General features: G+C 70.6%; 96 protein-coding genes and 1 pseudogene (2 of these 97 cut by a window edge). 41 read left to right on the top strand and 56 right to left on the bottom strand.

All coding sequences use genetic code 11. The annotated features are described in order from the left end of the window. Nucleotides 1-60, top strand: a pseudogene (locus ACFZAM_RS20620) (IS701 family transposase) (its annotated part extends 504 nt beyond the left edge of the window); the annotation flags it as partial. Nucleotides 61-232: 172 nt separating this feature from the next. Here ACFZAM_RS20620 and ACFZAM_RS20625 read toward each other — a convergent pair. From ACFZAM_RS20625 to ACFZAM_RS20640, 4 genes are all read right to left on the bottom strand, one after another. After that, complete coding sequence (locus ACFZAM_RS20625; protein ID WP_391047928.1) at nucleotides 233-745, bottom strand: hypothetical protein; 513 nt, start codon at nucleotides 743-745, stop codon at nucleotides 233-235. A 334-nt stretch (nucleotides 746-1079) separates the two neighbouring features. After that, the gene (locus tag ACFZAM_RS20630) at nucleotides 1080-1307 is read right to left on the bottom strand and encodes a hypothetical protein (RefSeq protein ID WP_391047930.1); all 228 of its coding nucleotides are present in this window, start codon (nucleotides 1305-1307) and stop codon (nucleotides 1080-1082) included. Between the two features lie 21 nt (nucleotides 1308-1328). After that, nucleotides 1329-1769, bottom strand: coding sequence for a hypothetical protein (locus tag ACFZAM_RS20635; protein WP_391047932.1), 441 nt, complete (start codon nucleotides 1767-1769; stop codon nucleotides 1329-1331). A 703-nt stretch (nucleotides 1770-2472) separates the two neighbouring features. Further along, a complete protein-coding gene (locus ACFZAM_RS20640; RefSeq protein ID WP_266608394.1) occupies nucleotides 2473-2862 on the bottom strand; it encodes a MerR family transcriptional regulator in 390 nt (129 codons plus the stop codon). Nucleotides 2863-2942: 80 nt separating this feature from the next. Between ACFZAM_RS20640 and ACFZAM_RS20645 the strand changes: the two genes are divergently transcribed. Together ACFZAM_RS20645 and ACFZAM_RS20650 are read left to right on the top strand one after the other, a co-directional pair. Then, the gene (locus ACFZAM_RS20645; RefSeq protein ID WP_391047935.1) at nucleotides 2943-4133 is read left to right on the top strand and encodes an MFS transporter; all 1191 of its coding nucleotides are present in this window, start codon (nucleotides 2943-2945) and stop codon (nucleotides 4131-4133) included. A gap of 108 nt (nucleotides 4134-4241) precedes the next feature. Next, nucleotides 4242-4442, top strand: coding sequence for a hypothetical protein (locus ACFZAM_RS20650; protein WP_391047938.1), 201 nt, complete (start codon nucleotides 4242-4244; stop codon nucleotides 4440-4442). Nucleotides 4443-4530: 88 nt separating this feature from the next. On the opposite strand, the gene ACFZAM_RS20655 is transcribed toward ACFZAM_RS20650, so the two are convergent. The 4 genes from ACFZAM_RS20655 to ACFZAM_RS20670 all read right to left on the bottom strand — a co-directional run bounded on the left by ACFZAM_RS20655 (nucleotide 4531) and on the right by ACFZAM_RS20670 (nucleotide 7960). After that, complete coding sequence (locus ACFZAM_RS20655) at nucleotides 4531-4884, bottom strand: anti-sigma factor antagonist (RefSeq protein WP_391047940.1); 354 nt, start codon at nucleotides 4882-4884, stop codon at nucleotides 4531-4533. Next, nucleotides 4881-6185 carry a SpoIIE family protein phosphatase gene (locus ACFZAM_RS20660; RefSeq protein ID WP_391047943.1) on the bottom strand — a complete coding sequence of 435 codons (1305 nt, stop codon included), beginning with the start codon at nucleotides 6183-6185 and terminating at the stop codon, nucleotides 4881-4883. The genes ACFZAM_RS20655 and ACFZAM_RS20660 overlap by 4 nt, the downstream gene beginning before the upstream one ends. After that, entirely contained in the window at nucleotides 6185-6988 is an 804-nt protein-coding gene (locus ACFZAM_RS20665) for an alpha/beta fold hydrolase (protein ID WP_391047946.1), read from the bottom strand. The genes ACFZAM_RS20660 and ACFZAM_RS20665 overlap by 1 nt, the downstream gene beginning before the upstream one ends. Before the next feature lie 279 nt (nucleotides 6989-7267). Then, complete coding sequence (locus ACFZAM_RS20670; protein WP_391047949.1) at nucleotides 7268-7960, bottom strand: PRC-barrel domain-containing protein; 693 nt, start codon at nucleotides 7958-7960, stop codon at nucleotides 7268-7270. A gap of 594 nt (nucleotides 7961-8554) precedes the next feature. Here ACFZAM_RS20670 and ACFZAM_RS20675 point away from each other — a divergent pair. Further along, complete coding sequence (locus tag ACFZAM_RS20675) at nucleotides 8555-9040, top strand: hypothetical protein (RefSeq protein WP_391047950.1); 486 nt, start codon at nucleotides 8555-8557, stop codon at nucleotides 9038-9040. On the opposite strand, the gene ACFZAM_RS20680 is transcribed toward ACFZAM_RS20675, so the two are convergent. Further along, a complete protein-coding gene (locus ACFZAM_RS20680; RefSeq protein WP_391048223.1) occupies nucleotides 8931-9542 on the bottom strand; it encodes a helix-turn-helix domain-containing protein in 612 nt (203 codons plus the stop codon). The two genes, ACFZAM_RS20675 and ACFZAM_RS20680, sit on opposite strands and share 110 nt — an antisense overlap. Then, nucleotides 9439-9981 carry a universal stress protein gene (locus ACFZAM_RS20685; protein WP_391047953.1) on the bottom strand — a complete coding sequence of 181 codons (543 nt, stop codon included), beginning with the start codon at nucleotides 9979-9981 and terminating at the stop codon, nucleotides 9439-9441. The genes ACFZAM_RS20680 and ACFZAM_RS20685 overlap by 104 nt, the downstream gene beginning before the upstream one ends. Before the next feature lie 337 nt (nucleotides 9982-10318). Between ACFZAM_RS20685 and ACFZAM_RS20690 the strand changes: the two genes are divergently transcribed. The 8 genes from ACFZAM_RS20690 to uvrA all read left to right on the top strand — a co-directional run bounded on the left by ACFZAM_RS20690 (nucleotide 10319) and on the right by uvrA (nucleotide 21601). Further along, a complete protein-coding gene (locus tag ACFZAM_RS20690) occupies nucleotides 10319-11176 on the top strand; it encodes an SPFH domain-containing protein (RefSeq protein ID WP_391047955.1) in 858 nt (285 codons plus the stop codon). Nucleotides 11177-11270: 94 nt separating this feature from the next. After that, nucleotides 11271-12758, top strand: coding sequence for an amino acid permease (locus ACFZAM_RS20695; RefSeq protein ID WP_391047956.1), 1488 nt, complete (start codon nucleotides 11271-11273; stop codon nucleotides 12756-12758). After that, nucleotides 12755-14074 carry an arginine deiminase gene (locus ACFZAM_RS20700; protein WP_391047958.1) on the top strand — a complete coding sequence of 440 codons (1320 nt, stop codon included), beginning with the start codon at nucleotides 12755-12757 and terminating at the stop codon, nucleotides 14072-14074. Before ACFZAM_RS20695 ends, ACFZAM_RS20700 begins: the two co-directional genes overlap by 4 nt. 55 nt (nucleotides 14075-14129) lie before the next feature. After that, nucleotides 14130-15152: an ornithine carbamoyltransferase gene (argF, locus tag ACFZAM_RS20705; RefSeq protein ID WP_391047961.1), complete on the top strand. Its 1023-nt coding sequence runs from the start codon at nucleotides 14130-14132 to the stop codon at nucleotides 15150-15152. Nucleotide 15153: 1 nt separating this feature from the next. Continuing rightward, the gene (locus tag ACFZAM_RS20710) at nucleotides 15154-16122 is read left to right on the top strand and encodes a carbamate kinase (RefSeq protein ID WP_391047963.1); all 969 of its coding nucleotides are present in this window, start codon (nucleotides 15154-15156) and stop codon (nucleotides 16120-16122) included. A 125-nt stretch (nucleotides 16123-16247) separates the two neighbouring features. Beyond that, a complete protein-coding gene (locus ACFZAM_RS20715; RefSeq protein WP_391047965.1) occupies nucleotides 16248-16736 on the top strand; it encodes a universal stress protein in 489 nt (162 codons plus the stop codon). A 671-nt stretch (nucleotides 16737-17407) separates the two neighbouring features. Then, nucleotides 17408-18922, top strand: a complete 1515-nt coding sequence (locus tag ACFZAM_RS20720) for an endo-1,4-beta-xylanase (protein ID WP_391047968.1) — start codon at nucleotides 17408-17410, stop codon at nucleotides 18920-18922. A gap of 210 nt (nucleotides 18923-19132) precedes the next feature. Next, the gene (gene uvrA / locus ACFZAM_RS20725) at nucleotides 19133-21601 is read left to right on the top strand and encodes an excinuclease ABC subunit UvrA (protein ID WP_391047970.1); all 2469 of its coding nucleotides are present in this window, start codon (nucleotides 19133-19135) and stop codon (nucleotides 21599-21601) included. Between the two features lie 30 nt (nucleotides 21602-21631). Here uvrA and ACFZAM_RS20730 read toward each other — a convergent pair whose 3' ends face one another. Continuing rightward, nucleotides 21632-22930, bottom strand: coding sequence for an amidohydrolase (locus ACFZAM_RS20730; RefSeq protein WP_391047973.1), 1299 nt, complete (start codon nucleotides 22928-22930; stop codon nucleotides 21632-21634). 401 nt (nucleotides 22931-23331) lie between these two features. Here ACFZAM_RS20730 and ACFZAM_RS20735 point away from each other — a divergent pair, with 401 nt between their 5' ends. Beyond that, the gene (locus tag ACFZAM_RS20735) at nucleotides 23332-24285 is read left to right on the top strand and encodes a DUF5996 family protein (RefSeq protein ID WP_391047976.1); all 954 of its coding nucleotides are present in this window, start codon (nucleotides 23332-23334) and stop codon (nucleotides 24283-24285) included. Between the two features lie 71 nt (nucleotides 24286-24356). Here ACFZAM_RS20735 and ACFZAM_RS20740 read toward each other — a convergent pair whose 3' ends face one another. Continuing rightward, complete coding sequence (locus tag ACFZAM_RS20740; RefSeq protein ID WP_391047979.1) at nucleotides 24357-24989, bottom strand: NAD(P)-binding domain-containing protein; 633 nt, start codon at nucleotides 24987-24989, stop codon at nucleotides 24357-24359. Between the two features lie 348 nt (nucleotides 24990-25337). Then, complete coding sequence (locus tag ACFZAM_RS20745) at nucleotides 25338-25466, bottom strand: LPFR motif small protein (protein WP_355335140.1); 129 nt, start codon at nucleotides 25464-25466, stop codon at nucleotides 25338-25340. A gap of 227 nt (nucleotides 25467-25693) precedes the next feature. Between ACFZAM_RS20745 and ACFZAM_RS20750 the strand changes: the two genes are divergently transcribed. The 6 genes from ACFZAM_RS20750 to ACFZAM_RS20775 all read left to right on the top strand — a co-directional run bounded on the left by ACFZAM_RS20750 (nucleotide 25694) and on the right by ACFZAM_RS20775 (nucleotide 30653). Then, nucleotides 25694-26761 carry an acyl-CoA dehydrogenase gene (locus ACFZAM_RS20750; RefSeq protein WP_391047983.1) on the top strand — a complete coding sequence of 356 codons (1068 nt, stop codon included), beginning with the start codon at nucleotides 25694-25696 and terminating at the stop codon, nucleotides 26759-26761. Further along, the gene (locus ACFZAM_RS20755) at nucleotides 26758-27528 is read left to right on the top strand and encodes a PIG-L family deacetylase (protein ID WP_391047984.1); all 771 of its coding nucleotides are present in this window, start codon (nucleotides 26758-26760) and stop codon (nucleotides 27526-27528) included. The genes ACFZAM_RS20750 and ACFZAM_RS20755 overlap by 4 nt, the downstream gene beginning before the upstream one ends. 44 nt (nucleotides 27529-27572) lie before the next feature. Continuing rightward, nucleotides 27573-28160 carry a methyltransferase domain-containing protein gene (locus tag ACFZAM_RS20760; RefSeq protein WP_391048224.1) on the top strand — a complete coding sequence of 196 codons (588 nt, stop codon included), beginning with the start codon at nucleotides 27573-27575 and terminating at the stop codon, nucleotides 28158-28160. Then, entirely contained in the window at nucleotides 28157-28879 is a 723-nt protein-coding gene (locus ACFZAM_RS20765; RefSeq protein WP_391047987.1) for a glycosyltransferase, read from the top strand. Before ACFZAM_RS20760 ends, ACFZAM_RS20765 begins: the two co-directional genes overlap by 4 nt. 276 nt (nucleotides 28880-29155) lie before the next feature. After that, complete coding sequence (locus tag ACFZAM_RS20770) at nucleotides 29156-29680, top strand: hypothetical protein (protein WP_355335148.1); 525 nt, start codon at nucleotides 29156-29158, stop codon at nucleotides 29678-29680. 238 nt (nucleotides 29681-29918) lie between these two features. Then, complete coding sequence (locus ACFZAM_RS20775) at nucleotides 29919-30653, top strand: hypothetical protein (RefSeq protein ID WP_391047990.1); 735 nt, start codon at nucleotides 29919-29921, stop codon at nucleotides 30651-30653. A gap of 428 nt (nucleotides 30654-31081) precedes the next feature. Here the strand turns inward: ACFZAM_RS20775 and ACFZAM_RS20780 are convergent, their stop codons facing one another. Continuing rightward, nucleotides 31082-31453, bottom strand: coding sequence for a winged helix-turn-helix transcriptional regulator (locus ACFZAM_RS20780; RefSeq protein WP_391047993.1), 372 nt, complete (start codon nucleotides 31451-31453; stop codon nucleotides 31082-31084). Nucleotides 31454-31536: 83 nt separating this feature from the next. Between ACFZAM_RS20780 and ACFZAM_RS20785 the strand changes: the two genes are divergently transcribed. Beyond that, the gene (locus tag ACFZAM_RS20785; RefSeq protein ID WP_391047996.1) at nucleotides 31537-32445 is read left to right on the top strand and encodes an NAD(P)-binding domain-containing protein; all 909 of its coding nucleotides are present in this window, start codon (nucleotides 31537-31539) and stop codon (nucleotides 32443-32445) included. 40 nt (nucleotides 32446-32485) lie between these two features. Here ACFZAM_RS20785 and ACFZAM_RS20790 read toward each other — a convergent pair whose 3' ends face one another. The 8 genes from ACFZAM_RS20790 to ACFZAM_RS20825 all read right to left on the bottom strand — a co-directional run bounded on the left by ACFZAM_RS20790 (nucleotide 32486) and on the right by ACFZAM_RS20825 (nucleotide 42638). Next, nucleotides 32486-33055 carry a hypothetical protein gene (locus ACFZAM_RS20790; protein WP_391047998.1) on the bottom strand — a complete coding sequence of 190 codons (570 nt, stop codon included), beginning with the start codon at nucleotides 33053-33055 and terminating at the stop codon, nucleotides 32486-32488. Between the two features lie 245 nt (nucleotides 33056-33300). Then, a complete protein-coding gene (locus ACFZAM_RS20795; RefSeq protein ID WP_391048001.1) occupies nucleotides 33301-34200 on the bottom strand; it encodes a dihydrodipicolinate synthase family protein in 900 nt (299 codons plus the stop codon). 28 nt (nucleotides 34201-34228) lie between these two features. Continuing rightward, a complete protein-coding gene (locus ACFZAM_RS20800) occupies nucleotides 34229-35848 on the bottom strand; it encodes an amidohydrolase family protein (RefSeq protein WP_391048003.1) in 1620 nt (539 codons plus the stop codon). Further along, nucleotides 35841-37139 (bottom strand): FAD-dependent oxidoreductase, encoded by a 1299-nt coding sequence (locus tag ACFZAM_RS20805; RefSeq protein WP_391048005.1) that lies wholly within the window; start codon nucleotides 37137-37139, stop codon nucleotides 35841-35843. The genes ACFZAM_RS20800 and ACFZAM_RS20805 overlap by 8 nt, the downstream gene beginning before the upstream one ends. 170 nt (nucleotides 37140-37309) lie before the next feature. After that, nucleotides 37310-39085 (bottom strand): dipeptide ABC transporter ATP-binding protein, encoded by a 1776-nt coding sequence (locus ACFZAM_RS20810; RefSeq protein WP_391048008.1) that lies wholly within the window; start codon nucleotides 39083-39085, stop codon nucleotides 37310-37312. Nucleotides 39086-39195: 110 nt separating this feature from the next. Further along, nucleotides 39196-40062: an ABC transporter permease subunit gene (locus tag ACFZAM_RS20815; RefSeq protein WP_391048010.1), complete on the bottom strand. Its 867-nt coding sequence runs from the start codon at nucleotides 40060-40062 to the stop codon at nucleotides 39196-39198. Continuing rightward, nucleotides 40059-41072, bottom strand: coding sequence for an ABC transporter permease subunit (locus tag ACFZAM_RS20820; protein ID WP_391048013.1), 1014 nt, complete (start codon nucleotides 41070-41072; stop codon nucleotides 40059-40061). The genes ACFZAM_RS20815 and ACFZAM_RS20820 overlap by 4 nt, the downstream gene beginning before the upstream one ends. 18 nt (nucleotides 41073-41090) lie before the next feature. Next, nucleotides 41091-42638, bottom strand: coding sequence for an ABC transporter substrate-binding protein (locus tag ACFZAM_RS20825; RefSeq protein WP_391048016.1), 1548 nt, complete (start codon nucleotides 42636-42638; stop codon nucleotides 41091-41093). Nucleotides 42639-42958: 320 nt separating this feature from the next. Between ACFZAM_RS20825 and ACFZAM_RS20830 the strand changes: the two genes are divergently transcribed. Continuing rightward, nucleotides 42959-44599, top strand: coding sequence for a helix-turn-helix domain-containing protein (locus ACFZAM_RS20830; protein ID WP_355335176.1), 1641 nt, complete (start codon nucleotides 42959-42961; stop codon nucleotides 44597-44599). Nucleotides 44600-44608: 9 nt separating this feature from the next. Here the strand turns inward: ACFZAM_RS20830 and ACFZAM_RS20835 are convergent, their stop codons facing one another. The 6 genes from ACFZAM_RS20835 to ACFZAM_RS20860 form a co-directional block, all read right to left on the bottom strand. After that, the gene (locus tag ACFZAM_RS20835) at nucleotides 44609-45451 is read right to left on the bottom strand and encodes a M55 family metallopeptidase (RefSeq protein WP_391048018.1); all 843 of its coding nucleotides are present in this window, start codon (nucleotides 45449-45451) and stop codon (nucleotides 44609-44611) included. A 75-nt stretch (nucleotides 45452-45526) separates the two neighbouring features. After that, the gene (locus ACFZAM_RS20840) at nucleotides 45527-46630 is read right to left on the bottom strand and encodes a P1 family peptidase (RefSeq protein ID WP_391048021.1); all 1104 of its coding nucleotides are present in this window, start codon (nucleotides 46628-46630) and stop codon (nucleotides 45527-45529) included. Further along, a complete protein-coding gene (locus tag ACFZAM_RS20845; protein WP_391048024.1) occupies nucleotides 46614-48305 on the bottom strand; it encodes a CocE/NonD family hydrolase in 1692 nt (563 codons plus the stop codon). Before ACFZAM_RS20845 ends, ACFZAM_RS20840 begins: the two co-directional genes overlap by 17 nt. Next, nucleotides 48302-49978 (bottom strand): CocE/NonD family hydrolase, encoded by a 1677-nt coding sequence (locus ACFZAM_RS20850; protein ID WP_391048026.1) that lies wholly within the window; start codon nucleotides 49976-49978, stop codon nucleotides 48302-48304. The genes ACFZAM_RS20845 and ACFZAM_RS20850 overlap by 4 nt, the downstream gene beginning before the upstream one ends. Next, nucleotides 49978-50997 (bottom strand): 1-aminocyclopropane-1-carboxylate deaminase, encoded by a 1020-nt coding sequence (locus ACFZAM_RS20855; protein ID WP_355335188.1) that lies wholly within the window; start codon nucleotides 50995-50997, stop codon nucleotides 49978-49980. The genes ACFZAM_RS20850 and ACFZAM_RS20855 overlap by 1 nt, the downstream gene beginning before the upstream one ends. A 165-nt stretch (nucleotides 50998-51162) precedes the next feature. Beyond that, nucleotides 51163-52215, bottom strand: a complete 1053-nt coding sequence (locus ACFZAM_RS20860) for an alanine racemase (protein ID WP_391048029.1) — start codon at nucleotides 52213-52215, stop codon at nucleotides 51163-51165. 117 nt (nucleotides 52216-52332) lie between these two features. Here ACFZAM_RS20860 and ACFZAM_RS20865 point away from each other — a divergent pair, with 117 nt between their 5' ends. From ACFZAM_RS20865 to ACFZAM_RS20880, 4 genes are all read left to right on the top strand, one after another. Continuing rightward, a complete protein-coding gene (locus ACFZAM_RS20865) occupies nucleotides 52333-53724 on the top strand; it encodes a serine hydrolase (protein ID WP_391048031.1) in 1392 nt (463 codons plus the stop codon). 160 nt (nucleotides 53725-53884) lie between these two features. Beyond that, the gene (locus ACFZAM_RS20870; protein WP_391048033.1) at nucleotides 53885-56203 is read left to right on the top strand and encodes a pyruvate dehydrogenase; all 2319 of its coding nucleotides are present in this window, start codon (nucleotides 53885-53887) and stop codon (nucleotides 56201-56203) included. Nucleotides 56204-56358: 155 nt separating this feature from the next. Beyond that, nucleotides 56359-56892, top strand: coding sequence for a DUF2231 domain-containing protein (locus ACFZAM_RS20875; RefSeq protein ID WP_391048035.1), 534 nt, complete (start codon nucleotides 56359-56361; stop codon nucleotides 56890-56892). 225 nt (nucleotides 56893-57117) lie between these two features. Then, nucleotides 57118-57684, top strand: coding sequence for a hypothetical protein (locus ACFZAM_RS20880; RefSeq protein WP_391048038.1), 567 nt, complete (start codon nucleotides 57118-57120; stop codon nucleotides 57682-57684). 25 nt (nucleotides 57685-57709) lie between these two features. Here the strand turns inward: ACFZAM_RS20880 and ACFZAM_RS20885 are convergent, their stop codons facing one another. From ACFZAM_RS20885 to ACFZAM_RS20895, 3 genes are all read right to left on the bottom strand, one after another. Next, nucleotides 57710-58387, bottom strand: coding sequence for an HAD-IA family hydrolase (locus tag ACFZAM_RS20885; RefSeq protein WP_355335204.1), 678 nt, complete (start codon nucleotides 58385-58387; stop codon nucleotides 57710-57712). 10 nt (nucleotides 58388-58397) lie between these two features. Then, a complete protein-coding gene (locus tag ACFZAM_RS20890) occupies nucleotides 58398-59447 on the bottom strand; it encodes an NAD(P)-dependent oxidoreductase (protein WP_391048041.1) in 1050 nt (349 codons plus the stop codon). A 93-nt stretch (nucleotides 59448-59540) separates the two neighbouring features. Next, nucleotides 59541-60470 (bottom strand): helix-turn-helix domain-containing protein, encoded by a 930-nt coding sequence (locus ACFZAM_RS20895; RefSeq protein WP_391048043.1) that lies wholly within the window; start codon nucleotides 60468-60470, stop codon nucleotides 59541-59543. A 250-nt stretch (nucleotides 60471-60720) separates the two neighbouring features. Here ACFZAM_RS20895 and ACFZAM_RS20900 point away from each other — a divergent pair, with 250 nt between their 5' ends. The 5 genes from ACFZAM_RS20900 to ACFZAM_RS20920 all read left to right on the top strand — a co-directional run bounded on the left by ACFZAM_RS20900 (nucleotide 60721) and on the right by ACFZAM_RS20920 (nucleotide 64784). After that, nucleotides 60721-61050, top strand: a complete 330-nt coding sequence (locus ACFZAM_RS20900; protein WP_391048045.1) for a carboxymuconolactone decarboxylase family protein — start codon at nucleotides 60721-60723, stop codon at nucleotides 61048-61050. A gap of 186 nt (nucleotides 61051-61236) precedes the next feature. Next, entirely contained in the window at nucleotides 61237-61641 is a 405-nt protein-coding gene (locus ACFZAM_RS20905) for a cupin domain-containing protein (RefSeq protein WP_391048047.1), read from the top strand. A 206-nt stretch (nucleotides 61642-61847) separates the two neighbouring features. Then, nucleotides 61848-62615, top strand: a complete 768-nt coding sequence (locus ACFZAM_RS20910; RefSeq protein ID WP_391048049.1) for a glucose 1-dehydrogenase — start codon at nucleotides 61848-61850, stop codon at nucleotides 62613-62615. A gap of 67 nt (nucleotides 62616-62682) precedes the next feature. After that, nucleotides 62683-63774 (top strand): aldo/keto reductase, encoded by a 1092-nt coding sequence (locus ACFZAM_RS20915; RefSeq protein WP_391048051.1) that lies wholly within the window; start codon nucleotides 62683-62685, stop codon nucleotides 63772-63774. A gap of 38 nt (nucleotides 63775-63812) precedes the next feature. After that, the gene (locus ACFZAM_RS20920; RefSeq protein WP_391048053.1) at nucleotides 63813-64784 is read left to right on the top strand and encodes an aldo/keto reductase; all 972 of its coding nucleotides are present in this window, start codon (nucleotides 63813-63815) and stop codon (nucleotides 64782-64784) included. Between the two features lie 79 nt (nucleotides 64785-64863). Here the strand turns inward: ACFZAM_RS20920 and ACFZAM_RS20925 are convergent, their stop codons facing one another. Both ACFZAM_RS20925 and ACFZAM_RS20930 read right to left on the bottom strand, forming a co-directional pair. Beyond that, the gene (locus ACFZAM_RS20925; protein WP_391048055.1) at nucleotides 64864-65226 is read right to left on the bottom strand and encodes a hypothetical protein; all 363 of its coding nucleotides are present in this window, start codon (nucleotides 65224-65226) and stop codon (nucleotides 64864-64866) included. A 153-nt stretch (nucleotides 65227-65379) separates the two neighbouring features. Further along, nucleotides 65380-66036: a TetR/AcrR family transcriptional regulator C-terminal ligand-binding domain-containing protein gene (locus ACFZAM_RS20930; RefSeq protein ID WP_391048056.1), complete on the bottom strand. Its 657-nt coding sequence runs from the start codon at nucleotides 66034-66036 to the stop codon at nucleotides 65380-65382. A gap of 97 nt (nucleotides 66037-66133) precedes the next feature. Here ACFZAM_RS20930 and ACFZAM_RS20935 point away from each other — a divergent pair, with 97 nt between their 5' ends. Both ACFZAM_RS20935 and ACFZAM_RS20940 read left to right on the top strand, forming a co-directional pair. Continuing rightward, nucleotides 66134-66784, top strand: a complete 651-nt coding sequence (locus tag ACFZAM_RS20935) for a CatB-related O-acetyltransferase (RefSeq protein WP_391048058.1) — start codon at nucleotides 66134-66136, stop codon at nucleotides 66782-66784. Nucleotides 66785-67063: 279 nt separating this feature from the next. Continuing rightward, nucleotides 67064-68197, top strand: a complete 1134-nt coding sequence (locus ACFZAM_RS20940; protein ID WP_391048061.1) for a phosphatase PAP2 family protein — start codon at nucleotides 67064-67066, stop codon at nucleotides 68195-68197. 96 nt (nucleotides 68198-68293) lie between these two features. Here the strand turns inward: ACFZAM_RS20940 and ACFZAM_RS20945 are convergent, their stop codons facing one another. Continuing rightward, the gene (locus ACFZAM_RS20945; RefSeq protein WP_391048063.1) at nucleotides 68294-69538 is read right to left on the bottom strand and encodes an MFS transporter; all 1245 of its coding nucleotides are present in this window, start codon (nucleotides 69536-69538) and stop codon (nucleotides 68294-68296) included. Nucleotides 69539-69591: 53 nt separating this feature from the next. Here ACFZAM_RS20945 and ACFZAM_RS20950 point away from each other — a divergent pair, with 53 nt between their 5' ends. Next, the gene (locus tag ACFZAM_RS20950) at nucleotides 69592-70416 is read left to right on the top strand and encodes a helix-turn-helix domain-containing protein (RefSeq protein WP_391048064.1); all 825 of its coding nucleotides are present in this window, start codon (nucleotides 69592-69594) and stop codon (nucleotides 70414-70416) included. On the opposite strand, the gene ACFZAM_RS20955 is transcribed toward ACFZAM_RS20950, so the two are convergent. The 3 genes from ACFZAM_RS20955 to ACFZAM_RS20965 all read right to left on the bottom strand — a co-directional run bounded on the left by ACFZAM_RS20955 (nucleotide 70369) and on the right by ACFZAM_RS20965 (nucleotide 73754). Further along, nucleotides 70369-71898: a GDSL-type esterase/lipase family protein gene (locus ACFZAM_RS20955; protein ID WP_391048066.1), complete on the bottom strand. Its 1530-nt coding sequence runs from the start codon at nucleotides 71896-71898 to the stop codon at nucleotides 70369-70371. The genes ACFZAM_RS20950 and ACFZAM_RS20955 overlap by 48 nt on opposite strands. A gap of 139 nt (nucleotides 71899-72037) precedes the next feature. Beyond that, nucleotides 72038-73183, bottom strand: coding sequence for a permease (locus ACFZAM_RS20960; RefSeq protein ID WP_391048068.1), 1146 nt, complete (start codon nucleotides 73181-73183; stop codon nucleotides 72038-72040). Continuing rightward, nucleotides 73083-73754 (bottom strand): anti-sigma factor antagonist, encoded by a 672-nt coding sequence (locus ACFZAM_RS20965; RefSeq protein ID WP_391048071.1) that lies wholly within the window; start codon nucleotides 73752-73754, stop codon nucleotides 73083-73085. The genes ACFZAM_RS20960 and ACFZAM_RS20965 overlap by 101 nt, the downstream gene beginning before the upstream one ends. 130 nt (nucleotides 73755-73884) lie before the next feature. Between ACFZAM_RS20965 and ACFZAM_RS20970 the strand changes: the two genes are divergently transcribed. Next, nucleotides 73885-74277 (top strand): MarR family transcriptional regulator, encoded by a 393-nt coding sequence (locus ACFZAM_RS20970; RefSeq protein ID WP_391048073.1) that lies wholly within the window; start codon nucleotides 73885-73887, stop codon nucleotides 74275-74277. 167 nt (nucleotides 74278-74444) lie between these two features. Beyond that, nucleotides 74445-75347 carry a zinc metalloprotease HtpX gene (htpX, locus tag ACFZAM_RS20975; protein WP_391048225.1) on the top strand — a complete coding sequence of 301 codons (903 nt, stop codon included), beginning with the start codon at nucleotides 74445-74447 and terminating at the stop codon, nucleotides 75345-75347. 177 nt (nucleotides 75348-75524) lie between these two features. On the opposite strand, the gene ACFZAM_RS20980 is transcribed toward htpX, so the two are convergent. The 6 genes from ACFZAM_RS20980 to ACFZAM_RS21005 all read right to left on the bottom strand — a co-directional run bounded on the left by ACFZAM_RS20980 (nucleotide 75525) and on the right by ACFZAM_RS21005 (nucleotide 87670). Continuing rightward, complete coding sequence (locus ACFZAM_RS20980) at nucleotides 75525-81245, bottom strand: family 78 glycoside hydrolase catalytic domain (protein WP_391048075.1); 5721 nt, start codon at nucleotides 81243-81245, stop codon at nucleotides 75525-75527. Between the two features lie 351 nt (nucleotides 81246-81596). Beyond that, nucleotides 81597-82964 carry a sulfatase-like hydrolase/transferase gene (locus ACFZAM_RS20985; protein WP_391048078.1) on the bottom strand — a complete coding sequence of 456 codons (1368 nt, stop codon included), beginning with the start codon at nucleotides 82962-82964 and terminating at the stop codon, nucleotides 81597-81599. Further along, the gene (locus ACFZAM_RS20990) at nucleotides 82961-84451 is read right to left on the bottom strand and encodes a sulfatase-like hydrolase/transferase (RefSeq protein WP_391048081.1); all 1491 of its coding nucleotides are present in this window, start codon (nucleotides 84449-84451) and stop codon (nucleotides 82961-82963) included. The genes ACFZAM_RS20985 and ACFZAM_RS20990 overlap by 4 nt, the downstream gene beginning before the upstream one ends. Continuing rightward, a complete protein-coding gene (locus ACFZAM_RS20995) occupies nucleotides 84448-85335 on the bottom strand; it encodes a carbohydrate ABC transporter permease (RefSeq protein WP_355335253.1) in 888 nt (295 codons plus the stop codon). The genes ACFZAM_RS20990 and ACFZAM_RS20995 overlap by 4 nt, the downstream gene beginning before the upstream one ends. Before the next feature lie 14 nt (nucleotides 85336-85349). Further along, a complete protein-coding gene (locus ACFZAM_RS21000) occupies nucleotides 85350-86357 on the bottom strand; it encodes an ABC transporter permease subunit (protein ID WP_391048084.1) in 1008 nt (335 codons plus the stop codon). Next, the gene (locus ACFZAM_RS21005; protein ID WP_391048086.1) at nucleotides 86354-87670 is read right to left on the bottom strand and encodes an extracellular solute-binding protein; all 1317 of its coding nucleotides are present in this window, start codon (nucleotides 87668-87670) and stop codon (nucleotides 86354-86356) included. Before ACFZAM_RS21005 ends, ACFZAM_RS21000 begins: the two co-directional genes overlap by 4 nt. 246 nt (nucleotides 87671-87916) lie before the next feature. Here ACFZAM_RS21005 and ACFZAM_RS21010 point away from each other — a divergent pair, with 246 nt between their 5' ends. Continuing rightward, complete coding sequence (locus tag ACFZAM_RS21010; protein ID WP_355335259.1) at nucleotides 87917-89092, top strand: substrate-binding domain-containing protein; 1176 nt, start codon at nucleotides 87917-87919, stop codon at nucleotides 89090-89092. 21 nt (nucleotides 89093-89113) lie between these two features. Next, the gene (locus ACFZAM_RS21015) at nucleotides 89114-90103 is read left to right on the top strand and encodes a Gfo/Idh/MocA family oxidoreductase (protein ID WP_391048088.1); all 990 of its coding nucleotides are present in this window, start codon (nucleotides 89114-89116) and stop codon (nucleotides 90101-90103) included. Between the two features lie 86 nt (nucleotides 90104-90189). Here the strand turns inward: ACFZAM_RS21015 and ACFZAM_RS21020 are convergent, their stop codons facing one another. The 3 genes from ACFZAM_RS21020 to ACFZAM_RS21030 all read right to left on the bottom strand — a co-directional run bounded on the left by ACFZAM_RS21020 (nucleotide 90190) and on the right by ACFZAM_RS21030 (nucleotide 96551). Further along, a complete protein-coding gene (locus ACFZAM_RS21020) occupies nucleotides 90190-93408 on the bottom strand; it encodes a chondroitinase family polysaccharide lyase (RefSeq protein WP_391048091.1) in 3219 nt (1072 codons plus the stop codon). 82 nt (nucleotides 93409-93490) lie between these two features. Next, nucleotides 93491-94972, bottom strand: a complete 1482-nt coding sequence (locus ACFZAM_RS21025) for a sulfatase-like hydrolase/transferase (RefSeq protein ID WP_391048094.1) — start codon at nucleotides 94970-94972, stop codon at nucleotides 93491-93493. A gap of 106 nt (nucleotides 94973-95078) precedes the next feature. Continuing rightward, a complete protein-coding gene (locus ACFZAM_RS21030) occupies nucleotides 95079-96551 on the bottom strand; it encodes a sulfatase-like hydrolase/transferase (RefSeq protein WP_391048096.1) in 1473 nt (490 codons plus the stop codon). Between the two features lie 248 nt (nucleotides 96552-96799). Here ACFZAM_RS21030 and ACFZAM_RS21035 point away from each other — a divergent pair, with 248 nt between their 5' ends. Further along, nucleotides 96800-98179 (top strand): ROK family protein, encoded by a 1380-nt coding sequence (locus ACFZAM_RS21035; protein WP_391048098.1) that lies wholly within the window; start codon nucleotides 96800-96802, stop codon nucleotides 98177-98179. Beyond that, nucleotides 98176-99165, top strand: a complete 990-nt coding sequence (locus tag ACFZAM_RS21040; RefSeq protein WP_391048099.1) for an SUMF1/EgtB/PvdO family nonheme iron enzyme — start codon at nucleotides 98176-98178, stop codon at nucleotides 99163-99165. The genes ACFZAM_RS21035 and ACFZAM_RS21040 overlap by 4 nt, the downstream gene beginning before the upstream one ends. Before the next feature lie 180 nt (nucleotides 99166-99345). Here the strand turns inward: ACFZAM_RS21040 and ACFZAM_RS21045 are convergent, their stop codons facing one another. From ACFZAM_RS21045 to ACFZAM_RS21070, 6 genes are all read right to left on the bottom strand, one after another. After that, nucleotides 99346-101892 carry a collagenase gene (locus tag ACFZAM_RS21045; RefSeq protein WP_391048228.1) on the bottom strand — a complete coding sequence of 849 codons (2547 nt, stop codon included), beginning with the start codon at nucleotides 101890-101892 and terminating at the stop codon, nucleotides 99346-99348. Between the two features lie 486 nt (nucleotides 101893-102378). Next, on the bottom strand, nucleotides 102379-103518 hold the full coding sequence (locus ACFZAM_RS21050) for an oligopeptide/dipeptide ABC transporter ATP-binding protein (RefSeq protein WP_355335277.1): 1140 nt from the start codon (nucleotides 103516-103518) through the stop codon (nucleotides 102379-102381). After that, nucleotides 103515-104696, bottom strand: coding sequence for an oligopeptide/dipeptide ABC transporter ATP-binding protein (locus ACFZAM_RS21055; protein ID WP_391048101.1), 1182 nt, complete (start codon nucleotides 104694-104696; stop codon nucleotides 103515-103517). The genes ACFZAM_RS21050 and ACFZAM_RS21055 overlap by 4 nt, the downstream gene beginning before the upstream one ends. Nucleotide 104697: 1 nt before the next feature. Beyond that, nucleotides 104698-105684 (bottom strand): ABC transporter permease, encoded by a 987-nt coding sequence (locus ACFZAM_RS21060; RefSeq protein WP_355335283.1) that lies wholly within the window; start codon nucleotides 105682-105684, stop codon nucleotides 104698-104700. Next, nucleotides 105681-106727 carry an ABC transporter permease subunit gene (locus tag ACFZAM_RS21065; protein WP_391048104.1) on the bottom strand — a complete coding sequence of 349 codons (1047 nt, stop codon included), beginning with the start codon at nucleotides 106725-106727 and terminating at the stop codon, nucleotides 105681-105683. The genes ACFZAM_RS21060 and ACFZAM_RS21065 overlap by 4 nt, the downstream gene beginning before the upstream one ends. A gap of 14 nt (nucleotides 106728-106741) precedes the next feature. Next, a complete protein-coding gene (locus ACFZAM_RS21070; protein WP_355335288.1) occupies nucleotides 106742-108478 on the bottom strand; it encodes an ABC transporter substrate-binding protein in 1737 nt (578 codons plus the stop codon). Nucleotides 108479-108702: 224 nt separating this feature from the next. On the opposite strand from ACFZAM_RS21070, the gene ACFZAM_RS21075 reads away from it, so the two are divergent. After that, a complete protein-coding gene (locus ACFZAM_RS21075) occupies nucleotides 108703-110157 on the top strand; it encodes an aminopeptidase P family protein (RefSeq protein WP_355335290.1) in 1455 nt (484 codons plus the stop codon). A 143-nt stretch (nucleotides 110158-110300) separates the two neighbouring features. Here the strand turns inward: ACFZAM_RS21075 and ACFZAM_RS21080 are convergent, their stop codons facing one another. Then, nucleotides 110301-111011: a GntR family transcriptional regulator gene (locus ACFZAM_RS21080; protein WP_355335293.1), complete on the bottom strand. Its 711-nt coding sequence runs from the start codon at nucleotides 111009-111011 to the stop codon at nucleotides 110301-110303. A 127-nt stretch (nucleotides 111012-111138) separates the two neighbouring features. Then, on the bottom strand, nucleotides 111139-112770 hold the full coding sequence (locus ACFZAM_RS21085) for a carboxylesterase family protein (RefSeq protein WP_391048108.1): 1632 nt from the start codon (nucleotides 112768-112770) through the stop codon (nucleotides 111139-111141). A gap of 160 nt (nucleotides 112771-112930) precedes the next feature. On the opposite strand from ACFZAM_RS21085, the gene ACFZAM_RS21090 reads away from it, so the two are divergent. After that, nucleotides 112931-113674, top strand: coding sequence for a TetR/AcrR family transcriptional regulator C-terminal domain-containing protein (locus ACFZAM_RS21090; protein WP_391048110.1), 744 nt, complete (start codon nucleotides 112931-112933; stop codon nucleotides 113672-113674). A gap of 3 nt (nucleotides 113675-113677) precedes the next feature. On the opposite strand, the gene ACFZAM_RS21095 is transcribed toward ACFZAM_RS21090, so the two are convergent. Next, nucleotides 113678-114232, bottom strand: a complete 555-nt coding sequence (locus ACFZAM_RS21095; RefSeq protein WP_391048112.1) for a DUF4383 domain-containing protein — start codon at nucleotides 114230-114232, stop codon at nucleotides 113678-113680. 152 nt (nucleotides 114233-114384) lie between these two features. Next, on the bottom strand, nucleotides 114385-114540 hold the end of the coding sequence (locus ACFZAM_RS21100; protein WP_391048115.1) for a sigma-70 family RNA polymerase sigma factor. It continues 543 nt past the right edge of the window; the window shows 156 of its 699 coding nt (coding positions 544-699); its start codon lies beyond the right edge, outside the window; its stop codon occupies nucleotides 114385-114387.

The following is a 114540-nucleotide window of genomic DNA, read 5'->3' on the forward strand; positions in this document are numbered from 1 at the left end:
TACGGCGATAACCCGCACCTGCGGACAGTCCTTGAACACCGTCGGACCGGCTACGTCCTCCTGCCGACCCCTTCGCTCACCCACGCCGTGCTGTCCGCGCTCACCCGACTCGATCCTGGCACGGGCGTCGACCAACTGGCCTTCGCTGCCCGACTCGCGGCCGCCGATCCGGAGGCCGCCCCAGTTCCGTGACGGATGCTGTGCTGGGTGGGGCGGGCGATGACGCTGGGTGTCACCGGCTCCGAGGTGGGCGTGAACGCAGGCCCAAGGCGGCGTAGACCAGGGTGTTCGGTGTAGCAGCGGTGCGGGATGCGAGGTCCTCAAAGTAGATCCAGAAGTGGTTGTCGTGGACGTGTCTCTGTTGGTAGACGTATGGGGCCAGGGCGTCCCACATGCGGACGATTCCCGTACCGAAGGAGCCGACAACCAGTTCCTGATCGATTATGCCGTGGGCGACGAGCCTGCCGAGGTCGTCGAAGAACATCCCTATCTTCAATGCATGGGGGCGAGCTTCGTCGGGAAGTTCGGTAACGCCGCAGTCGACGGAGTGCCGGGCTAGATCGTTCAAGACATACTTCTCATCTTCGAGGTAGGTCGACTCCGGGCCGTGGACTAACTTGAAGGCTTCGAGGATCACCGGCAGGTGGTTCCCTCCGTTGCTGAGGCGGTTCTGCCGCAGGGCCAGCAGCAATGCCAGAGAGGCGATCACTATGGTGGCGAGGTTCAGGACAATGGTCACGTCCACGGACTCTATGGAAAAGTGGCCTCGGGGCCCAGGGTCAGGGTCGCTTCGTGCCAGGGTGACCGTGGTGCCGTTGAGAACGATCAGTCGCGTTCGGCTTCGCGGGAGGCCGGTTGCCCGCTGCGGCGGGAGGACCGGCGGGTGATGCACCGGGACAAGTCTCAGCCATCAACTTGTGGGCAACCGCCGCCGGCGCGAGCGCCTCGACAGCCACAGCCGTGGCGCAGTACCGCTACGACTCCGTCGGGCGGCAGGGCCGTCCGGTCAAGCAAGGCGAACTCATCGCCGTATCATTCGCTGCCTTGAGCCTCTGGGCGTGCCAGTACTTCCTGGACGGTCATGTATCGGCACACTCCAGTAGAGAGAGATCTACCAGGACCGGTAGATTTCCCAGCAGCCGCTCCCTTTTTCGGCCTTCGTCCAAAAAGGCTCGGGAGTTGTAGGGAATAACTGCGTGCCCGTCCTCGACGTAGGCGTGCTCCGGCTCAAGCCTCATCGTCTCCGGGTCCCGGCCCGCACCGCCCTGCACCAACAAAGTAGAGGTCGCGCCCAGCACTTCAATCATTGACAGCTCGTCAGTTCATCCTCATGAGTTAGCACTCCCCCAGCCTACCGGCTGGGCCTTTCCTAACTGGTAGTCGAGGAAGACGATATTACCGTCCACGTTGACCACATTGAAGACGTAACCAATTCTGGATCCCGTGCCTCTGGTAACAGCAATGAGAACGCGACCACCTGGGCCCCAGAGGAGTACGTCCTTCATGACGCCACTCAAGCGCGCCCCCAAATCCAAGAGGCCGACGGTCGTCAGCAGGGCCGATCCTCTCCTACCGCCCTTGGTCCCGCCAAGAACAGTTACGGCGATCTGCTGAACCAGTTGGTCTGCGGCGGCGTACTCGTCGGCGAGTTGGTCACAGCCTTGCTGACAGAGCATTTGGGGCAGCGCGGTAGAGGCCAGGTCATATTCCCCCTGAGCCACAGCGGAGAAGTCCACAATCTCGCCGCGGAGTTCGCCAGGCTCAGCCACAGCCGATCGCCTGGGACGCTCACTTCTACGGCACTCCGGGAGAACCGAACTCCGGCGAGGCCGCTGCGTCATCGAGCGGACCCGCTGAGGCGCAAAGCGCCGTTTACGAACCGGTACGGCCGGTACCAAGAATATCGGGCCTGCCCGCGGTTGGCCGCGCTGCTTCCACACCTTCGCTTCGGCAGCACAGGCACGACCACCTCGGCCTCGACTCTGCCGTAGCACAGGCACAAAGCCCCTTCGTAGCCGACGCGCTGGTCTGCGCCTATTGGGCGGTATGGCATATCAGCCCATACGACCACCCCGGCCCCCGCGGACGGACGGCGTTCTCCGCAATCAGAATGGGGTTGCTGGGACGGCATGGAGCATGTGCCCGCAGCCGAGACAGACGTTCACAGGGACCCCGACGACCCGGCGGCTCCTGGACAGTTCGCACGACCCCGGCTGTTCGACGGTGACCGCGATACCGCACGGCCGCTTCTGCCTCGCACCTGTCCGACGGTGCGCTTCCACGGGCAGGACCGCGGTGGTAATCCAGGCGCAGCGAGGACAAGTAAAGGTGCGGGCACTGCTCGGCATCTGGCGGGAGTCCGTCACCAAGATCCGGGCCATGTGCGGGCCAACTCCGGAGCCCTTTCGACAGGCCGGGCGCCACCTTGGGGACCTCAGCGCCGTCGGGGTACGGCGGTGAGAGTCGATTCGTTCACACGTCGAGTGAAGCAAGTGCCCTGCGAGTGACGTCGGCTGGGGCCGCAGCGATGACGTTGTTGAGCGCGTCCATGGAAGCCTGAAGGTCGCTGATGGCCTGAGCGATGCGGTCGCGTTCCTGGTGGAGGTCGGCGAGCAGGTCCGAGCAGGTGGGGACGAGACGGTCGCCGGTATCCCGCAGGCACGGCAGGACCGCGGTGATCGTGGAGGTGCCCAAGCCGGCGGCCAGCAGGCTGCGGATGCGGCGGACCACGGCGACGTCCTCCTCGACGTATTCCCGGTAGCCGCTGGGGCGACGCTGCGGATGGAGCAGACCCTGCTCCTCGTAGTAGCGCAACAAGTACACGGCCACGTCGGTACGCCGGGACAACTCACCGATACGCACAGGGACCTCCTGACAGTCGCGCGGACATTGTCCGTTCAGGCTTGACTCTCATACCCATGTGAGACTTTAGCGTCTGCGGCATGAAGGTGAACAAGGGTTTCGCGACGCTCGCCGCACTGTGCGTAAGCGTCTTCGTCGTGGGTACCTCGGAGTACCTGATCGCCGGGCTGCTGCCCCAGGTCGGCGAGGATCTGGACGTCTCCGTGGGAACCGCCGGACAGGCAGTGACCGCATACGCGCTCGGAGTCGTGGTCGGAGGGCCGCTCATGGCCCTGCTGACCTCGCGACTGCCGCGCAAGGGCCTCGCCATCGGGCTGATGCTGCTGTTCGCGGCGGGCAGTGCGATGAGCGCGGTGGCGCCGTCGTTCGGCCTGCTCCTGGTGGGCCGCGTGGTGTCCTCGCTGAGTCACGCCGCTTTCCTGGCGCTGGCGCTGGTGACGGCGGTTCGGGTGGTCCCGGCCGAGAAGACGGGCTCGGCCATCGCCACCGTGGCCTCCGGCTTCACCGTGGCCACGCTCCTCGGAGTGCCCCTGGGGGCACTGCTCGGGCAAAGCGCCGGATGGCGGGCTCCATTCGCCGCGCTGACCGTTCTGTCCCTGGTGGGCACCGTGCTCCTGGCCGCCGTACTGCCCCGTCAGGAAGCCCCGTCCACGCGGTTACGTGACGAGATACGCGTGGTGACCCGTCGGCCGGTCATGCTCGCCATCGCCACCACCGCGGTGGGCTTTTCCGGGGTCGCCACACTGTTCACCTACATCGCGCCGCTGCTGACCCGGGTCTCCGGTTTCTCCGCCGACGCGGTCTCCGGCCTGCTGCTCGCCTACGGCGCGGGTAGTTTTCTCGGCAACCTCACCGCCGGAAAGCTGACCGACAAGTCGATGAGCGCCACCGTACGCGGGGTCTTCGGCGGGCTCGCGGCGACGCTCTCGCTCATCCCGTTCGCCGTGGTGTGGCAGCCCACCGCCGTGGCGGCAGTCCTGGTACTCGGTCTGTTCGCCACCGCGACCATCGCCCCGCTACAGGGACTGATCCTGCACCACGCGGGCGCCGCGCCGAGCCTGGCGGTCTCCGTCAACGTGGGCGCCTTCAACCTCGGTGCGGCAGCCGGCTCGGTCATCGGCGGCGCGATCGTCGCCGCCGGTGCTCTGCGGTGGACCGGCCTGGCGGGCGCGGTCCTGAGCCTGATCGGACTGGCCCTGACCTATCTCGTCCTGCCCCGGACACGGACATCGGCGAAGGACGCCGGACACGAAGCCTCGGTCAACGCCTGATTCTCCGTCCCGGCTGCGGTACCCAGGCCGAGCGGGTCTCCCTGCCCGCCCGGCCGCTGGCGGCCGCACCCACCAGACAACGTTCTGATCACCGGCGCGGCCAGCGCCGTGGGCGGCATCGCCTTCCAACTCCCCCGCCGCACCGGGGCCACCGCCAACGCCTACGCCGCACCGATCGGCGAATGGCTCTCCGGCAGTGCCTCTGCCCGGGAACGCGTCATGCGCGGTCTCGACCCCGCCGACCGCGCCACGGTCATCGCCGCGCTGTACGCCTACGCGGCCGCCCTGGAGCAGGCAGGCGGCAAGTAACGGAACGCGCAGCAGCGGGGTTGGCGGAGGCGGCATAGCGCGGCCACCCCAACGCTGACCCCCTTGGCTGACGCTGTCCGGAGCAGGATCAACTGGCGGCGGAGTCGCGGGCGGTGGCCGTCGTGGCGTCCGGGTGGATGGTGAAAACCTGGTCCAGGCCGATGATGCCCAGGATGCGGGCGGTGTTCGCGGGAACCGCGGCGAGGGTCATGTCGCCGCCGTGTTCGATAGCCAGACTCCGAACCGACAGCAGAGCGCTGATCCCGCTGGAGTCGCAGAAGTCCAGGCCGGCCAGGTCAAGGACCAGCAGTTGCCCCGCGGCGACAGCCAGGCCGTCTACGGCCCTGCGCAGTTCGGGTGCCGTCGCGTAGTCGAGGTCACCGGTGATCTCCAGGACGGGACCGGTGGCGGTGGCTCGGGCGGTGATCGTCAGAGGGTTCATGTCAGCTCGTCACTCGCGGTGGTGGGAAGCGGGGCGGGCATGCCGAGGGCGAGCAGGGCGGTGTCGTCGTCGAGCCCGTCGCCGAAGGAGGCGAGCAGCCCGCTCAGGGCGGTGATGAGAGCCTGCGGGCCCGTCGGCGGCTGGGCGGCGATGAAAGCACACAGAGCGTCCTCGCCGTACAGTTCACGGTCCGGCCCGGTGCGGGCCTCGGTCAGGCCGTCGGTGTACAGGAGCAGGGTGTCGCCGGGCAGCAGATCGGCGCGGGCGGCCGTGAACGGGGCCTGCGGCAGGACGCCGACGAGCAGGCCGCCCGGAGTGGGAACGTAGTCGGTGCTGCCGTCCGCGCGCTGGATCACCGCGGAGGGGTGTCCGCCGGAAGCCAGGTGCACGCCGACGTGGCCCTCATCGGTTTCCAGGACTCCGAAGACGGCGGTGCAGTAGCGGCCCTCGCCGCTGGCGTACCGCTCGTGCAGCACCGTGTTCAGGGTGGTGAGGACGGTGACCGGGTCGGCATCGTGCAGGGCGGCGGCGCGCAGGGTGTAGCGGGCCAGTGAGGTGACCGCGGCGGCTTGGGGCCCCTTGCCGCACACGTCCCCGAGGAAGAACGCCCACCGGCCGCAGTCCAGGGGGAACAGGTCGTAGAAGTCTCCGCCCAGCAGATCCGGGGATGCCGTGTGGTAATAGGAACCGGCCTCCAGGCCCGGGATCGTGGGCAGCTGCGAGGGCAGCAGGCTCTGCTGGAGAACGGCGAGCGCCTCCTGGAGCCGGACGCGATCAGCCTCCGCGCGCCGGCGGTCCGCTTCGGCCTGCCGGTGGGCTTCCTCAGCCGCCTCGCGGCCGCGCAGCAACTCCGCCTCGTAGGCGCGGCGGTCGCGGGCGTCGAAAACGGTGGTGCGGATCAGCAGGGGCTCGCCGTCCTCGCTGGTCTTCACCTTCGAGGTGACCAGCACCGGCATCCGCGCCTTTCCGGCGGCCCTGATGTCCAGGGCGATGCCGCTGACCTCGCCCTTCATCTGCAACAGCGGCGCGAAGTGCGTCTCGTGATAGAGCTTGCCCCCCACAGTGAGCAGATCGGTGAACCGCATCCGCCCCACCACCTGCGCACGCTCCATGCCCAGCCAGTCCAGCAGGGTGGTGTTGATCCTCGCGATGGTGCCGTCCATCAGCGTCGACAGATATCCGCACGGGGCCTGCTCGTACAGCTCCTCCGCGCTGTCCTCCAGCAGTGAGGTGAACACCGCGTCCGTGGTGTCCACGTCCTGCTCCTCGCCCGGCTCGGGCGCCTGGTCGGTCCTGCACATCACCGGCTCGTCCCGACGAACTCGATGATCGCGCCCGCGGTGGCCTGCGGCGCGCTCAGCTGCGGGCAGTGACCCGTCGCCTCCAGCGTGACCAGGCGGCTGCCGGGGATCGCCGCGTGGACGTAGGCGCCGACCTCCCGGGGCGCGATCACGTCCTGCCTGCATTCAAGGACCAGCGTCGGCGCCGTGACCGTCTTCAGGTCCTCGCGGCTGTCGGACAGGAACGTCGTGCGGGCGAAGACGCGAGCCATGTCCGGGTCGGTCGCGCAGAACGAGGCGGTCAGCTCCTGGCCGAGTTCCGGGCGGTCCGCGTTGCCCACGATGACCGGGGCCATCGCCGCCGACCAGCCCAGATAGTTCGACTCCAGCGACTCCAGCAGCTCGTCGATGTCCTCGGCGCTGAACCCGCCCCGGTAACCGTCGTCGTCGATGTAGCAGGGCGACGGCGCGACCATCACCAGCCGGGACACACGCCGCGGGGCCTTCGCCGCGGCGAGCACCCCGACCATCGCGCTGACCGAGTGCCCCACGAACGTCACGTCCCGCAGGTCCAGCTCCTCGCAGACTTCCAGTACGTCCCGCGCGTAGCCCTCCAGAGAGCTGTAACGCCGCTCGTCCCAGGCCGACGGGTCCGCCCGGCCGGAACCCACGTAGTCGAAGAGCACCACCCGGTAGCTCTCAGCCAATGCGGGAACCACCGTGCGCCACATGTTCTGGTCACAGCCGAACCCGTGCGCCAGCAGGAGCACCGGCCCGTCTGCACAGCCGGTGACGGTGACGTTGTTCCTGCGACGGATATCCATACCCGCCAGTTTCCCATCCCCCCGCCCCACCCCAGGCAGCGGCCCGAGGCCGTGGCGGACTGCGGCCCGGCTTCCATCACCGCCGTCCGGCGGAGCGCCGTGCGAAGGGGGGCTCCGATCCCGTTCCGCCCGGATCGGCCGCTCTGCTGTTCCCTGGCCGTCAGGGGCGAGAGCAGCCATTGGCCCGCGTCAACGCCTGAGGGCACCGCAGGAGCCGAGACGTCGACACAGGGTCGCGGCTCGTGCCGTGCCGGTCAGCGGAGGCTTAACCCCTGCGGCTCAGACAGGATTTCCGTCGGCGACGCTCGGTGTGCGGTCATGGGCGAGGTCGACCGGCGGCAGGTCGCGTACCTCGTCCTTGGTCAAGCTGAGCCGGACGTCGCCGGTGACGCTGACGACCGCGTCGATGGGGATCGCGACGCGTCGCTTTCCCCACAAGTGGCCCTCGTCCAGCAGCACATGGCTGACGTGGTAGTCACCGGTGTCCACGGCCAGGCCCTGGACCCGGCCGATCTCACCGTCGGTCGCGTGCACGGCGTCACCCCGGCGGATCTCCACCTCGCCGGTGGGAATACGGTCCCGCGTGATGAGGCGCGGCCCCGGAACCGGGAGAACCGGCCTCATGGCGACCGCGCCTGTTCCCATACCGAGTCCGTAGTAGGGGAGAGCGAAAATCTCGCCGCCCGCATAGCCCCACTCATTGTCCGGTGCGGGCACAAAATGCTTCTCGTCGGCGCTCGACAGAGCCTCGAACTCGGCCGTGGTGCAGTGCAGTGCGATCCGTGCGGCGGACCGGTCGATCAGACCGACAGGTACGAGGCGGCCGGCCGCGTGGTGGTACTTGGGCTCGATCACCAGGTGAGTGAGGGTCCTGGCGACCGGGTCGACGACCACCCGGCGCAGAACCCCGAAGGCGCCGTCCTCGTCGGAGACTTCTGCGCCGATGGTGAAGGGCCTCGTCGTGAGTGTCATGGCTTTTCCTCGTTCCGCATCGTGTGCGGACGCCCAGTGAGATCAGTGCGGGCGCCGGGGCGGTCGGTTGCGTACGTCGTACGTCCGGCCCCGCTGCGCAGTCTGTCCCGCGCACCCGCGGTCCGCGCAGATGCCGAACGGCCCTTCCAGGGGCCGAAGGGCCCTGCTCGGCAGTTCCCGTCGATCCACCGTCGCGGATGGATGCGTCCGATGGGATTATCACCTCGGGCCATGGTCGACGTGGTCGAACGCCGCTACAGTTGCCGTGACGTCCGTGACCCCGGCGGCATACCGCACAGTCGATACGGACGTACCTGAGGCGAGTGAGACGATGATCCATCGCCCGACCATCCGAGTGCTTCCGAGCGAGCTTCCGGACCGGCCCTGTCGCCTCCGGACTGCGCTGTTGGCGTGGTTGCCTCCACTCGCGTAACCGGGCCGCATGCCTCGCCACAGGCTCCGCACCAGTGCCCGGGCACCGCGTGACCGGAGCGCGGCACCGCGCGGCATTCCTTCCACAGGTTCGCTCAACTCGTGCTCAATTCAGCGCCCGCGCCCGGTGATCGGGACCCGCGCTTCGAAAAGAGGTCCGCAGTGACTCTGCGCAGAACGAAGCCGGCCGCCGCTTCCACCCGGAACCGCGATACCGAGCGACTCCTCGCCCGCCGACGCTCGATCATCGTCTGGTGCGACCGCCACCTGATCGCCATCCACGCCCTGTCAGCCCTGATGACGGACGATCCGGTCGTGGTCGAAGCCGCCATGGCCGAAGTGCTCGCCGCACCGGACTCCGTCATCACAACGCATCGGACGCGCTCTTCACCTGTCCCACCTCACGTCCCCCACATAAGGGACCGGTGCCCCGAGACGGCGTCAGTCGCGCTCGACCGGGTGGAGCTGGCGCTGATGCTGATCGGTGACCAGAGCTGCGCCGACGCCTCGCAGCGGCTCGGAGTCTCCGAACGCTCCGTCAGCGTCCGCCTGAACGCGGGGTTGTCGGCCCTGTTCGCCCCGTGCGACGGCGATTCGGTCCGCTCCGTACTCCATGGTCTCCCGACCGTCCCCGTCCGCCGCGATTGACCCTGTCCGGCGTTGAGGTCGCAAGCGGACGAACCGGTCCCCCGACGGCGCGTCTCACCGCGGTTTTCCTGACGGCCCCGCCGCGGCGGGATTCTGCCGCACGGCGATCCTGCGACCGGTGACCCGCCTCGGCACGATGGTGATCCGCCTCGAATGCGGTATCCGTGCCCGCCGCCTGTGCGGGCAGCGCGTCCGGTGCGGTTCTGAACGACACATTGCCCTGCGCAACCAGCTCCGCGACCGTCGTCTCCAGCGCGTTCGCCAACCGCAGCAGGAACGTGACGCCGAGCACAGTGGCCTCCTCCTCCACAAACTGGAGGTAGCCACCCGCGGAACCAGCCCGTCCGGCGACCTCCTCGCGACTCAGCCCCAACTGCTCGCGCCGCGGTCGCAGGAGGTCAGCCGGCCAAGGCCGTCGCCACGGGGGCCACGGGGGCCACGGGCGGGAGTTCGCTGTGCCGGGCTGTGGCGCGGAGCTCCGGAACCGTAACGACGGGGCAATGGGATTCCCTGACGCACGCGCGGGTCACCGGCCCGAGTTCGGTCGGCGAGCCGTCCCTGTACAGGCTCTGCCCGAGCGTCAGAAGCAGAGCGTCGTCGCTGCAGCGCAGGAGTACCGCGACCGGCGGCCCCTCGGCCAGCACCGCCCGCACGTCGGCGCCCGGATGGGCCATCCGGACTGCGGCCACCGCGACTTGGACCAGCCTCTGCCCGGACTCCCGGTCCTCGGCCGGTGTACGGCGCTCCGCCACGGTGGCATACGGCGCACGCCGACGTACCGACGGCTCCCAGGCGTGCACCGTCACCAGGGGCACCTTGCGTGCCTCCGCTTCCGCCACGGCCCATCGCAAGGCAGCAAGGGACGCACGGGAACCGTTCACCCCGACGACGATCGGCCGCGCTCCGGAAAATTCCCTCAGGTTGGTCTCTTGGATTCTCATAACTCCACGATGGTGCGGCACCGGTACGGCGGCCAAGGGCCGACCGGCTCTCCGAAATGGATTCGCGGCCAGTCCTCAGGAGAATCCGGTGGACGCAGGGGGCCGCTGAGCCGGAGAGGAGGGACCACCCGGCCCTACCGACGACGATCTGGCGCGGCGACGATGCGGATATGAACTGCAGGACGGCACAGACGAGTTGGAGGAACGGGAGCGTCTGAGGGCTGCTGATATGACCTCCGCCGGTCACATCCTCTCCGCCCGTCACGCACTGCCCGCGGTCCTGCCGGTCGGTATGTCCTGGACCAGGAATCCGCCATCCTTTCTGAGGAGCAACGCAATGGCACTTCTGATTTTCCTTCTCGTCATCGTGGTCATCCTGGCCATCGTGGCCATCGCCATGGCGGTCAAGGTGATCAAGCAGTACGAGCAGGGAGTTCTGTTCCGGTTCGGGCGGCTGGTAGGTGCTCGTCCGCCGGGGCTGCGGTTCATCGTTCCGTTCGTCGACGTCCTGCACCGGGTGTCGCTGCGGACGGTCACCATGCCCATCCAGTCCCAGGGCATCATCACCCGGGACAATGTGAGCGTCGATGTGTCGGCCGTCGCCTATTTCCGAGTGGCGGACGCCGTGAAATCGGTGATCGCGATAGAGAACGTGAACACGGCGATCAATCAGATAGCGCAGACGACCCTGCGCAAGGTCGTCGGCCAGAACACCCTCGACCAGACGCTGTCGGAAACTGACCGGATCAATCTGGACATCCGCGAGATCCTCGACGTGACGACCACCGAATGGGGCGTCGAGGTCACCCTGGTCGAACTCAAGGACATCCAACTGCCCGACAGCATGAAGCGCGCGATGGCCCGCCAGGCGGAAGCCGAGCGGGAGAAGCGAGCGAAGATCATCAACGCCGAAGGCGAATCGATGGCCGCCGCCGCGCTCGGCGACGCCTCGGACATCATGATGGACCACCCGCTGGCGCTCCAGCTCCGCAACTTGCAGAGCCTGGTCGAGATAGGCGTCGACAAGAACACGACCGTGGTCTTCCCCGCCCCCCTCATGAGCACCATCGGCGAGCTCGGATCCTTCCTCGCCCGTGAGAAGGCAGCCGCCGCGGCCCCCGTACCGCCGACCGGCATGGTGAAGACCGTCCCCGTCCCCGTACTGAACGGCTCCAACGCCAACGCATCGGTGTGATCGACCGGTAGCGGCAGCCCGACGTGGACCGCCGGACTGCCGCTGCCGAGCCCCCAGCGTGGGCCGTCGTGAACAGAGGCGAGGAGGAACTCAGTTGAGTACGCAGGTGCACGATGAGGCGTCCGGAGAAACCTCGCACCCGACGAGTACGCAGAAGACGGCGAAGAAGCGGCAGTTCGGACTGCCGACGGCCACCGCACTGGTCATCGGATCGGTGATCGGCACGGGAGTCTTCGCGCTGCCGAGTGCCTTGGCGCCGTACGGCCCGATCAGTCTGGTCGCGTTCGTCCTGGTCACCGTAGGCGCTCTGGCGCTGGCGTTCACCTTCGGGTCGCTGTCGAAGAGAGTGCCGGGTTCCGGCGGCCCGTATGTCTACGCCAGAGACGCCTTCGGGGACTTCGGCGGCTTCCTCAACGCGTGGTCCTACTGGATCACCGCCTGGGCCGGCAACGCCGCGATCGTCGTCGCGTGGGTCGGATACGTCGAGGTCTTCTGGAACACCGGGCACGCCAAGCTCTGGTCCGTCGTGATCGCCATGGCGGGTCTGTGGATACCCGCGGTCATCAATCTCTCCGGGGTGCGGAACATCGCCATCACGCAGAACGTCACGACCGTGCTCAAATTCATTCCCTTGCTGTTCATGGCCACCGTCGGGCTGCTGTTCATCAAGGCCCACAACTTCGGGCCGCTCAACCCCACCGGCACCTCGGCGACCGCGGCGATCTCGGCCGCCGCGGCCATCGCGCTGTTCAGCTACATCGGCATCGAGACCGCCTCGGTGGTGGCCGGCCGCGTACGTGACCCTCGGCGCAATGTCGGACGGGCCACGGTGCTGGGCACCATCGGCTGCGCCGTGGTGTACATCCTGGGCACGGTCACCGTGTTCGGCACGGTCTCCAACGCCGCCCTGCAGAAGTCCACAGCACCGTTCACCGACTCGGCCGACGCCATCTTCGGCGGCCGTTGGGCCGGCCAGACCGTCGCCGTCGCGGCGATCGTCTCCGGCCTGGGCGCTCTGATCGGCTGGACCCTGGTCGTCGGCGAAATGCCCATGGCAGCCGCGAAGGACCGCCTGTTCCCGGCGGTGTTCGCCCGCGGCCGACGCGGCATACCCGCGTTCGGCATCATCAGCTCGACCTTCCTCGCCTCGGTCCTGACCGTGGTCAGCTACACGCGCTTCGAGAAGGTCTTCACCACGCTCGTCCTGCTCTCCGTGGTCACCGCCGTCATCCCCTATCTGTTCAGCGCGGCCGCGCAGTTGTACTGGCTCCTCACGCGCGGCCGGCAGACCCACTGGCAGCACCTGGTCCGCGACTGCGGAGTCTCCGCGGTCGCCCTCGTCTTCTCCTTCTGGTCGCTGGCCGGCAGCGGGTACCAGGCCGTCTACTACGGCCTGTTCTGCGTCCTGCTGGGTCTGCCCGTCTACATCTGGCTGAAGTCGGGGCGGGGCGAGTACGGCGAGAGCCTCGTCGTGCCCTTCGACAGCGCCGCCCTTCCCGAGGTCCCTGAGACCCCGGTGGGCAGTCGGCTCACCCCGGCACCCGCCACCCGCACCACCGACACCGGGGAGATCCCGTCATGACGCGACCGACACAAGCTGTTCCCGCCGCCGAGCGCCCCGCCGACCGAGCCGCCGGGCAGACCAGGTCGACCCGCACGCCGGGAGTCCACTCCGAAGTCGGCCAACTGCGTGAAGCCGTTGTCCACCGTCCCGGGCTGGAACTCAGCCGCCTGACTCCCGGCAACTGCGACCAACTGCTCTTCGACGACGTGCTGTGGGCTGCCAGAGCCCGCGAAGAACACGACGCGTTCACCCAGGCCCTCCGCGACCGCTTCGTCACCGTGCACCATTTCGACGTACTGCTCGCCGAAACACTGGCCCTCCCCGAGGCCCGGGCGTTCGTGCTGGACCGCGTCTGCACGGCCGAGCAGGTCGGACCCACCCTGGCAGCCCCGTTGCGGGCGCTCGCCGACGACACCGACGCCGCGACACTGGCCGAGCTGCTCATCGGGGGCGTCACTCGCACGGACCTGTCACCGCTGCGGGTACGCAGCCTGCGCTGGCAGACCCTGGACCCCGACGACTTCGTACTGGCGCCCTTGCCCAACACGCTCTTCCAACGCGACAACTCCGCCTGGATATACGGCGGCGTCACCATCAACCCGATGGCCAAGTCCGCCCGGCAGCGCGAATCGCTGCACAGCAGGGCTGTGTACGACTTCCATCCGCTCTTCGCCGACCGCACGTTTCCCCGCTACTACGGAGACGACGACAGCAATCACCAGCCGGCCACCTTGGAAGGCGGTGACATCCACGTCCTGGGGCGAGGCGCCGTCCTGATCGGAATGGGAGAGCGCTCCACCCCCATGGGCGTGGAAATCCTGGCCCGAGAGCTCTTCCGGACCGGTCAGGCCACCACCGTCATCGCCGTGCAGCTCCCGAAGTCCCACGCGTTCATGCACCTGGACACCGTCCTGACCATGATCGACACGGACACCTTCGTCCGCTACCCCAACCTCGACCCGAAGGACATGCGCACCTGGGTGATCGAGCCGGCCGACCCGCACGAGGTCGTCGAGCACGACACCGCGGCGCTGCACGTGGAGCAGCGCGACGACCTCTTCGCCACCATCGCCGACGCCTTGGGCATCGAGAAACTACGCGTCCTGTCCGCCGAGGAGGACGCGCGAGCCGCCGAGCGCGAGCAGTGGGACGACGCCAACAATTTCCTCACCATCGCCCCCGGCATCGTCGTCGGCTACGAACGCAACACCGTCACCAACAGCATGCTGCGCGACAACGGCATCGAGGTCATCAGCATCCCCGGCAGCGAGCTGGGCCGAGGCCGCGGCGGAGCCCGGTGCATGACCTGTCCCACTCAGCGCGACGGCATCTGAACCGCCTCCGCCCCGCCCGCACGCCGCCGTACCGCTCAGAAACGAGGTCCGCCCCATGACGACGACCACCGCCCCGACCACCGCCTTTCGGCATCCCGGTTCGCTCCTGAAGGAGACCGACCTCGACAAGCAGCAGTTCCTCGCGCTGATCACGCGCGCGGCGCAGCTCAAGCGCGACAGGGCCGGCGGCACCGAACGGCCCGCGCTGGCAGGCCGGAACATCGCGCTGGTCTTTGAGAAGAGCTCCACCCGCACCCGCTGCGCATTCGAGGTCGCCGCACACCAGCAAGGCGCCCATGTCACCTACCTCGGGCCCGAGGGCTCCCACATCGGTCGTGAGGAGTCGGTACGCGACACGGCGCGGGTGCTGGGCCGGATGTTCGACGGCATAGAGTTCCGCGGTTTCGCCCAGGACACCGTGGAGCAGCTCGCCGACCATGCCGGCGTCCCCGTATGGAACGGGCTCACCGACTCCTGGCACCCGACCCAGACGCTGGCCGACGTGCTCACCATGACCGAGCACCACCCCGGCCCCATGTGGCAGATCGCGTACTGCTTCCTCGGGGACGGCCGCAACAACGTCGCCCGTTCGCTTCTCGTCACCGGCGCCCTGCTGGGCATGGATGTGCGGATCGCGGCGCCGCGCGAACTGTGGCCCCCCGACGACGTCATCGCCACCGCCCGGAACCTCGCCACGAACAGTGGCGCGCGCGTCCTGGTGACCGAGGACGTCGAGCAGGCCACAGCGGGCGCCGACTTCGTCTACACCGATGTGTGGGTCAGCATGGGCGAGTCCGACGAGCAGTGGAAGACGCGCATTCCGCTGCTCCTGCCGTACCGCGTCACCGAGAAGGTCGTGCTCGGCTCCGGCAAGCCCGACACCAAGTTCCTGCACTGCCTGCCCTCGGTCCACGACAGCAGCACACCACTCGGTCAGCGCCTCAACGACCAGTACGGGCTCACCGGCGCCGAGGTCACCGACGAGGTCTTCGAATCCGCTCGATCGATCGTCTTCGACCAGGCGGAGAACCGCCTGCACACCATCAAGGCCGTCCTCGTCGCCGCGCTGGGTGACTGAGGTGCGCATCGTCGTCGCCCTCGGCGGCAACGCGCTCCTGCGTCGTGGCGAGAAGCCCGATGCCGCGCTCCAGATCGGTCACATCCGCGCCGCGGCTGAGGCCCTCGCCCCGCTCGCCGCCGAGAACGAACTGGTCATCTGCCACGGAAACGGACCGCAGGTCGGCATGCTCGCGCTCGAAAGCGAGAGCGACACCTCGTTGACGCGCCCCTACCCGCTGGACGTACTCGTCGCCCAGACCCAGGGAATGATCGGCTACTGGCTGGTCCAGGAACTGCGCAACGCCGGGGTGACCAAGCCGATCCTCAGCATCGTGACCCAAACGGTCGTGGACGCGGAGGACCCGGCCTTCGCCAGACCGACGAAGTTCGTCGGACCGGTCTACGACCAGCCGCAGGCCCGCCTGCTCGCCGAACTCCACGGCTGGGACATCGCCCCCGACGGCGGACGCTGGCGACGCGTCGTGTCCTCGCCCCACCCGCAGCGCGTCCTCGAACAGGGCACCATCACCCACTTGCTCAGGCAGCAGTCCGTGATCATCTGCGGTGGCGGCGGCGGAGTACCGGTCACCGAAGACGACGCCGGACGGATCCACGGCGTGGAGGCCGTCGTCGACAAGGACTTCACCGCGGCGCTGATCGCCATCAAGGTGAACGCCGACCGGCTGCTCGTCCTCACGGACGTGCCGGGCGTGATGGAACACTTCGGCACACCCCAGGCGATGCTGCGCAGGCGGATCAATGTGGACGACATGAGCCGGATATCCGTCCCTGACGGCTCCATGGGCCCCAAACTCACCGCCTGCGCCCGATTCGTCACCGCGACCGGCCGGAAAGCGGCCATCGGCTCGCTGTCCCAGGCCGCCGCGGTCCTGAACGGCAGCGCCGGGACCACCATCGCCGAACACCGGCTCGGACAAGTGGACGCGCATTCCCGAAACGGTGGCCGCCGCGCCTCGGTGGACGGGTGACTCGAAGGAAGAGCGGACGGTCGGCTGAGACCGAACAAAGGGCATGACCCGCACAATTCGAGCTTGAGGTCCGAGCTTGAGACCCGAGCTTGAGATCCGAACGCAAACGATCAGCAGGAGTTCCGATGAAAGATCTGCCCGTGGACCAGACCGACCGGATCGTCGTGGGAGTGGACGCCTCCCCCGGGTCCGAGGCCGCGCTGCACTGGGCGATGGAGTACGCCCGACAGGTGGGGGCGTCGCTCTCGGCGGTCGCCGCATGGCAATACCCCAGCATGTACGGATACTCCTGGGGCTACCTGCCGTCCATGCCCGACGGCGGAAACTTCGCCATTTCGGCCGAGAAATGCCTGGAAGAAACCGTCGCGCGCGTCGTGAAGAACCAGAACGGCAGCATGGTCCAGGTGGCAACCCACTCGGTGGAGGGGCACCCGGCACAAATCCTCACTGACGCCGCACGCGACGCCCGGCTGCTGGTGGTGGGAACCCGGGGACACGGCACCTTCGCCGGCGTCCTGCTCGGTTCCGTCAGCCAGCACTGCGTCCAACACGCGTCCTGCCCCGTCGTAGTCGTTCCGCAGCCGGTCGCGACCAGCGACCCGGCCGACGAATGACCTCGCAGGAAGCAGGTGATCCCACCTCGATCAACCGCGCCCGCACGCCGCAGAACCGGCACCAGCTTCCCGAACTGGCGCGGGCTCAGCCCCGGTGACCGGGACTATCCAGGACGGCTCGCCGATCTGCGTTGGTTCGCCCGAACAGGGCGGGGCCTGCAGATGTCAGACCCGCGGACGTACGCGGCGCAGCTCGCCTCGATCACGAAAGCATGGGCTTGGGAAAACGACGTTGCTGAAGCCCAGGCCCGGAGGATGCCCGAGCCCCAACTCCTGTCTGCCGGAGGCGGGGGGCGGCAGCGCCGCAGGAGCTTCACCGGCCTCGACGTGTACGGGCTGCCGCCTGCGGTGCGGCTGCTCGTTGCCGTACGCACCCGGCCTGGTGGGACCGGAACATCTGGCGCGGCTGCGCGAGCGCGGCGAGGTGACCCATGGGATCGAAACTTTCGGTGCCTCGGACGTGCTCAGAAGCCGTGCAGCAATCACCCCGACCAGCCATAGTTTCCGAAACTTCTCCGAAAGTGTTGACACGTTTCGCGGGCGTTTCCACACTGAGTCCCCGAGGCGACGGCCCTGCCGACTCGGTGGAGCCGGAACGGTCGACGCCTACGAATCCGCGGGCGTGTCCCGTGTCCCCCCACGTTCTGTGAATCGGTTACGGAGGCTCTGCGATGAGCACAAAGGCCATACCCCCACCCCCGCCCGGGACCGGACGACGGCTCAGCCGTGTCCACCGGGCCGTCGTCGCCGTCGCGACCGGCTCGGTCGTGGCGGCCACGGCGGTCCTGGTGGCGGCGGCTCCCTCGGGCGCCGCCGCGACGTCCCTCGGCGCGGCAGCCGCGCAGAGCGGGCGGTACTTCGGCACCGCCATCTCCTCGGGCAAGCTCGGCGACTCGGCCTACACGACGATCGCCGACCGCGAGTTCAACATGGTGACGGCCGAGAACGAGATGAAGATCGACGCCACCGAGCCCCAGCAGGGCCAGTTCAACTTCAACGGCGGCGATCAGGTCTACAACTGGGCCGTACAACACGGCAAGCAGGTACGCGGCCACACCTTGGCCTGGCACAGCCAGCAGCCGGGCTGGATGCAGTCCCTCAGCGGCAGCGCGCTGCGCCAGGCGATGATCAACCACATCAACGGCGTGGTAGGTCACTACAAGGGCAAGCTCGCGCAGTGGGACGTGGTGAACGAGGCGTTCGCCGACGGCGGTTCCGGTGGACGACGCGACTCCAACCTCCAGCGCACCGGCAACGACTGGATCGAGGTCGCCTTCCGGACGGCGCGGGCGGCCGATCCGAACGTGAAGCTCTGTTACAACGACTACAACATCGAGAACTGGAACGACGCCAAGACACAGGGCGTCTACAACATGGTCAAGGACTTCAAGGCCCGCGGCGTTCCGATCGACTGCGTCGGCTTCCAGTCCCACTTCAACAGCGGCAGCCCGTACAACAGCAACTTCCGTACCACGCTCCAGAGCTTCGCCGCTCTCGGCGTCGACGTGGCCATCACCGAGCTGGACGTCCAGGGCGCGTCGCCGACCACGTACGCCAACATCACCAACGACTGCCTGGCGGTCTCGCGTTGCCTCGGCATGACGGTATGGGGCGTCCGGGACAGCGACTCGTGGCGCAGCCAGGACACGCCGTTGCTGTTCGACAGCAGCGGCAACAAGAAGGCCGCGTACACAGCCGTCCTGAACGCTCTCAACGCGGCCGGAGGTGGCACGACCACGCCTCCCACCACACCTCCGACCACGCCCCCGACCACTCCTCCCACGACCCCGCCGGGCGGCGGAAGCAACGGTCAGATCAAGGGGACGGGTTCGGGGCGGTGCCTGGACGTGCCCAACTCCACGACGACCGACGGCACGCAGGTCCAGTTGTGGGACTGCTCCGGCGGCAGCAACCAGAAGTGGACCTTGACGTCGGACGGCGAACTCAAATCCCTCGGCAAGTGCCTGGACGCGGCCGGCACCAGCAACGGCGTCAAGGCGCAGATCTACTCCTGCTGGGGCGGCGCCAACCAGAAGTGGCGCCTGAACTCCGACGGCTCCATCGCCAGCACCCAGTCGGGACTCTGCCTGGACGCGGTCGGCACCGGGACCGCCAACGGCACCCAGATCCAGATGTACTCCTGCTCCGGCGGCAGCAACCAGAAATGGACATGGGCCGGCAACTGATCGCGCCCCGCTTCATCCGATGAGGTGAGGGACGTCTTCCGGTGCCATGGGGCCGCGCCGGAAGACGTCCCGTCGCGTGGACGGACGGGGGCCCGCGCGGCGCCCGGAGCACGGTCGCCGAAGGGGCCATTCGTGATCCGCCGGACAGAACCTAGGCCCGGTGGCGGCGCCTGTCGCGCGAATGCGGGCGCGATCGGGTAGTCAGGAACAGTGGACAAGGACGCGACCGACCCCTTCGTGCATGTCCGGGGCGCCAGTGAGAACAATCTGCGGAACATCGATGTCGACGTTCCGCGGGACGCGATGGTCGCCTTCACCGGCGTCTCCGGTTCGGGCAAGTCCTCGCTCGCGTTCGGCACCCTCTACGCGGAGGCCCAGCGACGCTACTTCGAGTCCGTGGCACCGTACGCCCGAAGGCTGTTGCAACAGGTCGGCGCTCCGCATGTGCGGGAAATCACCGGACTGCCACCGGCCGTCGCCCTGCAGCAGCGACGCGGCTCCCCCAGCTCGCGCTCGACGGTCGGCACCATCACGACGCTGTCCAATCTGCTGCGCATGCTGTACTCCCGCGCCGGCACCTACCCGCCGGGGGCCGCGCGGCTGGAGGCCGAGTCCTTCTCACCCAACACCGCGGCAGGCGCCTGCCCGCAGTGCCACGGACTGGGCGTCGTGCACGACGTCGCCGAGGACCTGCTGGTCCCGGACCCCTCGCTGAGCATCCGCGAGGGGGCGATCGCCGCCTGGCCGGGCGCCTGGCAGGGCGCCAACCTGCGCAGTGTCGTGAGCGGCCTGGGGATCGACATCGACCGGCCCTGGCGCAGGCTCAGGAAGAAGGACCGGGACTGGCTGCTGTACACGGACGAGCAGCCCTCCGTGTACATCCAGCCGCAGGAGGACCGCGTCGACTACGGCTATCAGGGCACGTTCTGGAGCGCGCGCAAGCACGTCATGCACGTCCTCGCCGACTCCAAGAGCGACAAGATGCGCGAACGGGCGCTCCGGTTCGTCAGGAGTGTGCCCTGCCCCGAGTGCCACGGCAGCGGACTGCGGCCCGAGGCAATCGCGGTGACCTTCGCCGGATGTTCCATCGCAGAGATCAACGCGATGCCGCTCACCGAGGTCGTGGCGCTGCTGCGGCCCGTCGTGGGGCGGTCCGAGGCCGACGCCACCACGTCGACCGCCCGGTCCGGGGAGACGACCGAGGCCGCGGTCCGGATCTGCGGCGATCTCGTCGCGCGGATCGACGTACTGCTCGACCTGGGCCTGGGATATCTCAGCCTCGGGCGCCGCTCGACGACCCTGTCGCCCGGCGAGGCGCAGCGCCTGCGGATCGCCACCCAACTGCGCTCGGGGCTGTTCGGCGTCGTCTACGTCCTCGACGAACCCTCCGCCGGGCTGCACCCGGCCGACGCGGAACCGCTGCTGGACGTGCTGGACCGTCTCAAGGCGGCGGGCAATTCGCTGTTCGTCGTGGAGCACGACATGGACGTCGTGCGGCGGGCGGACTGGGTGGTGGACATCGGCCCCGGCGCGGGTGAGGGCGGCGGACGCGTGCTGTACAGCGGCCCGGTCGCCGGTCTTGAGCGGGTCGCGGAGTCGGCCACGAGCCAGTACCTGTTCGGGCGCGCCCAGCCGCTCGAACACCGCCCGCGCACACCGCACGGCTGGCTGCGTCTGAGCGGCGTCTCACGCCACAATCTGCGCGATGTGTCGGTCGACGTGCCGCTGTGCGTGCTGACGGCGGTGACGGGTGTGTCCGGTTCCGGGAAGTCGACGCTGGTGACGCAGGTGCTCGCCGAGGTCGTCCGCGGCCACCTCGGGCTCGTACCCGAGGAGCCCGACGAGGCGGAGCTGGAGGTCGACGTCCAGGACGCGTCGGGGGTCGAGTCGTTCGACCGGCTGGTCCGGGTCGACCAGCGGCCCATCGGCCGGACTCCCCGGTCCAACCTGGCCACGTACACGGGGATGTTCGACGCGGTGCGCAGGCTGTACGCGGGGACGGAGGAGGCCAGGGCGCGCGGCTACTCGGCCGGGCGGTTCTCCTTCAACGTGCCCGAAGGGCGGTGCGAGACGTGCCAGGGCGAGGGATTCGTCGCGGTGGAGCTGCTGTTCCTGCCCGGCACCTACGCGCCGTGCCCGACCTGCCGGGGCGCCCGCTACAACGCCGAGACGCTGGAAGTCACCTACCGCGGCAAGAACATCGCGCAAGTGCTGGGAATGTCCGTCGACGACGCCGCCGGGTTCCTGTCCGCCGTCCCGGCCGCCTCCCGCAGTCTGGAGACGTTGCGCGAGGTGGGACTCGGGTACCTGCGGCTGGGGCAGCCCGCGACGGAACTCAGCGGTGGCGAGGCGCAACGCATCAAACTGGCCACCGAATTGCAGCGGGCCCGCCGCGGGCACGCGCTCTACCTGCTCGACGAGCCGACGGCGGGGCTGCACCCCTCGGACATCGCGCTGCTGCTACGACAGCTGCACCGGCTCGTGGACGCCGGCAACACGGTCGTCCTCGTCGAGCACGACCTCGACACGATCGCCACCGCCGACTGGGTCATCGACCTCGGACCGGGCGGCGGCGACGCGGGCGGGCGGGTGGTCGCGGCGGGCCCGCCGGACAAGGTGGCGAAGGCCCGCCGCAGCGCCACCGCGCCCTACCTCGCGGCCCGGCTCGCGCGCTCCTGACGACGGAGCGAAGCGCTGACCACCGGCGCTTCAGCCGCGTCGGTGCTCGGGGCGGGCGAGCCGGGTCAGGGAGGCGACGACCAGGGCTTGCACGCCGGTGTCCAAGGTGGGCTGGAGGACCGGGGCGAAGCGGGCGCTGTGGTTGACGGGGATGTCCTGGGCGACGGTGCCGCGCCGCTCGGCCGCACGGTAGGCGTCGGGGTCGGTGCAGCCGATGCCCCAGTAGGTGTACGGGGTGCCGAAGGCGTCAGGGACGCGGCTGAAGTCCTCGCTGGCGCTCTGCAACGCGCTGGTACGGGCCCGCTCGCCGAAGTAGGCGGTGAACGCGGCGGAGACTTCGGCGGTGACGGCCTCGTCGTTGACGGTCGGCGGGAAGCGGCCGCCCTCTTCGTACTGCGGGTCCCGGGTCGCGCGGGAGGCGTCGCACTCGGCTGTGACGATGCGCCGCACGGCGGCCAGGACGGCTTCACGGGTGCCTTCGTCGTAGGTGCGCACATTGAGCTGGATCTCGGCCGTGTCCGGGATCACGTTGCCGGTCGTACCGGCGTGGACGGAACCCACGGTCAGTACGGCGGGCTCGGTCGCGGCCAGCTCTCGGGAGACGATCGTCTGAAGGCGGACCACGATCATCGACGCCATGACCACCGGGTCGATCGCGGCCTGGGGAGCGGAGCCGTGGGCACCCCTGCCGTGGACGGTGATCTTCAGATTGTCCGCCGCCGAGAGGAACGACCCGGAGCGGGTGCCCAGAGTCCCGGCGGGATAGGGCAGTACGTGCTGGGCGAACGCCACGTCCGGGCGGGGGACGCGGTCGGCGAGACCGTCGGCGAGCATGCGGTCGGCGCCGTCCCCGGGTTCTTCCGCGGGCTGGAACAGGGCGACGAGCGTGCCCTGCCACGACGTCGGGGAGGCCGCCATCAGCCTGGCCGCGCCCAGCAGACAGGTGACGTGCATGTCGTGGCCGCAGGCGTGGGCCACGGGGACGTCCCGGCCGGACGCGTCCGTGGCGGTGGCCGTGCTGGCGTACGGGAGACCGGTGTCCTCCCGGACCGGCAGCGCGTCCATGTCGGCCCGCAGCAGGACGACCGGCCCGTCGCCGTTGGCGAGTACGCCGACCACCCCGGTGCCGCCGACACCCGCGTGCACCCTGTAGCCCCACTCCGTCAGGCGCTCGGCCACCCTGGCCGCGGTCCTGTGCTCCTGGTGGCCCAGCTCGGGATGGGCGTGCAGGTCCCGGTAGACGTCCTCCAGCTCGGAACGGATTTCCGGCAGTCCGGCCAGGACGACGTCCGCGCGAGCCGCCGTACCGGTGGAATCGTCGATCGCCACAGCCGCCAGCTCCTCGCCGATGGGGGTTGCCCGGATGGTTGACCAGCTGGTCGACCAGCTCGATGACCCGACGGTAACCCGGCCCCTGCCGTGCTGCCTGACCTGGCATTCGTGATCACCGCTGCCGGGTGAGCCGGGGCCGCCCGCCGCCCGCGTACCCGCACCGGCCGCCTTCCGCCTTCCGCCTTCCACGGGCGCGCCACGACGCGCGGACGGCCGTATACGCACGCGTCGGCTCGGCGTCGATCAGACCGTGAGCGGGCGGGAAGCGCCGTGACCGAGCGGGCAGGCCCGTGACCCGCGTGCGAAAATGGCCCTACGATCGCGCCGCAATCCGCAAGCCCCCGCGATCCACGACGCATCCCTTCTGCCGACCCGATCGACGCACTGGGAGGCTCTCGGTGAGCGAACGACGCAATGGATGGCCGACGCTGGTCCACGAGGACATGGCGGCCATGGTCGGATACGTCAACCGGGTGGTGCAGGTCGCGGGCAAGTACACCCTCGACGAGCCCTTCGAAGTCGGCTGGGGAAACGTCGTCCTCGACGTCACTCCCCGCGGGCTCAGGACGCCGACGTTCCGGCGGCGAGGGGTGACCTTCGCGGTGCACTACCGCCTGCTCGACGGTGACGTGGTCGTCGAGGCCGACGCGGGCTCGCGGACGGTGCCCTTGTCGGACGGATCAGTCGCCGCGTTCTACGCGGCGTTCCGCGACGCGGCGGCCGAGCTGGGCATAACCCGGCCGCGTACCTCGCTGATATGCGAGATTCCGGATTGCGAGCCGACCTTCGAGGACGATCACGTCGAACGCGCCTGGGATCCCGGCGTCGCCCGGCTGATGTGGCAAGCGCTGAACCTCGCCGCCGGCGGACTCGAAACGTGGCAGGCGCCCTTCCTCGGGCACCGCCCCCGGGTCGGGGTGATGTGGGGCGGCTTCGACCTGTCCGCGACGCGGCACCGGGCGCGGCCCACCGAGCCGCCGCCCGATCGTCCGGCGTTCATGCAGAACGCCCAGCTCCGGGAGTACGTGGCGGTGGGATTCTCCTTCGGGGACGCCACAGCGCCCGGTGCCGGTATGTACGCCTACATCTGGCCTCAGCCGGACGGCCTCGACGGCCGGTCCTGGGGTGTCGACGGGGCGGTCTGGAATCCCGACGCCGGTCTGGTTCTCCTGCCGTGGGACAGGCTCGGGGAGACGGCCGACCCGCACCAGGCCATCGTGACGTTCGGTGACGCCGTCTACGACGCCGCCGTCGGGCTGTCGGGCTGGCCGTCCGACCTCATCGGGCCCCGCGTCGACGGCTGGTACATGAGCCGGACGCGGCCGGACGCCGTCCGGGGCCTGCGCCCCTGAACCGAGCTGGTTCGGCCGGCTGAGACGCGAGCACCCGGGCAGCCCTTCGCGGCGGACACGATGGGGACACCTCAGGATTCGGGAATGATCTTGATCGCGCTGGACCACTTCAGTCCGAGCCGGTCCTGGAGCGTCATGTGCAGGAACTGGAACGCCTCCAGTTCCAGGGCGCGGCGCAACGGTCCGGCGTCGAGGGGGCGCAGGCCGCCGCTCGTGACGAATTCGGTGACGGTCGCCCGCGCGTCGTCGTCATCCGTGGCGATGAACACGTCCAGAGGCTGACCGGCCACTTCGCCGGCCACCAGCGTGGTCGCGAAGGTCGTGTTGAACGCCTTGACGAAGCGGGCCTGCGGAGCCTCGGCCGCGACCAGGCTGACTGCGGCCACGCCGGGCGGGGTGACGAGCGAGTCGAAGGTGGAGAAGTCGACGGGGTTGCAGATGTCCACGACGACCTTGCCCGCGAGGGCCCGGGCGTGTTCACGGGCCACCGTCTTCGCCGCTTCGAACGGCAGGGCGAGCACGGTGATGTCCGCGCCGTCCAGCGCGTCGAAGTCCGCGCCGCTCGCGTCCGCGCCGAGGTCGGCGGCGAGGGCGTCCGCCTTGGCCCGGTTGCTGTCCACGAGACGGACCCGGTGGCCGCCCGCGAGGGCGCGGGTGGCGATGCCGCGGGCCATGTTGCCCGCACCGACGATCGTGATCTGCATGGCTGACTCCTTCTTCCGTCAAGGCCGACGAGGGCCGCGACCGAGCGCCCGGAGAGGGGTATACGGCCGGCACCGTCCGGCTCCGTGCTCGGGGAGCGCGGCGACCGGCTCATCACGGTCGAGTGCGGCCAGAGCACACCGGGCCGTACGCACCCCGCCGGCACCGGTCACGACCGAGGCGACGCTGCTCCGGTCCCGCCATGGTGCGGCGCCCTATGAAAAGCCCAGCTCAGGACGGTCCCGAGAACGTCGGCGACTCTGTCATCCTGCGGGAAGCGGCGGACGCCCGCATCCGGAGCGGTGACCCGAGACAAGCCACCGCGGCGCGACGCCAGGGTGCCCGATGTGTCAGTGGTGACCGTGGGCTGTGTCGGACGCTCCGCCGAACAGGCGGCCCACGGCCCGGAACGGCAGGGACACCACCGTGGCGACAGCGCTGCCGATCTTTCCGAGTACATCTGCGATGGCCTTGAACATGGCTCACCCTCCTTCGGTACGCGGTGCGGTTGTCCGGCACCGCGTGTGGAGCCTCACCTGGTCCCCTACCCGGATAGCGGCCGCCCATGGGCTCTCCCGCTCGTTCTCATGGGAACTGTCCGCGCGACCGTGTAGGACGGCCCCCGCGGGGCATCCGGATGCGTACGCCACTGTCCCGGGTGAGGCTGTGAATGCGTACGAGTCGTCACCGAGGGAGGCCACCACACATGCGGAGCACCACGCGGCAGGACGGGCCCGCCACCGCTCCACCGGCGACCGCTCCTGGTCCGGCGGCCCACGACGCGGCGACGGGTCTTCCCGTCGCCGCGGCGGCCCGGGAGTCGGCGGAGCGTTTCGCGGAGCTGGTGGCCGCTCTGACGTCGGGAGCGCTGGACTGCCCGTTGCCGGGCTCGGGTCGTACGGCGGAGCGCTTCGCCGTCCTCACCTCGGTGGCCGAGCGGGATCTGTGCGCGGCCCGGCTCTTCGAAGGACACGTGGACGCGGCGGCGATCCTGGCGGAACTGGACGCGCCGCCGCCCCGGCCGGGAGAGCGGTGGGGCGTGTGGGCGGCCGAACCGCCGGGCGAAGGACTGCACGCCGCCCGTGACCGCGACGGCTGGGTGCTGACCGGGCTCAAGCAGTACTGCTCGGGAGCCCACAGCTGCACCCACGCGCTGGTCACCGCGGCGACGGAGCGGGGAAAGCGGCTGTTCGCGGTACGGACGGGGGTGGCCGACGGCTGCCGCCCGGTGCCGGGCACCTGGCAGGCCGTCGGGATGGCCGGGAGCGACACCCCTGACGTGCGCTTCGACCATGTGCCCGGTGTGCCGGTCGGCGACGTCGGCGGCTATCTGAAGCGGCCGGGGTTCCAGCACGGCGGTATCGGCGTGGCAGCCTGCTGGTACGGCGGGGCCCGCGCCGTCGCCGACGTTCTGCTGCGCGCCGCCGCCGATCGCGGCCCCGATCCGCACACCGACGCGCACATGGGCGCGGTCGACATGCTGCTCCATGCCGCGGCGGCCGTGCTGAAGCAGGCCGCAGCGGAGATCGACGGCGATCCGTCCGACACCGGCGGCACCGCGCGGATGCGGAGCCTGCGCACCCGCGCGTTCGTCGAGTCCGTGTGCGCCGACGTCCTCACGCACGTGGGACGGGCCACCGGCGCCGGTCCGCTGTGCCACGACGAACGCCACGCCCGGAACACCGCTGACCTGACCGTGTACATCCGCCAACACCACGCCGAGCGCAACCTCGCCGAACTGGGCGGCCTCGCCGCCCGCAAGGAGCCGTCGTGAGCGAGCAACCAGGCCCGCCGCCCGCATACGCCAACCCCATCCAGGCGCCGGGCACCGACGAGGCGCTCTGGCGGGACTGGGACGGCTGGCGCGCGCTTCCCGAGCTGCGGCTGCCCGAGGCGGGCAGGGTGGTCGTGGTGGCCGCGCATCCCGATGACGAAGTGCTGGGCGCCGGGGGGACGATGGCGATGCTGGCGGACGCGGGGACCGCCCTCACCGTGGTCTCCGTCACCGACGGGGAGCAGTCGCACGCCGACAGCAAAGCCGTCACGCCCGGGCGGCTGACACAGTTGCGCGCCGAAGAACTCCGCCAGGCCCTCGCGGCGTTGGGCACGGGCACGGCCCACGTCGTCCGGCTGCAAGTGCCGGACACCCGGGTGGCCTTCCACGAGGACGAGATCGTCAAGGCACTCGTCCCGGTGCTGGAGGGCGCCTCGTTGTGCCTCGCGCCGTGGATCGGCGACGTCCACGGTGACCATGAGGCCGCAGGACGGGCCGCGCTCGCCGCCGCCGCGCAGGCGTCCGTGCCCTGCCTGATGTATCCCGTGTGGATGTGGCACTGGGCCCGCCCCGGCGACCCGCGTGTCCCGTGGCCTTCCGCGCACCGGGTCACCCTGCCCGCGGACGTCCAGGCCCGCAAGCGCGCCGCCGTCGCCCGGTTCGCCACCCAGGTCGAGCCCATCGGCCCCGCGCCGGAGGACGCCGCGGTCCTGCCGCCCGACGAGGTGGCCCACCACCTCCGCGCGCACGAGGTGATGTTCCAGTGAGCCGGACGAACGCGGCGAGTACGCCCGCCGCCTACTTCGAGACGATGTACGGCGGGGGCGAGGACCCCTGGCACCTCGCCGAACGCTGGTACGAGCGGCGCAAGTACGACATCACCGTGGCCGCGCTCCCCCTGCCGCGCTACCGCCGGGCCTTCGAACCCGCGTGCTCGGTCGGTGAGTTGACTCGCCGACTGGCGACCCGCTGCGACGAGGTACTCGCCTGCGACCGGGTCGCGTCCGCCGTGGCGACCACGCGGCAACGTACCGCCGCAGCAGAGAATGTGACGGTACGTCAGCTCACACTGCCCGACCAGTGGCCGGACGGCTCCTTCGACCTGGTCGTGCTGTCCGAAGTGCTCTATTACTTCGCCGCTTCCGATCTCGACAGGCTTCTGGACCGGGCCCGGACGGCGTTGGAGCCCGGCGGGCATCTCGTCACCGTGCATTGGAACCACCCGGTGCCCGAACACCTGTGGACGGGCACCGAGATCGCGGACCGCGTGACCGGCCTGCCCGGGCTGTCACTGCTCGCCGATCACCGCGAGGCCGACTTCGTCCTCCAGGTCCACGGCCGTGACCTGGCCGACGGGAGCAGCCCGCCCGGTCCCGCCGAGCGCGAGGGTCTGGTGTGAGGGTCGAGGCCATCGCCGTCGTCATCCCGGCGCACAACGAGGAGGCGCTCCTGCCCGCCGCGCTGGAGGCGGTCGCGGCTGCCGCGCGCCACCCCGCACTCGCCGCCGTGCGGATTCGCACGGTCGTCGTCGCGGACTCCTGCCGTGACGGCACGGCCCGGATCGCGCACCGGGCCGGAGCCCTCGTGGTGCCGGTCGGCTTCCGCAGTCCGGGCCGGGCGCGCGCCACGGGCGCCGAGCACGCGCTGGCGGAGATCGCCGTCCCGCACGAGCGGGTGTGGCTCGCCACCACCGACGCCGACAGCGCCGTACCCCCGCACTGGCTGGCACACCACAGCGCTCTCGCCTGTGACGGGTGGGACGCGGTCGTCGGCACCGTGACCGTGCCGACGGCGACCGCCCTCACCGCCCGGCACCAGCTCAGCTACGAAGCCACCCGTCCGGCCGACGGCGCCCACTGGCACCACCCCCATGTCCACGGCGCCAACCTGGGCCTGAGTGCCAGCGCCTACCGCGATGTGGGCGGGTTCCCGCCGCTCGACGTCGGCGAGGACCACGCACTGGTCGCCGCGCTGGTCGGCCGCGGTCATCGCGTCCTGCGCACCTCGGCCGCCCCTGTCATGACCTCGCCCCGTCTGCACGGCCGCGCCCGCGGCGGCTTCGCGGACTTCCTCGCCGCGCAGGCCGAACACACCGCCCGCAGCGAACCGGCGAGCTGACCGGCGAGCTGACCGGCACGGCGTATCGGCCAAGGGGTACGTGAAACCACCGACGACCGACACCGCTGGCACCCGCGACAGCGCGGGGACCTCTCGCCGCCACGCCATCGGGTGACGCGGCTCAGCCAGCCGGGTGACAGCGGCCACCGCGGGCTGCCGCCGAGCGGGCCGGTGCTCCAGGATCGGTGCCGCCGCCGTCTCCGGCGGGCTGCGCGTCGACCGCGCGCCCGTGACGCGCGATCAGATCGACCACGGCTGTTCGAGGAGTCCCACCCCATGCGTTCACGCGTCATCGCCATCATGGCCGCCGCTGCCGCCGCCACCGCGGCACTCGCGCAACCCGCCCACGCCGCCCCGCTCGTCGACGGGGTCTACCGTTTCGCGGCCCTCAAGGACGGCATGTGCCTGACCTGGCCCAAAACGAAGGCGCGTATCGGCATGGTGGCGCTGGGCGCCTGCACGGACACCGCCTCCACGTCGGCGAACTGGCAGGTACGGCAACGCCCCAACGGAACCATGGAGGTCTCCACGCCGGACTCCGACCCGCGCACCTGCCTGGGCCTGACGACGGACTACCACGTGAAGGTCACCGACGCCTGCTCCGACAAGTACGCCGAGTGGACCGTCTCCTACGGCTCCGCAGGACCCGGCAGCGTCGTCTGGGCCGACATCGAGCACACCCCCAGCGACCACTCCAACTCGTGGGGGAAACTCGTCGACAGCCCCGACGTCACCGGCCGCATCGTGGTGCGGCAAGCCCCCATCGACCCGCACTACTGGGCTTTGCAGCCGGCCGGCTGAGACCTGTCCCGCACCGGCTGTCCACCGGCGCCCGGCCGGCAAGGCGCTGCCGCCTTCCTCCGACGGACGCTGCTACGGCCGCAGGGCCGTCAGGCGCCGACCGGGCGGGGCCGACCGGCACCCGTCTCGGGCCCTTGGGCCCCACGACACCCGGCCGTGCGCGCGGGAGCGTGGACAGGGCGGGACGCCACGGCGATACGCGCCCTCGGGAGTCCCGCCCCTCCCGAGGAGCGTCCGTATGCGCATCATCGTCAGCATCGACACCGACACCTTCGTCGGCGACGACGGTCTCGATCCGGCCGCCGCGTCGCTGGCCGAACTCCTCCGGGCCGGTCACGAGGTCGTCATCGTCCACGGCGCTCCCGCCGAGACCCAGACCGTCACCGGATCGCGCTTGGTACGCGCGCTGGACTCCGTGCTCGTCGGCCGTACCGTGGTCGCGCTCGTGACCCACGCCCAGGTCGGCGCCCACGACCCGCAGGTGAGCCTGCCGGACCGGCCCCGCGTACGCCCGCAGGCCGTTCCCGAGGCTCAGGTCGTCCGGGAACTGCTGGCCGACGGCACCGTGGTGGTCTGCGGCGGCGGCATCCCCGTCATACGGGAACGCGGCACCGCGCGCCTGCGGACCGTACCGGTGACGGTGGACCCGGATCGGACGGCGGCGCTGCTGGCCGTCGAACTGGACGCGGACATCCTGCTGTTCCTCACCGGCGCCACGCACCTGTTCGCCGCGGGAGGACACGGCCGCCCCAGGCCGCTGCTGCGGCTGACCCCCGACGAACTGTCCGGCGTACGTCTGCCCGAGGCCGTGGTCACCCGCGCCGCGATCGCCGCCGACTTCGTCACCCGCACCGGCGGCGTCGCGGCGATCGGCCCGGTCGACAACGCCCTGGGCATCCTCCTCGGCACCACCGGAACCCAGATCCGCCCCGCACCCGCTTCGGTCAGGGAAACCGCGCCGTCATCGGACTGATCACCGGCACTATGGGCCGTTTCGACTCCCCCGCCGAAAACCGTCCGCTCCCCCATCTTCCGCTGGTCCGGCTCCGGCACGAACGGGTGGTGTACGCCAGGATGCGGGCACGCACGACCGCATGGCCGACGCCATCACCTCGTTCGCGGGCACGATGGGCTTCGTCTCTCTGCACGCGGCATGTTCGAGACGAATCTGCGCTCGGAGGTGTGGTCGGCGCACATCGGCAGAGCCCTCGGCCTGGACCCGAGCAGATCGAGCGTGAGGTGCTGGCGGCCCTTGCCGACAGCCGCACCTGAATGAGCACGGGAGGACGCGCCGCGGGCCCATAGGCCCCGCCGAAGCGCACCGGGCCGAAGAACCAGCGGTACGGCCGCAGGGCGGCTCACCGTGCCCGAGACGAGGTCATGATCTGTACCGGGCAGCCCTCAGTCGTGGGAGATCTCGGCTACCTCGACCACTTCGGAGCCTTCGCGACGCATCCGTTCGCTCCCCCAGACGGCGAGCGGCCCGAGCGCCTGATTGAGCGTGCGCCCGTGCTCGGTCAGGGAGTACTCCACCCGCGGCGGCACCTCGGCGAAGACCTTCCGGTGCACCAGTCCGTCCTCCTCCATCTCGCGCAGGTGCTGCGTCAGCATCTTCTCGCTCACTCCGGGCAGGCCGCGACGGAGTTCGGCGAAGCGGCGCACACGATGGGCGTCAAGTTCCCAGAGGATGAGTCCCTTCCACTTGCCGCTCACCACGTCGAGCGCGGCGTCGATGCCGCAGATGTAAGGCCCGCACCTCGGCGCCCTCGCCATCACTGATCCCCTTACTAAAAGGTAAGTACCGCAGAAAATAGTGGGTACTTCCCAGATTAGTGGCCCTCTCCGAGCATGAAGAGGTGAACGAACAACAGCACGGCACCACCAGGCAACACAGCAATGTCACCGTGATCGGACTCGGCCCGATGGGCCAGGCGATGACCCGTACCCTCCTCGCCGCCGGCCACCCGGTCACCGTCTGGAACCGCACCGCCGGCCGGGCCGACGGCGTCGTCGCCGACGGAGCGGTCCTCGTACCGACACCCCGCGAGGCGGTCGAGGCAAGTGACCTCGTGATCCTCAGCCTCACCGACTACCAGGCGATGTACGACATCCTCGACAGCGCCACCGCGTCGCTCGCCGACCGGACACTGGTCAACCTGAGCTCCGACACCCCTGACCGCTCACGCGAAGCGGCATCCTGGGCATCGGCCCACGGCGCCACCTTCCTCACCGGCGGTGTCATGGTCCCGGCACCGATGGTCGGCACGGACGCGGCCCACGTCTACTACAGCGGCCCCACCGAGGCGATGGAGAGCCACCGGCCGACACTGGCGCTGCTCGGCGCACCGAAGTATCTGGGCGTGGATCCGGGTCTCGCCCAGATGATGTACCAAGCCCAGCTCACGGTATTCCTCACCACCTTGTCCGCACTGATGCACGCCACCGCGATGCTGGGCACCGCGGGAATGACGGCGAAGGAAGCACTGCCGGAGTTGCTCTCCTCCGCCGACTCGATCGGCGCCATCCTCAGGGCCGGCGAAGCGACCCCCGGCACCGCGCTGGACGCCGGAGAACACCCCGGCGGCCTCAGCACGGTCACCATGATGGGCGCGACATCCGACCACATCGTCGAAACCAGCACGTCACTCGGCCTCGACCCCGCGCTCCCCCTGGCCGTCCAGGCCCACTACCGCCGCGCCATCGACAACGGCCACGGCAGCGACAACTGGACCCGCATCATCGACAGCATCCGAAAGCCGCACTGACCCCACACGGCACCGTCGTAGAGGGGTATTTGAGGGAGCATCAGTTCGTCAGCACGACCACCAGCATCGCCAGCCAGCCCAGTGAGACGAAGACGGGAAGCAGCACCATCACGAGACCGGTCGGGGACGCCTGGAGCCACCCTGATCCCGGCTCTGTCAGCCGGCGTCCCACTATCCGCTGCCCGCCGTGCCACGCCATGTGCTCTTCCAGCTCCACGACCGTGCTCTTGCGGGTCTGCAAATAGCGGCGTCCGTAGCGCAGCATGACGGCGAACGCCAGCCCGGAGACGAACCCGATCACCGTGATGACCGCTCCGACGCCCCGGGCCACTTCCTGTGACTGCGCGCCCTCTTTGCCGAGGGTAAACGCCAAGGTGGCCGCGAGGCCCGCGGCGATCACCGGGTTGGCCGTCCAGCGCTCCAGCACATGGTGGTACAGGCGTGACGCGACGCCCTGCCGCGACGCGTCACGGGCCACGCACACCTGCTTGATCACCAGGAAGCTGCCAAGCGTGGTCTTGATCTGGTGGTTCAACCACTCGTCAGGTTCGATCTGGGCGTCGCTGTAGGCCAGGAGGAATCCCAGGACGTCGGTTCCCTTGACGGCCACACCTCCCACTGAACAAGCGTTCACAGGGCTCCGCGGAAAGCGTGTCCTGACAGCCCGTCGGATGCAAGAGCGCATGAAGTGGCGTCATGGCGAAGCGAATTCGGCCGGTCCCGGCTCAGGACCCGGCGCAGTCGCATCCGAGGCGTCGGCTGCTGCTCCGCCGGGCACCTGTGACCGGCCCGAGGCGTTTGCGGTGCGAGGCGACCACGCCGGTGGTGATGTGCGAGGTCGATGTGAAGAACCCCTCAGCGGGGCAGGTCGATCCCGGCTTCGCGGAGGAGCCGGGCGAAGGTGGTCGCGTGCTCGGGGGTGAGGGGGAGGGCCGGGAGTCGGGGGGGTCCGCTGGGGACGCCGACCAGGTCGAGGCCGGTCTTGATCGCGCTTGCGTACGGGTGCGCCTCGAGGAATTCGCAGATCGGAAAGATCTTCGTCCACTGCTCCCGTGCCTCGGCGAGGTCGCCGCGGACCGCGAGGGTCTCGTAGAAGTCCGCGCACAGTTGAGGGATGACGCTCGCCGCTCCCCAGACTCCCGCCCGCGCGCCGGCGGCGATGGCGGAGAACGTGAGGGTGTCGTAGCCGTTGAGCGGCTGGATGACGTCCGCGTAGTGGTGAAGGACCGTGGCGAACTTCACCGCGTCACCCCCGGTGTCCTTGAACGACGTCACGCGGGTGCTCCGGGCGAGCTCGGCCAACCGCCCGGCCGAGATGTCCAGTCCCGTGGCGTCCGGCAGGTTGTAGAACATGATGTCGATGTCCACCGCGTCGGAGACGGCCCCGTAGTGCGCCACGACCTCCTTCCAGCCGAGAGCGCCGTAGTAGGGGGGCACGATCATGACCGCCGTCGCGCCGGCGTCAGCCGCGTGCCGGGTGAGGTCGATCGTCTCGCCGGTGGTCAACGCTCCGGTGCCCACGACGACGGGCACCCGACCGTCCACAGCCTTCAGGTAGAGGTCGGCGACCTCCTTCCGCTCCGCGTTGCTGAGCGTCGTGAATTCGCCGGTGCTGCCCAAGGGCACCACGCCGTGCACGCCCGCACCGACGATGTGCTCGACCTGGCGACGGACTCCCCCGGCGTCGACGGTCGAACCGTCAGCGCGAAAAGGGGTCACCACTGCCGCGAGTATGCCGCTGACCGGCGTTGTCATCGCTCTCCTTCGTCGTTCGTCGACGGGTTCACCGGGCTCGGAAGCCGCTCGTCGTCGGCCGGGTCCCGCGTCGTAGCGCGCGACCGCCGAGCTCGTCGGTCGGCTTTCCCCCGCGGAACGCGACAACGCCGTTGATGATCACGTGCCGCATCCCGTCGGCGTACTGGTGTGGGTGGGAGTAGGTGGCGAGGTCCCGGACCCTGTCGGGCTCGAAGATCGCGAGATCCGCGAAGGCGCCCTCGCGGATGACGCCGCGGTCGGTGAGACGCAGCGTCCGCGCGGGCAGGCTCGTCATCCGTCGGACGGCGTCCTCGATCCGCAGGACGCCGTCCCTGACGTACGGACCGAGAACGCGGGCGAAGGACCCGTAGGCCCGCGGATGCGTCGGGGCGTCGGTGTACGGAGGAGAGGCCGTCCACGCTTCGGCGTCGGAACAGACCGAGACCCATGGGCTCCGCAGGGCGAGACGGACGTTCTCCTCCGTCATCTCGAACAGCGCGATGATCATCTGCGAGTCCGCCACGACGAGGTCCAGAAGGGTGTCGAGCGGATCCGCGTCACCGCGCCGCGTCGCGACCTGCGTGAGTGTCATGCCGTTCCACTCGGAGGTGTTGCCGCCCAGGAGCAGGATTCCGTCAGCGCCGCCCGCGCTCTTGTAGCAGTTGTCCCAGTCGGCGCCCGAGGCCCGGATGGCCTCCTTGACCGTTTCCCGGAAGTCCTCATGCGCGAGCTTGCCGCGCAAAGCGTCCGGGCCGCCGTCGTGGAATCGTGGGGGGACGCACGCGTCAAGGCCGGTAGCGCCCGCCTCGTACGGATAGACGTTGGCCGTGACGGCGAGGCCGCCGGCCCTGGCTTCCTCGATGCGCTGGATCGCGGAGGCCATCAGGGGCCAGTTGTCCCGGCCTGCCGCCTTCAGGTGGTAGACCTCGGCCCGGGCTCCCGACCTCTCGGCGATCCCGATGAGCTCGTCCAGGCTTTCGAGCAGGGAGTCGGACTCGTTGCGGATGTGCGAGATGTAGAGCGCGTCGTGCTCGGCGAGCACTTCCGCGAAGGCGGTCAGCTCGTCGGTCGAGGCGTACATGCCCGGGGCGTAGATGAGAGCGGAGCCCAGACCCAGCGCGCCGTCCGCCAGTTCTTCGTCGAGGAGCCGGCGGGCGGCGGCCAGCTCGTCGGGCGTCAGCGGACGGTCTTGCTGACCGGCGAAGGCCATGCGGAGGTTGTCCGCCCCGACGAAGCTCGCGACATTCGGTCCGACGCCCGCGTCGGCCATGTGGTTCAGGAAGTCGTTGATCCGCGGCCATTCATGCCGGACGTGGGTCCGCTCGGCGTAGTCCTTGGCGATGGCGCGCATCCGGCCCTCCACGGGGCCGAGCGAGTAGCCTTCGCCGAACACCTCGGTCGTGACGCCCTGGTAGAGGTCGGAGAGACCTCGGGGGTCACGCTGGAGCGACTCGTAAGCCTGGCTGAGCACGTTGATGAAGCCGGGCGCGACCAACGCGCCGGCGGCGTCCACCTCGGGCACGTCGGTGTCGGGGACCTCGCCGACGAGAACGATCCGGTCACCCCGGACCAATACGTCCGCGCGTCTGAGCGGTGCGCCGGTGCCGTCGGCGACAAGGCCGCCGCGCACCACCAGATCACTACGCATCCCGACTCCCCTCCTGGGCCCTCATCGTCTTGCGCGTCTTCCCGCGGGCGAACCGCTGCGCCGAGAACGGCCCGGTACGACCGTCGTCCCCCGAGGCGATCGCCTCTGCGAGGTGCACTCCGGCGGCCGGTGAGATCGTCATGCCGAGCATCTGGTACCCGGTGGCGACGAACACGTTCGAGTCCGGCGCGAGCCTGCCGATCATGGGGAGGCCGTCAGGAGCCACGGGGCGCAGACCCGACCAGGCGGCCGACTCGTCGGTCCACGGCCCGAGGAGGGCCTGAGCCGAGCGCCGCATCGCCCTGACGCGCCGTGGGGGGATGCGGGTCGGTGAGTTGGTGAAGTCCATCGCCCCGGCGACGCGCAGCGTGCCGCCCATCGGCGAGATCGCCAGGTGCGTGTCGAGGGTCTGGATCGCCTGCCTCGGCATCCGCCCCGGCCGGACGTCGAAGCTGTAGCCCTTGCCGCCGATCACCGGAAGGCGATGGCCGATCGAGCGTGCCAGCGCGGTGGTGTTCACTCCCGCCGCGAGAACCACGTGGTCGGCCTCGTACGTACCGCGGTTCGTGCGCACCGCTCGCACCCGTCCGCCCTGCGCGTGGAGGTGCTCGACGGGCTCGTGCTCGCGGATCTCGACACCTGCGGCGACCACCTTCTCGATCAGCGCCGCCATGTAGGCGTGGGGAACGATCTGCCAGTGGTTGCCGATCAACGCTGCCGCCTGGCCTCGTGGCACCGTGGGGTCCAGGTCCTGGACCGCGCTGCCCGTCAGGACCTCTGTCGTGGCTCCCTGCCCGAACTTGGCCAGCGGCGCGATCTTCTCGATGAAGTGCTCGATGTCCGCGGGGTTCTTGGAGACGGTCAGGAGACCGGTCTTGTCGAAGTGCTCGTCGAGGCCGAGCCGTTCGATGAGCTTGAAGGACGGGTACCCGAGCGTGGACAACGCCGCCAGCCCGTCGGAGTACGACCGGTCGTTGCAGTAGCGCGCGAACGTCGCGATCCAGGGTCCGAGGCGCAGGAGGGCCGCGGGCGAGAAGTGGAGCGCGGAATCACGCCGGGTCAGGTCCTTGAGGCCGTGCATGATGATGCCGGGCTCGGGCACCGGCCCGGCCTGGGCGGGGCATATCCAGCCCGCGTTGCCCCAGGACGCGCCGGCCGCCGCGGCACCGGCGTCGAGCACCGTCACGCGCATTCCGACCTCGGTCAGCGCCCAAGCCGTCCACAAGCCGGCGGCGCCGGCGCCAACGACCACGCAATGCTCGCCATTCACCACTATCGGCAGCCCTTCCACTCGTGTGCGTCAGTTACTCAAGGAGGGACTTTGCCAAGGCTTCCGGACGCGTTGTTCGTTCATTCGGACCAGAAAGCCGGATGATCATGTCGGCCCGGACAGACGGGCCGGGCGCGGCGCGCCGCGGCGAACCGGCGGATTTCGCCGCGGATCGCGCGCGGATCGGCCGGTCAGACCTCGGTCGAGACGGGTGCGTCGATCCAGTCGGCGTCCGACCGGGGGATCGACCGCAGCAGTTTGATCGTGTACGGATCGGTCGGATGGTCCAGGATCTGGTCCACCGGACCGGATTCGACGAGCCGTCCGCGGTACATGATGCAGACGCGCTCGGTGATCTGCCGCAGCATCGAGAGGTCGTGCGTGATGAAGACGAAACCGACTCCGCGTTCGCGCTGGAGCGTCGCGAAGAGGTTGATGATCTGGGCTCGCACCGAGACGTCCAGGGCGGAGACGGGTTCGTCGCAGACCAGGAGCCGGGGGTTGACGGCTAGGGCCCTGGCGATCGCGACGCGCTGACGTTCTCCGCCGGAGAGGGCCGACGGCCTGCGTTGCGCGTACGAGGCCGGAAGACCGACCGTCTTCAACAGGTCGGCCACCGCGCCCGAAGCGTGCTTGGTGGCGCTCTCGTGCGACCTGATCGCCTCGGACAGGGCCGATCCGATGCTCCGCATCGGGTTGAGGCTCGCGTAGGGGTCCTGGAAGACCATCTGCACGGTTCCGCGAAGGCGACGGAGATCCGCCGCGCTCAGCCGCGACCAGTCGTGCGCGGGAATGCCGTCGATCATGATGTCGCCGCTGGTGCACCGCTCGAGTCCCAGCAGCGTGCGAGCGAGGGTGGTCTTGCCGGAACCGGACTCCCCGACGACGGCGACGCTCTCCCCCTGGTTCACCTGTAGCGACACCCCGGCGAGCGCGTGGACGGTGCGCTGCCCGACGCGGAACTCCTTGCGCAGGTCCCGGATGTCGATCAGCGGCCGCTCCGCCCGTACGTCTCGCACCGGAGCTTCCACGACGTCGATCCTGGCCCGCTTCGCCGCCATGTCGGAACTGATCTCCGGCAGGCGGACACAGGCCGAATACCGCAGGTCGGCGACCTCGATCAGTGGCGGCGGTCCCTGGCGGCACTGGTCCGTGACCCACTCGCACCGGGTGGCGAAGGCACAGCAGCCCGTGGTCTCCCGGGCCTTGGGGACCGACCCCGGGATGGAGGGGAGTTCGGCGACCCGACGGTCGACCGACGGTTCGGCCAGCAACAGGCCCTGGGTATAGGGGTGCAGCGGCTTGGCCTCCAGGTCGGAGCCGGGCGCGACCTCGATGAGCGATCCGCCGTACATCACGTAGACGCGGTCGCACATCGCGAAGGCCACCCGCAGATCGTGCGTGATCAGTACGACGCTCATTCCGCGCGACTTCTGGACACCGCGCAGGAGGGTGAGCATCTCCTTCTGGGTCGTGACGTCCAGAGCCGTCGTCGGTTCGTCCGCGATCAGGATCTTCGGGTCGCGGGCGAGCGACGCGGCCACAGCGACGCGCTGACGCATGCCTCCGGAGAGCTGGAACGGGTACCGATCCGCTACCGAGGGGTCGGTGAGTCCGACCTCGGCGAGCCGGCGGTTGACCTCCGCCCTGCGTTCGGATCGCGGCGGGCGCCGACGGCCCTCCCAGATCAGCGACTCCTCGATGATGCGCCCGCAGCGGAACACGGGGTTGAGCATCGTGAACGGGTCCTGGAGTACGAGCCCGATTTCCCGTCCTCTGACGTGACTCCACTCGCGTTCCGACAGCTCCAGCAGATTGCGGCCGTCGTACTCGACCTCGCCGCGCGCGACGAGCGATCCGGGCAGGAGACCCATGATGGCGCGGGCGGTCATGGTCTTGCCGCTTCCGGACTCCCCCACGATCCCGATCGTCTCTCCCGCGGACAGGTCGAGTCCGAACGACGTCACGATCGGGTGGGTACCGTCAGGACCGACCGCGTCAACGCCGAGGGCGCGCACTTTCAGGACCGTGTTCGAGGTCATCCCTCGCGTCACGCGGTCCGACTGTTCGGGGGCCATCACTTGCTTCCTCCACGACTCGAGAGCGCCTCGTACATCCAGTCGCCGATGATGTTCATCGAGATCGCCGTCGCCACGATCATGACGCCGGGCCCGAGCGCCGCCGCGGGGTTCTCGAACAGCAGGCTGGTTCCGTCCTTGAGCATGAGACCCCAGTCCGGCGAACCGGCGTCGACCCCGAATCCGAGGAACGACAGTCCTGAGAGCGTCACGATGGCGCCGGCGAAGGTCAGGAACGCGTTGGCGACGGCGGTCGCGGAGACGTTGGGCCAGATGTGGAAGAGCATGATCCGTCGGTTCGACAGGCCCAGCGCACGCGCGGCTTCCACGTAGGGCAGGAGCACCTGCTCCAGTGTCGCGCCTCGGATGACGCGTGTGTCGAAGGGGATCGTCAGCACGAGAAGGAGCGCCACCGCCATCCAATAGCCGCCGCCGAACGCACCGGCGACAACCACGATGACGAGAAGTCCGGGGAGCGCCCACATGAAGTCGACCCAGCGCATGACGACCGCGTCGACGGCACCTCTCTTGTACCCGCTCCACAGACCCAGCAGGTTGCCGATCAGCATGGAGCCGACGGTGATGACCAGCGGGCCGATGAACGCGGTGCGTGTTCCGGCGATCAGTCTGGAGAAGACGTCCCGGCCGAGTTCGTCCGTGCCGAGCCAGTGCCCGGCGCTGGGCGAGGCGAGGACGTCCGAGACGTTCTGGGCGCCGGGGTCCTGGGGGGCCAGGACCGATCCGAGGACGGTCATGACGACGACCCCGACCACGATCACCAGGCAGGCCAGTACGGTCCAGGACGGGCGCGTCGAGCGACGCGTGGGCCTGGCGGGATCTTCGAGCTGCGGGACTGCGGCACTCATGCGGTCGGCCTTCCGTGCCTGATGCGTGGATCCGCGGCCAGGTAGAGCATGTCTGCCGCCAGGTTCGCGAACATGATCAGCGCGGCCACCAGCAGCGCGATGGCCTGGAGTGTGGGGAGGTCCTGGCTCGACGCGGACCGCACGAGCAGGTCGCCGATCCCCGGGATCGAGAAGGTGACCTCGACGAGGACCGCTCCGGTGGCCAAGGACGCGAGCAGGGGCACGCTGACCGTGATCACGGGGATCATGCCGTTGCGCAGCGCGTAGAACAGGAACACCCGGCGGGACGACATCCCGCGTGCCCGGGCGAAGGTCACGTAGTCCTGGTCGAGCACCTTGATCATCACGGCCCGCGTGTGTTTGACGATGAGCGCGACGCCGGAGATCGCGAGCGCGAGCGCCGGAAGGGTCAGGTGCCACAGTTTGTCGACGAAACCGCTTCCGGCCCCGAAGACCGGGAACCATCCGAAAAGGACCCCGAACACGTAGAGCAGGGCCACGGCGCCCACGAAGACCGGTGTGCTGAATCCGACGATCACCGACGCCACGATCCCGCGGTCGACGAACGTCGACTTCTTCACCGCCGCGGCCAGCCCCAGGGGGATTCCGATGAGCATGGTCAGCAGATAGGCCACGCCCGCGAGGAGCAGGGAATTCGGCAGCCGCGCCTTGATCTCGTCCGTGACCGGAAGCGTCGAGACCGACGAGTTTCCGAAATCGAACCGGACGGCGTCCTTCAACCAGATCCAGTACTGGGTGAGGAACGGGTCGTTCAGGTGGTACTGCTGCCGGAGCAGCTCCTCTGTCTCGGGAGTCCGCCTCCGGGTGCCGAGCAGATTGCTCACGGCGTCGCCGGGCGTGATGTACAGCAGAGAGAAGATGACGAACGAGATCAGGACCAGCATCGCGGCGCACACCAGGACCCGACTCAGCACTAGGAAGAAAATTGCTCGTGTTTGCATCGTTGCCTTTTTCTCGTTGGGGCTCGCGGCCCACGCGGCCGGCGTCACCGCGGCCGCGTGGCACCGTCACGACGCGGGCTTGACCTGCGCCACCCACGCGGCCGGACCGTAGGCCGAGGAGAACGGGTTCAGCTCGGGCCACGTGAAGGTGTCCGACAGCGCCAGGACGTTCTCACCGAGGTAGAGCGGGATGTAGGGAACGTCCTGCGCGGCGAGCTTGTCCAGGGCGGAGTACGCCTGGAACCGTCCCGCCCGGTCGGCCGTGGAGATCCCCGCGTTGACCAGCTTGTCGGCCTCCGGATTGCTGTACGCGGCGTAGTTCGCGTAGGCGATGTCCGCCTGCGAGCTGTCGAGGAGATAGCTGGCCGTGGTGTTCGGCTCCTCCGAGCAGTCAAGTCGCTGGATCGTGAGCTGGATCTTCTTCTTGGCCGCTCCTTCGCCGACGCGCTGGGTGTACTGGGCCTCGGAGAGGACCTTGACGTCCAGCTCGATGCCGGCCTTCGCCACCATTCCGGCGATGGCCTGAGCGATCTTGGGGCGGATTCCGTCGTCGGGAACCTCGAAGGTTCCCTTGACGCTGCCCGGGTGGCTCGACTTCGCGATCTCTTCCTTCGCCTTGGACACATCGAACGCGTAGGGCGGGAGCGAGCCGATCATGGTGTCGATGTCCGCCTTGTCGGCCACCTTGGCCAGGACCTGGGCCGGGAACAGGCTGTCATAGGTGACGGCGCCGTCGCCTTCGGCGGCGGCGAGGCCCTTGCGGTCCAACGCGTAGGCGAAGGCGCGCCGGACGTGCACGTCGTCCCACGGGGCGACCTGGGTGTTCAGTGACATGAACGTCTGCTTGCACCCGGGGACCTTCACCAGTTTCGCCTTGGAGCTGGCGGCGAAGGCTCGCGGGTCCGCGAGCGGGTACGCGGCGTCGAGCTGGCCGGACCGGTAGGCGAGCGCGGCGCTCGTCACGGTCTTGAAGGGCTTGACCGACACCCTCTGGATCGCCGGCTTGCCTCCCCACCAGTCCGGGTTGGCGGTGAGGTCCGCGCCTTCGGTCGGGTTCAGCCGGTCGAGCCGGTACGGCCCGGTCGCCATGGTCAGCGTGCCCGGCTTGCCGAAGTCGGCCTTGTGCTCGTCGTAGAACTTCTTCTGGAAGATGCTCGCTCCCACGCTGGCGAGGAGCGACAGGACGCTGGAATCAGCCTGCTTGAGCGTGACGACGACGGTGTTCGCGTCCCTGGCGGTCACGTCCTTCACGTTCACGAACAGCGACTCGTACGGGGACGGCGCCAGGCGCTCGTAGTCCAGCGAGGCGACCACGTCAGCGGACGTCATCTCGGTGCCGTCCCAGAACGTGACGCCCTTGCGCAGGTGGAAGATGTACGTGCGCGGGTCCGGGGTGTCCCACGACTCCGCGAGCCCCGGGGCCAGCTGGCCCTTCGGGTCGGCGGTGAGCAGGGCGTCGTAGACCGTGGCGAGAAGGTTGTTGCCCGAGGTCAGCGTGAGCGGGTCGATGCTGTCGAGGCTGTCCGCGACGATGCCCCACCGCAGGAGGTCCGCCCTGCCGCCGGTCGCTCCCGGCTTCTCGGCGCCGTTGCAGGCAGCCAGTAGCGCTGCCAAGCAGACAACGGTGGCGCTGACCGCCACGAGTCTGATGGACCGTTTACGCTTCATGACCCGTCCTCCTCGGGCCAGAGGTCCAGCCCCCAGCCGGTTGTGTGCCGCCCGTGTGATCAGGCTCACGGGTTTGGATGAGGCTATGGCCGTCGAACGGCGCGGACCTGGTGACGATCCGCCCAATTTTCCGCCTGGAATCGTTCAATGTAACGAAGGCGCACAACGGCCCGGCCACGCCTCGGTTTCAGTCAACGAACGGAGGCCGCGCGTTCGTTCGTTCTTCCCAAGACGGACGGTGGAGCGTCCCGTAGACTCCGGCGGATATGAGCGAGACGTCCAAACCGCAGCGTGCGAGCTTGTCGAGGATCCTCAATGACCTCGGCGGTACGTTCCTCGACGTGGTCGTCGCCGACGTGAGTGCCCACGAGCAGGTCGGGGCCGTCGTCGTCCACGACCACGGACAGAACCACACGCTCCTGCCCAAGGCGCTGGTCCTCGGCATCGGGGTGTACGGCGCGTCCGACATCGCGGAGCTGCTGCGCGTTCTCGGGACACAGAGCGCCGCGGCCCTGATCGTGCGGGCGCCCGTGGACCGCGAGCCAGAGGTGCTCAACGCCGCCCGCGACGCGGGCGTCGCCCTGCTCGCGCTGGCGGAGAACGCGGACTGGCTTCAGCTCGCGGACATGCTCCGGACCATCGTGGCCCAGGACGATGTCGGGGACGAGGTGACGAGCACCCTGGGCGGTGTCGCCGCGGGCGACCTCTTCGCCCTCGCCAACGCCGTGGCGGCACTGATCGACGCGCCGGTCACCATCGAGGACCGCCGGTATCGCGTGCTGGCGTTCTCGGGACGGCAGGACGAGGCCGACGCCGCTCGCATCCGGACCATCCTCGACCGCCAGGTGCCCGAGGTCTACCTCCGCGAGGACGAGGACCGGGGGGTGTTCAAGGCCCTCTACCAAACGGAGGAGCCGCTGTACATCGAGGCCTCCAAGATCAGCGAGAACGAGATCCCGCGCCTGGCCATCGCGGTGCGTGCCGGTGACGAGATCCTGGGATCGATCTGGGCGGCGGTCACCGGACCGCCGTCCACCGAGCGGTCGCAGGCCCTGGCCGACGCCGCGAAGCTCGTCGCCCTCCACCTGCTGCGCCGACGAGCCGGAGCCGACGTCGACCACCGCCTGCGCTCCGACCTGGTGGCCACCGCCCTCGAAGGCGGGCCCAAAGCCGCGCACGCGCTCGGCCGCCTCGGGCTGCTCGGGAAGACCGTCAATGTCGTCGCCATGGACATCGTCGACCACGGCGACGGACAGACCGATCCCTCCCGGCAGGCGAGGGAACGTCAGCAGTTGGCGGACGCGTTCGCGATGCACCTCACCTCGGTCGCGCCGCGGTCGGCGACGGCCCTGCTCGGCGACGTGTCGTACGGGCTGGTATCGCTCACCGGGGACGCCGACCAGAACGAGCAGCGCGCCAAGCGGCTCGCGGCCGACTTCCTGAAGCGGACGGGGACGCGGGTGCCGGCCGTCATCGGCATCGGCACCGCGATCAGCGACCCGATCCGCTTGAACGAGTCGCGGACGCGGGCCGACCGCGCGCTGCGCGTACTGCGTACGCGAGGGACGGCGGGCACCGCGGCCACGATGTCAGAGGTGCACATAGACGCGCTGGTGCTGGAGCTCCAGGACTTGTCCTTGGCACGCCATGACCCGGTGACCGGCCCGTTGAGCCTGATCCTCGAGTACGACGAGCGGCGCAACGGCAGCCTCCTGGCAACTCTCAAGTGCTGGCTGAACGCCTTCGGCGACATCCACGCCGCCGCGGCCTCGGCCGGTGTGCACCACAACACGTTCCGCTACCGGCTCAAGCGGCTCAGCGAGGTCGGGAAGATCGACCTGGAGAACCCGGACGAGAGATTCGCGTTGATGCTCCAGATGCGTCTGATGAACCCCGCCGTCGAGTGATTCGCCGCGTCACGGCGAGGCGGTCGCCTGAGTGGCGACCACGTGCGCGGCCAGTGCTCCGGCGACGCTGACGAAGTCGTAGATCTCGTCCACGGTGGCGCACCGGATCCGCACGGTGTACTCCGACGAGCGCTCGGCCGTCGGAATCATGGCGACGAGATCAGCGCTCGTCGACAGCTTCAGGTCGATCTCCACCACCAGGTCGTGAGGGACGACCGGCGGCCGGATCGACGAATCCGCCACGGCTCGCGCCGCGCCTTCCCGGATGTGCGCCCTGGCGGTGGCCGGGGAGAGGGCGTCGGCCGAGTTGTAGGAGAGGTAGCGCTTGACCTCGACGCGGTGGACCGCCTCGACTCCGGCGAGACCGGCCGAACAGGTCCGGTCGTCTCCGGTGATGAGCTTCACCGGGACTCCGAACCGGCCGGCGTAGAGGGCGTTGACGTCTGCCTCGGACGCGGCCCGACCGTTGAGCCGGAGTTCCGACCAGAATCCGGTGAACGTGTGTGAGAGCACTCCGGGTGTTCCCGCGGCCGCGTGGTAGCCGATGAAGAGGGCCGCGTCGAAGTCGCCGTGCAGGCCGTGCACCATGCCGCAGGTACGGGGGCTGCCGTTGACGAGACGTGCACGCGGGTCCAGCAGGGCGGGCAGGATGTTGTCCATCGGCCCGTGGCTGTCCGCCACCACCACGTGGGTGGCTCCCGCGTCGAACGCCCCCGCCACAGCGGCGTTGGCCTCCTCGGTCATGAGCTCCTGGCCGCGTGCGTAGGTCCGGTGCCCGGGGACGGTGTTGTGCAGCCGCGAAACACCCGCGACTCCCTCCATGTCCACGCTGATGTAGACAGAACCGGCCATGAGACCGTCCCTTCTTCCTTGGTCTGACCCGGCCGTTCACCGGGTGGTTGCCAGCCGAACCGGGGGCGGCTTGCCTCAGGTCGCCGATGAGAAGGCCGCGAGGAGTGCGTCCGGCTCGAGCCCGTACGCCGTGAAGCCGCGCGCACCGGTCATCGTGGGAGCGGCGAGCATCGCGTTGATGATCGACTCCTCGGTGGCCTCGACGACGGCGCGGAACAGGTCGTCCAAGGCTTGGTGCGGAACCGCGGAATGGGGCGCCACCAGCGGGTGACCGCCCGCGTAGCCCTCGGTGGGCACGTTCTGCGGCGCCGTGGAGAAGGCGAGCATGATGTCACCGCTCGAGTCCTGGATGCCGCCGCCGACCCGGCCGATGCCGATGCTCGCCCTGGTGGCCAGCCGACGGCACTGGCCGGGCAGCAGCGGAGCGTCCGTCGCCACGATCACGATGATCGAACCCGAGCCGGGCGGCATGGGCGGGTCTCCGCCCGGCTGGGTCCGGGCCGGCAGCGGGACGTGTGCCAGGCGCGCGTCACGGCCCACGGGCCGGCCGTCGACCCTGAAGTCGGGGCGGGTCCCGTGGTTCGCCTGGACGAGCACGCCCACGGTCCAGCCGCCCGCGGACGCGTCGAGACGACGCGACGCCGTTCCGATCCCGCCCTTGAACCCGTGGCAGACCATGCCGGCTCCCCCTCCGACACTCCCCTCCTCGACGTCGGCGGACGCCGACTCGTAGGCCGCTCGGACGTGTTCGCCGGTGACGAACTGGGCGTTCCCGCTGTTGAAGGCGAGGTCCGCGGTCTCGCCCACCACCGGCAGGGAGAAGGCGTTGCGGAAGGTGTCGTGCGCCGTTTCGATCGCGACCAGGCTGTCCCTGACGACGCCGACGCTGTGGGTGCCCGTGAGGGCCAGGTCGGTCGTGAGCAGACCGCTCTCGCGAACCCACTCGAGACCTGTCATCTCACCGTTGCCGTTGAGCGTGGCGCAGCCCGCGAACAACGGATGTGTTCGGACGTGTCCCGGCCGTGGACGGATCACGGTCACGCCGGTACGGGCGATGACGTCGTCGTCGCGGATGACGGTGGCGTGACCGACGGTGACGCCGGAGACGTCGCTGATGGCGTTGCGGGGTCCTGAGGGAAGAATCCCGATCTCGATGCCGAGTTCACGGAGCCTGGTCATGGTTCTCCATTCGGTGGAGGGGGAGCTCGATCCTGCTGGGCAGGCGGGGCCCGTGGAAGACGGAGTGCGTACCGCGTTCGGCCTCCGTCGCACCGAGGTAGTCGGCCGAGCCGAGATTGATCGCGTAGAGCGGGAAGAGACTGGAGGTCACCACGAGGCGCAGGGCGTGCCCCGGCTGGAGCTCGTGCGCCACGTCCGTCATCGCGATCCTGTAGCCGACCGGCACACCTGTCCGGAACGCGGGCACCGATCCCGCGCGCACGACCCCGTGTGCCAGGTGAACCGTTCTCGTCTCGCCCGGGAACACGTCCTCGAGGGACACCATCCAGTCCGCGTCATCGCGATCGGTCCCGGCGAACAGACGGACCACGGGCGTGCCGCGGACGAGTGTGGGAACGTCGACGGTCGCCGCCGTGTACGTGAGCGTGTCGTCGCGGCTGGTCGCGAACGATGTCTCAAGGGTGAATCCCGCTGGGCCGGTCCGTGAGAAGGACCCGTGATCCGGCTGCCACGGAACGGGATTCCCGGGATCGTGGACGAAGTGATCGGCCGCCTCGCGGGGTGTCGCGTCGCGCGTCAGTCGTCCGTCCCCGATCCGGGTGTTCGCCCGCCCTTCGGAGGTCAGCCACAAGGTCTCGACCTCGTCGGCCACCGGCCAATGGTCGAGGTCTTCCCAGGCGTTGCGGCCCGTGACGAAGACGCGCACGGGGGCGGGAGCCCAGGACGACGGGTCGTCCCGCAGGTGGTGGTCGAACCACTCGAAGAGCAATTCGTCGGGATCGACGACGGAACGGGGCCCCCATTCGACCCCGCCGACGACGCTCACCGGTCTCCGGGTTCCGGCTGAGTCCCACGGGCCGACGACCAGCGAGTGCTCCCCTCCGGCGGAGGAGACGGTCTCCCAGTGCTTCATCGTGGCGCCCAGCCCGCTGTCCCACCGGCCGGAGACCAGGAGGGTCGGCGCGCTCGCATTCGTCCCGCCGCCCACAGCCAGGCTGCTCCAGTACGGGTCCTGGGGGTCGAGGTGGGCGAGCCAGTCGGGCCACGGCGCGTCCGGTCTGCCCAGCGCTTCGTGCATACCGGCCAGCGGCCTGCTGCTGAAGACCGACTTCCAGGGCGGCGCGTCGACAGGCCCGCGCACCCGGCCACCGACGAGGTGCATCCAGAACAACCAGTCCAGTCGCACGGCACCGCCCCGCGACGGCAGGCCCTCGCCCGCGGCGAACGGGGACCACACGGCGAGCGCGTCCACCGGAGCGGCCGACGCGGCGGCGAGCGCCGCGAACCCGGCGTAGCCCGCGCCGAAGCAGCCGAGGCGGCCGTTGGACCCGGGAAGGTCACGGGCCCACGTGACGATGTCCGCGCCGTCTGCGGCCTCGTGGAGGAACGGCTCGAAATCCCCGTCCGAGTCACCCCGGCCGCGCACGTCACCCGCGACCACGATGTATCCGCGCGCGGCCAGGAGCTTGAAGCGGTCCGAGGGGACCTGCGGCGCCGTGCTCGCAGGAGGCTTCTGGTCCGCGCGGTTGTTGTCGTAGGGCGTGCGGGTGACGAGGACCGGGTGATCACCGGGGGCAGGCGGCATGTAGACGTCGACGGACAGGTCGACCCCGTCCCTCGCCCCGACCCGTACGTCGAAGCGGGAGCGCACACGGGAGACATCGGTGAACCTCATACCGCTCCCCCGCTGTTCTCGACGGGCAGGACGAGCCGCGAGGGGTGCTCGGGGCCGTGGTGAACGGTCACGCTCACCACGCGTGAATCCACGGCGTCGGCCCAGGGCTCCCCGGTGCCGAGGTTGCGGGAGAAGGCGGGGAACGCGCCCGCGGTCACCGCGAGCGCGATGCGGTGCCCCGGCAGGAAGGTGTGGTGGAGCCAGACCAGCGGGATGCGCAGCCCGACGATCTCCCCGGGGCTGACGGGCGGTGAGCCGGGCCCGGACCGCATCGAGATCCGCTGTAGCCCGCACGACCCGAGTTCGCTGCCGACGAGCATCATCCGGCCGTCGGGATGGACGTCGAGCAGCAGAACGCTCAGGTCCGCGTCGGGCGCGTCCAGCGAGACGAAGACGTCCAGCTCGGCCTGGCCGCTCACGTGGACGGGCTCGTCCAGGGCCGGACCCGGGTAGACGAGGACGTCGGGGCGGCGCAGCAGGTAGCGATGGTCGTGGGGCGGGTCGCTCCAGGCGAACAGGTCGAGGTTGGTGAAGTCCCTGGCCGGGTTCTCCGGGTCGAAGACGTATGTGTCGCGGGCGGCTTTCTCCGGAGTCCGGGTGAGCCGGCCGTTTCCGCTCAGTGTGCGGGCGTCGCCGCCGCTGGCCAGGTACCAACTCGTCGGCTCGACCGCGGTGGACGGCCACTCGTCCAGGTCTTCCCACCGCATCGTCCCGGTCCGGAAGACCCGGCACGGGTGGGCATCAGCGGGTTCGTCGTCGTCCCTGAGGTGCCGTGCGAGGAAGCGCTCGACGTGTCCGACGGTGTCCATGACCGACGGGGAGACATCCAGTCCTCCCAGCACCGGGCTCGGCGAACGGTTCCCTCCGTGGTCCCAGGCTCCGATCAGGAGCTGGGCCCTGGCGCCCGCGGGCGACCGCGCCAGCCGGGCCCACGTCGCCATCGTGGTCTGGTCGTCCCACCAGCCGACGGTGACGAGCACGGGCAGGTCGAGGTTCGCCCAGTCGTCGTCGCTGAGCACGAACGCCTCGCCGAGGTAGTCGATCTCCCCGTCCACGTACTTCGGCCACCACCGTCCACCGGTGCCGACCTGCTCGTGGAGGGTGCGCAGTGGCAGGTGCCTGATGTTGTGCCCCCACGAGGGAGCGCCGTAGTGCTGTTGGGTACGTCCGGTCACCTGGTGGAACCACCAGCTCCAGTAGAGGTGCGGGACACCGGTGTTGAAGCTCGGCCGCGGGCCGAGGCCGGCGACTCCAATGGCCATCGGCGCGATGCACCGCAGGTGCGGCGGCCGGGCCCGAGCGGTCCACCACTGGGTGAGACCTTCGTAGCTGAGCCCGACCATGCCGACCCGGCCCGTGCACCAGGTCTGCTCGGCGACCCACTCGATGCTGTCGTAGCCGTCGTCGCTGTCCTGGACGAAGGGCTGGAAGTCACCGCCGGAGTCGCCGCGTCCGCGCATGTCGATCATGACGTAGGCGTAACCGGCGGCGACGAGCCGCCGCATCCAGATTCCCGGCTTGCGGTTGTACGGGGTTCGTGTCACCACCGCCGGGAACGGGCCGTCACCGGCCGGGACCATGATGTCGGCGGCCAGCTCGACGCCGTCGCGCATCGGGATCCGGCAGTTCCACAGGGCTCGGACCTCTCTCGTGCTCCCCCTCAGCGCGGGCATCAGAACGCCTTGGCGTACGCGTTCAGTGCCTGCTGGCCGCCGAGATGCGCGTACAGCACGTTCGAGTCCTTCGGGATGTCGCCGTCGCGGATCAGGTCGATGAGGCCCGCCATCGACTTGCCTTCGTAGACGGGGTCGATGATGATCCCCTCCGTCTTGCCGGTGAGGCGGATCGCGTCGAGGGTCGACCGCACCGGGACCCCGTACTCGTCTCCGGCCCAGCCGGGGAGCACGGTGATCTCGTCGTCCCGCAGGTCACGCCTCAGCCCGATGAGATCCGCGGTGTTCCGGGCGATCCGACCGACCTGGTCGACCGTCTTGTCGAGGGTGGCCGAGGCGTCGATGCCGATGACCCGGCGGGGTCGGCCGCCCGCGTCTTCGAGTGCCGCGAAGCCCGCGATCATGCCCGCGTGGGTCGAACCGGTGACGGTGCAGACCACGACGGTGTCGAAGAAGGTGTCGAGCTCCTGCTCCTGCCGGGCCACCTCGTACGCCCAGTTGGCGAAGCCGAGACCGCCGAGGCGGTGGTCGGACGCGCCGGCGGGGATGCCGTAGGGCTTGCCGCCGCGCTTCTCCACGTCGTCGAGGGCCTGCCGCCACGAGTCACGGAAGCCGATGTCGAAACCGGCGGGGTCGAGTCGTACCTCTGCTCCCATCACCCGGCTGAGCAGGATGTTGCCGACTTCGGTGCTCAGCGGATCGGTCCAGGAAGGCACCCAGTTCTCCTGGACCAGGACGCACTCCAGCCCGAGGTGGGCGGCGACCGCGGCGACCTGCCGGGTGTGGTTGGACTGGTGGCCCCCGATCGACACCAGCGTGTCGGCCCCTTGGGCCAGCACGTCGGGAATGAGGTACTCCAGTTTGCGGGTCTTGTTACCGCCGTAGGCCAGCCCGGAGTTGCAGTCCTCCCGCTTCATCCAGATCGAGGCACCGCCGAGGTGGGCGCTCAGACGTGGGAGCGGGTGCACCGGACTGGGGCCGAAGGTGAGCGGGTGGCGGGCGAAGTCCTCGATGGACACAGCGCGTTCTCCTTCGCGGATTGGCGATCGACGACGAGGCCGTCAAGGTGCCTCGAGCGATCAAACTGTCACTCCCCCGGCGGCCTCGTTTCGTGAATGAGACCGAACCTCGGGCGGGGATTGGTGCGGGTTCACCACACAAGGACCCGCGGCGCGGGAAGTCTTCTAGCTGTTGCGCCCTCGCGCGGCGACGGCCCAGGGGCGCAGGCCGCCTCCCTCGTCGATCCATAGCCGCTCGGCCAGGTTGACGGCCGCGCAGCAGTGGTTGGGCACCACCGCGACCTGGCTCCCCAGCGGAGGCAACGGGGCGCCGCCCATGTCCACGACGGCGTGGTGCTCGGAGACGAGAACGATCCGGGCGTCCGGGTGGTCGAGCAGACGTCCTCCTCCGGTGTTGAAGGCAGCCTTGTCGGCGGCGAGCACCTTGCTGCCGGAGTCCAGGACCGCACGGCCTCCGGCGTGGCTGACGACCGTCGCACGACAGGTCAGCGCGACGTCATCGGGATGCGTCGTCCCCAGCTCCCACTGCTGCGCGTCCCCGAAGACGTAGACCCCGGGGCGCACCTCGGTGACCGCCTCGGGCCGGGTGTCGGCCAGGCTCGGCGTCGATCCGCCGCTGACCACCGCGACCTCGATTCCGGCGTCCTCCACGGCCGCGCGCGCGACCGAGAGCGCTCGTGCCTCGTCTGCGGCGGCCGTCGCCCCGGCGTCCATGGCGTAGCTGTGTCCCGGAAACGTGAAGACTCCCGCGACCTTCGCACCCGAGAGCGCGGCGGCGGTCGCGACCAGGCCCGCGTCCGAGGGGCGGCAACCACTGCGGTGGTGACCGCAGTCCACTTCGATGACCACCTCCACGCCGAGGCGGCCGACCAGGTCACCCGCCCGGGCGGCGCCCTCGGCCGAGTCCACGCCGATCGCGATGCGGGCCCTGTCCGCCAGAGCGCCGAGCCGGCCGGCCGCCTGGCCGTCGATGTGCAGGGGGTAGGCGATGAAGAAGTCGGTCACGCCGCTGTCCGCGAAGACTTCCGCCTCACCGATCGTCGCCACCGTCAATCCGACAGCGCCGGCCGCGATCTGGCGCCGGGCGATCCGGGGCGACTTGTGGGACTTGGCGTGCGGGCGGAGCGCGAGGTCGTTCGTCGCGGCCCACTGTGCGACTCGCCGGATGTTCCGGTCGAGCCGATCCAGGTCGACGTGCAGGTAGGGGGTGTTGGGCATGGCCGAATCCTCCTCGCCGCTCCGACGGCGTGATTGGTGAGTGGCTCCGAAGACAAGCGGCGCTCTTCGTACGGCCGGACAACGAATCCAGGGCAGCGGCCCGGCACACTGTCCGATATGACGACACCAAGGGTGGACCGACGGGAGTTCCAGCAGCGTCTGGACGATCTCGCGAATCGGTACGGCGTCCCGGGGGCGGCGGCCGGCGTGCTGGTCGACGGGAGGACCACGGTCGTCGCCACCGGGATCGCGAAGCTGGGTACGACCGTTCCGGTGACGACGGACTCGGTGTTCCTGCTCGCCTCCATCACCAAGGTGTGGACCGCGACGCTCGTCCTCCAGCTCGTGGACGAGGGGCTGGTCGACCTGTCCTCGCCGGTGAATCACTACCTGACGCCGCCGCTGCGGTTGGAGGACGAGGAGGTGGCGCGCACCGTCACCGTCGGACAACTGCTCACGCACTCCGGCGGGTTCTTCGGCGATGCCGCCGAGCCGGACGTCCGGAGCGACGACGCCGTCGAGAAGATCGTTGAGAGCTACAGCGGCCTGGCTCAGCTGCACCGGCCGGGAGCGGTGTTCTCCTACTCCAACTCCGGGTACAACGTGCTGGGCCGGCTCATCGAGTGCGTGACCGGATCGACCTGGGACGAGGCGTTGCGGACGCGCCTCATCGAACCGTTGGGGCTCGGCAGCACCTCGACGCTTCCCGAGGAGACCATGACGAGACCGCTCGTGGTCGGTCACGTACCGGCGGCGCCGGGGTCGTACGATCTCACGCCGGTCTCGACCTGGCTCGACCCCAGGACGTCGGGGCCGTGCGGGGGGACGCTGGCGGCAACCCCGGCCGACCTCCTGGCGTTCGCCCGGCACCACCTCGAGGACGGTCTGGCGCCTTCGGGCGCGCGACTCATGAGTACGCGGACCGCGCGGACCATGCGGGAGCCCCACATCGCCCAGCCGGATCCGAGCCGGGGTCCCGCGTGGGGCTGGGGATGGTCGATCGAGCGTCTCGAGCCGCGGATCGTCGGCCACATCGGGAGCACCTGCGGTCAGCAGTCCCGGCTGGTTCTGGCGCCCGACCACGGCGTCGCCGTCTGCGTCATGGCGAGCGGTGACATCCAGGGCATGGGTGACGAGCTGGTGTCCGAGCTCTTGCGGGAGCTGGTCGGCGTCGGCCTGCCGACCACGCCGGGCCCGGTCGAGGCGGACATCGACGTCACGCCGTACGTCGGGCGGTTCCGGATGAGCGACGAGGCGACGATCGACGTACGGGCGGAGGCATCGGGTCTCATCGCGTCCTTCACGACGAGCGGCCGGTGGGCAGACTTCCACGGGGACTTCTCGACGCCGATGACCTACGCGGGCGGAACGACGTTCCTCATGTCGATGCCGCCCGTGACCGAGCCGGTGGCGGCCACCTTCCTCTGGGCGGACGGGCCCGGCGGACCCGCGACCCACCTCGCGTCGCAGATGCGGGTCGCTCCCCGGTCGGAAGCCTCTCCGCGGTGACCGCCCCGGTCGGAGTCCTCTGCGCCGTGACGGCCGGCAGTACGTGGGCCGCACCGCGGCCGGGCGGTCCGGCGCGCCCCGGACGTCGTCGTCCGTGTCATCCCACCCCGTCGCGGCGCGTACACCGCGCGCGTCCACCGCATGTCTGCGAGGCAATCCGATGACCGTGACCTCCTCTTCCGTGGCATCGGCGGCTCCCGCGGAGGAGGTGCTGCGAGAGATCGCCCGCAAGGTGCTCTGGATCGCCACGTCGATCGTCGACGCGGCGAACCGCGGCCGTCCCAACGCCAGTGGCGTCAAGGTCGGGGGCCATCAATCGTCCAGCGCCTCGATGGTCGACATCATGGTCTCGCTCTGGTTCGCCGAGCTGACCCGGAACGACCGGGTGTCGGTCAAACCGCACGCGTCCCCCGTACTCCACGCGATCAATTACCTCATCGGCGACCTTGACGCCAAGTACCTCACGACACTCCGCTCCAAGGGCGGGTTGCAGTCCTACCCCAGTCGGCTCAAGGATCCCGACACCGTGGATTTCTCCACCGGCTCGGTCGGCATCGGGGCGACTGCCGCGCTCTGGGCGGCCATGTCCCACCGCTATCTGACCTCGCACTTCGACTCCACGCCCGAGGCAGGCCGCTTCATCAGCCTTCTCGGGGACGCCGAGCTCGACGAGGGCGCGGTCTGGGAGGCCGTCGCGGACCCCTCCACGGCGAAGATGGGCGAATTGCTGTGGGTCGTCGACCTGAACCGCCAGTCGCTCGACCGCATCGTGCCCGACGTCCAGATCCACCGCCTCATGGGCATGTTCGAGGCAGCCGGGTGGCAGGTGATCACGCTCAAGTGGGGGCGGAAGGTCAGCGCGCTCTTCGACCGTCCCGGAGGGGACGACCTGCGTACGCGGCTGGAGACGATGCCCAACGAGGAGTACCAGCGCCTCCTGCGTGTCGACGCCGAGCAGATCGCCGACCGGATCGTCGGCGACGACGGGTCCGAAGCGCTGCGCGAGCTGCTGCGGTCGGTACCCTCCGACCATCTCGCGGTGGCCCTGCGGGACCTGGGCGGGCACGACATCGGCCTGTTGCTCGACACCTTCGCCCACGTGGATCCGGATCGGCCGACGGTCGTCTTCGCCTACACGGTGAAGGGGCGCGGCCTGCCTACGGAAGGGCATCCGAACAACCACTCTGCCTTGCTCACCGACGTCCAGATGGTGGCGCTCGCCGAGTCGGTCGGCGCGAACCCGGCCGACCCGTGGCGACGGTTCCAGGACGGGTCCTTCGCGGCGACGCTGTGCGCGGAGCGCGGGCACGCCCTGCGGCGGCGCGCCGCTGTCACGAATCCTCGGCCCGACGCCGTTCCCGCCGCCTTGTCCCGGAAGCACCGCGCTCCGATCTCGACCCAGGCGGCTCTGGGTCGTTTTCTCACCGATCTGACCCGCGAGGCACCGGAAGTGGCGCGCCGCGTGGTGACCTGTAGTCCGGACGTCGCCTCCTCGACCAACCTCGGCGGCTGGATCAACAAGACGGGGGTCTGGTCAGTCGCGGACCGACCGGACTGGTTCGCCGATGACCCCGAACGGGTTCTCAAATGGTCCGAGGGCGCCGGTGGTCAGCACATCGAGCTCGGTATCGCCGAGGTCAACCTGGTGAGCCTGCTCAGCGAGCTCGGTTCGACCTGGTCGCGGTGGGCCGAGCGGCTGGTCCCGATCGCCACCATCTACGACCCGTTTCTCTCACGAGCCCTGGAACCCTGGTCCTACGGCATCTACGCCGGTGGTCAGTCGATCATCGTCGGCACGCCGTCGGGCGTCACCCTCGCTCCCGAGGGAGGAGCGCACCAGTCGATCACGACTCCGTCGATCGGGTTGCAGCAGCCGGGCTGCGTCGCGTGGGAGCCAGCGTTCGCCCAGGACCTCGAGTGGTGCTTCCTGGACGCGATCGACCACGTGGGGGTCCCCGGCGGGACGTCGGCGTACTTCCGGCTCTCGACCCGCCCGGTGGACCAAGCGCTTGCCCGCTTGCCCGAGGACCCTCTCCTGCTGGAGCGCCGCCGACGCCATGCCGTTGCCGGCGGCTACCGCCTGACCGATCATCCCCTCGCGGACGAGCGGGTCACCCTGGTCGGGGTGGGAGCGATCATGCCTGAGGTCGTGGCGGCGGCCGGTGCCCTGACCGGGCTCGGTGTGACCGCCGGAATCGTGTGCCTGACGAGCCCGGACCTCATCTTCCGGTCCGCGCAAGGCAAGGGGAGCGATATCGCCTCGGCTCTGTTTCCCTCGGAGAGCCCTGCCCCCTTGCTCACCGTCATGGACGGCCACCCCCACACGCTTGCCTTCCTGGCGGGGCTGCGCGGTGACCGGACCAAAAACCTCGGCGTCACCGAGTTCGGCCAGTCGTCCGCCCTCCAAGACGCCTACAGGATTCACGGGATCGACACAGCGACGATCGTCGATGTCGCGCTCAGCCTGACCGGCCGCTGAGCCGGGGACTCCGCTGGGCGGACGGCTGCCGGCGGGCCGTATTTCAGAAGGACTTGAGAAGTTGGCGTGGAAGGCTGCGATCTCCTTCCGAGCAGCGGCGGCCGGGTTGCCCGGTGGGCCCGCTGCGCACGTCCTCGTCTGTGGAGAAGCCCCCCATGAGTCTTACGCATATCAACGGCCTTCCGGCGCACGTCCTGTTCGTGCACTTCGTGGTGGTGCTGGTGCCGCTGACGGCCCTGGCCGCGGTGGTCTGCGCGGTCCAGCCCCGGTATGCCCGGCGCATGGGGCTGTCGCTTCCGCTGCTGGGGCTGGTGACCCTGGCGCTGGTGCCGGTCACGACGCATGCCGGGGAGTGGCTCAAGGCCCGTGTGGGCGACGATCCTCTGGTGCGTAAGCACGCGGAACTGGGCGACGGTCTGCTGCCGTGGGCGATAGGGCTCTTTCTCGTGACGCTCGGGGTCTGGTGGCTGGGGCGCCGGACCGCACGGTCCGGGGACCCGGCCGCCGAGAGCGTTCCGTCCGCAGGCACGCGGCGGAGCCTGCCGACGGCTCTGCGCGCGACCGCCGCCGTACTGGCGGTGATCGTGTCCGCCGGCGCGGTCGTCGACGTGTACCGCATCGGTGATTCCGGCGCGAAGGCGTCCTGGAACGACAACTACGACAAGCACCCGTCGGGACACAACGGCTGACGGGCACTCCGCACCTCGGCGCCGAAGGACTCCGATCGGCTTCCACGGACCTGCCTGTGAGGTCAATGGGACGCCGTCGCGGCCCTTCGGTCACCCGCGCGGGTGAGGTTCGGCGTGGGGCGGTTCGACCGGGCGAGGGGGCGGGGCGCCGGTGCGTAACTTGGTGCCGCGGCCCGCCGTCGGCGCGTCGGTGTCACCACATCCCCCCAGGTCAAGGGGTCTGTCATGAAGCGCGTCATCTCCCTCGCCGTTGGCATGGCCGCCGTTGCGGCCACTGCCTCAGGATGCGGCAGCTCCAGTTCCACCACGTCCCTCACCCCCCATTCCAGCGCCGGCGCCACCACCGCGAGCGCCAGCGCCTCCGCGTCGACCGGCGGCGCCGCCACGGTGAAGACAGCGAACTCGCCGCTCGGTCAGATCCTGGTCGACGCCTCCGGCAGGACCCTGTACCTGTTCAAGGCCGACACCGGGAAGACGTCGACCTGCAACGGATCCTGCACGCGGGCCTGGCCCCCGCAGACCACGACCGGAAAGCCCCACAACAGCGGCGTGACCGCCTCAATGGTCGGAACGAGCACCCGGTCGGACCACTCGACCCAAGTGACCTACCACGGCCACCCGCTGTACTACTTCGCCAAGGACACCAAGCCCGGAGAGACCAACGGCCAGGGCCTCAACGAATTCGGCGCGCTGTGGTACGTGGTCAGCCCCAGCGGCAACGCGGTCACCACCGCGGCCTCCACGTCGGCCTCACCGTCGACCGGCTCCGCCAGCGGCGGAGGCGGGTACTGAGGCGCGGTCCCGTCCATCACTGCGCTCACCGGCGCAGCAGGTCCGCGGCGGCGAGACTGAGTACGCCGTCGTGCCAGGCGAGGCCGCGCAGGTCGCGGACGACGACGGGGGCGTGGGTGGCCAGTGCGCGCCGCCCGACCCCGACGACGACCGCGCCTGCCGCGGCTCCGGCCGCCGCCCCCGCGGCGCTGTCCTCGAAGACGACCGTCCGGGCCGGGGCGAAGCCCAGTCTCCGGGCCGCGGCGCGGTAGCCGTCAGGGGCTGGTTTGCCGTGGCTGACGTCGTCCGCGGTGATGAGCACGGGCGGAGTGGGCAGTCCCGCCGCCGCGAGGCGGGCCCGTGCCAGGAGGGTGACTCCGGAGGTGACCACCGCCCACCGCTCGCGCGGCAGGCTCGTGAGGAGGCCGAGGGCACCGGGGAGCGCTGTGGTGGTGGCCGCGGCCTCGACCTCCATACGGTCGATCGCGGCGAGTGCCGCCGGCCGTTCGTCCGGGTCGGTCACCAGGAGGGCGACGGTGTCGGCCGACCGGCGGCCGTGCACCATGGCGGTCACCTGTTCCGGCGGCAGGCCGCGGTCACGGGCCCATTGGCTCCATGCCCGGTCGACGCCGTGATCGGAGTCGACCAGGACCCCGTCGTTGTCGAAGAGCAGGCCGTCGCAGGGGATGTCGAGCGCGGAGGCCGGGTGGGGCTGTGCGGTCATGGACGGTCCCTCAGGTCACGGGGCGGTTGCGGTAGCGGCCGACCAGTTCACGGGCGGCGGTCTGCATCCGGGCGGGCGGAAGTCCCTGGGCGATGAGGGTGAGGTCGTCGAGAACCATGTCGCCGATGGTCTCGAAGGCCGCCGGGATGCCGCCCGCGCGGTGTGCGGACAGGACGAGACCGTCGAGGGAGCGGGCCGGGTCGTCGGGGGCGACCGGTTCGTCCGGCCAGACGTCGATGCCGGCCATGAGGCGCCCGCGCGCGACGTGGGAGAGGAGCGCCGGGTAGTCGACGACCGGGGCGCGGCTGACCAGGACGAGCCGGGCGCCGTCCGGGAGCAGGTGGAGCTCGCGCTCGCCGATGAGGTGGCGGCTTTCGTCGGTGACGGTGGCCAGCACGAACACGAAGCGGCTGCGGGACAAGGTCTCGTCCAACGAGGCGGGCAGTACACCGTGTTCGCGTAGGACGCCGGGCGGCAGCCAGGGATCGTACACACGGATGGTGGGCCGGAAGGGGGCGAGGAGGCGGTTGAGGCCGCGGCCGAGGTTGCCGAAACCGACCAGGCCCACGTCGGAGCCTTGCAGCAGTACGGCGTCGGCGTTGCCGTCGGAGACGTACCGCTCCTGTCCCGCGCGGAAGGCGCGGTCCTCCCGGCTGATGCCCCGGGCGAGGTCGAGCGCGAGGGCGAGCGCGTACTCGGCGACGGCCGGGGCGTAGGCGGGGCCGCAGCCCAGGACGTGGATGCCGCGCTCGAAGCAGGTCGCGTAGTCGACGTTGGGGAAGAAGTTGCCTTCGACATTGAGCAGAGCCCGCAACCTGCCCGCGCGGGAGAGCCGTTGGGCCGGAAGGTCGGGCTGTCCGACGATCGCGAAGGCGTCGGGCAGGACCTCCTCCAGCGCTTCCTCGGAGGGCTCCTTCTCCAGGTCCACCACGGTGAAGCGGTCGCGGAGCGACCCCAGGGCGGCGGGGGTGAAGATGCGGTCCGTGCGCTGCGGGGCGGGGCGCAGGACCACAACTGGCCTGGCGGGTGCGGGGGTTGGGTCCGGGGCGGGCGTGCTCATAGGGCTCCTCGCGTACGTACGTCGGAACTTCGGACGACCAGGTCACGGTCCGCCGCCCTTGGCTTGGCGCCAGTGGCCAGGTGGCGCCGGGGCTCACTGGTGCAGGTGGCCGCCATGCTCCGCGCCGCCGGGGGAATGGTGCTCGGCGCCGGCTGAGGGCCGAGGGTCGGGTCCGGTGGGTTCGAGGGTGGCGAACCAGGTGGCGAGCAGTTTCAGCGCGTCGTGGGCGGGACTGCCGGGCTCGGCGCTGAGCGCGGTGAGGGTGAGGCCGGGGTCCGTGGGTACGGGCAGAGCCTCGAAGGCGAGGTCGAGGTCGCCGACGACGGGGTGGTGGAAGCGTTTGACGCCGGTGTGGTGCAGGCGGACGTTGTGCGCGGCCCACAGCGTACGGAATGCCTCGCTACGGGTGGACAACTCGCCGATCAGGTCGCTCAGTTCGCGGTTGTAGGGGTCCCTTCCCGCTTCGGTGCGGAGCAGGGCCGCGGCGGAGGCGCGCTGCGTGTCGAGTTCGGTCATGTACTGGTCGGCGCCCGGATTGAGGAACTGGTAGCGGGCCATGTTGACCGGGCGGGCGGGGTCCTGGAAGAGGGGCCAGTACAGGGCTTTGCCGAGGCGGTTGGTGGCGAGCATGTCGAGGCGGCCGTTGCGGATGAACGCGGGTGCGTCGGTCATCGCGTCCAGCAGTTGCCGCAGACCGGGCCGGACGGGCTGTGCGGTCCGGCGGCGGGCGGGGCGCCGGGTGGAGCTGGCGGTGCGGGCCAGATCCATGAGGTGGGCACGCTCGGACTCGTCCAGTTGGAGGGCGCGGGCGAGGGCGTCCAGGACGGCTTCCGACGTGCCGGAGAGGTTGCCGCGTTCCATGCGGGCGTAGTACTCGGCGCTGACCCCGGCGAGCAACGCGACCTCCTCGCGGCGCAGCCCGGTGACCCGGCGCTGGCCTGCGGCGGGCAGACCGGCCTGCTGGGGGGTGATCCTGGCGCGGCGGCTGGTGAGGAACTCGCGGACCTCGCTGCGGTTGTCCATGCCTTCGAGGCTACGACGATCCCGAGCGGTGAGGGGTGTACTGCCAGTACACGTATCAACGGGTCCTTCCGCACGCCTGCGACCTGCCGTTTCATCGTTGACAGGCCGGTTGACGGCCGTCCGCCGCTCCGCTGGCACCCCCGGTGAGGGCAGGGCGGAATGGAAGCGGACAGACGCCAGCGCCGTCGTTCGAGAAGGCACCCGCGCCGTCGCGTGAGAAGGCGCCGGGCCCCCGTGGAAGGAGACCGTGATGCCGGAGGACCAGCAGCCCGGAGGACCGCGTCAGCAGTTCGGGGACATCGCCCCGGCACTGGCCGGATACACCGAGGACGTGCTGTTCGGGCAGGTGTGGGTAGACCCGGACCTGTCCCCGCGCGACCGCAGCCTGGTGACCGTGGCCAGTCTGATCAGCAGCGGCAGCACCGAGCAGCTCGCGTTCCACCTCGGCAGGGCGAGGGAGAACGGGCTGAGCGACAAGGAGCTGATCGCGACGGTCACGCACCTGGCGTTCTACGCCGGATGGCCCAAGGCCATGTCCGCGCTCACGGTCGCCCGCCAGGTATTCGCCGACGGCACCTGACGCAGGGCCCGCCAGGCACACGCGACACCGCGTGACCCGCCGCCCGGCAGGCACTCGCCGACACCGCCTGACGCAGGGCCCGGCAGGCACTCACCGCCACCGCCCGGCCCGGCTTCGCTCCGCGCGCGGCCGTCACCCGCCGCGCGTGAGTCGGCCGCCGCTTCACGGACACAAGGAGAGACGACCATGGAGATCATCCAGCCTCCCGCGACGGCGAAGCTGCCGCCGGAGATGTTCACCGGAGACGCGTGGGCGGACGTGATCCACCGCGGCGAGGACCCCTCCCGCGTGCGGATGAACATGGTGCGCTTCGCGCCCGGCGCCCGTACCGCCTGGCACTCGCACGGCCTGGGCCAGACCCTCTGGATCGTGGAGGGCATCGCCCTGGTCCAGTCCCGCGGCGGCGACATCGTCGAGGCCCGCCCCGGGGACGTCATCGTCACCCCCGCCGACGAGGAGCACTGGCACGGCGCCGCGCCGGACCGCTTCATGGCGCACATCGCGCTGTGGGAGGGCGACGACGTCGACTGGCTGGAGCACGTCGGCGACGCCGAGTACACCGGCCCCCGGCGCCCCGCCCGCACCTCCTGACCAACGGCCCGCACGGTCACCGCGTACGTCCGCGTGCCCCTCGCCGACGGCGCTCCCGTACCCAGCGCGGTCGCCGAGGCGCGTCCACGGCCCGGCGCCCTGCCCCGGACCGCCCTGCGCCGGACCGCCCTGCTCCGCACACCGCCCTCCTCCCCCGCGCCATACGGGCCGCGAATGACACCGGCCCGGAGATTGGAAACCCTCCCGTGAACCCCCAGTACAGCTTCGAGGGGCAGGTCGCCCTGGTCACCGGCGCCGCCTCCGGCATGGGCCTGGCCACCGCCCGCGCCTTCGCCCGGTCGGGCGCCGCGGTCGTCCTGGCCGACGTCGACAAGGACGCCGTGGACAAGGCTGCCAAGGAACTCACCGACGCCGGTCACCAAGCCCTCGGCGTGGTCTGCGATGTCACCGACGAGGCCCAGGCCGCCGCCGCTCTCGACCGCGCGGTGGACGCCTACGGCCGCCTGGACATGGCCTTCAACAACGCCGGTATCCAGGCCCCGCCCACAGACGCCGCCGACGAGAGCGCCGAGAACTTCGACCGCGTCAACGCCGTCAATCTGCGCGGCGTCTGGGCCGCCCAGAAGCACGAACTGCGCCACATGCGCACCCAGGGCTCCGGCGCGATCGTCAACTGCTCCTCGCTCGGCGGCCTGGTGGGCCTGCCCGAGCGCGCCGCGTACCACGCCTCCAAGCACGGCGTCATCGGCCTCACCAAGAGCGCCGCCGTCGAATACGCGCCCCGCGGCATCCGTATCAACGCCGTCTGCCCCGGCACCATCGACACCCCGATGGTCTCCGGCATGCTCGAAAGCCAGGCGGACGCCATGGCCGAGATCCTCAAGCAGCAGCCCATCGGACGGCTCGGCCGCGCCGAGGAGATCGCGCAAGCCGTTCTGTGGCTGTGCAGCCCCGGCGCCAGTTTCGTCATCGGCGCCGCTCTGCCCGTCGACGGCGGCTTCACCACCCACTGACAACCGCCGTCCGACGCGGCGGCGCCGCGCAGCCGCCCGCCCCCGCGCCACGTAAGGAGCCCATGTCATGGAGTACCGCCGTCTCGGCACCAGCGGAACGCTGGTGTCCAACCTGTCCCTCGGCACGATGAACTTCGGCACCCCGCAGACGCCGGAGGACGAGGCGTTCGCGCAGATGGACGCCTTCCTCGACGCCGGGGGCAATCTGCTCGACACCGCCGACGTCTACAACGGCGGAGTGGCCGAGGAGACCGTCGGCCGGTGGCTCGCCGCGCGCCCGGACGAGGTCACCGACCGCGTCGTCCTCGCCACCAAGGGCCGCACGCGCACCGGTACCGATCCCAACGAGGCCGGAACCTCGCGCCGCCACCTGGACCGGGCGCTCACCACGTCCCTGCGCAGGCTGGGAGTCGACACCGTCGACCTCTACCAGCTCCACGCGTGGGACCCCCTGACACCGATCGAGGAGACGCTGGCCTTCCTCGACTCCGCCGTCCGCGCGGGGAAGATCCGCTACGTCGGCCTGTCCAACTTCACCGGATGGCAGCTCCAGCTCGCGGTCTCCACCGCGCGGGCGTACGGCCTCCCGGTGCCGGTGACCCTCCAGGCCCAGTACAACCTCGCCACCCGCCAGACCGAGTGGGAGATGACCGCCGCCGCCCGGTACAACGGACTCGGCATCCTGGCCTGGTCCCCTCTCGCAAGCGGCTTCCTCACCGGAAAGTACGAGCGCGGCGCGCGGCGGGCCGCCGACACCAGGGCCGGTCAGGACCACGCCCTCCACCAGTACACCTCCTCCAACTACGAGCACTCCGACCGCACATGGGACGCCGTGGACGCGCTGCGCGAGGTCGCCCGGGACAACGGCGTCACGCCCGCCCAGGCCGCCCTGAGCTGGGTCGTCAACCGCCCCGGCGTCACCTCCGCCATCGTCGGCGCCCGCACCGTGCGGCAGCTCACCGGCAACCTCGCCGCCGCGGACCTGCGCCTGGACCCGGACTCCGTCACCGCGCTGGACACCGCGAGCGACCCGGACCCGGCCCCGTACCCCTACGGCCCTTTCGGCTCCGCCCAGCGCGACCGCACCGCCAACGACCCCGAGGCCCTCGGTGCCCTCATCGACCAGCACGCCGAATCCGGCGGCGCCGGGCGGCACTGATCCGTTCACGGACGTCCGGCACGAAAGGGAGCCTCACCATGGAGTACGTCCGCCTCGGCGCCACCGGCCTGAAGGTCAGCCGCCTCGCTCTGGGCTGCATGAGCTACGGCGACCCGGCCGTGCCCGGCGCCCACCCGTGGGCCCCGACCGAGGACAAGGCGGGACCGTTCTTCCGGCAGGCCGTCGACCTGGGCATCACCTTCTGGGACACCGCCAACGTCTACCAGGCGGGCACGTCCGAGGAGATCACCGGCCGCGCGATCCGCGAGTACGCGCGGCGCGAGGACATCGTGCTCGCCACCAAGGTCCGCGGCAGGATGCACGACGGTCCCGGCGGCGAGGGCCTGTCCCGCAAGGCCGTCCTCGAACAGGTCGACGCCTCCCTGACCCGGCTGGGCACCGACTACATCGACCTGTACCAGATCCACCGCTTCGACGACGACACTCCGGTCGAGGAGACGATGGAGGCGCTGCACGACATCGTGAAGGCCGGGAAGGTCCGCTACCTCGGCGCGTCGTCGATGTACGCCTGGCAGTTCGCCAAGCTCCAGCACGCCGCCGACCTCGGCGGATGGACCCGTTTTGCGTCCATGCAGAACCAGTACAACCTCCTGCGGCGCCAGGACGAACCCGAACTCATGGCCATGTGCGGCGACATGGGCGTAGGGCTCGTTCCCTACTCCCCGAACGGCAAGGGCCGCCTCGCCCGCCCCGCCGGTGAACAGAGCGCCCGTTCCCGTACCGACCACGTCGTGCGGTCCTTCGACAGCCCCCACGACGGACCCGTCATCGACGCCGTCCAGCAGGTCGCCGCATCCCGCGGCGTGCCCATGGCGCACATCGCACTCGCCTGGGTCCTCCGCAACCCGCTCGTCTCCGCGCCCATCGTCGGCGCGACGCAACCCCACCACCTTCAACAGGCCGTGGACGCGCTCGACTTGAGCCTGTCGGACGAGGAAGCCGCCGCGCTGGAGGCCCCCTACGTCAACGCCGGACCTTCCTGGTTCTGATCACGGATCCGCGTGACGGGCGTGCGGTTCCGCCGCGTCGGACCCTTCCGCGCCCGCGCGCACCGGACATGACGCTGCGTCAGCCGGCGGCGTAGGCGCAGCCGCCCGCGGTGATCGTGGTGCCGGACACCGCTGCCAGCGAGCAGGTCGCGATGACGTTGGAGGCGTTGAAGGGCACCCAGCGCCCGGAAATGAGCACCTCCTCCACGAATTTGGCCAGGTGGAAGACGTACGTGGGACCGGAGTCCGCCCAGCCGGGGCAGGCTGTGGTCGTGGTCGTCAGCGGCGAGGTGATGTTGTTGGGGTTGCCCGCGGCCCTCACCGAACCGCCCGAACAGTTGACGGCGGTCGCGGCATCCGCCGACGGCACGGCGGCCAGGGCGAGGACGGCGGCGGATCCCACGGCCACCGCGAGGGCGGTGGCACGCTGCATGTGCTTCATGGCTTCCCCCTGCTGCGGCCGAACGCGCGTCGGCCGTCACCGACATTGTGGGAAGGCCCACCCGCCCGGTTCCAGACGCCCCCGATGGCAACTTCCTGCGCGCGTCGGCCGGAAGGCCGGACGGAAGGGGCCCCGCCGCCGGTGGCGCGCGGTTCATGGCGTGGCGGCGGGGGGCGGGTGGGGTGGCGCGGTCGGGGCTCGGCGGGCGGAGAAGGCACCCGCGGCGGCGGCCAGGGCTGCGGTGTGCGCGGCGCGTTCGGGGAGTCGGGGGTCCGGGTCGGCGCGCAGGAGTACCAGCTCGTGGTAGACGGGCGCCGTGGCGGCGATCAGCAGGCTCCGCGCGTCTGTCTGCGGGGTGGGGAGTTCGCCGCGCTCGACGGCGCGCTCGACGAGGATCTCGCACTGGGCGTACCGGTCGGCCCACAGTTGCCGCTGGGCCAGCGCGGCCTGTTCGGAGTGGAACGAGGCGGCCATCAGGGCGACGGCGAACGACGGCTGTACGACCAGGGACTCCTGGATCTCCTGGTTGAGGGCGGTCAGATCGCCGAGCAGCGAGCCGGTGTCCGGCGGTATCCAGTCGATCTCGCCGGCGGCGCCGATGACGTCGACGAGCAGGCCGCCGACATCGCGCCACCGCCGGTAGACCGTGGCGCGGTGTACTCCGGCCCGCGTCGCGACGCCCTCGATCGTGAGTCCTTCGTGGCCGCTCTCGGCCAGTTCGGCTCGCACCGCGTCGAGAACCTGGGCGCGGACGCGGGCGGTGCGACCGCCGGGACGGCGGTCCGATGTCGTGTTCAGCGGGTCTGTCATCGGCAGTCATTATCCGGTTGATCCAGGCGGCAGGGCCGTGCCAGCATCTTAACGCGACGCTTGTCGCTCTAACCGCCGGAGAGGAACCGCCTCCACGATGCCGCCCGTTCCCGCCGACCCCACCGTGCTCCACCCGATGCCCGAGCACCCCCGCGTGGTGCTGCTCAAGCCGTTGGTGAAGTCGCCGCTGATCGAGGTCGGCGACTTCTCCTACTACGACGATCCGGACGACCCGACCGCGTTCGAGACGCGCAACGTTCTCTACCACTACGGTCCCGAGCGGCTCGTCATCGGCAAGTACTGCGCGCTGGGGACGGGCACCCGGTTCATCATGAACGGCGCCAACCACCGTATGGACGGCCCTTCCACCTTCCCGTTCCCCACCATGGGAGGCTCCTGGGCGGAGCACTTCGACCTGATCACCGACCTGCCCGGCCGGGGCGACACGGTCGTCGGCAACGACGTGTGGTTCGGGCACGGCGCCACGGTGATGCCCGGCGTACGCATCGGTCACGGCGCGATCGTCGCCGCGGGCTCCCTGGTCACCCGCGACGTCCCCGACTACGGCATCGTCGGCGGCAACCCCGCCCGGCTCATCCGCACCCGCTACGACGCCGCCGACATCGCCCGGCTCCTCGCCGTGGCGTGGTGGGACTGGCCGGTGCGGCACATCACCGGGCAGGTACGGACAATCATGTCGGGGACCGTCGCCGACCTGGAGGCCGCCGCGCCGACCGACCAGCCCTGACACCGCACACAGGTCGCCTACGACGACGATCCGGCCGACCGCCCAGCAGCCGCAGGCCGATCCGGTCGGTGAGGGCATGCGAGGTCGTGCGAGGGCGCCATCAGGTATTCCCCGTACCCGTCGAGGTCATCGATCTGGTAGATCACCGGCCCGGCGGCGGCCCGGCCGCGATACGTAGCCGCGCCGCGGCCTCACCCGGTGCCACTGAACCCGCCGACCGAGGGCAGACGAACTCGTACGCGTCACGTACGACGTCGCCACCGGGAGACAGGGGAGAACGTGTTCGGGAACGTCGCTCTGCCGATCGCGACCGTCAACCGACCAGGGCCCGGCCGACTGGCCCGCGCGCTGCCCGAGGCGGCCCTGCTGGCGGCGGTGTACGCGGGCTACAAATACGGCCGCAAAATCGCCAACGGCCATACGGACGACGCGTTTCCCCACGCGCACTCGGTGTGGGGCCTGGAACGCGCCCTGCACCTGCCGAGCGAACGGCTCGTCCAACGCGCCGCCATGCACTGGGAAACGGTGATCCACGCCGCGAACTACCTCTACGCGACGGTGCACTTCCCGGCGATGGCGCTCTTCCTCGGCTACATGTTCCTGCGCCGCCCGACGCATTACGTGTGGATCCGCCGCGCGATCGTCGTCCAGACCGCGCTGGCGCTCGTGGGCCACCTGCTCTACCCGCTCGCCCCGCCCCGGATGCTCACCGGCTCGGGCATGGTCGACACCGCGGCCCGCTACGGTCCCGCCGTCTACCACGGCACCCCGCAGAACCACTCCATGTCCAACCAGTTCGCGGCGATGCCGTCCCTGCACGTCGGCTGGGCCCTGGCCATCGCGGTCGGCATGATCGCCGCCCACCGCTCCCGGGCGCGCTGGCTGTGGTTGCTCCACCCCCTGATCACTCTCCTGGTGGTGGTCAGCACGGCCAACCACTACTGGCTCGACTGCGCCGTGGGCTGCGCTCTGCTGGGTCTGGCGATCCTGATCATCCCCTCGGCCGCCCCGCGCCCGCGCGGAGTCGCGCTCCCCGCACCGGGTAGACGCCCCCGTATGACGCAGCCTGCCGACCACACGAGCCCTTCCCCGCTCTCCCCCGCCCCCTTCACGCCCGCCGCCGAGCCCGACCGCGGCACCCGCAGATGGGGCCAGCGCCTGTACGTGCTGGGCGCCCTCGTCTACGTCGCGGGAATCACCATCGCCCTCCTGACGGCCCACCCCACGGCCCGCGCCGCCGTGTGGACCGTCGCCTGGGCCGCCCTCGTCCTGGGCGCCGGGGGCGCGGGACTCCTCTGGATCCGCCGCCACAAGGCGACGAAAGCCCGGGCCGAAGCGCTCAGCGAACCGCCGGTGGAAGCACCGGTGGAGGCACGGACCGAACCGCGCACGGAAGTCCGCCACTTCGACTGAGCCCCGCGCGCCGCGCCGCTGACCCGCTTTCCCAGCGGTGCGGCGCGGTGCGGCTCCCTGCGGGGCAGAACAGCCGAACCCCGGTCCTGCGCTCGCCTACGCACGCTTGCGCAGGACCAGCCAGGAAGAGGCGAGGACCCCGGTCCCGGCCGCCGCGCCGAGGACGAGCAGCGTGGTCCGAGGGGTGAGGTACTGGAGCGCGATGCCGCCCGCCACCGCCGGTAGCGAGAGCCCGACGTAGCCGGCGAGGAAGAACCCGGAAAGGCTCTCGCCGAGCTTGTCGGGAGGCGAGAGGGCGACGACGCTGCCGAGGGTCCCCTTGTACAGGATCGCGGCCCCGGCGCCGATCACGCCGCCGCCGGCCAGGAACAGACCGAGGCTGGGAGTGGGCAGCCAGGCCGCCACGACGACCATCGCCAGGCCGGCGAGGTCGATCGGGAGGCCGACGACGAGCAGTCGCCTGACCGGCCACGTGCCGGTGGCGACCAGGGCCACGATGCCGACGGCGCACGCGATGAAGATCGCCAGCCCGGCCATCGCCAGCGACGTGTCGCCGATCACCGTGGCCAGGAACGTTCCGGCCAGGCCCAGGAAAATCGCGACTCCGGCGTAGGCCACGAACACCTCGACCAACAGCCCGAAGTACCGGGGCCTGGCATGGTTCGGAACCGAGACCCGCTGGGGGCGGTACGGCGGCAGGGGGCGCGGCCGGTGGCGGGTCTCGGGTGACGCGATCAGGGCGATCGCCCCGACGACCAGAGCGGCGAGCAGTACCAGGTAGGGCAGGACGAGCGGGTGCGGCGCGTACTGGGCCAGCAGGCCCGCGCACAGTCCGCCGAGGCCGAGCCCGCCGAAGTTGGCGCCCGCGGCGGCCAGTTGGGGTCGCCGGACGGTCTCGGTCCCGGGGCGGTGTCCCGTGTGCAATTCGTTGAGGTAGGCGGTGGCGGTGGAGACGGTGAGACCCACGGCCACCCCGGTCAGGACGCGCGCGACGAACAGCCCGGCCAGGCCGGGCCAGAAGATGAACACCACCGCGCTGACGCTCGACAGGCACACGGCGGCGAGCAGGTGGACGCGGCGGCCGTGGACGTCGGAGAGGTGACTGGCGAGGGACAGGCTCGCGACCACGCCCACCGCGTAGGCGGCGAACACGATCGTCACCATCAGCGACGAGAAGTGATCCCGGTCGGCGTAGAGCATGTAGAGCGGGCTCGGCGCGGTGGAGAAGGCGAGCACCGCCAGGAAGACCCAGGTCGCGGCCCAGAAGCCGAAATGGTGATGGCGCGGAGAGGGCACCGGTCGTAGTGAGGCGACGGGTTGCCCGGTGGTGGAAACGGTCATGAGTCCAAGATCGTCATTCCCGGCCCGACCTACCACCGGTATAGTGCCAGGTGATGCCGGAAAGTAGCCACATCGTCGACAACGCGCTGGAGATGGGCAGCCTGCCGCTCCTGCACGGCGACCGTGTCCCGTCGCACCGCCATGGGCAGGGCCATCTCGTGTACCCCGCCACCGGTGTGCTGTCGGTCACGACCAGGGAAGGCACCTGGATCGCACCCGCGACGCGGCTGGCCTGGACGCCCGGCGGCTTCGAGCACCATCACCGGGCCTACGGGTTCACCGACATGCGGGTCATCTTCCTCCCGGCCGCCCTCGCCGCCCGCCTCCCGGACCGCCCCGCGGTGTTCGCCGTCTCGGCCCTGGTCCGCGAGGTCCTGCTCGCCCTGACCGACGACACCGACACGCCCCGGTCACCGACGGCCCTCGACCGGCTGCGCGCCGTCGTCATCGACGAACTCGTGCCCGCCTCCGAGGAACCGTTGCACCTGCCCGAGCCACGTGACGACCGGCTCCGCGCGCTCAGCCGCCTCCTGCACGACGACCCCGCCGACAACGCCACCTTGACCGAACTCGGCACGCGGGTCGGCGCCGGCCAACGGACCCTGACCCGGCTCTTCCACGACGAGCTCGGCATGAGCTTCCGGCAGTGGCGTACCCAACTGCGCCTCCACCACGCCCTCACCCTCCTCGCCGCCGGACACACGGTCACCCACACCGCGGCGGCCTGCGGATGGGCCAACCCGACCAGCTTCATCGAGGCGTTCACCGCCGCCCTCGGAGCGACCCCCGCCCGCTACCGCCACGATCCCGACGCCCGGCGGCCGATCGCCTCACCGCACCGGAGCCGAGGGCGAGGAACTGTCCGTGGTACCGGGTGACGTGCCGTCCGTGGGCGCGTCGCTCGGTGTATTGCGGAGCTCGGCGAGTGCCTGCTGGTCGGCGAGGGCGATGGCCAGTTCACCGGCGGCCGTAGGGTGCAGCGGAGCCTGGTCGGCGGCGTTCTGGACGAAGGGCTGCTCGCTGCACAGCCGGTGGCCTTCGAAGTCCGGCTGGGCGGTTGCGAAGTGGAAGGCGTCCGCGCCCTGCTGGAGCACGGCGTTGAGGTTGGCCAGGCGGGATTTGAGGACCTTCACCTTGGCCTCGGTGAGGCCGTCCTTTTCGAGGCACCTGATGTCGGGGCCGAAGGGCTCGTAGTACTGGTTGATGAGCACGTCGGGGTGGTGAGGGAGGTCGGAGAGCTGCTGGAGCAGATCGAGGTAGTTCTGCGAGAACGTCGAGAGCTGCTCCTTGAAGTACGCCGTGGACGCCTTGTCGTCGCAGACGGGCGCCTTGGCGCACAGGCCCGTCAGCACGGCCCAGTTCATGTCGTTGGCCCCGACGCTGACGATGATCACCGACGCGCTCGACGCGCGCTGCGCCACCGCGAGCTGCGGCGGTACGGCCTGGTCGCCGCGGAGCTGTACGCCGAGGAGGCCGTCGGTCACGGTCGCGCCCTGGCAGGCGAGGTTCAGCACGTTCCAGTCGTTGACCCGGCCGAGAACGGCGGCGAACGCGTCGGAACTGCGCCCGCAGGTCTTGTCCAGCGCGCTGGGGTCCTCGACCGGCTGGTTGCCGATTCCCGCGGCGGTGGAGTCGCCCAGCACCACGGCGTGCACGCCGGTCAGCTGCGGTCCCTTGGCCGGGGCGACCGGCTCCGTCGGCGCGCGCCCCACCAGGTCGTCGAGCGTACGCACCTGCCGGAGCGCCTGAGGAGTGCCGGACGCCATGAGGTACACGCCGAGCGCGTTGACGGCGCTCACGGTCAGGACGCACACACCGACCATCGTCAGCGTGGTACGGCGCGGGGCGCGCCGGATTCCGGCCACGGCCACCGCGACGACGGCCGCGCAGCCGGCCGCGATGAGGAGCTCCCAGACGCAGTAGCGGATCCACCCGGCGGCCAGCTGCCGGCTGAGGGTCAGCTGGAGTGTGTCGTGGTCGTCGGACCGGACGATCTGGTTGACCTGCGAGTTGATGCTGATGTCCGCGAGCTTCAGGCGCGGCCGGATCGGTCCCTGGAAGTGCGGTTCGGTCGCCAGCGCTTCTCCGAACAGGTCGAGTTCGCCGGGTCCTGACAGGCTGAGGTCGGGCGCGACGGCGCCCACTTCGACGGTCTGGCCCGCCGCGGTGACGGACTGCATCGGGGTGAGACGTACCGCCAGCCAGATGGACGCGACGCAGACCGCGAGCAGCGCGACGACGGCCAGGAGGCTGTTCCGGCCGCGCCGGAGCCAGCGGCCTTTCGCGCTGCCGCGCCGGGGGCGGGCCACCGCCTCGTCGTCCCGGCGTTCTTGGAGGATCGGCAGTTCTGCTTTCGGCATGTCCCTCGCTCTCCGGCGGCGCCGGCCACTGATCGCACATCATCCGTTATATGGACGATACGACGTCCACCGCGCGGGATGTCGCGTCGGTGGGTCTGCGAAGGGTGATCCGTTCCGCCGTCAGCGGGCCGATTCGGCGTCAGCGGGCCGGTCCGCCGTCGTGCCCCCGGACGCCGCCGTGACGGTCCGGGCCCTCGGGCGCCCCTCCCATCATGCGGAGCATGGGCATCCCGCCGGTCCGCCAGAAGCGGATCACCAGTGCGGCGCCGACCAGGAGGAAGACGATGTTGAGCCAGGTCGTGTAGTCCCAGGAGATCCCGGCGGTGGGAATCCTCGCGTCGGCCTGATCGGGAATCAGGCCGAGCCCGCCGAAGACGAACTCGACGGCGTATCCGGCGACGACCATGGCCGCGTAGAAGGCGCCGAGCAGGTACAGCGCCATGCGGGCGCCGTAGTACCGCCGGTAGATGTTCAGGACGGGCAGGATCAGCAGGTCGGCGAAGAGGAAGGCCACGACCCCGCCGAAGCTGATGCCGCCCTTCCACAGCACCACCGCCAGCGGCACGTTCCCGATCGAGCAGACGAAGGACAGCAACGCCACCACGGGACCGATCAGCGGGCCCCACAGCTTGGACGCCAGCGGGTGGCCGTCGAAGAAGAACGCGCCCCAGAAGTCGTCGGGTACCCAGGCCGCGACGGCCCCCGCGACGAACAGACCGATCGCCAGGTCGCGCGCGATCGCCGCCCATTCCATGACGAAGACGTGCGCCACGGAGGTGAGGCCCTCGCCCGACAGCAGCCGCCGGGCGAAGGAGCCCTGCCGCCGCACGGACATGTCCATCGCCGCATGCCCCTCCATCGAACCCGCCAGCCCGCGCCCGGCCTGCTCACGGGCCTGCCGCACCAGCGGCTCGCGCAGGGTGAGCCGGAAGACGACCGCGAGTACCAGGATCATGACCGGGCCGCCGGTGAATTCGGCGGCGGTGAACTGCCAGCCCATCAAGAGGGCGAGGATCACGCCGAGCTCGACCACCAGATTCGTGGAGGCGATCTCGAAGGCCATGGCCGCGGTGAAGTCCGCGCCCTTGCGGAAGAGCGAGCGTGCCAGCGCGACGGCCGCGTACGAACACGACGAGGACGCCGCCCCGAGCGCCGAGGCCCGCAGGAGCGTACGCGGCCGGTCGTCACCGAGCAGTCGTACGACCGTGGACTTGCGCACGACCGCCTGGACCACCGCGGACAACGCGAATCCCAGGATCAGCGCCCACGTGATCTCCCACGTCATCGACCCGGTGATGGACAACGCGTGCAGGAGTGGGTGCATGGCCCCCATCCTCGTGGGTGGGGGCCTGCCATCCGGGCAATGACGTCTCCGCCCGCGTCATACGGAGCGGCCTTTCGCGGGCGGAACGGATCGCTTCCGGCGGGCGGCCCGGATCCGGGGGCGGCGGCCCGTCACCCTCGGCGTAGTCGAAGAGCCCGGCGGCGCCGGTCAGGCCCAGCACCCGCTGGACGGCCGGGCTGACGGCGGTCAGCCGGAGTACCGCTCCGGTGCACTCGGCCACGCGCCGGGCCCGGAGCAGCGCGTTGAGCCCGCCGCAGTCGAAGAAGGCGACGCCGCTCAGTTCCAGGCTCAGGCTGTCGCTCTCGCACAGCAGATGGTCGATGAGGACGCGGGCGAAGGTGTCCGCGCCGGTGAAGTCGATCTCGCCGCTGACCGTGACGACCGTGTGGCCGGCGCGCTGGCTCACCCGTACGGCCAGGGCGTCGGTCGGATGGGTGATCATCCGGGAGGTGTGGACCACCGCGCCTGCGTCGTCGTCGTGCGCGGAGAGTCCGCGATCCAATTCGGACATGTCGAGGGCCCTCGCCTTCCCGATCCGGTGGCCACACCAAGTGTGTGGGCGGGCAGCAGAGGCGTCAAGCAAAACGTGAATCTGTGTTCATGCTTTGCAGATCGTGAATCGGAGATCCTACGATGGGGCGATGGACGATTCTGAGCCGCGCCCCGCCACCGGATGGACGTTCCTGACCAATCACGCACGTGTCCTGGCCGTCATCGCCCGCGACCCCGGGAGCCGGGTGCGGGACATAGCGGCGCGCTGCCTGCTCACCGAGCGCGCCGTACAGAAGATCATCGCCGACCTGGAGAGCGAGGGGTATCTCACGCACACCCGGGTCGGACGCTCCAACCTCTACGAGATCCCGGCCGGTACGGTGTTGCGCCACCCCGCCGACATGGGCCCGACCGTCGCGGACCTGCTGTCGATCCTCACCGTCCACCGGAACGGTTCCGAGCCCGAGCCCGCAGCCAAGCCCGAGCCCGCAGCCGGGTCCGAGTCCGCAGCCGGGTCCGGGTCCGGGTCCGGAGCGCGCTGACCTGCGCCGACGGGCACCCCTCGGGGCCGGGGCCCGGCTGTCCGGCACCGTCTCGCGGGCGACCTCGCGGAGCATACTGGGAGGTAGTGGACCACGGCGGCCGACCGCCGCACACGGCGGGTCGGCGGGCCGGGTCCGGCTCGCTTGAGATGAGGTGGTGAGCGGTGGTGCGCTCCCGGTTCGCGCCCGACTGGCGGCTCACGGTCCGCATGGTGACGGTGATGTTCCTGCTGGGCCTGGTGTTCGTGGCCTTCATCGCCGTGCTGGTCGCGCTGCTGAAGTCCGTGGTGGTCGTGGTGGTCATCGCGGCCGGCGTGCTGGCGGCGCAGTACTGGTTCTCCGACCGGATCGCGCTGTTCGCGATGCGGGCCCATGAGGTCACCCCGCAGCAGCAGCCCGAACTGCACGGCGCGGTCGACCGGCTGTGCGCCCTGGCCGACATGCCGAAGCCGCTGGTGGCCGTCTCCGAGATGGACCTGCCGAACGCCTTCGCCACCGGCCGCAACGCCGACCACGCCGTGATCTGCGTGACGACCGGCCTGCTGCGGCGCCTGGAACCGGGCGAGCTGGACGGCGTGCTCGCCCACGAGCTGTCCCACGTCGCCCACCGGGACGTCGCGGTGATCACCATCGCCTCCTTCCTGGGCGTGCTCGCGGGGCTGCTGGTGCGCTTCGTCTTCTACTCGGAACTGTTCGGCCGGGGCCGCCGCGACCAGAACACCGCGGCGCTGCTCGCGATGATCATGGCGGTGTCCGTGGTCGTGTACGGGCTGAGCTTCCTGCTGATCCGGGCGCTGTCCCGGTACCGCGAGCTGGCGGCCGACCGCAGCGCGGCCGAACTGACCGGACGCCCCTCCGAACTGGCGTCCGCGCTGGTCAAGGTGAGCGGCACCATCGCCCGTATCCCCACCGAGGACCTGCGCACCGTCCGGGCCTTCAACGCCTTCTTCTTCACCCCGGCCCTGAAGGAGGGCTCGGCCCTCGCCTCGGTCTTCTCCACCCACCCCAGCCTGGAACGCCGCCTGGACGCCTTGGCGAAGCTCTCCACCGAGATGGGCCTGCGCGCCTGAGCGGTCGGCGCCGCCCGTCGAGGTCGTCGCGATGAGCGGGCGCCCGGACGCCTGGCCTGGGGTCGGACCGGCGCACAAGAGTGCCCCGCGCCGACGGCCGGTGCCAGAGCAGAGGTGGCGGGCCGTGGGCGCGGGGCGGTCTTCATGGGGGTTGGTCGGCCGGTGGCCGACGGCGGGTCAGCGCACGCGGATGTGCGTCTGGGTGGAGGAGCCCTCGATCGACGAGCTGCCGACGTAGACCACCTTCAGGGTGCGCAGGCCCCGGGTGCTCATCTTCAGCGAAGCCGAGGCGGTGCCTCGGGCCGTGAGTTTGAGGGTCTTGACCCGGCGCCCGTTCTCGTAGACCACTACGTTCCCGCCGGGCGTGCCCGCCGTGGACGAGACCGTGACCTTGAGCGTCACCGACTGGTTCTTCTTCAGCGATGTCGCGGAGAGCCCGACGGCGACCCGTGACTTCGCCGCGGTGACCTTGGCAGTCTGCGGCGAGGTCGACGACGCGGATGCCTTGCCCGACTTGGACGCGGTCACCGTCACCGACAGCCGGTGCCCGATGTCGGCCTTGACCGGCCGGTAGGCCGACGCGGCCGCGCCGCCGATCAGCCGGCCGTCGCGCCGCCACTGGTAGCGGAAGGACAGGCCCGTGGTGTTCCACGAACCGGTGGTCGCGGTCAGCGCCGAACCGTACTTCGGCGTCCCGCCGATCTGGGGCGCGACCAGGGCCTTGATGGTGTCCACGTCCGCCAGGTCGACCACCACCGAGTGCACCGGCTCAGGGTTGCCGGCCACATCGGTGGAGAAGAAGTCGACCGTGTGCCGGCCGAATCCCTTGACCGAGGGGGTCTCCCCGGCCAGCACCTTCCAGGCGCTCCCGTCGATCCGGTAGGTCGTCGACGCGACGCCGCTGAGCGCGTCCTGGGCGGTGAGGCCGACCGTGGCCCGGTCCGCCTCCGCCGTCCCGGACTTGCGGGTCACCGCGACCTTGGTGACGGGAGCGGTCCCGTCGATCCACACCGACGCCGTCCGCTGACCGGTGGAGTTGCCGGCCGCGTCCTTCGCCCGGTAGGAGACCGCGTGCTTGCCGTCCCCGCTGACCAGGACGGGAGCGACGTACGCCTGCCAGCCGGCGAACCCGCCGACCTCGACCATGGGAGCGGCGTCCCGGTTGTCGACGGCGGTGACGGCCACCGAGGCGTCGTCCCGGTACCAGCCGTTGTCGCCGGGCGCGGCGGCACTGGTCACCGTCGCGGAGGCCAGTGGAGCCAGGCTGTCGGCGGGCACCGGCAGCACCCAGCTGTCGGCGATCGACGGGTCGAAGTAGCCCGAGGCGTCGAGCGGGAACTCGTACTTGATGCGTACGGTGCCGTCGTTGGCGAGCGCGGCGGGGGTGTCGATGACCGTCTGGTAGGTCTTCGTGCCCATACCGGTCTCGGTGCGCTTGAGCGTGTACGTCTTCACCAGGGTGTCGTTGACGTAGATGTTGTACTTCTTCGTCCTGGCGCCGTCGAACGTCTCCCGGTTGCGGAGCATGAACGGCTTGCCCGGCGTCACGTGCGCCACGGCCGAGTACCACGAGCCCGGGTTGGCCGAGTTCGCGTAACGTCGGTCGAAACCGGCTTCGGTGTTCGTCCCGCTGGCCGGTGCGGCCATGATCGCGTGGGCCTTCTCCGAGGCCGCGTTGCCGAAGTCGATGTAGTCGAGGACTTCCTGGGTCGGCGGCGCCGGGAGGTTGACCGTGATCTTCGCGGCCTTGTCGGCGAGCGTCACACCCTGGTCGACGAAGTGGACCTCGGCGGCCTGGTCACCCGCGACGGTCTCCAGTCCGGGGAACAGCGGCAGGACGACGGTCTTGGTCGCCCCGGGCTCGATCGTGACCCGGTCGGAGGCGGGCGGGGTCTTCCACCCGTCCGGCACGGCCGCCGTGAGCTGGCCCGACACCGCCGAACCGCCGTTGTTCCTGACCGTCGCGGTCAGGGTCGCCTTCTCGTCCGAGCCGTCGACCGGACCGGCCGACGTCACGGTGGTGATCTCGACGCCCGACGTCACCGAGACCCACGGCGTCGAGTCGTTCAGGGTGAAGGTGCCGTACTGGCTGGTGAAGGTCAGCTTGACCGACGCGTTGTACGTGCCGGGCTTCTGGTGCTTCGGCACGCGGACCGTGAACGGCAGTTGGACGCGGTCGCCCGCTCCCAGCGTGTCCTTGGCCGAAGCGGTCGGGTCGACATTCCAGTCGTCGACCGTCACGACGGCCTTCAGGTCGCGGATCGCGGCCGTACCGGCGTTCGCGATCTCGACCGTTCCGGGGATGTTCGCGCCGGGGCCGCCGGGCTCGGCGACGGGCGGGACGACCACCGAGATTCCGAGATTCGCGGCGACCGCCTTGCCGAACAGCGCCTCGATCGCGTCCAGGCGCGCCGTCAGGTCGTTCTTGACCGGTCCGTCGACCGACGAGCCGGCCAGCCAGGTCCTGAGGGTACGGATCGGCGCGACGCCCTCGCTCAGACGCTGCGACGCCTGACCGGAGTCGCCCGCGACGTCCGCCGCGACGGCGTCCTCGACCTTGCCGCTCGCGGTGTCGAGCGCGGCGCCGACACGGGCGCGGTCGTCCGCGCCGAGGTCGCCCGCCGCCGCCAGGTCACCGGCGTGCCCGTCGGTCTTGTGGATCTCGGTGACGATGTCGCCGAACAGGGCGCGCTTGGCGTCGGAGTGGATCGCGTACGTACCCGAGCCGACGGTGAACGTGACGACGCCGTCGGCCACCGAGACGTCGCTGACGCCCTCGGCCTTCGTGATCGGCGTGCCGCCCTCGGTCACGGCCTCGATGTTGCGGGCCGGGACGCTGACGCGCGAGGTCGTGTTGACCGGGACCGTGATGTCCAGGGACATTCCCTGGTCGGTCTTCTTCCAGCTCGACCCGATCGTGCCGTACACGGACTCGTAGGTGCCCTGACCGCTGGTCAGGTCGCCGCCCACGGCCGGGGCGATCCTCGACTCCTTGTAACCGGCCTTGAGCGCCGAGATGCCGCCGATGTTCTGGTACATCCAGTCACCGACCGCGCCGTAGGCGTAGTGGTTGAAGGAGTTCATGCTGACATCGCCGAAGCTGCCGTCGGGGTTGATGGAGTTCCAGCGCTCCCACATCGTGGTGGCGCCGTGCTCGATCTCGTAGCCCCACGACGGGTAGTCCTTCTTCAGGATCATCGTGTAGGCCAGGTCGGAGCGCCCGATGCTGGTGAGCGCGGGGAGCAGCCACGGCGTTCCGAGGAAGCCGGTCGTGAGGTGGTAGTCGGTGGTCTTGAGCTTGGCGACGAACTTCTCGGCGACCTTCGCGCGCAGCGCGGGATCGGTCACGAGGTTCATGCCGAGCGCCATGGCGTACGCCGTCTGGCTGCCGCCCTGGACGGTGCCGTCGGCCGCCACGAGCTTCGCGGTGAACGCGGCGCGCACATCGGCGGACAGCTTGGCGTAGGTCGCCGCGTCGGCGTCCTCACCGATCGCCTTGGCCATCTCCGAGAGCATGCGCGCGTCTTCGGCGTAGTACGCGGTGCCGAGGACGTCCGTGCCGGTGTTGTCGTCGAGGTTGAGCCAGTCGTTCCAGTTGCCGCGCGCCGAGTCGATGAGGTCGTCGCCCGCGCCCTTCTTCACAAAGCCCAGGAACTTCGCCATCGAGGCGTAGTTGGCCCGCACGATGGCGGTGTCGCCCTGCGCGTGCCACACCGCGTACGGCACCGTGACGGCCGAGTCGGACCAGCCGAGGCCGCTGCCGAGGTCGATCGTCGGCACCGACGGCGCGATGCCCGGGTAGTTGCCGTCGCTGTAGGCGGAGTCCCGCAGGTCGGTCGTCCACTTGTTGAGGAAGGCGCGGGTGTCGCGCAGATAACTCGCGGTCGGCGCGAAGACGTTGATGTCTCCGGTCCAGCCCAGGCGCTCGTCACGGGCCGGGGTGTCGGTCGGGATCGACAGGAAGTTGCCGCGCTGTCCCCACGAGATGTTGCTCTGGAGCTGGTTGAGCATCGCGTTGGAGGTCGTCAGCGTTCCGGTCGCCTTGAGGTCGGAACCCCAGACGACGCCGGTGACGTCGCCGAGCGCGGGTGCGCTCTTGATGTGGGAGATCTCGAGGTAGCGGTAGCCGTGCTGGGTGAACTTCGGTTCATAGACGACCGTGCCGGTCGCGCTGAACGTGTAGTAGTCGGTGACCTTCGCCGCGCGGAGATTGGCGGTGTAGAGGCTCCCGTCCTTGTTCAGGACCTCGCCGTAGCGGATCTTGACGGTCTGTCCCGCGACACCCTGGAGGCGCATCCGGGCGACGCCGACCATGTTCTGGCCGAGGTCGTAGATGTACGTGTCGGCGGCGGGACTGGTCCGCGTCAGCGCCGGAAGTTCGCCGGTCACGCGCACGGGCTCATCGGGCTGGGCCACGAGCTTGGCGGTGTCGGAGGCGCCGATCGTGACGGGGTTCCACGCCGCGTCGTCGTAGTCGGGGCGGTCCCAGCCGGGTTGTTCGGCCCGCGCGTCGTACGTCTCGCCGTCGATGTTGTCGGCGGCCGCGTAGGGACCCGAGTGGCTCTTCCACGTGCTGTCGGTCTTGACGATCTGGTGCGTTCCGTCGGTGTAGTCGATGCGCACCTGCGCGATCAGGCCGACGGAGTTGCCGAACATGCCGGGGCCCCACATGCCGACCTTGCCGGCCCACCAGCCGTCACCGAGCTCCGCGCCGATCGCGTTCCGGCCGTTGCCGACCTGGTCGGTGATGTCATAGGTCTGGTACTGGACGCGCTTGCGGTAGTCGGTGTCGCCGGGGGCCAGGAACTGGTCGCCGACCTTCTTGCCGTTGAGCTCCAGCTCGTAGGTGCCGTGCGCCGAGGCGTACGCCCGGGCCCGCGCGACCGTCTTGCCGGGTTCGGTGGTGAACTCCTTGCGCAGCAGCGGCAGATTGCTGTCGCTGGTCCGCAGGATCACGTCGAGCTTCTTCTCCACGAGCAGCCCGTCCGGCGTCAGGGCGCCGCCGGTGAACGGGTTCTCGGTCCCGGAGAAGTCGGTCCGGAACAGTACGTCACCGGCCTTCGAGGTGACCTTGACGGCGTGGATGTGCGCGGCCTCCGGTCCCTCGTTGGCGAGGTCCTGGCGGAAACCGATGAAGCCCTTGGCGAAGGTGGTGTCGGTCCGGCTGTCGATCTGGGCGCCGTCGAGCTTCGTGGTGATCGTCGGGCCGTCCACGGTGAGCGACAGGCGGTGCGTGCCGGTGAGCAGTTGGGCGGACGTCAGCGTCGTGATCGGGATGTTCCCGAGCAGGGAGAAGCCGCCGTTGACCTTCTTGTGCGGCCGGAACTTCGGGACTCCGGTCCCGTCCGCGGTGCTGATCTGCCACATGTACGCGTTGCCGGTGTCCGACGCGCGCAGGTAGACGCCCAGCGCCAGGTTGTCGAGGGTGAAGTCGATGTCCGTGGTGTAGTCGTTCCACTTGTCGATCTCACCGCCGGCGGACTTGCCGATCCAGTCGCCGGTCCACTCGGCCGCGTCGAGGATGCCGGTCTCGAACCAGCCGGGAGCGCTCCAGTCGCTGGCCCGGCCGTCTCCGTCCCAGACCCTGGCCTGCCAGTAGTAGCGGGTCTGCGAGGTCAACTTCGGCCCGCCGTACCGCACATCGAGCTGGTCGCTCGACGCGACCTTCCCCGAGGACCACACGTCGTCGGCGGCAGCGCTGGTGCCGACCCGGACCTCGTACGCCGTCTGCACCACGCCACGGGCGCTCGACGTCGACTTCCAACTGAACGTCGGGGCGTCGCCCGCGATGCCGAGCGGGTTGGTCCGGGCATTCGTCTGAAGAGCGCCGACCGTGAGGCCGTTCCCCTGCGCCGCGGCGGCCGCCGGGTCGGCGGCCAGGAAGGCGACGGCAAGCATGACGAGCGCCGCGAGCAGAGCGATCAGGCGTCGCCCTCCGGACGCGGCGGGTGGAGCGGGAAGTCCGGCAACTGGTCTGGCAGGCGTCATGTCGACGGGCCTTTCGTGGCAAGTTCGTGGCAAGAGAAAGCCCTCGCGGCTCTCGCCACGAGGTGAAACGTTCCAAAAATGATGTGACGGCTGTCTCATGTCAAGAGTTTGGACAAGATCAGCACGCGCTTGACCGTGCCAAGGTGCGCGACCGCACCACCTGACACACGTTCATCGCCGATTGAAACGACACACAATTGAGCTGGACCAGCGGCGCGAGGCGTTTCCCGGAGGGCCGGCGGCGGATCGGGGCGCGAGGTCTCAGTAGGGAATCGCGAAGACGCGGTCGCGGGTCTGGCTCGCCACGCCGTCGGGGAGGACGAGGCGTTTGAGGAAGTCCGTGTCCCCGGTGTCCAGGCACCATTGGAGGAGCGTCGCGCGCAGCCGTTCGCGCAGGGCGTCGTGGCTCTCCTCCACCGCCAGGTTCCGGGTCTCGCCCGGATCGGCGCGCAGATCGTGGAGTTGTTCGCGCCAGCGGCCCCAGCTGTAGACCGTGTATTTGTGGCGTGCGGTGATCAGTGAGCGCCCGCGCGTCAGGGGCGGGTCCGGACGTTCGAAGAGCGTCTCGACCACGATGTGGTCGTGGCCGCAGGGTACTTCGGGGGCGGCCAGGAGGTTCCTGCCGCGCAGTCCGGGCGGGGCCGGGACGCCCGCGGCGGCGCACAGGGTGGGCAGCAGGTCCAGGCCGACGGAGACCAGCGCGTCGCTCACGCCGCCGCTGCCGCGACCGCCCGGCGGCCGGATGACGAGCGGGACCCTGACGGCTTCCTCGAAGAGCGCCGTCTTCTGGTTCCACGCGTGGGACGCGTCGCCGTCGCCGTGGTCGCTGGTGAACACCACCAGGGTGTCGTCGGCCGCGCCCGTGGAGTGCAGCGCGTCGAGCACGGTGCCCAGTGCCGCGTCGGCCCGTTCGACCAGGCGGGCGTAGGTGTGACGGTACCGCCGCCAGTCGTCGGGGGTGTAGCCGGCGGTCCCGTACACCGCGGCCTGGACGGCCTGTTCGTGCCGGACGGCCTCGGGTTCGTAGGGATGCCGGCCGAAGTTCGACGGGAGCGGCGGGGCTCGGCGTACCGGAACCGCGGGCACGTCCCCGTACGGCATGGGCTGGTCCCTGGCGTACTCGCAGACGGTGTGCGGATCGTCGAAGGAGGCGACCAGGGCGAAGGGCCGGTCGCCGGGCACGCGGGAGGTGAGCCAGCGCGCGCAGGCGTCGGCCAGACCGGCGTCGCCGAAGGGGCGCAGCACGGTGAAGCCGTCCTCGGGCGTCGCGCTCGCAGTCCGCGCGTGCCACTTGCCCGCGTAGAGGGTGTCGTAGCCGGCGGCCCTGAGCAGGTGGCCGAGGCTGTCGGGACGACGGCCCGGATCGCTGCCGGGGGCGGAGGATGCCGGGGCGTTGCCGTTGACGCCCAGTTCGTGCGGGTACCGCCCGGTCAGCAGGCTGCTGCGCGCCGGGACGCACAGTGGGAAGGTGGTGTAGGCACGGTCGAAACGGGTGCCCTGCGCTGCGAGGCGGTCCACGTGCGGTGTCGCGACATGCCCGGCGCCTGCGCAGCCGAGCATGTGGGCCGCGTGCTGGTCGGTCAACAGCACGAGGATGTTGGGGCGTTCGGCCCCGGCGGGGGCCTTCATCGCGCGGCGCCACGGGGCGCCTGGCCGTGGTCCTCCGCCTGCTTCCGCGCTCGCGCCGTCCACGCCGCCAGGGCCGACCGGCCCGGCCACGGATCGCCGGTGCGGTCCAGTTCGCCGGTCAGCGCCGCCGCGAGGGCGACCGCCTGGGCGGACCGGTCCGCGACGACGTCCGTGCGCTCGTAGGGGTCCGCCTCGAGGTCGAACAGCCGTACCGTGACCGTGCCTTCGGGTGCGTACGCGGCCACCAGCTTGTGCGTGCGGGTGCGCAGGCCGCGGATGTCGGGGTCGCCGGGCCCGGCCGCGGGTCCCAGATACAGCGCGGCCCCTGGCCGTACGGCGCCCCGGTCGCCGGGCGGTGCGAGCAGCGCCCCGGACAGGTCGCGCCCCTGCGTGCCCTCGACGATCGCGTCCGCCACGCCAAGCAGGCCCAGAACGGTGGGCGCGACATCGGGTGAACTCAGCAGCAGGTCGTCCCGGCCGGGCGGGACGTGGCCGGGCCGGGAGACCAGGAACGGCACGCGCATCGACTCCTCGTAGGGCACGTTCTTGTACATCAGACCGTGGCTGCCCAGTTGCATGCCGTGGTCCGAGGTGAACACCACGAATGTGTCGCCGGTCAGCCGGTGTTCGTCCAGGGCGGCGAGCACCCGGCCGATCTGGTGGTCCACGCCGGTGACCGCGGCGTAGTAGGAGGGCGCGGCGCGTGCGGCCTCGGCGGCCTCCGGACGGTCCCAGTCGACGTTCGGCCGGGGCAGCAGTTCCCGCGCTGACCGTGTCGAGTAGCCGTCCAGGTACGGCTGCGGCACCTGGTCGAAGGGCTGGTGCGGCGGGTTGTAGGACAGCACGAGGGCGAACGGCGTGCCGCCGCGGTGGTAGTCGCGTGCCGCGCCGTCGAGGAAGGACAGGGCGACATCGGTCTCGTGCTCGGCCGACCACTGGTCGACCCTGACCGGGGCCTCGCGGGGCGCGTCGCCGGTCCAGTAATGGGGCCGGGCGTGGTCGTCGCAGCAGCCGTGGGAGTACCAGAAGCCGAAGCCGTGCCTGCGGTCGGGCGCGGTGTACGCGTCCCAGACCCGGCCGTCCTCGCGGACGCCTTCCCCGGCCGCCGCGTCCGCCGGCACCGGGGCCTCCAGATGCCACTTGCCGATGTAGCCGAGCGCGTACCCCTCGTCGGCGAGGACGTCCGACCAGCACCGTGTTTCCGGCCGCAGCCCCACGCCGAGTTCGGCGGTCGCGGAGTTGACGTTGAGGTGGACGCCGTTGCCGTACGGGTAGCGTCCGGTCATCAGCATCGCCCGACAGGGGCTGCACACCGGGTAGTTGCTCACCGCCTGCGTCAGCACCCTGGATTTTTCGGCCAGTTCGTCGAGGGCCGGGGTGCGGACCGGGTCCTCGCCCAGGAAGCCGAGGCAGCCGGCCCGCCACTGGTCGGCGATCACCAGGACGAGATTGGGGCGCCGTACGGAACCGTCCTCCCCCGGTGTCATTTGCCCATCCCCAGGGTGAGACCTTCGGTGAGCCGCCGTCCCAGCCAGATGTAGACGACCAGCATGGGCAGGACGACGATGCACAGCCCGGCGAACAGGCCGCCCCAGTCGGCGCCGCTGTACGTCTGCTGCTGCACGAAGGAGATCAGCGCGATCGGCAGCGTGTAGTTGTCGGTGGACTGGAGCAGGGTCAGGGCGAGCAGCGTCTCGTTCCAGTGCGCGATGACCTGGAGAACGAACGCGGTGACGATGCCGCCGCGGGCGACGGGCAGCATGATCCGCCAGAAGGTGGCGGCCGGGGAGACCCCGTCCAGGGCCGCGGCCTCCTCCAACTCCTTCGGCAGCGAACGGAAGAAGCCGGTCAGCAGGAAGACGGTGAAGGGCAGCGAGACGCCGATGTAGACCAGATTGAGGCCGAGCAGGCTGTCGGTGAGGTAGACGCGGTTGAGCATGACGAACAGCGGGATGAGGATCACCTGCACCGGCACACCGAGGCCGAGCACGAAGAACAGCGTGAGTCCGCGGCTCAGTCGGGTGTCCTGCCGGGACAGGTAGTACCCGGCGGGCGCGGCGACGGCGACGGTCAGCACCGAGGAGATCCCGGTGACCACCACCGAGTTGAACGCCGCCCGCCCGAATCCGCTGACCGTCCAGGCGTGCACGAAATTGTGCGCGGACAGCGAGTGCGGCAGACCCCACGGCGAGGAGAGGATGGACCGGGTGTCGCGGAACGACTGGAGCACCAGCCAGACCAGTCCGGCGACGTTGGCGGCGACGAACAGCCAGGTCACCGCCACGCCCGCGGTGCGCAGCGGGCTGCGTCCGCCGAGCGGTGTCCGGCCGCGCGGCCCGGCCGGCCGTCTGACCTGCAAGAGGGAACTCATGAGGTACGCGCCTTTCAGAACTCGACGGCTTCCCTGCGCATCAGGCGCCGCAACAGCACGACGAGCACGGTGACCAGCAGGAGGGAGAGGATCGCCGACGCCGTGGCCGCCCCGTAGGAGGGCACCGAGTCGCCGGAGAAGGCGGTGGCGTAGGTGTAGACGGCGGAGGTCCAGGTCTTGGTGGGCGGGATGCCGTTGCCGCTGCTGCCGCCGAAGATCCAGACGATCTCGAAGATCTTCACCGAGGAGATCGTCCACAGGACCGCGCAGACTCCGAAGACGTCCCAGGTCAGCGGGAGGACGACGTAGCGGAGCCGCTCGAGGGCGCCGGCGCCGGCCAGCGCGCAGTCCTCGTAGTAACTGACCGGGATGCGGTCGACACCGGCCATCAGGATGGTGGTGAAGTAACCGGTCGTCATCCAGGTCATCGTGACCATGATGAGCGGGAACATGTTGTCCTGGGACAGCCACTGCGGCGGGGAGTGGATGCCGAGGTGGGCGAGCAGGGAGTTGGCCAGACCGTCGGGGTTGAAGATGAATCCGACCAGGACTCCGTAGACCAGGGCGTTGACCAGGTGCGGGAAGAAGATGATCGACCGGACGACCTTGCGGCCCGCCATGTCCCGCAGGATCAGGGTCAGGGCGAAGCTGATCGCGAAGACCGCGATGCCGACGAGGAAGAGCAGCTTGAGGGTGTTGCCGAGCGACTCCACGAACAGGTCGTCGTGGAGGAGCCGGGTGTAGTTGCGCAGTCCCGCCCAGGTCATGGGCCCGGAGCCGGCCCAGTTGTGCAGGCTGATCCAGACCGCGCCGCCGATCGGCGCCACGAAGACCACGGTGTAGAGCAGCAGGGCCGGGCCGACGAACGGCACGAAGAGCCGCCGTCGCTGCCGGGCGAGCGTTCCGCCCGCCGCGGTGCCGCCCGGACGCGCCCGCTCGGGCCGCACCGGTCCTGGCTCCTGGCCGGTCGCGGAGTCGGCGGCCGGGCCGGTGTCGGGACCGGCCGGTGCGGTCCTGATCACTGCGGCTGGTCCTTCCAGTACGTGGCCTGGGCCCCCTGCATCTGGTGCACGAACTCCTCGGCGGAGATCTTGCCGAAGAAGAGTTCGTCGTCCTTGGCCCAGAACAGCTTCTCGTTGTAGCCGGGGAAGGCCACGCCGTCGTTCTGCTGGTGGAAGGAGTCCGCCTGGTCCAGTGCCTTCTTCACGTCGGCCATCTCGGGCGAGGTGGCCGCGTCCGCGCGGACCGGGATGACCTTGGCCTGCCGGCCCATCGCGTCCTGGTACTTCTTGCCGAGCAGGAAGGCGGCGAACCGCTGCGCGTCCTTGGCGTCGTCGGCCTTCTTCGGTACGGCGAAGCCCACGAAGTCGGCGCGCATGCTGGAGTGACCGGCGGCGGTGACCGGGAAGGGGAAGGCCGCGTACGTGAAGCCCTTGGCCGCGTAGGTGGCGGACTCGGTGGGCAGCCACGAGCCGTTGAACATCAGCTCGGCCTTGCCGTTCGCCCACTTCTGCTGCTCGGCGGGCCACTTGCTCGCCTTGTATCCGTCGATCAGGTAGCCGCCGCGGACGAGTTGCTCGACCTTCTTGGCGGCGTCCAGCACGGCCGGGTCGAGCCACGCCTTGCCGGTCCGGTCGGAGGCGACCTTCTTGAGGCCGCCGGGTCCGAGGTTGCGGACGATCAGGGTGGACAGGAACGCGGCGTTGTAGCCGGTCACGTCGCCGTCCGCGGCGAGCGGGGTCCGGCCGTCCTTCTTGATCCGGTCGAGCAGGGCGATGAACTCGTCCCAGGTACGGGGCGGGTCGCGTCTCAGCTCGGGGTGGGCCGCGGCGTCGTACCAGACGGCGTCGGAGGTGATGCTGTACGGCACCATCCAGGGCCGGCCCGCCGCGTCGTCGATGTCGATGGTCTTGAGGTACTTGGCCGGGATCAGCTTGCCCGCGGTGGAGCCGTCGACCTCTGTGTCGAAGGCCGAGGTCAGGCCGAGCGACTGCTGGGTGGCCACCAGCGCGGGGACGAGTTTCACATAGGGACCGTCGACCAGGTCGGGCACATTGTTGGTGTTCAGGGCGGGCACCAGCTTCTGCAGGTTGTTCCGCCCCTGCCACTGGACCTTGACCTTGATGCCGGTCTGCTTCTCGAAGTCGGTGACGGCCAGGGCGAGCACCTTCTGCTGCGGCTCGCCCTCCTTCCACATCGACCAGTAGGTGAACTGCCGGGACGAGCCCGACGAGGAGGTGGCGCCCGAGCACGCCGTCGCGGCGCACAGGAGGACGCCCACGGCGCCCAGCGCGACCGGGAGCTGCCAGCGATGACCTGAGATATGCGTGCCCATACTTCCCGCCTCTGGATGAGGGCAGTGGATGACTGCTCTGTGCGGCCCACTGTCACGAGCGCGGAAGAGAGCATTCAAGACGTATTGCGTCCCGAATCCGCTTGGTAGTCGGCGGATGCTCCGCCGTCACCGGAGAAGTCCGCGGGTCCGTCATGAAGCCGTCCCTGATTAGTCCTTTATTGCTCTCCTGCCGGGCGCGACAATCGGAGCGGACCACGCTCGGCGACACTCCAGCAGAGGGACGACATGGCCGATTCATCCCGTTCCGGTGGCAGCCGCCGCAGGACCGGCTCGGTGCGGGACACCGCCGCGCGCAACCTCAAGTTCCAGTCGCTCGCGGCGGAACTGCGCCGCGGCATCCTGGCCGGCGACTGGCCCACCGGCGCGAAGCTGCCGACCGAGAGCGGGCTGTCCCAGGAGACCGGCCTGTCGCTGACCACGGTGCGGCGCGCCTTCGACCTGCTGGTCGAAGAGGGTCTGGTGGTACGGCGGCAGGGCTCGGGCAGCTTCGTGGCGAGTCCCCGGCAGCAGGCGCCGCGCACCCGGCGGACCGTGGGCGTCCTCGTCCCCGACACCAAGCTGTACTACCCCCGGGTGCTCCAGGGCATCGAGGAGGCGCTGTCCGCGGCCGGTGTCGGCCTGCAACTCGCCACGTACCACTACGACCGCGCCGAGGAGGACCGCGACCTGGACTTCCTGCTGGAGTCCGGCGTCGACGGGCTGCTGCTGGTGCCCACCTTGACCGGGATCGAGGACCCCGGGGTCCGGGCCGGTGAGCTGATGTCGCTGCCGGTGCCCGCGGTCCTGCTGGAGCGCCGCCTCATCGACGCGGGTCCCGGTGACCGTACCGAGCACGTCTGCTCCGACCATCTGGGCGGCGCGTACGACGCGGTGCTGCACCTGCACCGGCTGGGGCACGAGCGGATCGCGCTGATCACCCGCAGCCGCAATCCGACCGGGGTCGCCGTCGCGCTGGGTTTCCGGCGGGCGATGGACGACCTCGGGCTGTCGGGGAGCTTCCGCCACGAAGCCGAGAAGGCGCAGTGGACCGCCGCGCTGGCGGACCGGATGATCGCCGACCTGATGGAGTCCAGGACGACCGCGGCCCTGGTCTTCGGCGACCGGGAGGCGATTTTGCTGGAGGCCGCCGCCCGACGTCACGGCACGCAGATCCCGGGGCAGTTGGCCCTGGTCTCGTACGACGACGAGACCGCGGACATAGCGGAGGTGCCGCTCACCGCGGTCTCCCCGCCGAAGTACCGGGTCGGCCGGATGGCGGCCGAGGTGCTGCTGCGCCGGCTCTCCGAGGGCGACGCCTGTCCCCTGCACCAAGTGCTGCTCCGCCCGCGGATCGTCGTGCGCGCCTCCTGCGGGGCCGCCGCGCTCCGCGCGGAGCCGCGACCGCTCCCCGAGATGTCCTGAATCCCACCGACAAGGAGTTCCATGCGTATCGGACTGATCGGCGCGGGCGCGGTCGCGGACCTGCACGCCCTGGCCGCGGACCGGATCGCGGACACCCGCCTGACGGCGGTCTGTGACCTGGAGGAATCGGCGGCCCGCCGGGTCGCCGCCCCGCACGGGGCCGCGACCTTCACCGACTACCGCGACCTGCTCGCCTGCCGCTCGGTCGACGCGGTCATCGTCAACACCCCGCACGCGCTCCACAGCCGGATGGTCCTGGACGCCGCCGCGCACGGCCTGCATGTGCTGGTGGAGAAGCCGATGGCCACCACCCTCGCCGACTGCGACGCGATGGCCGCGGCCTGCGCGCAGGCCGGGGTCACCCTGGCCGTCGGGCACATCCAGCACTTCCTGCCCGACAAGTGCGCCGCCGAGCGGGCGATCGCCGACGGTGTGCTGGGCGCGCCGCTGGCCGTGCACGACTACCGCAGCACGGACTACCGGCCCGGCACCCGCTCCCCCTGGTTCTTCTCCCGTGAACTGGCGGGCGGCGGCGCGCTGATGAACATCGGCGCCCACTGCCTGGACCGGTCGGTCTGGCTGGGCGGCGCGCCCGCGGTCTCGCTGACCGCCGCCGTCACCGAGCGGTTCGGCGCGCCCGTCGAGACCGACGGCACCGTCGCGCTGCGGCTCGCCAACGGCGGGCTGGCCGGTGTCTCGGTGATCTCCGACCCGCCCCACAAGGTCGACGAGCTGACCGTGGTGTGCGAACGCGGTTCGGTGGTCGCCGACCCGCGGGCGGGAACGTTTCTGCGCATCGACGGCCGCACCCGGCAGATCCACACCCCGAGTGGTACGGACATCCCGGACGCCTTCCGGGAGCAGCTCGCCGACTTCGTCGCGGCCGTCGGCGGCGCCGCCCCCCGGGTCACCCCGGAACACGGCCGCCACATCGTGGAACTCGTCCTGGCGTCGTACGCCTCGGCCGCGACCGGAGAGCCGGTCGGGGTGGGCGCCGCGCAGAGCGTCTGACGCCGACGCCCGGAAGGGCCGGTGCCCGGGAGGAAACCCCCGGCACCGGCCCTTTCCGTCGCCCGCTCATCCGCCACCCGGCGCCTTCACGCGGACCGCAACCGGATCTGTACCCCCAGGCCGAGGTGGCACCGGACGTCCACCGAGGTCAGGCCGCCGTGCACGGCAGTGCGGACCTCGGCGTGGGGCTCGGCGGTCCGCCAGGCGCCACGCAGGACCAGCCGCAGCCGGTGGGTGCCGCCCCGGCTGTCCCGCCAGGGCCTGGAGAACGGGCTGAGCACACCGACGAACGCGCCGTTCCGGTCGTACTGGTCCCGGTCCCGGCCCTCGTACAGGCGCAGGTCCGGATCGGTGACGGACAGCACGAGGCCGCCCGAGTCCGGGCGCGCGAGCAGCAGCGAGGGCGTGTCCACCGCCGCGATCGGGCCGCCCGCCGCCAGGGTGCGCTGCGGCTCGAAGACGGCGTACGCGGTGATCCCGGTGGCCCGGTCGTGCACGACGTGCGCGCCGTCGTCATGGCGCAGCACCGAGTACGGCGCGATCGTCGGGTCGGCCATCCGCGCCGCGAAGTCCCTCATGTCCTCCGGTGTGGCGTCCACGATCAGGGCGTACGCGTAACGGCCGCCGCGCGGCGCGCTCCCGTGGTCGAGCCACGCGGTGGCGAAGTCGGCGGCACCGGGTGTGCCCGTGCTCTGGTCGGGAGCGGTCTGGGAGGCGCGAGTCAGCGCGAGCCGCTGGCCCGGCGGTATCCAGTAGCCGTTGCCGACCGGGTCGATCAGCCACGTCGGGTCGGACGGCGTGCGGTCGACGGCGTAGGGGAAGTCGGCGACCGCGCCCAGGGCGCTGTGGATCACCGGTTCCGAGGGCTCGGCCAGGTGGCACTGGAAGAGCGTGGTCCGCGTCGGGTGGACGGAGTCGTCGTTGCGGATGCCGGAGCCGAGGGCGATGACCCGCTCGTCGAAGAGGAACACCGATTTGCGTGCCCGGTGCGAGGGGTTGAAGACGGGGTGTTCGCGCAGGTCGATCGCGAAGACGGCGTGCCGGTCGTCGATGGTGCCCGCGCCGCCGAACCGCGACTCGGTGAGCGGCATCTGCTCGATCGCGCCCGCCAGGTTGGACCGCAGCTCTTCGTAGGGCAGGCGGATGGCCGTGGTGCCCGGCCACTGGTTCCAGTCCCAGCCGGGCTGCCGGAATCCGCTGGCCAGGTTGTCGACCGGGTCGCCGCGGCCGAGGACCTGGATCTGGCCGTAGGTGGTGTACCGCCCGTAGAGGTTGTCGGTGGCGTAGATCTCGGTACTCCACAGGTAGCGGTTGTGGCCGCGGACCGCGACCAGCCAGTTGTCGCGTCGGTGGAGGGCCAGCGCGCTGTGGTTCATCGCCCAACTGCCCGTCGGCGCGGCTTCCGCCGTGACGCCCGCGGCGGCCAACCGCTGGGCCAGCGCCTTCTGCACGGAACTCGGCTTGGCGGGCAGCAGGCGCAGGAACGCCGCGCCCACCTCGGGGTCCAGCTCCCGCGAGCCGTCCGGGGACCCGGCGGTGGTGAGCGACTGGTAGGGCGGCAGGGCGAGCGCGGTCAGACCGGTGGGGTGGCGGGCGGCCAGCGACAGCGGCCAGTCGGAGGCGTTGGCGTAGACGCGCATCCGCAGCAACGCGTCCTTGTAGCGGCCGTGTGCCGCCTCCCCCACCCGGAAGGCGGTGCCGCTGAGGATGTCGACGGTCGGGGCCGACCCCTTGTAGCCGTCGCGGGCGTAGTCCGGGTACATGCCCAGGTGGTGGAAGACGGAGCCGTCGGCCTTGAAGCCGTCCATGATGCCGGGCGAGACGGTCAGGGCGGCGTCCAGCCAGCGCCGCAGCGCGTGCAGGTGCGCCACTTGCCCGGCCGGGGTCGGCATGAGCAGGGCGGTGCCGAGCATGCCCTGGAGGTTGGTGTTGAGGATGTCGAAGATGCCGCCGTAGGACTCGGCGTCGCCGAAGTCCTGGAGCAGTCGGCCGAGTCCGGTGAACCAGGCCAGGTCCTCCCGGACACCGTCCAGCAGCCCCCGCTCGGCCAGGGCGTCACGGATCAGGTGGACGGAGTCGTAGAAACCGCGGAACTGGTAGCCGAGGTGGTGGATCGTGCCCTGGCAGCTCCCCGCCGCCCAGCCCTGTTCGCGGAGGTGGTCCAGGATCCGTGCGTACAGATCGGTGAGCCGGGTCCGGTGCGCGTCGTGCGACGCGGCGTCGTACGCGCAGGCGATCTGGTACATCAGGTCGGTGACCTGGCGCAGCGGGCTGCCGGCGACGAACGCGTTGAGCGCGGCGGCGATCCGCGGCGGGTAGATCTCCGTCTGGTAGGAGTCGACGGCCCGGCCCGGCACCCGCTCACCGGGGTACGGCACACCGAGGCCGTCGGTCGCGGCGGCCAGCGCCGCGACCGCCGCGTCGTCCACCGTGAGGGACTTGCGCAGGACCGCGTGATAGCGCCGGGTCACCTCGGCGAGCGAGGCGCTCTCCCTCGCTGTGGGCTCGGGTTCCGGCAGCGGGTGCGCGGCGAGCCGGTCGGCGTACGAGAGCAGGGCCAGCCAATGGGCGTTGGCGGCCCGGTCGCCCTCGCGGTTGACGAACGGCACCTGCCGGTCACGGGTGGGGTGGTCGGGGCGCAGCTCGGTGTTGACGATGAGCTGGTCGAGGTGGAGGGTGCCCGCGCCGGAGCGCCGGGGCGCGACGAACCGCAGGGTGTCCATGCCCGCGCGCGGCTTTCCCGACAGGTCGTACCCGTAGCGGATCCACACGGTCCGCCAGCCGGTGAAGCCGAGGTGGATCTCGCACCACGCGTCGGCGCGCCGGCCGCGCCCGAACTCCACCCGGAGCACGTCGTCGAGGGCCCGGTCGTTGTGGATCCACACGGCGAAGGTGTCGACCGTCCCCATGGTCGCCTGGTCGTCGCCGTCGCGATACGCGTCGGGTGCGTAGCGCAGCGGGGTACGGATCTCCAGTTCGGCGCCCGGCCGGTAGTCCCAGCGCAGGGAGTGCGGGCCGATCCGGGCGGTGGCGGCGCTGATGCTCACCCGCGAGCCGGGCCCGGTGCGCAGGTGCTCGGGTATCCGGGTCTCGAAGAGGAACACCGGCGGGTCGAGGGAGAGTGCCTGGTCCTCGACGCTCGGCGCGTCCGCGGCCTGCCCCGGGGGGCCGGCCGCGGCGCCGTTCGCCGCCGGGCTGTCGGCCGCCGCCGGTGCGGCCGCGACGGGCAGCGCGGCGGCGGCCGATCCGAGTGCGGCGCCGATCAGCGCCTTGCGTCGCGTGAATCCTTGGGCCTGCTCTGGCATGGTCTGTCCTCCGGTACTCCCTCGCCGGGTTCCCGTGAGGGGAGGGGTTCGCCTGCATCACAGCGGCCGGGGACAGAACGATTCAAGAAGGACTGAACGGCGGATGCGGCGGTTGCCACTCGGGGTCGTCGAAGGCGCCGAGCGGGTCCGCGTCCGGAGCGTCGGCGCCGCCCCGTCCGGCGTCCAGCGGCGCGCGCTGCCCGGCTCCGGTGACCGGCAGGCGGCTGCCGTCCCGCGCCGGGTCCCCGTGTTCCGTGAACCACGCGTCGAGCCGGCGCCGCAGGTCGCCGACGCGTTCGCGGTGCGCCGGGTCGGCGACGAGGTTGACGTGCTCGCCCGGATCGGCGGCCAGGTCGTACAGCTCGTGCGGACCGTGCGGGTACCGGTGGACGTACTTCCACTCGGCGGTCCTGATCATCCGGACGGGACCGTACTCGTCGTAGACGACCACGGGCCGGGGCGGCGGCGGCTGGCTCGGCCGGCCGGTCAGCAGCAGTGGCGCGAAGGATCTGCCGGGTCCGGTCTCGAACGGTTCCGCGTCCAGCCCGGCGCACTCCAGGAGCGTGGCGGCGAAGTCGTACGCCGACAGCAGTTCGTGGCGCACCGAGCCCGCGCTGATCCGGCCGGGCTGCGCGATGATCGCCGGGACCTTGACCGAACTGTCGTACATGTTCTGCGGAAAGGTGCCGTTGCCCTTGCCCCAGATGCCGTGGTGGCCGCAGTTGAAGCCGTTGTCGCTGGAGAACACCACCAGCGTGCTGTCGGTGAGGCCCAGGTCCGCGAGGGTTCGCAGGACCTGTCCGACGGCGGTGTCCATGGCGGTGACGGAGGCGAAGTAGCCGACGAGGGCGGCCCGGACGTCGGCCTCGCCGCCGACCGGTACGCCGTCGACCAGCGGCTGCCACGGGTGCGGTTCCTCCTGCGGGCAGGTGTCGAACGCGCAGTCCGCGTAGAGGCGTTCGACCTGCGGCGGGTGCTGGCCCTTCCAGGGCTTGTGCGGGGCGGTGAAGTGCAGCGAGAGGTAGAAGGGCTCCTCCCGTCCGGCCTCGCCGTTCAGGAAGTCCACCGCGTCGTCGGCCAGGACGTCGGTGAGGTATCCGGCGGCCGGTTCCCTCGTGCCGTGCCGGTACATCGGTGCGTCGTGGTAGGCGCTGCCGCCGCTCTCGTGCGCGTACCAGTGCGTGAAGCCGGGGCGCGGCCGGTCGTTGGCGCCGAGGTGCCATTTGCCGGACAGGCCCAGCCGGTAGCCGGCGTCGGCGAACTCGTCGGTGAACAGCCGCTGTCCGGCGAGGAAGTCCTGGCCGTCCGGGCCCGCGTGGCCGCCGGAGAGCCAGTCGTGCACGCCGTGGCGGGACGGGATCTGGCCGGTGAAGAGGCTGGCCCTGGCCGGTGAGCAGACCGGGGAGGTGCAGAAGAAGTTCTCCAGCCGGGTGCCGCTCTCGGCGAGCGCGTCGAGGGACGGGGTGAGGATCTCGTCGTTGCCCGCGCAGCCGAGGGCCCAGTGGCCCTGGTCGTCGCTGAGGATGAGCAGGACGTTCGGGCGCCGCGGGTCGTGGCTTGCCATGGTGGGTCTCCCTGGTGGGCGGATGGTGAGGTGGGGCGCGGGCGGACGGGCCCGGCGGTCGGGGGCGGGCGGGTGCGGGACGGCCGGGCCCGGGTGACCGGCCGGTTCAGCCGAGGTCGTCGGCCACGCCGTCGAGGTCCGGTGCGCGGTGGCCGCCGATGTCGGCCGTGTAGCCCATCCAACTGTGGGCGGGGTCGCCGCGGCGCAGCAGTTCTCGGTAGAGCCGCCCGGTCAGCTCCCGCCTGACGTCGGCGTACGCCGGGGACCCGTGGACATTGCGCAACTCGTGCGGATCGCGGTCCAGGTCGTACAGCTCGTGCACGCTCTCCGGGTTGTGGACGAGCTTGTACCGGCGGTCCCGGATCATGCGCTGGGAGTACGGGAAGTGGTGGCCGTGGAATTCGGCGACGACCTCGGTCCGGTCCAGGACCGCGCGCGCTCCCCCGGTGTCGCCGGTCAGCAGCGGCAACAGGCTGTCTCCGTCGCAGGGTTCGGGGGCGGGCAGGCCCGCGATGTCCAGCAGGGTGGGGTTGAGGTCGGTGAGCGTGGCGAAGGCGTCCGAGACCTGGGCGGGCCCACCCGGAACCCGGGCGATGGCGGGGACGCGGTAGATGTCCTCGTACATCGCCGGGCCCTTGTCGTTCAGCCGGTGGCCGCCGGTGAACTCGCCGTGGTCCGCGGTGAAGAACACGGCGGTGTCGTCGCCCAGGCCGTACTCCTCCAGGGCGCGCAGAATCCGGCCGATCTGGTGGTCGATCATGGTGACGTAGCCCCAGTAGACGGCGATCAGCTTGCGCCAGGCGTCCGCGTCGAAGGCGTCGGCCGACCAGTATTCGCTGTAGCGGCGTTGTACGTCGGGCTTGCCCGCGAAGGTCTCGGCCATCGACTCGGGCAGCACGACATCGTCCGGGTCGTAGAGGTCGTAGTAGTGGTCGGGCACGAGATAGGGCAGATGCGGTCCGAACCAGTGGCAGGACAGCATGAACGGCCGCCCTGACGTGCGCCGGCCGGCGGCGTACCGCTCCAGCAGCGCGAGGGTGCGGTCGGTGAGGAAGGCCTCGACGGTGGCCTCGACGGGCTGCCGCAGCCGACCCGCGATGAGGTGGCCCCGGCCGACGCCGTTGGCGGCGGTGCCGAAGACGGGGTCGGTCACCGCGAACGGCGGCAGGCCGCGGTCCGCCAGCCATCGCTGGTACGACGGGTGGCGTACGGGATTGAGCGCGCCGGGCAGGTGCTCGCCGTCCAGGCCGTGGTGCTCGGGGCCGTGCTCGCGGCCGATGTGCCACTTGCCGACGTGGCCGACCTGGTAACCGGCCGCCCGCAGTTGGGGCCAGAGCAGTGGCTGGCTCTCGTTCAGCTCGTCCTGGCCGCCGGCGGCGCGCTCGGGGTTGGCGAGCAGGCCATGCCGGAACGGGTGCAGGCCGGTGGCCAGCGACGCGCGTGCCGGTGTACAGATCGCCGTCGGGGTGTAGAACCGGTCGAACCGCGTCCCCCGCGCCGCGAGTCCGTCCAGGGCCGGGGTCTCGACGACGGTGTTGCCGTACGCGCCGAGGGTGTCCACCCGGTGCTGGTCGGTCATCAGAAAAAGGATGTTGTGCGGGCTCACCGGCCGCCGCCCCTCCGCTCCCGCCGCTGGCGGCGCTGTCGTCGCTTGGTCGGCTCCCGTGCACCGTAAGGACGGCCCGGTATTTTGGTCAATCCTCGGGACTAATCACTGCCGATGGTCCCCGAATCCGGCAAGCACCTCACCGCCGAAGGCACTGACCAGCACGGATGGATTAGTCCCGAAACTTGACAGAATCCACGGCGCGGTCCGATCATGCGGACATGGCAGACCGACGCGGAGCCGCACTGCACCGACTGCGCGCCGCCCACGAGGCGGCGGTGCTCGGCGAATTGCGGCGCGCGGGAGCGCTGAGCCGCGCGGAGCTGATCGAGCGGCTGGGGCTCTCCCGCACCACCTTGTTCACGATCGTCTCGGACCTGCTCGCCCGCGAGGCCGTCGTCGAGCGGCCGATGACCGCGCCGGACGGCACTTGGGCGCCGGGCTCCGGCGGCGGTACGGGGACGGCCGCCGCGACCGTACCCGCGGCGGACGGCGCCCCGGACCCGACCGCCGACGCAGGCGCCCGCACCGGCACCCGGCCGCCGAGGGGCCCCGGCCGCCCCGCCATGGCGGTCTCCCTCAACCCGCGCGGCGCGCAGCTCATCGGCATCGGGCTGCTTCCGACCCGCTTGCAGATCGTGATCGCCAACCACGCCCACGAGGTCGTCGCCCGGTCCAGCACCGCGCTGCGGGCGGAGGCCGGACCCGACGAGCGGGTGGCCGCGGTCGTCGCCGCCGTCGGCGAACTGGTCGCGGAGCGCGGGGTGAGTCTCGCACCGGTGACCGGCGTCGGCCTCGGCCTGCCGGGGCCGGTGCGGCGCCCGGACGACGAACGTCCGCCGGACCCCGCGGACCGGGCGGCCTCCGCGGCCCGGATCGTCGCCGGGCTCGGCGACCACTTCGAGGCGCCGGTGGCCACGGACAACAACACGCGGCTGGCCGCGCTGGCCGAGATCACCTGGGGCGCGGCGCGCGGCCTGTCCGACATCGTGTACCTGCACTGGTCGCAGGGGGTCGGCGGCGGGCTCGTGGTGGACGGCCGACTGGTACGCGGCGCGCACGGCGCGGCGGGCGAGATCGGCCACACCAGTTGCGACCCGCGCGGAGCGGACTGCTACTGCGGGGGCCGCGGCTGCCTGGAGGGCGTGATCGGCATCCCCGCGCTGCTGGCCGAGTGCCGCGCCAGGGGGGCGAGCGTCCGGGACGGGCGCGAACTGGTGGCGCGGGCCGCGTCCGGCGAGCGACCGGCGGCCGACGTCGTGGCCGGGGCCGCGACGGCGGCGGGCCGTGTGCTCGCCGCACTCGCCGCCCAGACGGACCCCGCGTGCGTGGTGATCGCCGGTGAACTCGCCGCCCTCGGCGCTCCGGTCCTCGACACGGTCCGCGCGCAGCTCACGGCGTTCTCCCTGCCGGCCGCCGCGCGGACCATCCCCGTCAGGGCCTCCACGCTCGGCGACGACGCCGCGGCCCAGGGCGCCGTCGCGATGCTGCTGCACGCGGCGGGCGAGCGGGTCGACGTCCTCGTGGACGGCGGTGCGCCGCCGCCGGGACGCCGCGGCGATCCGGCCGGTGGCACGGGTGACGCCGGTGGTGCCCGGTGACGGCGTGCTGCGGCCCCGGCGGTCACGGCGGAACGGCCGAGGCCGGAGCCGGGACGGGAAGCGAACTCGCGCCTCCGCCACGGGACTTCGCCGTTCCCGACCGCCCGCGCGCGGAGGTGCTGCGCGGCATGGTCGCCGTGCCCACCGGCCCCTATCTGATGGGCGGCGACGACGAGGACGCGTTCCCCGACGACGGCGAGGGGCCGGTGCGCGAGGTGACGGTCAGCGCCTTCCGCATCGACGCGACATGCGTCACCAACTCCCGCTTCGCCGTGTTCGTCAAGGCCACCGGCTACCGCACCCAGGCCGAACTGAGCGGCTGGTCCTACGTCTTCGGCGGCTTCGTGCCTCCGCGGGCGCGGCACGCGGTGCTTCCCGGCCGCGTGCCGGGCGCGCCGTGGTGGCGAGCGGTCTCGGGTGCCTGCTGGCGCTCGCCCGAAGGCCCCGGCACCTCGATCGGGGAGCGCGGCAACCACCCCGTGGTGCACATCTCCTGGCACGACGCCGTCGCCTACGCGGCCTGGGCGGGCAAGCGGCTGCCCACCGAGGCGGAATGGGAGAAGGCCGCACGCGGCGGACTGGTACGGGCCCGCTTCCCCTGGGGGGACGAGCTGACCCCCAACGGGCGGCACCGCTGCAACATCTGGCGCGGCGACTTCCCGGTCCGCAACACCCGCGAGGACGGATATCTGGGCACCGCGCCCGCCAACGCCTTCACTCCCAACGGCTACGGGCTCCACAACGCCTCGGGCAATGTCTGGGAGTGGTGCGCGGACCGGTTCTCCCCCGACTGGCACGCCGCGCCCCGGCCCGAGACGCGGGTCGACCCGGTGGGTCCTCCCGACGGCGACAACCGGGTGCTGCGCGGCGGTTCGTATCTGTGCCACCACTCCTACTGCAACCGCTACCGGGTCGCCGCCCGTACCTCCAACACTCCGGACAGCACCACGGCGCACGGCGGCTTCCGGTGCGCCGTCGACGACTGACCAGCTGAGACCGCCTTATCGACCGACTTACCCACTGACCGACCGGCCGGAAGCGAGGGGTCGCCCCGCTTCCGGGGTACGGACGGGCCCGGAGGGCGGACAGCGGTGGTGACCGCTGTCCGCCCCTTCGGACCGTGGTGCCTCCTGTTCCGTGCGCCCGCTACCGGCAGGCGGCCGGGATCAGTAGGACGTGGTGACCGAGGCTCCGCTGAAGCCCTGGACGGCGTAGAGGCTGACGTAGACGTAACCGGCCGTCGGGTTGGTGACGGTCAGGGTGTGGGCGTTGCCGCTGCCGGTGGCCTTGCTGGTGTAGCTGGCGGTCGTGGCCCACCCGGTGTTGCTGTAGTAGAGGTCGGCGTTGCCGGTCCCGCCGGCCGAGGTGATCTTCAGGGTCGTGGTGCCCGCGGGCAGGTAGAGGTACAGGTAGGCGTAGTCGCCGGTGGGCGCCGACAGATTGCCGCGCTTGCAGTTCTTGCCGAGCTGGTTGACGTCGGCGCCGGTGCACTCGGGCGCCGTGCCGCCGCCGCTGCCGACCGTGACCGTCTGCGACGTGGTGTTGGTGGCGCCGCCGTTGTCGGTGACGGTCAGTGTCACGGTGTACGTGCCCGCGGCCGTGTACGTCCTGGACGGGTTGGCGGCGGTGGAGGTGGTGCCGTCACCGAAGTTCCAGGCGCGGGAGGCGATGGTGCCGTCGCTGTCCGTCGACCTGTCGGTGAAGGCGGCGGTCAGATTGCTGACGGCCGAGGTGAAGGCGGCCGTGGGCGCCTGGTTGCCGGGCGGGTTGCCGCCGCCGATGCTGCCGCAGTTCCCCACCGCGCACTTGGTCAGCCAGGCGTCCCAGTCACTGTTGTAGCGCGTGCCGATGGTGCTGGTGAGCAGGGTCTGCGCGGCGGCGTAGTTGCCGCTGCGGTAGTCGGCGAGCAGCGCGGTGACGTCTGCCGGGTGCGACTGGAGCATGTAACGCACCGCGAGGTAGCCCCAGTTGTAGACCAGGGTCTGGCCCGAGTCGTAGGTGTTGCCGAAGATCGACCGCAGGGTGTAGCCGTGCGTCGCGGCCTGGTTCTGCGCGTCGGTGTAGACCACGTTGCGGTAGGAGTAGGAGACGTACTCGGCGAAGCCCTCGATCCACCAGATGGTGGTCGGCGTGGCGGTGCTCGCGGTGAAGTCGCCGTAGGTGTCGAACCGGCCGTCGAGGTAGTGCGTGTACTCGTGGTTCAGGTTCCAGATCTGGAAGTCCGGGCGCACCCACTCGGCCTCGTAGGCGATGAAGCGCGGCTGGTTGCCGGCCGCGGCCGGGTCGCCCTCCAGGTACATGCCGCCGTTGTTGGTGTCGATGCCGTACATGGCCCCGGCGTATGTCTGGTAGTCGGTGCTGGAGTTGAAGACCACCACCTCGATGGTGGAGTTGTTGTCGTTGGCGACGGGCCCGCTGTCGTGGACGAGGCCGTGGAAGTACGCGTCCTGGGCGCGCAGGCTGGCGCAGGAGGAGCTGAGCTGAGCAGCCGTCATGTCCTGGGCGAGGATGCGGATGCTGGAACTGCACGTGTAGTTGGACGTGAGCACCGAGCTCTTGAGCCGGTCGGCGAGGTTGCACGTGTCGTAGTACGAGCAGTTCGACGCGTCGTAGTAGCTGGTCATCTCGGCCAGGCCGACCCACAGGGCAGCGGTGGGTCCGGTGATGGCGGTCCGGCTCAGCAGCGCGGCCACCAGCGGGCTGGCCTTGGCGCGCAGGGCCGACTCCTGGAGGAACCGGCCCAGTTCACGCCCGGCGTTGGACGTCAGGTACGCCTGGTCGGTGCTCAGCAGCGCCAGGTGCGAGCCGGCGAAGTTGTACAGCGTGTCCAGCACGCTCGGGTCGGCCACGACGGCCGCGACGAAGTCCGGGAACTGGTGGCCGCGGAACAGCACGGTGTAGACGTTGTTGACGGCGTTGAGCATGTACCAGGACGCGTCGTACGAGCTGTTGTAGCCGTTCAGCAGCCGCTTGACGACGTACAGGTAGCGGGCGTCCTGCTCGGAGCTGTCGATCAGGGTGACGGCCTCGGCGAGGGCCTCGCCGTTGGCGTCGGTGACGTCGCCGGAGTGGGCGCTGGCGAAGAAGGCGTCCAGGGCGCTGCGGATGGCTGTGACCATGGCGGTGCCGTAACTGCCGACCGCCGAGGAGTTGTAGTACTGGACGTAGTAGCCCGCCCGCAGGTAGAGCACGAGCTGCGGCATGCCGGTGCTGCTGTCACCGGGGTAGGCGGCCGAGCCGTCGCGCATGGCGTAGGCGACGGTGGTCATCTGCGCCTCGCGGAAGGCGTTGTAGGCGTCGGTGCCGGTCAGGTTGAACAGCGTGTTGACACAGTCCGTGGTGGACGCCTTGATCTGGGCGACGAGGGCGCTGCCGGTCCGGCCGGTGAAGTCCGAGGCGTTGCATGTCGCCGCCGCGGTCAGGCCGTTGGCCCTGGCCTTGGCCCGCGCCGCGGCCTTCATGGACGGCGCGGAGTGGCTGACCACCGGCGCCGTCGGCGCGTCGTAGTCCTGCTTGAGCGCGTCCTTGGACGCGGGCAGCGGCGCCCGGTCGGCCGCGCTGAGCGAACCGGCTCCGGTGTGGTCGGACTTCGCCGCGGCGACCGTGGCGGGCTGGGCCGCCGGGCCGGGGCGGGTGGCCGCGGTCCCGGCGGGCTTCGGCTGCGCTGCCGCGGCCCGTTCCGGGTGGATCAGCATGCCGATGCCCAGGCACATGGCCAGGGCGAGTATCAGGAACCCGGTGAGACTTCGTCGTACCGGTTGGGTGTTCACGTGCCGCCTCCCAGCGGTGTGTGCCGCGCTCCGTTGCGCGGCGAGGGGGGATTCGCGGTGCACCCGTCCGGGCCCGCCCGGCACTGTGGGGAGTGGGCGGTGCGGTCCCGGACGGACCGCGAGCCGTGCCTCAGCTTTTGGCATGAGCACGGCTTTCAGGTTGTGCGCCATGTACCATTGCACATGTCACATCGCTTGGGAACCCTGGGTGGAGAACTCGCGAAAACGGCCTGGGGCCACCGGAATTCCGGTGGCCCCAGGCCGTTTCCCTGCTCCTCCGCGCCCGGGAATTCCCCGCGCCCGGACCGCGTCCGCCCGCGCGCAGGCGGACGCGGCGGAGCCGCTCGACCCCGCTGTCCGGCGCACGGAGCAGCCCTGCCGACCGGACCCGTGCCTCGGCCGGTCAGGCGGCCCCGTCACTCGGCCCCCTCAATCGGCGTCCGGGAAGTGACAGGCGACCTGTCGGCGCGGCGGACCGGCCAGTTCGGGGCGGGTGACGCCGCAGATCTCCTGTGCTTTGTGGCAGCGCGGGTGAAAGGCGCAGCCCGACGGCGGCGCCGCGGGACTGGGCGGATCGCCGCGCAGCACGATCCGCTGCCGCACGCGTTCCACCGCCGGGTCGGGTACCGGCACCGCCGACAGCAGCGCCGCGGTGTACGGGTGCGCGGGGCGCTCGTACACCTGGGACTTGTCACCGATCTCGACGACACGGCCGAGGTACATCACCGCCACCCGGTCGCAGACCCGCTTGACGACCGAGAGGTCGTGGGCCACGAACACGTAGGCCAGGCCGAGTTCGTCCTGGAGACGTTCCATCAGGTTGACGATCTGCGCCTGCACCGAGACGTCGAGCGCCGAGACGGGTTCGTCCGCGATGACCAGCCGCGGTTCGGTGGCCAGGGCGCGGGCGATGCCGATCCGCTGTGCCTGCCCGCCGGAGAACTCGTGCGGATACCGGTCGAGGTGTTCGGGCAACAGGCCGACGAGGTCGAGCAGTTCGGCGGCGCGGATCCTGGCGCGGCCGGCCGACGTGCCCTGCGCCAGGAGCGGGTCGGTGACGATACGGGCCACGGTCTGCCGGGGGTTGAGCGAGGAGTACGGGTCCTGGAAGACCATCTGGATGTGCCGCCGCAGCGGCCGGAGCCGCCGCTGGCCCAGATGCGTGATGTCCTGTCCCGCGAACCGGATACTGCCGGCCGTGGGTTCGAGCAGCCGCACCACCATCCGTCCGGTGGTGGACTTGCCGCATCCCGACTCGCCGACCAGCCCCAGCGTCTCACCGGCCGCCAGGTCGAAGCCGACCCCGTCCACCGCGCGCACCGGGGCCGTCGCCCTGCCCAGCCGCCGTCGTCCGGGGAAGGTCTTGACCAGGCCGCGGACCGACAGCAACGGCGGGTCGCCGCCCGGTTCCAGGGCGGGCGGCGGTCCGCCGTCCGCGGCGGCGACGGGTTCGAGGTGCCGTCGCCGGTCGGGGGCAGTCCCGGCGCGCTGTCCGTTCGTATCGGCGACGGCCGCCCCCGTACCGGGGCCTGATCCCGTCGCCGGTCGTGCTCGGTCCGTGCGCTTCATCGCGTTTCCTTGACGGTGAGGGGCGGCCCGCTCCGGGCGTCCGCGGGCGGATCGGCGGCGGACCGCGCCGCCGTCGTCAGATGACAGGCGGTCAGATGCGCCGGGCCGGGCGGGGCCGCGGCGGCCTCTCCCCCGTCGCCGGAGACCCGTGGGACCCCGGCGGCCACTCCCCCGCCGCCCTTCCCCGGCGGGGCCGACCCCGCGCCGCGCACCTCCTCCAGGGCCGGGCGCCGGGTGGCACACCGCTCCCGCTCCGGCTCGGACGCGACCGCCGCCCGGGGGCAGCGGGGCAGGAAGGCGCAGCCCTCGGACAGGCTGAGCAGCGAGGGCGGTGAGCCCGGGACGGTACGCAGCGGCGCGTCGTCCGCGTCGTCCAGCCGGGGCAGGGAGTCGAGCAGCCCGCGGGTGTACGGGTGGGCGGGCTCGGCGAACAGCGCGTCCACCGTGGCCTGTTCGGCCGCCCTGCCGCCGTACATCACCAGCACCTCGTGGGCGACGCGGGCCACCACTCCCAGGTCGTGGGTGATCATCACCACCCCCAGACCGCGTTCCTGCTGGATGCGGGCGATGAGTTCGAGGATCTGCGCCTGCACGGTGACGTCCAGCGCGGTGGTCGGCTCGTCGGCGATGAGCAGGTCCGGCTCGCAGGCCAGGGCCATGGCGATCATCACGCGCTGCCGCATGCCGCCGGAGAACTGGTGCGGGTACTCCGCGACCCGCCGGGCGGGTTCGGGGATGCCGACCTCGCCGAGCATCTCCACCGCGCGGCGCCGGGCGACCGCCCGGCCGGAGCGGAAGTGCCGCCGGTGCGCCTCGGCGATCTGCTCCCCCACCGTGTAGTAGGGGTGCAGGCTGGACAGCGGGTCCTGGAAGACCATCGCCATCCGGCGCCCGCGCAGCGCGCTCAGTCGCGCACCGCTCAGACCGGTCAGCTCCCGGCCGCCCAGCGCGATGGAACCGGTGACCTCGGCGTCCTCGTGCAGTCCCATGACCGCGAGCGAGGTGACGGACTTCCCGGAGCCCGACTCCCCGACCAGGCCGAGGGTCCGCCCCTTCTCGACGGTGAAGCCGATGCCGTCGACGGCCCGTACCGGACCGCGCTTGGTGCGGAAGGAGACGGTGAGGCCGTCCACGCGCAACAGCGGCGGCGTGGCCGCATCGGCGGTGTCCTGATCCATCTCAGTACCTCACCCTCGGGTCGATGACGGCGTAGAGCAGGTCCACGACGAGGTTCGCGCCGACGATGAAGAAGGCGGCCAGCAGCGTGACGCCGAGGATCACCGGCTGGTCGGAACGCCGGAGCGCGTCGAAGAAGAGCTGGCCGACACCGGGAATACCGAAGATGCTCTCGGTGATCACGGCGCCCGCCAGCAGGCCGCCGAGGTCCATGCCGAAGAGGGTCAGGACCGGTGTCATCCCGGAGCGCAGCCCGTGCTTGAGCACGACCGTGCGCTCGGGCATGCCCTTGGCCCGCGCGGTCCTGATGTACGGCTGGGCCATCGCCTCGATCATCGAACTGCGGCTCTGGCGGGCGTACATGGCCGCGTACAGCAGGGCCAGGGCGATCCAGGGCAGCAGCAGGTTGGACGCCCAGTGCACGGGGTCGCGGGTGAGGGCCACGTAGGACGGATAGGGCAGCACCCCGGCGATGCGGACCGCTCCCCAGATCAGCACCATGGCGGTGAAGTAGACGGGAAGCGAGGCGGTGGCGACCGCGCCGACCATCAGGCCGCGGTCGGTGAGCGACCCCTTCTTCAGGGCGGCGGTGACTCCCGCGCCCAGCCCGAGGACGAGCCACAGCACGGCCGAGCCGACCGCGAGCGAGACGGACACCGGCAGCCGGTCGGTGAGCAGACTCCACACCGGCAGCGAGTTCTCGTAGGAGTAGCCGAAGCAGGGGAAGCCGCAGTGCACGGCGTGCGGGCCGCTGCCCAGGTCGCGGCCCGCGAAGATACCGGTGAGGTAGTCCGCGAACTGCCGCCAGACCGGCCGGTCGAGGCCCATCATGTGGCGGACCTGCTCGACGCGTTCGGTGCTGCAGGACTTTCCGCAGGCCGCCGCGGCCGGGTCGGCGGGCAGCAGATAGAAGATGGTGAAGGTGATGGCGCAGACGGCGAGCAGCACGCCCGTCACGCCGATCAGCCGGCGGATCACGTAGAGCGTCACGACCGCCCTCCCCGCGGGTCGAGGATGTCGCGCAGGGCGTCGCCCAGGACGGTGAAGGCGAGGACCGCCAGGAAGAGGAAGACGCTGGGGATCACGAAGAACATCGGGTCCGTGTCGTAGTAGACGACGGCCTGGGAGATCATCTGCCCCCAGGACGAGGTGGGGGGCCGCACACCCACGCCCAGGAAGCTGAGCGCCGCCTCGGTGCTGATCATGCCGGGGACGAGCAGGGTGGTGTACGCGATGACCGGCCCCGACACGTTGGGCAGAACTTCGCGGGCCAGGATGCGCGGTGCCGTGGAGCCGCCGACCCGTGCCGCGTCGACGTACTCGCGGTGCCGGAGCGACAGCGTCTCGCCGCGGACGATGCGCGCGATACCGGGCCAGCCGAACAGGCCGATGACGCCGGTCATCAGCGCGACGCGGTTGACGTCCTGGGCCACCGACATCATGGCGATCATGAAGATGAGGGAGGGGAAGGACATGGTCAGGTCCATCAGCCTGCTCAGGACGCTGTCCACCCGCCCGCCGAAGTAACCGGCGGTGATGCCCGCGGCGGTGCCGACGACGACCACGATGGCCGTGGCGGCGAAGGCGATCATCAGCGACACCTGCGCGCCGTACACGACGCGGGCGAACAGGTCGCGTCCGGTGGCGGGTTCGACGCCCAGCCAGTGGTCGGCGCTCATGCCGCCGAACGAACCGCGGGGCATGCCGCCGAGGTAGGGGTCGATGGCGCTCTCGTCGAACTCGTCGGGGCGCCAACCGCCCAGTCGGGCCAGGAGCGGCGCCGCGACGGACACGACGATCAGCACGACGACCGCGACGAGGGAGCAGCGGGCGGCGGGCTCGTGCCACAACTGCCGCCAGGCACGCCGCCACGGGCCGCCGGTGGTGTCAACTAAGCCGCCGGACAGGTGACGTGATGGTTCGTCAGATACATTCGGATCGGTCGGACGCATCGGATTCGGCAGGTCGGTGGAGCCGCTGGGCCGCGACCGCCCGGCGCGCCGACGCGGGGCGGTCTTCCGCTCTGTGGTCATGCCGGTGGCGCCCTTCACCCCTGGCTCTTCGCGGGGTCCTTGAGGCCGATGACCGCGAAGTCGAACTGCCCGGTCCACGCCGAGTGGCCGAACGCGCCCGCCACGTTGGTGCCGACCAGCAGCGGCTTGCGCTGCCAGAGCAGCGGTACGGCGGGCGACTTGTGCATGATCGTCGCGTCGAGGCCGATCCAGGCGACCTTGGTCTGGTTGGCGTTGGACATCGCGGCGATCTGGTCCATCCGCTGCTCCACCGCGCTGTCGCGGAACTGCGAGAAGTTGCCCTGGTTGCCCTTGGCCTTGATGGTGCGCCCGTCGAAGACGAAGGGCAGGAAGGTCGAACCCGAGGGGTAGTCGGGACACCAGCCGCTGAGCGTCATGTCGGGTGCGTGGGCGGTGTCACCGACCGTGTCGTAGAAGACGGACGGGTCCACGACGTCGATCCTCACCTTCACCCCGGCCTTGGACAGCGACGCCTGAAGCGCTTCGGCCCTGGTCTTGTCCCCGGTGGCGACGGTGAGCGTGGCGTCCAAGGACGGCTTGCCCGCCTTGGCCAGCAGTTCCTTGGCGCGCGCCGGGTCGCCGGACGGCGGCACGTTGTACACCGGGGCGACGAACCCGCCGGTCAGCAGCGGCGGCAGGTAGTGCGTGGCGATGTCGTTGAGCGCCGGTCCGCCGTCCGCGGTGACCTGCGCCGACCTGTCGACGGCGTACTGCATGGCCTCGCGGACGGTGGGATCGGTGAACGGCCCGCGCGCGGTGTTGAGATAGAGCATGTCCGTGCAGCCGGTCGGCTCGGCGGACAGCCGCTCCCGCACCGACCGGTTCGGCAGCACCTTGGCGACGCTGGCCGCACTGAGATTGGCCCATTCGACGGCCGAGGCGTCCGCGCCCGAGCTCGCGATCAGCCGGTCGTCGATCTGTCCGCCCTGTAGACCCATCGTGACCACGATGCGGTCCGGGTACGCCTTGCGCACCTGGTCGGTCCCGGGGCTCCACCGCGCGTTGCGGACCAGCACCATCTCCTTGCCCCGCTTGTAGCTCTCGATCTTGTACGGGCCGGAGGAGAACGGCCGCAGGTCGTACCGCACCCCGGTCTCGCGGGCCTTCGGGACCGGCGAGAAGGTCGGCAGGGTGACGGTGTACGAGAACTCGGCGACCGGCCGCTTGAGGTGGAAGACGATGGTCCGGTCGTCCGGCGTCCGGATGGAGTCCAACTCCTTGCCGGTCAGCGGCCCGGTGTAGCCGTCGGTGTCCGCCAGGTACTGCCGGGCGTAGTCGGGGCCACCGGTCAGATCCGGCGAGAACGACCTCTCGACGTTGTACTTCACGTCCTGCGCCCTGATCGGGGTGCCGTCCTCGTACGTCAGGCCCGGTTTGAGGGTGAAGGTCCACACCCGCCCGTACTCCGAGGAGCGTCCGAGGTCGGTCGCGAGGTCCGGCACGATCGTGCCGCCGGCGGTTCCGGGCGCGGCCTTGAAGGTGGTGAGCGTCCGGTAGAGCAGCCGGGTGCCGAAGTCCATGGTCGGCATGACCCAGTTGCGGGCGGGGTCCAGGTGGTCGAAGTCCTGATTGGACAGCACGGTGAGGGTGCCGCCGCGCTCGGGAGTACCGCCGATGACGGTGCCGGTGGCCACTCCCGGGGCCTTGTGCTCTCCGTCCCTGCTCTTGGTGTCGGCCGAGCAGGACGTCGCGGCGAGGGCCAGCGAGGTCGTTATGCCGATCGCCAACGCGACGCTGATGCGCTTGGTCATGGTGTGTCACTCCGTTGTGAGTTCCCGGCACCGCGACCGCCTTCAAGGGGTGAGAAAAGGGCGGCCGCCAGGACACCTGTGCGATGTGACTCGTAACATAGTAATGTGACATTGCATTGACAAGCCGTCAGCTCTCTCGTTACCGATCCGTGCCTCACCCTCCTCGTTCGCCCTGTTCGGCCGCTTTCCTCGTTCGCGCACCGACCCGAAGGAGTCGCGCACCGATGACCGAACCCACCACCCCACCGCACACCGGCAGCCACGATCTGCCGGTGTCCTCCGCTCTGGGCGACTTCATGGCCACCGCATGGGCGCCCAGCCCTCTCCCGCCGGAAACCCGGCTGCCCGCAGAGGAGTTGACGACCGGTCGCCGCGCCCGGCTGTCCGCCCGGTTCCCCGGCGAGCGGCTGATCATTCCGGCGGGACGGCTCGCCGTACGGTCCAACGACACCGACTACCGCTTCCGCCCGCACACGGCGTACGCCTGGCTGACCGGCTTCACCGGCGAGGACCAGCCGGGGAACGTCCTGCTGATGGAGCCGGCCGGCAGCGGCCATCAGGCCGTGCTGTACCTGCGGCCCCGCTCGCCCCGTACCGGCCAGGAGTTCTACCGGGACCGCCGTTACGGCGAGTTCTGGGTCGGCCGACGTCCCGACCTCGACGAGGCCGCCGCCCTCAGCGGGCTGCGCTGCGAGCACCTGGACGACCTGGTCAAGCCGCTGACCGGAGCCTCCCCTCCGGTCCGGCTGCTGACCGGAGTGGACCCGGCCGTCGAGGAGTTGGTCGGCTCCGGGAACCACCAGCCCACCGGTGACGCGGAGTTGGCGACCGTCCTCGCCGAACTCCGGCTGGTCAAGGACCCCTGGGAAGTCAGCCAACTGCAACTCGCCGTCCACCACACGACGAGCGGCTTCGAGGACGTGGTCAGGGCGCTGCCCCAGGCGATGCGGCACCCGCGCGGCGAGCGCTGGATCGAGGGCGTGTTCGCCCTGCGGGCGCGCGCCGAGGGCAACGGGGTCGGCTACGAGACCATCGCCGCCTCCGGCGCGCACGCCTGCGTCCTGCACTGGATACGCAACGACGGCCCGCTGGACCCCGCGGGACTGCTGCTCCTGGACGCGGGAGTGGAGACCGACACCCTCTACACCGCCGACATCACCCGCACCCTGCCGCTGTCCGGCCGCTACTCACCGGCCCAGCGCACCGCGTACGAACTGGTGCTGGCGGCGCAGGAGGCGGGCATCGCCGCGCTGCGCCCGGGGGCGCGCTTCCGCGACTTCCACCTGGCCGCGATGCGGGTCATCGCCGAGGGGCTGTACGACTGGGGCGTCCTGAAGATCCCGCCGGAACAGGCGCTGAGCCCCGACAGCGGCGTGTACCGCCGCTGGACGCTGTGCAGCAGTGGTCACATGCTCGGCATGGACGTGCACGACTGCGCGCGCGCACGGGCCGAGACGTATCTCGACGGGGTTCTGGAGGAGGGGCAGGTGCTCACCGTCGAGCCCGGACTGTATTTCCAGCCGGACGACGAGACGCTGCCGCGCGAACTGCGCGGCATGGGCCTGCGGATCGAGGACGACCTGGTGATCACCGCCGACGGCGCGAGGCTCATGTCCGGTGCGCTGCCACGGACCCCCGACGCGATCGAGGAGTGGATGGGCGGCCTCCTCAACCCCTGAGCGGTCGGGGTCGGCGTCCGGCGGTGACGGCCGCCGGACGCTCCCGTCGGTGACGGCCTCGTCCGCTGCCGGGAGACGCCCCGGACCGTACGTCAGGCGGTCCCGTACGTCAGGCGATCCCGTACGTCGGACCATCCCGTACGTCAGGCGGTCCCGAGCTGGAGTCCGTTGGGCGCGGTCGCCGCCCCCTCGGCGCCGTCCGCCCACAGTGAGCGAACGTGGCCCAGGTGGCGGCTGATGCACTCCTGCGCGCCCTCGGAGTCGCGGGCGAGCATGAGGTCGAGCAGTTCGATGTGCTCCTGGGCGGACGCCACCAGTCGACCGGTCTCGTCGAGCCAGTTCAGCCCGTACAGCCGAGAACGTTTCCGTAGGTCGCTCACGACCTCCACCAGATGGCCGTTGCCGGCCAGGGCGAGCAGTCCGAGATGGAACCGGCGGTCGGCCTCCAGATAACCGATCAGGTCGTGTCCCCGGGCCGTCTCCACGATCTCCAGGGCGAGCGGTCGCAGCGCTTCCAGCTGCTCGGGGGTGGCCACCGCGGTGGCCCGCCCGATGGTGGGGACCTCGATCAGCGCGCGGATCTCGGTGTACTCGTCGAGATCGCGTTCGGTGATCTCGGTGATACGGAAGCCCTTGTTCCGCACCGCCTCGACGAGTCCCTCCTTGGCGAGGTCGAGCATCGCCTCGCGGACCGGGGTGGCCGAGACGCCCAACTCGGCGGCCAGAATGGGCGCGGAATACACCGCACCGGGCCGCAGTTCGCCCGCGATGAGAGCGGCACGCAGAGCGTTGGCCACCTGGTCGCGCAGGTGCTCCCGTACGGGAATGACGCCGCGCGACGACAAATGAGCCATGACCGATCCTCCAGACACACGAACTCCCACCATACAATGTGACGTTGCCCCACAGGGAGGGACCGGGTTCCGGATCCGGAGTCCCGCCGGGCCGTGAGCCCGGCGGGGACGGGCGTCGCGGCAGCGGTCAGCCGCCGACGGTCCGCCAGAGGCCGCACTGGTGTTCCCGGGCGAGGTCGACCGGCTCCGTCTTCCCCGCTTGCAGGGACTGGACGTGCCGGCCGGTGCCGAAGCGGGGCCAGGGCGCCGCGCCGGGGCCGTTCGGATCGCCTGTATGGGCGAACTGGACCCAGTAGCGGATCATCGTGTCGGCGAGTCGGCGCTGAGCGGGGGTGGCCGGACCGGGGAGCTGCTCGTCGGCGAAGAGATACTGCAACTCGCTGCCGTGGAACGCTCCGGTGGGGAAGTCGGGCTTCTTGAGGGTGCTGAACCAGGGTGCCTCGTCGGCGAACTCGTAGGCGTAGGTCGGCACGTGCTGGTCCAGGGCCCGGTCCCGGTCGAGGACGGTGCACCCCCAGGCCCAGTCGGTGACGACGGCGGACAGCGCCTCGCCGGGGGACGTGAAGCGGTCGGCGGGGTAGCGGGCCAGGACGCGGGCCGCGTCGGCCGGGGTGAACAGTGTCCGGATCTGCTGCCGGTAGTCGGCGTCGGTCGTCGTCCGGCCGGTCACGGCCTCGATGGCCGCGGTGAACAGCCGGTGTTCGTCCCGGGTCGTTCCCTGGATGACGGGGACCCGGTTGAAGTGGCCGGTGGCGAACGCCTGTTCCGGGCTCACGGGCAGTACGCCGCCGCCGACCGTCGGCCCTGACCCGACTCCGTCGTCGGACCACTTGAGGAGTTCGTTCACGGGTGCGGCGCGCAGACAGGCCGCCGCTGTCCGGAGGCCGGAGCAGCCGACCTTTGCCGCGACGTCGAGTCCGTGCCGCTCGCGCTCCGCGCGCGGCAGCGGGAACCAGGTGGGCGGGCCCGGTGACCAGTTGCGTCCCGTGCACTCGGCGCTTTGCAGGATCGCCCTCTGGAACAGGCCCGTTGACCCCGGCGCGACGAGATGCGCGCAGACGCTGGTGCCGCCGGCCGACTCGCCGAAGAGCGTGACGTTCGCCGGGTCGCCGCCGAATGCCGCCGCGTTGCGCTTCACCCAGCGCAACGCCGCCTGCTGGTCCTCCAGTCCGAAGTTGCCCGACAGGTGCGCGGCCGGGCCGTGGTCGAGGGCGGGATGGTCGAGGAATCCGAAGACACCGAGCCGGTAGTTGACGCTGACCACGACCACCTTGCCCTGACTGGCCAGGCGCTGTGCGTCGTAGAGGCTTCCGGCGCCGTTGATGAAGCCGTTGCCGTGGATCCACACCATCACCGGCAGCTCGCGGGCGCCGCTGCCCGCGGGCGTGGTGACGTTCAGATAGAGGCAGTCCTCGCTGCTGCTCTGCTCGTCGATGAGCCCCGCCGACTGTGCGCATCGGTTGCCGGGCTCGGTCGCGGTCCGTATGCCCGGCCAGGACGCGGCCGGTTGGGGCGACGCCCAGCGCAACCGCCCGACCGGCGGGGCGGCGTAAGGAATCCCCTGGAACATCCGGGTGTCCGTGCCGAGGCGGCCTTCGACCAGGCCGGTGTCCGTCCTGACCACGGTGGCGGGACCGCCTCGGCCGCCCTCCGCGCGCTGGGCCGGCTGCGCGTGTCCGGCGGCGCAGCCGGTCATGGCGCCGCCGATCATGACGGCGCCGACCAGAGCGGTCAGCAGGACCCGTAGGCGCGGTCGCACCCTGACCTGTGGCCTGCGACGTCCTGGGGCGCGGTTCTGACCTGGGGGATTCATCGGCGTTCACATCCTCAAACAATTCGTGTGTGGTCCACACTAATATAAAGTGTGAGGCGCCCACAAAGTCAATTCCCCCCGGGGACGAGACATGGAGATGAGCCCGATGACGACCGGTGACGACGAGGCGCTGCCGCCCGGCCTCGCCCTGGCGTGGGGACTGGCCCCCAAGACGGGACGGCTGGGCCGGAAGCCCTCGCAGAGCGTGGAGGGAATCGTCGAAGCGACGGTCGCACTGGCCGACGCGGAAGGCTTCGCGGCCCTGTCCATGCCGAACATCGCCAGGCGGGTGGGACTGACCGCCAACGCGGTCTACCGGTACGTCAGCTCGCGGGACGAACTGCTGGTCCTGGTCGCGGAGACCGCGTGGGGCCCGGCGCCGGAGCTGGAAACCGGCGCGGACCAATGGCGGGCGGCTGCCGCCCGTTGGACCAGGGCGATGATCGGGCGCTGCGACACGCACCCGTGGCTGCCCGACCTGCCCATCCGCGGGGCGCCCGCGACCCCGAACCTGCTGCGCTGGACGGAAGTGCTGCTCGAAGCGCTCACCGGGGCCGGGCTGAGCACCGCCGAATCACTAGGGTGCGCGCTGCTGCTCGACGGTTACGCGCGGCGCATCGCCGCCGCCCGCCGCGACGTGCGCGACAGCACCGCGGCGCCGGTGCAGTCGGCCGCCGTGGCGCGCTTCCTTCAGCCGCTCCTTCACGAGCACGGATATCCCATCCTCGCGGCCATGATGGAGCGCGAGGAATACGACGACGACGTCGCCGACGACGACGTGGACTTCGGCCTGACCCGGATCCTGGACGGAATCGAGGTCCTGATCACCCGGCGGACGACGGCCCGCTGAGAGTCAGCGCGGCTGCGCGCCGGGGGCGCGGGGCGCGAGGGCGGGGCGGGGCGCCGCGGACGGGGCAGCGGCAGCGGCAGCGGCCTCGCGGTCGGCCTGTTCGGGGTGACGGCTGCGCCAGTACGGGTTGTCGTGCGGGAGGCGGCTGCTGACGCGGCCGTACATCCCGAACGTGATGATGAGCAGGCCCATCACGAAGCTGAAGATGACATTGGGCATCCGGAAGTTCAGCACGTTCGCCGACCGGTCCAGGACGGCGAGATTGACGAAGCCGCTCAGGAGGAACAGGGCGCCGACGGTCATGTTCAAGGTGGAGGCGAAGTTACCGCCGACGATGCCGCCGAGGATCAGGGCGGCGCCCACCACCAGGGAGATCACGCTCAGCGCGCCATTGGTGCTCAGACCGGCGACTTTGGACCCGTGGGTGTCGAAGAAGCCCAGCGCGTCAGCGAACCCGAGTGCTCCGAAGACGATCAGCACCAGGCCGCAGAAGGCGGCGCCGAAGCGGTAGACGGTGGCCAGGTGGTGATCGCGCGGGAGTTCGTCCTGCAGCTTCATCGCCGTCTCCTCTGTGGGGCGGGCAGATCCGTATGTCGCGGATGTACTGCTTTCGCACTCCCCAAGGTGGCCCTTTTGTCCGGATCTCTCATCTCGCAGCGTTTTTGCAGCGTGTCGCGTCATGGGCGCTACGGCCTCCGGGCCGCCCCGCATCAGCCGAGCGCGGCGTCCGCCTGGAGGAGCGCCCGCAGTCTGCGCAGCCCGCGGCGCGAATGGCTCTTGACCGTGCCGAGCGGCAGACCGGTGCGCTCGGAGATCTCGGCGTGGGTGAGGTCCCAGTAGAAGGCCATGCACAGCACCTGCTTCTG

The organism is Streptomyces sp. NPDC008079 (assembly GCF_042957385.1).
GTDB lineage: Bacteria > Actinomycetota > Actinomycetes > Streptomycetales > Streptomycetaceae > Actinacidiphila.

What these genes read in the sequence shown, in the direction of transcription:
- ACFZAM_RS20815 (WP_391048010.1), bottom strand. Translation starts at nt 40,062, where the DNA reads ATGAGTGCCGCAGTCCCGCAGCTCGAAGATCCCGCCAGGCCCACGCGT.
- ACFZAM_RS21025 (WP_391048094.1), bottom strand. Translation starts at nt 94,972, where the DNA reads ATGGCAAGCCACGACCCGCGGCGCCCGAACGTCCTGCTCATCCTCAGC.
- ACFZAM_RS20700 (WP_391047958.1), top strand. Translation starts at nt 12,755, where the DNA reads ATGACGCGACCGACACAAGCTGTTCCCGCCGCCGAGCGCCCCGCCGAC.
- ACFZAM_RS21095 (WP_391048112.1), bottom strand. Translation starts at nt 114,232, where the DNA reads ATGAAGCTGCAGGACGAACTCCCGCGCGATCACCACCTGGCCACCGTC.
- argF (WP_391047961.1), top strand. Translation starts at nt 14,130, where the DNA reads ATGACGACGACCACCGCCCCGACCACCGCCTTTCGGCATCCCGGTTCG.
- ACFZAM_RS20740 (WP_391047979.1), bottom strand. Translation starts at nt 24,989, where the DNA reads ATGCAGATCACGATCGTCGGTGCGGGCAACATGGCCCGCGGCATCGCC.
- ACFZAM_RS20800 (WP_391048003.1), bottom strand. Translation starts at nt 35,848, where the DNA reads ATGCGTAGTGATCTGGTGGTGCGCGGCGGCCTTGTCGCCGACGGCACC.
- ACFZAM_RS21065 (WP_391048104.1), bottom strand. Translation starts at nt 106,727, where the DNA reads ATGACCACAGAGCGGAAGACCGCCCCGCGTCGGCGCGCCGGGCGGTCG.
- ACFZAM_RS20945 (WP_391048063.1), bottom strand. Translation starts at nt 69,538, where the DNA reads ATGACCGTTTCCACCACCGGGCAACCCGTCGCCTCACTACGACCGGTG.
- ACFZAM_RS20690 (WP_391047955.1), top strand. Translation starts at nt 10,319, where the DNA reads ATGGCACTTCTGATTTTCCTTCTCGTCATCGTGGTCATCCTGGCCATC.
- ACFZAM_RS20955 (WP_391048066.1), bottom strand. Translation starts at nt 71,898, where the DNA reads ATGCCGAAAGCAGAACTGCCGATCCTCCAAGAACGCCGGGACGACGAG.
- ACFZAM_RS20980 (WP_391048075.1), bottom strand. Translation starts at nt 81,245, where the DNA reads ATGCTTGCCGTCGCCTTCCTGGCCGCCGACCCGGCGGCCGCCGCGGCG.
- ACFZAM_RS20845 (WP_391048024.1), bottom strand. Translation starts at nt 48,305, where the DNA reads ATGAGGTTCACCGATGTCTCCCGTGTGCGCTCCCGCTTCGACGTACGG.
- ACFZAM_RS20630 (WP_391047930.1), bottom strand. Translation starts at nt 1,307, where the DNA reads ATGATTGAAGTGCTGGGCGCGACCTCTACTTTGTTGGTGCAGGGCGGT.
- ACFZAM_RS20685 (WP_391047953.1), bottom strand. Translation starts at nt 9,981, where the DNA reads ATGAGAATCCAAGAGACCAACCTGAGGGAATTTTCCGGAGCGCGGCCG.
- ACFZAM_RS21010 (WP_355335259.1), top strand. Translation starts at nt 87,917, where the DNA reads ATGGCCGATTCATCCCGTTCCGGTGGCAGCCGCCGCAGGACCGGCTCG.
- ACFZAM_RS20990 (WP_391048081.1), bottom strand. Translation starts at nt 84,451, where the DNA reads ATGACACCGGGGGAGGACGGTTCCGTACGGCGCCCCAATCTCGTCCTG.
- ACFZAM_RS20660 (WP_391047943.1), bottom strand. Translation starts at nt 6,185, where the DNA reads ATGTGCAGGACCGACCAGGCGCCCGAGCCGGGCGAGGAGCAGGACGTG.
- ACFZAM_RS21080 (WP_355335293.1), bottom strand. Translation starts at nt 111,011, where the DNA reads ATGGCTCATTTGTCGTCGCGCGGCGTCATTCCCGTACGGGAGCACCTG.
- ACFZAM_RS20875 (WP_391048035.1), top strand. Translation starts at nt 56,359, where the DNA reads ATGAGTCTTACGCATATCAACGGCCTTCCGGCGCACGTCCTGTTCGTG.
- ACFZAM_RS20770 (WP_355335148.1), top strand. Translation starts at nt 29,156, where the DNA reads ATGCGTTCACGCGTCATCGCCATCATGGCCGCCGCTGCCGCCGCCACC.
- ACFZAM_RS20925 (WP_391048055.1), bottom strand. Translation starts at nt 65,226, where the DNA reads ATGAAGCACATGCAGCGTGCCACCGCCCTCGCGGTGGCCGTGGGATCC.
- ACFZAM_RS20970 (WP_391048073.1), top strand. Translation starts at nt 73,885, where the DNA reads ATGGACGATTCTGAGCCGCGCCCCGCCACCGGATGGACGTTCCTGACC.
- ACFZAM_RS20865 (WP_391048031.1), top strand. Translation starts at nt 52,333, where the DNA reads ATGACGACACCAAGGGTGGACCGACGGGAGTTCCAGCAGCGTCTGGAC.
- ACFZAM_RS20860 (WP_391048029.1), bottom strand. Translation starts at nt 52,215, where the DNA reads ATGCCCAACACCCCCTACCTGCACGTCGACCTGGATCGGCTCGACCGG.
- ACFZAM_RS21055 (WP_391048101.1), bottom strand. Translation starts at nt 104,696, where the DNA reads ATGGATCAGGACACCGCCGATGCGGCCACGCCGCCGCTGTTGCGCGTG.
- ACFZAM_RS20830 (WP_355335176.1), top strand. Translation starts at nt 42,959, where the DNA reads ATGAGCGAGACGTCCAAACCGCAGCGTGCGAGCTTGTCGAGGATCCTC.
- ACFZAM_RS21015 (WP_391048088.1), top strand. Translation starts at nt 89,114, where the DNA reads ATGCGTATCGGACTGATCGGCGCGGGCGCGGTCGCGGACCTGCACGCC.
- ACFZAM_RS20715 (WP_391047965.1), top strand. Translation starts at nt 16,248, where the DNA reads ATGAAAGATCTGCCCGTGGACCAGACCGACCGGATCGTCGTGGGAGTG.
- ACFZAM_RS20665 (WP_391047946.1), bottom strand. Translation starts at nt 6,988, where the DNA reads ATGGATATCCGTCGCAGGAACAACGTCACCGTCACCGGCTGTGCAGAC.
- ACFZAM_RS20655 (WP_391047940.1), bottom strand. Translation starts at nt 4,884, where the DNA reads ATGAACCCTCTGACGATCACCGCCCGAGCCACCGCCACCGGTCCCGTC.
- ACFZAM_RS21070 (WP_355335288.1), bottom strand. Translation starts at nt 108,478, where the DNA reads ATGACCAAGCGCATCAGCGTCGCGTTGGCGATCGGCATAACGACCTCG.
- ACFZAM_RS20920 (WP_391048053.1), top strand. Translation starts at nt 63,813, where the DNA reads ATGGAGTACGTCCGCCTCGGCGCCACCGGCCTGAAGGTCAGCCGCCTC.
- ACFZAM_RS20900 (WP_391048045.1), top strand. Translation starts at nt 60,721, where the DNA reads ATGCCGGAGGACCAGCAGCCCGGAGGACCGCGTCAGCAGTTCGGGGAC.
- ACFZAM_RS20905 (WP_391048047.1), top strand. Translation starts at nt 61,237, where the DNA reads ATGGAGATCATCCAGCCTCCCGCGACGGCGAAGCTGCCGCCGGAGATG.
- ACFZAM_RS21045 (WP_391048228.1), bottom strand. Translation starts at nt 101,892, where the DNA reads ATGTGCCTGGGCATCGGCATGCTGATCCACCCGGAACGGGCCGCGGCA.
- ACFZAM_RS20850 (WP_391048026.1), bottom strand. Translation starts at nt 49,978, where the DNA reads ATGCCCGCGCTGAGGGGGAGCACGAGAGAGGTCCGAGCCCTGTGGAAC.
- ACFZAM_RS20960 (WP_391048068.1), bottom strand. Translation starts at nt 73,183, where the DNA reads ATGACGTGGGAGATCACGTGGGCGCTGATCCTGGGATTCGCGTTGTCC.
- ACFZAM_RS20720 (WP_391047968.1), top strand. Translation starts at nt 17,408, where the DNA reads ATGAGCACAAAGGCCATACCCCCACCCCCGCCCGGGACCGGACGACGG.
- ACFZAM_RS20670 (WP_391047949.1), bottom strand. Translation starts at nt 7,960, where the DNA reads ATGACACTCACGACGAGGCCCTTCACCATCGGCGCAGAAGTCTCCGAC.
- ACFZAM_RS21090 (WP_391048110.1), top strand. Translation starts at nt 112,931, where the DNA reads ATGACGACCGGTGACGACGAGGCGCTGCCGCCCGGCCTCGCCCTGGCG.
- ACFZAM_RS21005 (WP_391048086.1), bottom strand. Translation starts at nt 87,670, where the DNA reads ATGGGCACGCATATCTCAGGTCATCGCTGGCAGCTCCCGGTCGCGCTG.
- ACFZAM_RS20995 (WP_355335253.1), bottom strand. Translation starts at nt 85,335, where the DNA reads ATGAGTTCCCTCTTGCAGGTCAGACGGCCGGCCGGGCCGCGCGGCCGG.
- ACFZAM_RS20870 (WP_391048033.1), top strand. Translation starts at nt 53,885, where the DNA reads ATGACCGTGACCTCCTCTTCCGTGGCATCGGCGGCTCCCGCGGAGGAG.
- ACFZAM_RS20645 (WP_391047935.1), top strand. Translation starts at nt 2,943, where the DNA reads ATGAAGGTGAACAAGGGTTTCGCGACGCTCGCCGCACTGTGCGTAAGC.
- ACFZAM_RS20895 (WP_391048043.1), bottom strand. Translation starts at nt 60,470, where the DNA reads ATGGACAACCGCAGCGAGGTCCGCGAGTTCCTCACCAGCCGCCGCGCC.
- ACFZAM_RS20780 (WP_391047993.1), bottom strand. Translation starts at nt 31,453, where the DNA reads ATGGCGAGGGCGCCGAGGTGCGGGCCTTACATCTGCGGCATCGACGCC.
- ACFZAM_RS20840 (WP_391048021.1), bottom strand. Translation starts at nt 46,630, where the DNA reads ATGACCAGGCTCCGTGAACTCGGCATCGAGATCGGGATTCTTCCCTCA.
- ACFZAM_RS20965 (WP_391048071.1), bottom strand. Translation starts at nt 73,754, where the DNA reads ATGTCCGAATTGGATCGCGGACTCTCCGCGCACGACGACGACGCAGGC.
- ACFZAM_RS20745 (WP_355335140.1), bottom strand. Translation starts at nt 25,466, where the DNA reads ATGTTCAAGGCCATCGCAGATGTACTCGGAAAGATCGGCAGCGCTGTC.
- ACFZAM_RS20890 (WP_391048041.1), bottom strand. Translation starts at nt 59,447, where the DNA reads ATGAGCACGCCCGCCCCGGACCCAACCCCCGCACCCGCCAGGCCAGTT.
- ACFZAM_RS20880 (WP_391048038.1), top strand. Translation starts at nt 57,118, where the DNA reads ATGAAGCGCGTCATCTCCCTCGCCGTTGGCATGGCCGCCGTTGCGGCC.
- ACFZAM_RS20930 (WP_391048056.1), bottom strand. Translation starts at nt 66,036, where the DNA reads ATGACAGACCCGCTGAACACGACATCGGACCGCCGTCCCGGCGGTCGC.
- ACFZAM_RS21020 (WP_391048091.1), bottom strand. Translation starts at nt 93,408, where the DNA reads ATGCCAGAGCAGGCCCAAGGATTCACGCGACGCAAGGCGCTGATCGGC.
- ACFZAM_RS21035 (WP_391048098.1), top strand. Translation starts at nt 96,800, where the DNA reads ATGGCAGACCGACGCGGAGCCGCACTGCACCGACTGCGCGCCGCCCAC.
- ACFZAM_RS20795 (WP_391048001.1), bottom strand. Translation starts at nt 34,200, where the DNA reads ATGACAACGCCGGTCAGCGGCATACTCGCGGCAGTGGTGACCCCTTTT.
- ACFZAM_RS20775 (WP_391047990.1), top strand. Translation starts at nt 29,919, where the DNA reads ATGCGCATCATCGTCAGCATCGACACCGACACCTTCGTCGGCGACGAC.
- ACFZAM_RS20885 (WP_355335204.1), bottom strand. Translation starts at nt 58,387, where the DNA reads ATGACCGCACAGCCCCACCCGGCCTCCGCGCTCGACATCCCCTGCGAC.
- ACFZAM_RS21030 (WP_391048096.1), bottom strand. Translation starts at nt 96,551, where the DNA reads ATGACCGACCAGCACCGGGTGGACACCCTCGGCGCGTACGGCAACACC.
- ACFZAM_RS21050 (WP_355335277.1), bottom strand. Translation starts at nt 103,518, where the DNA reads ATGAAGCGCACGGACCGAGCACGACCGGCGACGGGATCAGGCCCCGGT.
- ACFZAM_RS20915 (WP_391048051.1), top strand. Translation starts at nt 62,683, where the DNA reads ATGGAGTACCGCCGTCTCGGCACCAGCGGAACGCTGGTGTCCAACCTG.
- ACFZAM_RS20935 (WP_391048058.1), top strand. Translation starts at nt 66,134, where the DNA reads ATGCCGCCCGTTCCCGCCGACCCCACCGTGCTCCACCCGATGCCCGAG.
- ACFZAM_RS20750 (WP_391047983.1), top strand. Translation starts at nt 25,694, where the DNA reads ATGCGGAGCACCACGCGGCAGGACGGGCCCGCCACCGCTCCACCGGCG.
- ACFZAM_RS20950 (WP_391048064.1), top strand. Translation starts at nt 69,592, where the DNA reads ATGCCGGAAAGTAGCCACATCGTCGACAACGCGCTGGAGATGGGCAGC.
- ACFZAM_RS21075 (WP_355335290.1), top strand. Translation starts at nt 108,703, where the DNA reads ATGACCGAACCCACCACCCCACCGCACACCGGCAGCCACGATCTGCCG.
- ACFZAM_RS20835 (WP_391048018.1), bottom strand. Translation starts at nt 45,451, where the DNA reads ATGGCCGGTTCTGTCTACATCAGCGTGGACATGGAGGGAGTCGCGGGT.
- ACFZAM_RS20760 (WP_391048224.1), top strand. Translation starts at nt 27,573, where the DNA reads ATGTACGGCGGGGGCGAGGACCCCTGGCACCTCGCCGAACGCTGGTAC.
- ACFZAM_RS20985 (WP_391048078.1), bottom strand. Translation starts at nt 82,964, where the DNA reads ATGAAGGCCCCCGCCGGGGCCGAACGCCCCAACATCCTCGTGCTGTTG.